Raw genomic sequence first — 111,365 nt, forward strand, 5'->3', positions numbered from 1 at the left:
ACTCAAGAGTATAAAATTAGGTTGGTATACTCTTTATCTGATTAACATTACGGTGATATTTGGAACTATATGTCTGATGGCTGGACTTAACAATGGCGGGGGCGAATACCGGGAATACATCTGGCCAGTAATGCTCCTGTTCGGTATTGGCCTGTTTTTAACCCTGATCAATTTTATCCAGACCATTGCCCAAAGGACCACCAAAGAGATCTATATCTCCAACTGGTACATTGTAGCCGCAGTAATTTTTGCCATCGTCATAGCTATTGTTGCTTATGTTCCGATCTGGCAGGATGGTCTGGGCGAAACAATTATACAAGGATATTATATGCACCAGGGCGTGGGGATGTGGTTTATGCTCTTTACGCTCGGTATCGTTTATTATTTTCTTCCTCAGCAACTGAATAAACCTATTTATTCTTATAGTCTTGAATCCTTGCATTCTGGACGCAGATCCTGTTTTATACCGTAATAGGGACACATCATTTTGTATTTAGCTCCATTCCATGGTGGCTACAGACTACAGCAATAGTAGGAAGTGTAGGCATGGTGATCCCGGTTGCAGCAGGCACGACAAACTTTATATTGACATTTAAGGGGGCTTGGTATAAAATTCCCTCCAGTTATACACTTCCTTTCTTTATTATTGGGATCATATTCTATTTTACAGGGTCACTTCAGGGCACGGCCGAAGCTTTTCGCTCAACCAACCTGATCTGGCACTTTACCGATTTTACCGTTGCCCATTCTCATATTACTATGTATGGCATCATTTGTTTTTTTCTTTGGGCAGGAATTTATGCAGTTGTGCCAAGATTAACAGGAAAAGAGGCTCCTCAAATTACAGTCGGTGCGCATTTTTGGCTTGCATTGATTGGTTTGTTGTTTTATACGATACCACTGATGTATGGAAGTACGCTTAAAGGTGATGTGGATGCAGGGTAAGCCATTTATAGATAGCGTAGTATTTATGGCGCCTTATTGGTTGTGGCGGGCAATCGGCGGCAGTCTGATGTGGCTCTCTCATCTCTTTTTTGCTTATAACCTGTATAAAATGTTGACAGGGAGTACGACGATAGATATACGTGAGGCCGCTATCGAAAAGCTAAACCAGTCCTCTGCTTCAACGGAATCCAATCTATAAAATCAATCAGATCTCACATGGAATTTTTTTAATAACCATACCAAATTATTTACTGCGGCATTTCTGCTTTTTGCGGTGCTGACCTTATTTGTCTGTATTATTCCGGCGCTTAATAACCAGGCCAATAATGCACCACTTCCTTTTGCTCAGCCCTTAGATGACCAGGCAGTTAAAGGAAAGGCGGTGTTTATCTCCAATGGTTGCGTGGCTTGCCACACCCAGCAGGTACGTAATGTCGATATGGATAAGGTTTGGGGAGAAAGACCAAGCATTGCCGCAGATTATGCAGATAACCACCGTACCGATTTCTGGCGAAATACAGCTACTCTAATGGGGACCGAACGTACTGGTCCTGACCTGACCAATATCGGTTCCCGCCAACCGAGTAAGGAATGGCACCTTTCACATCTATTCAATCCGCGTATCGTTGTCAAAGAATCAATTATGCCTGGCTATCCCTGGATGTTCGAAATAAAAGATAAAGCGGCACAAGGTGATGTGACTGTTAGTGTGCCGGAAGAATTTATGAGGGGAGAGAAAGGTACAGTTATCGCAAAAGAAGAAGCTTTACAACTGGTTGCCTATCTGCAGGCATTAAAGCAAACCAAGCTACCTAGTGATGCACCTAAACCAGTTTTTCTTTTTGAAAAACCAGGCGATGTAACTAAAGATGCCAAAGCTGTTGGACCAAAAGAACTGAATGGAGCGATTCTTTATACTAACAATTGCCAGAGTTGCCATCAGCAGAACGGTGAAGGGTTAAAAGGAGCATTTCCGCCACTCAAGGGTAGTAGTAAGGTTGTTCTGGATGAAAATCCCGAGTTATTGGTTAATATCATCATGAATGGTTACAGTGGCAGAGAGAAAGAAGGATTCGGTGTGATGCCTGCCGTTGGTACCAATAATAGGTTGAAACCTGAAGAAATTGCAGCGATCATGAACCATGAACGTAGCAGTTGGGGTAACAATGCGAAAAAAGTAACAGTTGATGAGGTGAAAAAACTGATGGATAAAGTTAAAGTAACAGCTAAATAACCAAATGATGAAAAGCAAAATTTTTATAGCATTAACCATTCCGCTTTGTTTTTTTTTATAGTGTCGGTATTTGCCTGCCCGGCATGTGAGAAACAACAGCCAAAATTATTAAGAGGAATTACACATGGAGCAGGTCCGGATGGGAATTGGGATTATGCAATTATAACAATTGCAGTCATAATTGTTCTTTTTACTTTGTTTTATTCTGTTAAATGGCTCGTCAAACCGGGAGAAGAAGCTGAAAGCCACATTAAACAAATCATCATTCTAAATACAGACTAAAATGGAAGCACGTAGCAAGATCTATATCTTCATTGATGAAGACACTCAGCCCATTGCAGAGCTGGTTGCTCCCGTGAATTTTGAACTCGACACGACCAAACTGATCGATGGCAAACATATTCTTAAAATTGTCAGTAAAGACCCGTCAGGAAAAGAAGGCATTCGTCTTGTGCCCTTTGAAGTGAGGAACGGGCCGGCCATTGCCATTGAGGGGATCAAAGAAAATGCAGTAGTAGATGGCGTGATCCCCATCATGGTTAATGCCTACGGAAAAGGAGACCAGAAAAGTTTTATGATCGTAGGTAGCGAAACCCCGCAAAGCATCCCCTTCTGGATCTTTATACTACTGATATTATTTGTTGCCTGGGCTGCCTATTATCATTTTACGTCTTCAGCAGTCCAGCTGTACACTAAATAAAAACTAACTGACATGAAAACAAGAAAAGAGATAAAAGGACTGGATGATATTATTTTATTTGTTAATAAAAATTTTATGAGAAGGTTCAGCACGATGACTTGATAGGCACCGTCTTTAACAATGTAGTTCAGGACTGGGATCCTCATTTACGAAAAATGTATGCATTTTGGAATGCGGTATTATTCGGTGTTCCCGGCTTTACCGGAAATCCGTTCGCCAGACATGCTCCTTTACCCATAAACAGCGAGCATTTTCAGCGCTGGATATTGCTTTTTTATGACACCATTGATAGCCTGTTTGTAGGTGAAATGGCGGTAAATACAAAAAAAAAGGCTGAAACTATGAGCATAATGTTCTTAAGTAAGTTTGATGCAATGCGGGGTGACCCAAGTCGAGTTATTGTTTAAAGAGGACTGCTGCCTGCAAGCTCAGTTTATTAAGTTATGTATCGAAATATGATGAAGACTCAGCCGATTAAAAGAAGTGACGAATTAAAAGTGCTCTCACGTGAACATCATTTGGGCCTGCTTTTCTCCTGGAAGCTTAAAAAGGATTGATTGAATTAAATATAGCACCAGCTCGGCTAAGGGCATATCTGAATTACTTCTGGGAGGGACATTTGAAGAATCATTTTTTAAATGAAGATGTTTTATTGTTTAATATGATTGACGAGCCTGTTTGTGTACAGGCTAAAAATGATCATATAGCTATATCGACACAGATTGAAAATTTAAATACGTTTGCTAAGGATGATCTGAGTGCTTATAAAAGATTTGCGGATTTGCTGAGTAATCATATTCGTTTTGAAGAAAGAATTGCATTTCCTTATCTGGAAGAGAAATTATCTGATGCGAAGCTGCACGGCGTTTCCCATTTTTTAGAAAAAGACCATATAGATGATTTTAGAGATGAATACAGTGACGAGTTTTGGATAAAGAAAAAGGAAAGCTCAAATGGATGAACTTAAGATTATTCATGTTAATATAGATTATGAGGGGACGCTCTATAAAGTAGAAACTTTTGCAAATGAATACCGTAGTTTAATGATGCTGATTTTTGACAGAATTTGTCCGGATGAATTTGGAGATTGTATAGGTATGGGGAAATGCGGTACCTGTCTGGTAGAAGTATTGGATGACTGGGAGCTATTGATTGATTTTAATAGAAATGAACACTCAACATTGACAAAACATGGAATTGTACAGGATGGTTTTCGCCTATCTTGCCAGTTGCAAATTAATGAAAATATAAATAATTTTAAATTTTAAGATCGTGTGATGATAAAGGAAGCTTTGGATCAATTAGAGCAGACCGGAATAGGGCCTGTGATTAAAGTATTGGAAAAAAAGGAACATTTCAAGATAATTGTTTTGGCTTTTCAAAGTGGAATGGAACTTAAAGCACATAAAACAGCTGTTCCCGCGAGATTGCTGATTTTGGAAGGACAGGTCACTTATCTCGAAGAGGGCCGATCTGTTACACTGACTAAGTTTGATGATCATCAGATTCCGATAAACATACAGCATAGTGTGATGGCATTGGAAGATAGTTTGTGTTTACTGATTTCAAGGATAATTGCTTGGTTTTTTAAAATAATTCACGCTTCTAAAGTAAGAGCCGCCCCTTTGTGAGCGGCTATATGATCGGTTTTGCTACTTTTTATTTCATATTGAGGTTCTGCTTGCGAAGCATGATGTGTATAGCCTTTGTAAACAAAATCTTTGGTATGTATTTTAATAATTGTTCCAGAAGCCCTTCCTGCTTCTGAATTCCAGCTTACTTTATCTTCTACTTTAAATCGTTTTTCCATAAAGTGGGTTCTTATTGATGATACTAATTTTCATTGGAATAATATACATTCCCATCAACTATTCTTGCTGGAGAGGTATATTTATGTACTTGCGTTTTTCCAATAGCCATTATATGTAGAACCTTCCAACCTTTTGCTTTTAAGTAATCAGATACCATCGAGCGGTGACAGCGCCACCAAACTGCTTCGGCACACATGATAGTTGTTGGTCGTTTTAAGGCGATCACTTCTAATGCATTTACTGCTCTATCAATTTTTCGGTTTCCATATAATCAGCGTAACCTCTGAAAGATTCATTGTTCCATCGGATATTTTTGGAATCTTTTTTCACCTTTCTTCTTCCGCCCAAATCACTTAGATGTATATATTGTATGCCGTTTTCCGGTAAGGATATCTCCAAATTTTCTTTATCGAATTGTGGGAATTTTCGAGATCCTGGTAAACCTCTTATATCTACAAGAATTTTTATTTGAAAAAACTGTAGCATCTCTACAAATTCAGCCAAACTGCGTGTTGAATGACCAATGGTGTAAATGACTTTTTTGTCTGATGTCAGCATCTGAATTTATGTTGATTTTAAGCTAAAGAATTATTCAAAGTAAGCACATATTCATCGGTATACCATTGCTTTTTATTTGGATGTGGTTTTGCCCATTAATTTACGGCTTTTAATGATTATTTTTTTTCGTTGTCTTTTGAGTGATAGATTTATCCCCGCTTCTTGGTTTTCCTGATGATATAAACGGTAGGCGTGTAATACATCTTTGTGTAGGATAGGATGCCAACAAGTGTCTTCTGGTCTTTGGAACAGAAGACTGGTAAAAGTTCTTCATCGGTAGTTGCCATTAACTCTACTGCTTTGGATAAAGGATCGTTGGGTTTTAGCAGAGGTAAATTCTTTTCCATTAGATCTTCGATCACTTTTTCGGGATGTAAAACGGTACGTCCCTTTCCCAGAACCTGGGCAACGGTCATTCTTCTTAAGATATCTGGCTCATAGGAGTCGGGCGTATAGATTCCTCTTCTGGCAATTTTTTCGGTCATAATGGTGTTTTCCATAAAAAAGAAAGAGATTAAATAGGAAGCCGTGCAAGCGCCTAGTAGAGGCAACAGGGCATGTGATTGCCCGGTAGCTTCTAAAGCAAAAGTAATACTGGTTAGGTAAGCTCTTGATGCCCCTGCAAACATGGCCGACATACCAATAAGTGCTGCCATAGGAATATTAATACCGGATTGGGGAAAAACCATTATGGGTACTGTACCAAATATAGCTCCGGCAGCGCCGCCTATAGTTAAGAGCGGAGCAAGGGTACCGCCTGAAGTACCGCTTCCCAAAGCGATGGCCCAGGAAAGAAATTTAAAGAAACAAAGACTTAGCAATAATGCTAGTGATGCTTTTCCCGAGAGTACAGTAATAATATTATCATAACCTACACCAAGTGTATGTGGTGCAAAAAAAACCCTATTATACCCACGGCTAAACCTCCAATTGCTGGCCACCACATCCAGTGAACAGGAAGTTTTTCAAAAACATCTTCTATCCAGTAAACAATTTTAGTGAGGCCTAAAGAGATAAAACCAATTATAATTCCTATTGCACTGTATATCCCTAAAGCAAGGTTCGAGGGTGTTTGAATATCTGGCATTGGGAAAACCGGTCCAGATTCGAAAAGTAACTGGTGACCTGCCGCACCGGTGATGCAGGCCAAAGCCACAGGAAGTATGGCCTTGGGCGAAAATTCGAAAAGCAAAAGTTCTATTTGCCAGGAAAATCGCGGCTATGGGTGTGCCAAATATGGCCGACATGCCAGCTGTAGCACCAGCGGCCAGAATTATTTTGCGCTCATTAGAAGTGATTTTAAAAAGCTGACCTATAGTAGAACCCAATGCCCCTCCGGTAGCAATAATTGGTCCTTCTGCACCAAAAGGACCACCAGTACCAATGGCAATTGCCGAAGAAATAGGTTTTAGAAATGCAATAGAGGGTTTTATTTTGCTCTGATTAGTCAATACCTGTTCCATTGCTTCAGGTATACCATGACCTCGAATGGCCTTAGAACCATAGAGTGCCATTAATCCTACGATCACTCCTCCTAGGGCAGGTAAGACTATAACAAACAAACCTAGATTGTTATCAGCTGGACTATGAAAACTTAAATCAAAATTGCCATAAAAACAGATGTTGGTAACCAGATTGATCAATGAAACCAGGAATCTGGCTATCAGGCTGATGATAAGGGCAACGCCTATAGATAAAAGAGAGAGAGATTTGCAAAAGACGTCGTTTTAAGTAAACTTCATTTATCGACTTATTTTTTGCTGTAGATATTTCAGGTAAGGCAGGAGTAATTGGGATTTCAGTTTGTTCGCGAGTATTCATTGTGGTTAATGTGTAAATATATGAGGATAAAATCTACTGCAAAGCTAAAGGTTTAAAAATTTGTTTTTATCATTTTATATTGTTTATTTTATATTATTTTTATTATTTTTGTTTATTGTGATTTTATATATTGTTTTAACAATGTAATTTGGTTTTATATTTCTACGACCTAATATGGTCCGAAAAAATGGTGCATATTTGAAAAATGAAAGAATGTGGTAAATTCTGTGATCTTAAAAGTTGCTTCTTGTGTCAACTTTGTTTACCTGAATGGTTACCTGCGATCGCAACTCAGAAAAAGAATTATGAGGTGAAAAAAGGAGAGCAGATCTTTAAAGAAGGAGATGAAGTCAATGGAATTTATTTCGTTTATAAAGGGAGCTTCAAGGTTCATAAAAGATGGGATAAAGAGAAGGAACTGATTACCAGATTTGCAAAATCTGGAGACATTATTGGCCATATGGGGCTAGGCAAGCAAGCTTTATATCCTGTTACAGCTACGGCTCTGGAGCCTGCTATTGTTTGTTATCTGGAGATGAATTTGTTTGAGACTACGCTTAAGGTAAATCCAAACCTAACTTATCATCTAATGCGTTTTTTTGCCAATGAACTTCAAGATTCACAAAAAAGTATGCGTAATCTAGCACATATGTCTGTTAAAGCGCGCATAGCCCAGGCATTTCTTTCACTACAGGTTCAATTGGGTACAGATAAGAATGGGATTGTTGATGTAGAATTGAGCCGACAAGATATTTCTTCTTTTGCAGGGACCACCTATATAACCTTGTTTAAGGTGTTAAATGAGTTTACTAAAAGTGAAATTGTTACGGTCACAGGACGTAAGATACATATAAAAAATGCAGTTGAATTGCAGCAGATCATTGCCAGTGCCAGTGACAATGCCTGATTTATCTTCTTTGAATAAGCTTAGGGCTTAATCCTAGGAAATTCTCGTTAATAAACATTATAGGATTGTGTCCTTGATAGCTAATTGTCTATGGAAACTATCTAAAGGTGTGTATTTTAGTAGTTGCTTTAAGTAATGGAATTTCCTTTTTACCTGCTACCAGCGTTAGTGTTAAATCCGTATACTGAAATTTCGTTTTAGCAATCAGGTCAATAGGTATATTCTTATTCTCTTTTGCCAAAGTTTCAAATGCTGCCATGGTTTCTTTTTCATCGAAATTTACTTCTGCAAACCTATTTGCAAAAATTGCTTTTATTCGCATAAGTACGGGCCTGCTTAAGTAGGTCTCTGCAGACAGATTTTTTGAGAAAAGGATTTCCTGCTCTCCATTGACATAGCCATTATAGCGGACTGTATCTTGATCGCTTGGTTTATAGAACTGTATGCGTAAGCGCCAGTTATATTTTGTTCGGTATTTACCCCATAAGCCATAAGGGAAGCCATTTTTTTGCAGATTTGTTCTAACTTCCGGAGTTGTATTGTTATTAAAGAAAGTATCATAAAATTCTTTCTCAGTTTCTTCTGGCACTGGGAATGGCCTAAACTTATCCTTGTTTACTATGGTTTCTTTTGCTTGAAATCTGCCAACTTCAACTTGAACAAAGTGTCCCCGTAGCACACACCACAACCACTCCGCCAGGGGCCACGCCAAAGACCATTTCGTCATAGGTAGCAGGCATGTGGTTCCATTTACCATCTAGGTCAGTATACCCTTTTCGAAATAAATCCAATATTTTTTCTGCGGGTAAATCCACATCTACTTTCCAGAATTTTTTTTCCGCATAACTTATCCATGTCAGATCCAGGTGAGATGGAATTGCATTTGCACGTAAACCACCATCTGAGCCTCCTCTTGTCCACCCATTATCTTCAATTCCTGCTTTGGGAATAAGGGTAATAAAACCTTTGGCATTATTTGATAAATATCCCAAATGTACCTCCAAAGGGTATTCCTTAGGGGCTGTTACCGACATGCTGTAAGGAAACTCTGTTCTTGTATCCGTTTTTTTTTTATCTGATAGATTACATCCTGCAAACACAGGCGAAATTAATAATATAAGTAATTTTAAATTTTTCATCCTCGTATGTCTCTTTTTCGTTTTTTTTTTTTTTCATCCATCTTTGGTTGATAAGGATTAAAAAGGGCATCAGTACCAGTCTGTCCATATACAGAATTCCAATGTAGAAATTTATTTCTTAAAAATTTGATATCTGCATTTTCTGCATTTGTTTCTTCAGCATGGGTACAAAAATTAAATTAGTCCAGTGTAGACTTACCGAAAACCAGATCATTTGAAAGAAGGTTTAGACAGGGCATGATCCCTCTCCAAAAACTAGCCAGTTGAAACTAGAGCATCCGGTAAATCGTTGTTGTGATCAATACCGTTAATTGATAAACTCTTTGCTGCTATCATAATCGTTGTGACCATACTCAACGATCCAAATGCACTATAAGTGGTATGATGTTCTACACAATAAGCATCAATAAAAGCAACTCTTTGAAATGCTGTCTCTTCATCTATTTTGTAAAAGGTAATCATGCCAGAACGCATTTTATAGCCATCGAACATCCATTTTAACAACAAATTGTCTGGTGGAGTGCTAATCTGCACCATTATGTTCCCACCTCTAGCAAGCGTGGACGGTCTGCTTTTATCATCTGGCAATTGATGGAAAGAAGAATAATTACATTGTATAACACTGTATTTAGTTACAGGGGTATCTTTAAAACTTAGGTGGGTATTAAATGACGACATACCAATTTATTTATGTTTTTCTTAATGGATAAATGAATATAGTTAATTTTTATATCTATTTCACTGATTTTAGTTTTTCAGACCATAGGCCACCCTATACTATTAAAGGCGGTGTTTGCCGCCTTTAATAGTATAGAATTAGATAAACCCACCTATTTACCTGTCTTGTCCTGAAAAATAGCTTGTCATTAAAAACTAAAGAATGGCAACAAAAAGTAAAGACAAGACAAAGATTTCTTCAAGAAAACCTTGGGGAAGATTGAGCGTGGACATCAAGGATAAGATTGTCCGTGAAATCAAATCGGGCATGCTCGGCCAGCGTGCAGCTGGCCGTAAATACGGCCTTCCATCAAGTACGATAGGGCTTTGGGTTGAGAAGTATAATTTGGCTATCTTGGCGCATACGGAAACATCTAACGAGCCTTCAGCGATGGACGAAAACCAGGAGACCAAACTTCTCAAGAAAAAGATTGATGAGCTGACCAAGGCCTTGGCCGATGCCCAGCTGAAGAATGTTGGACTGCAGACCATGATCGAGGTTGCCGAAAGCGAGCTTAAGATCAACATCAGAAAAAAGCGTGGTACCAAACGGTCTTAAGAATGCGGCAGAAACTACCAGAGAAACCTTTGGTGGAACTTTGTGCACTGTTTGGTGTAAGCCGCCAGGCTTATTATCTGGCACAGAAAACAGCAGTCAAAACTGATATTTCACACATGGTGGTATTGGCACTGGTAGCTGAATTTCGTACGGAAGTACCATTTTTGGGTACAAGGAAACTGCTGTACCTACTTTCTCCCGAGATGGAGAAGCACAATATAAAGATGGGAAGGGACCAGCTTTATGATCTTTTGAGGTTTCATGGGCTGCTCATACGGCGAAGGAAACGTTCTGTCAGGACTACCGATTCCAACCATTGCCTAAAAAGATACCCCAATCTCATAAAGCAAATGGTACTCTCTGCTCCGGAACAACTATGGGTGAGTGACATTACCTATATCCGCACGCAGGAGGGCTTTAGCTACCTGAGCCTGATCACAGATGCCTATTCCAGAAAGATTGTAGGATTTGCACTCCATCCGAACCTTGAAGCCACCGGCTGCATCATAGCCCTGGAGATGGCTATCAACGGGAGGAAAAAAGACTCGCCGTTCATATTGGTCCATCATTCGGATATCGGGGGATACAATATTGTTCCAAAAGCTATACCGAGCTGCTTAACAGCGACAGGATTGCAATAAGCATGACCGAAAGCGGCAGTCCCTATGACAATGCCCTGGCTGAACGAGTTAATGGAATAGTGAAAAATGAGTTCTTCCCAAAAAAAATATATAGAGATCACAAAGAAGCTAAAAAGAGTATCGAAATCATTATCAGAAACTATAACGACAAAAGGCCGCACGGTAGCCTGGACTATCTTACACCCAGCAAAGCCCACGATATGTCTGGTGAAATAGGCAAGCGCTGGAAACACTACCCCTATAAGAAAAGGGATGTACAAGAAGAGCAGTTGGAGGCTGTTTAGCATCCGGCCGGAAAAAAATCGAGCTCATTTGTTTTATTAGCAAACTACAAATTGTACACTTGTAAAGTGATAACAGAATTAACACAGATGCGGTGTAAACTATTATCAGTATTACCACTTATAGGATGTAAACTAATTCTAGTATTATAACTCAAAAACGACAAGTAATTTCAGGACAGGACACCTGCCGCATATTTTTGCTTTAGTAAGGCCATATCCGCACCAACCTTAATGTCCAGTATTTTAGCATAATGCTGAGTAGTTTGGATATTAGTGTGTCCCAACATCTTGGATACGCTTTCAATTGGTACGCCATTTAAGAGTGTTACAGTTGTTGCAAAGGTATGACGGGCAATATGAAAGGTGATCGGTTTATTAATGCCGCATATGTCCGCTATTTCTTTTAAATAACTGTTCATTTTCTGATTGCTCAATACAGGGAATACCCCTCCACTGTTTTCGCATTGCGGATGATCGGTGTAACGTTGTATCAAGATCAAGGCAGTTGGCAGCAAAGGAATTCGGGATGGTACATCGGTTTTCAAACGATTGATCGATAGCCACTTTTCACCATCCACACCCGTTACGATCTCCCAACGCCTTAACTTTCTGACATCGGCATAGGCAAGCCCGGTGAAACAACAAAAAAGAAATATATCACGTACCTGTGCCAGACGTTCTGTTGCCATGTCTTTAGTGGAGATTTCCTGTAACTCTTCGGTGGTCAAATAAACCCTGTCGACCGTTTTGACCTTATTCTTATAATTTAAGAACGGGTCATGGCTTATCCATCTGTTGGACAAACAAATGCGGATGATCTTACCAAAATTCTTAATGTACTTAACTGCGGAGTTATTGGCGCATTTTCTTTCAGAGCGCAAATAAAATTCATATTCGATGATAAAGGCATGATCTACCGCTTTGATGTCAATATCGGTCAGGTTGTACTTCCATTTCAAAAAACCCTGTGTATGGCTTAAAGAAGTTTTGTAACGGCATAACGTGCCCTTGGCATATTCCTTGCCCAACAGGGCTTCCATCTTTTTATTGTGCTCTTTAAATATGTCAATAAGGGAGCGTGGCTTTTCAGTTCTGCCCATGAACTTGTTGCGGATGGTTTCGGCTGTTACGATAGTATCTTCTTCGGTCATTGGCGGTGGGCTTCGTAAACTTTGGATTGCAGGTCGTCCAGGTAAGCATTAAAGGACTTAATATCTTCCTTTGTACCCTTCTGACGGCCTGCGGAGTTGTTCCATAGGGCAGGCTCGCATTCCCGTCCTGATGGCGTTTCGGCACGCTTTCCGTTTACGGTAATGCGCACCCATACTGGCATGGGGCCGCCTACATAGTTTTTGGGCTTTCTGATGTAAAAAAGCAAACTGAATTTGGTTTTCATAACTATTGTGTTAAAGTGAAACAAAATTAAGTCTGCAATCAATCTTCTACAAGATGTTTAGTGGTTGAACTGGTTGTATATCAGTTCATTAAATCATTTTCGGTGCGTAGGGTATTACTTGAAATTGACGCACCTAATTACGCACTTTTTTGTTGCGAATTGGTGCATAAAATGGTCATTTGACCAAAACATAAAAGCCTGCAATCATTTGATTTGCAGGCTTTTAGCTGTTTTTGACAGGGTTATATGCGGAGAGAGAGGGATTCGAACCCTCGATACCCTTTTGAGGTATACACACTTTCCAGGCGTGCTCCTTCAACCACTCGGACACCTCTCCAATTCGGGGAGTGCAAAAGTAGTATTTTTTTTGATTGTTAAAACGGAGCCTGCCTGATTTTTATAAATTAATCAATAACAGTAATTTTTACCATATTCGTTTTGCCTTTACTTTCCATTGGAATTGCGGCAGTATTGATTAAAGTATCTCCTTTTTTGATCAGTTTCATTTTAACGAGCAGACTGTTTACATCCAAAATCGTCTCATCAGTACTCTCAAACTTATCATAGAAGAATGCCTGAACGCCCCATACTAAGCTTAAAGTATTTAATAATTGCCTGTTATTTGTGAAAATATAAGTTAATGCTTTTGGTCTGTGTGCTGAAATTTCGAAAGCAGTATAACCACTTACAGTCATAGAAACGATACCTACTGCATTTGTCTGGCTCGCTAAAATACAAGCAGAATCACAAATGCATCACTTTAAAAAAGTTGGAGAATCTACTTTTAATGCTTTCTCAACGTGGAACGGATAGCTATTTGTTTCAATGTTCTGAATGATTTTCTGCATTGTTTCAATAACGATCAAAGGAAATTCTCCAACTGAAGTTTCTCCGCTTAACATCACTGCATCTGCACCATCCAATACTGAATTCGCTACGTCATTCACCTCAGCACGTGTTGGCCTTGGTGTAGTAATCATACTTTCCAGCATCTGGGTAGCAATAATTACTGGTTTAGAAGCAGCAATACATTTCTGAACGATCATTTTTTGCAACAAAGGAACTTCTTCCATTGGCATTTCAACACCAAGGTCACCACGGGCAACCATGATACCGTCAGAAACAGCAATGATTTCATCAATATTATCAATCGCCTCAGGTTTTTCAATTTTAGCAATTACTCTTGCTGATTTACCTCTTTGTTTGATAATATCTTTTAATTCAATGATATCAGCGGCATTACGAACAAACGAAAGACCAATCCAGTCAACGTCATTTTCTAATACAAATTCAAGGTTTTTACGATCTTCTACAGTTAAAGAAGGGATAGAAACTTTAGTATTTGGTAAGTTTACACCTTTTCTTGAAGTTAAAATACCACCGTGAACAACTTCACAAACAACCTCATCTTCATAGTTCGTTTCAATCACTCTCATTTGCAGTTTTCCATCATCTAAAAGGATGATTTCACCTGGTTTTACATCTTTAGGGAAGCTTGTATATGTAATATAAATACGCTCCTCGTTACCGATGCATTCTTTAGTTGTGATGATCGTACGACTTCCATTAACTAAGTGTATACCACCATCTTTAACGATTCCGATTCTAATTTTAGGACCTTGTAAATCAGCTAAAATACCAACGTTATAGTTGTTGTTTTTTTATTGATTGAACGGATCGTATCCAGGACTTCCTGGTGATCGGCCTGTGAACCGTGTGAAAAGTTAAGTCTGCAAACGTCTAGTCCTGCATTAAACATGCTTAATAAAACGTCTGGTTTTGCTGAGGCCGGACCTAGCGTGGCTACAATTTTTGTTCTGGAATGAAAGGGTTTCATTTGAGTTATTTTATTTGTTACGACTAACAAAAGAAGGTTTTAGCTATAAAAACCACTGTTAGCCTGGTTGATTCTGTTATTTAACTAAATAATGTTAGATTCAAATATAGTGTATTTAATACACCTTACATATAAAATTTATATTACCAAATTCTCATTTGATTTTAATTTAAGGGGATCAATCTGCGCAGCTACCTGAATATCAGGCAGTTTATTAAGCCCGGAAATGATATAATCCAGATCTTCTTTGTCCATATACCCTTGAATTATCATAAAATAATCTACTTTATTCATCTCAGGAATCAAAAATCCCTCGCTACTGCGGTTACCAAGGATAAAAAAATCATTATCACCCTGTTCTACATAAAAAAAATACTTCGAAAAGGCAACCGGAGGCTCGTCTACGTTAAAAAAGACCTCATGATCTTCAGCTTTTTCGAAATTTAAATTCAGCCTGGTATTGATCTTATGGCACAGCACATAATCCTTTAAAGAGGCTGTGATTGCGATTAAGACGAAATCCAGATCTAATGAAAGTTTTAAATAAGTTTTGTTCAAAGCAGGTATGTAAGATATATTTTAGGATACGAAATTATAAAACTAATTTTGCTTTATCATTTGAAATAAAAACATTAAAATTGACAGAGAAATAAAAACATTTGAAATGTGTCAGAATTTATTTTTCTTTGCACTGAATTATTTAACCCATTAAATTATAACATTATGTCTGATATTGCTTCAAGAGTTAAGGCTATTATCGTTGAAAAATTAGGTGTGGATGAGAGCGAGGTTACCCCAGAAGCTTCTTTCACTAATGACCTAGGTGCGGATTCTTTGGATACTGTAGAACTTATCATGGAATTCGAAAAAGAATTCAATGTAGCGATTCCTGATGATCAAGCTGAGACTATCGGTACAGTTGGTCAAGCAATTGCTTATCTAGAGAAAAACGTAAAGTAGAACATACGGCCTCCGTATAATCCGTATAAATGGAATAAAAAAAAAGAGTAGTAGTTACAGGTTTAGGTGCACTCACTCCAATTGGCAATACTATCCCAGAATTCTGGGATAATTTGTTAAAAGGGGTGAGTGGCGCTGCGCCGATTACAAGTTTTGATACAGAAAAATTCAAAACAAAATTTGCCTGCGAGCTGAAAAACTTCAACCCTGAAGACTTTTTAGAAAAAAAAGAAGCTCGTAAATTAGATCCTTTTGTGCAATATGCTATAGCATCAACAGACGAAGCGGTTAAAGATGCAGGATTTGATTTCTCGCAAATGGACACCAATCGTGTTGGCGTTATCTGGGGTACTGGTATCGGTGGTATTAAAACATTTCTTGAAGAAATGAGAAACTATTTTGCGGGTGACGGAACTCCCCGTATTAATCCTTTCTTTATTCCAAAGATGATTATTGATATCGTTCCTGGTCATATCTCCATAAAATATGGCTTACGTGGCCCTAACTTTGCAACCGTATCTGCCTGTGCCTCTTCTACTAATGCAATGATCGATGCTTTCAATTACATTCGTCTTGATATGGCAGATGTGATTATCAGCGGTGGTTCAGAAGCAATTATTAACGAAGCTGGTATTGGTGGTTTTAATGCAATGCATGCCCTTTCAACAAGAAATGACGATCCTTCAACTGCTTCCAGACCGTTTGATAAAGACAGGGATGGATTTGTAGCGGGAGAAGGTGCCGGAACAATTGTCCTTGAAGAATTAGAACATGCAAAAGCGCGGGGCGCGAAAATCTACGCTGAATTAGTTGGCGGTGGAATGAGTGCAGATGCAAATCATATTACAGCTCCACATCCGCAAGGGTTAGGTGCTAAAATGGTAATGACCAATGCATTGAGAGATGCAGGTATGACTACCGGAGACATTGATTACATCAATGTTCATGGAACATCTACCTCGCTGGGAGATATCAGTGAAACAAGTGCAATTGTTAATTTATTCGGTGACGATGCCTACAAATTGAACATCAGTTCTACGAAATCAATGACTGGTCACCTTTTAGGTGCTGCTGGTGCAATTGAGGCCATTGCTGCTATTCTTGCTGTACAAAACGACATCGTACCTCCAACAATTAATCACTTCACCGACGATCCTGCTTTTGATCCTAAATTGAACTTTACTTTCCATAAACCTCAAAAACGATTAGTTCGTGCAGCGTTAAGCAACACTTTTGGTTTTGGTGGTCACAATGCATCAGTAATTTTCAAAAAATACAAAGAGTAAAACGTCACGAAATACCGACCTTAATAAATTTAATGCCCCTATTTGACCTATATAAACTTCATTTATCGCCCGATAAAGAGTTTATAAAAAAGCTGAAAAATATGTTAGGCTTTGTGCCTGGAAATACCGTTTTGTATAAAATGGCATTCAGGCACAGGTCTGTGGCTAAAGTAAGTATTAAAAATGGAAGTCGAAGTAGTAACGAACGCCTCGAATTTCTGGGTGATGCCATCCTCGGCGCTGTTATCGCAGAATTACTCTTTAAAAGCTATCCTTACAAAGAAGAAGGTTTCCTGACTGAAATGCGTTCTAAGATCGTTAACAGGGTAAATTTAAATCAGCTTGCCAGAAAAATGGGCTTTGATCAGCTAATCGTATTCGATCAGAAAATGGTTAATATGCAAACCAAACATCATTCTATGCTTGGTGACGCTTTTGAAGCATTAATAGGTGCTGTATACCTGGATAAAGGATATAATTTCACTAAAGATTTATTACTTAAACGTATTGTTAAGCCCTATATCGATATTCATACCCTTGAACTGACTGAAACAAACTTCAAGAGTAAGCTGATTGAATGGTGTCAGCGTCATGCAAAAGATATTACTTTTGAAATGATGGAAAACAGCGAAGGAGATAGCGCTAAACTTTTCACTATTCAGGCTATTATTGATGGCGAAGTTACGGTATCGGCAGAGATTACAACAAGAAAAATGCAGAGAAACAAGCCGCAGAAAAGGCATGTGAAGCATTATCATTATAAAAACAAGCTCTTATTTCTTTTTTAAGGTATCTGTATACTTCTTATAAGTATCCCTGATATACTTTACCGCATCATATTCCGTCCAGTTTTTTGCCTTTTGGTAATCAGGCCGATAGTTTAGCATAAAATCCTCCAGCTCTTTACCACTTAAATCAGTATTCTTTTTGATCAGTGATTCATTGAAGTAGCCGTCTATCTGGGTCTGCTGTAATTCCCGGTTATAATAATTCCCAAATCGTTTTGCATTCTTAGGTGTACGCCCGAACAGCTCATACAAAGCAGTTATTGGTGCAAAAATATAAGAAAGCAAAGGTGGCTTCCCCGCGTAAAAAGATCCCTTATCTCTATAATCCTGTTTCAATTCATCCAGCTCTGCCTTTTTCGACTTCCCCCTGATATTTACCTCCTGTAAGGTTGTACCGGTACCATTGTCCAGGTAAACGACCATATCCTTATTTGATAAAACAATCACTTCTTTGTCCGAATAGTTCTGTTTATAGATCACAAGGGTATCTCCTAAATTAGCTTTCACCTGGAAAAGTCCAAGATCATTACTGCTTACAGTAAATTTAGTCCGTAAATTAGTAACCTGTGCCATTGCTATACGGCTGGTCGAGCCCTTAGTCATCACTACCCCACTTAATTGAAAATCCTGTTGTGCGAAAACAACAGATGCTGAAGCAAATAAAAACGTGAAAACGAGTAAAGTTTTAGAGATTGTACGGATCATTTTTCTGTCATGCATGACGTAAATTTAACCATTGTTTATCAATCGGCCATGCCAAAAATCGCCAAATGACTTTACAAAGGCTATTCGGCACCTTGAAAATTTCACATCCTGACCTGAGGCTGTTTAAAATAGGCTCTCATTTTAACAATAAATTATATCTTTGCACATGATAAAATCAATGACAGTTATGGCCTGGCCTGGCCTCTACAGATCAGGAAAATACAAAGTTTTCCGTAGAGATAAAATCCCTGAACAGCAAGTTTTTAGAACTTAATCTAAAACTTCCGAGGGCGTATGCAGATAAAGAACTTTTACTGCGTAATATCTGCAGCAAGGATATTGAACGGGGTAAAGTGAATGTTTCTATCAATATCGAGCGTAGTGAAGAAAACCTTAAGGGTGCAACTATCAATGCAGCTTTACTGAGCAAATATTACAAACAATTAGAAGCAATAAACATTGATTTGGGAGCCAACTCCGGCAACCTGCTTCAGGCTGTATTAAATTTTCCAGACGTCATCAGCTATACTGAAGAGGTAGTTAATGAAGGTGAATGGGAGATTTTGCAACAAACATTTAATACTGCTTTAGCTAATTTCAATCAGTTCAGGGAAACTGAAGGTGCTGTATTGAAACAGGATCTTGAGCTTAGGATTACAAATATTCTTGGTTTCTTCGCGAAGATTGAAGTTTTAGCTCCTTTAAGAATCCCTCATATCAGGGCAAAACTGAACCAGTTACTGGAAGAGGTATCTGGAAAAGTTAATGTTGATCAAAACCGTTTAGAGCAGGAATTAATCTATTATATAGATAAACTTGATATCACGGAAGAGAAAATCCGTCTGAAAAGCCACTGTGATTATTTTACTGAAACGCTGAAAAGCAAAGATGCTAATGGTAAAAAACTAGGCTTTATCTCTCAGGAAATAGGCAGAGAAATCAATACCATGGGTGCAAAAGCAAATGATGCACAAATACAGCAATTAGTTGTAGGCATGAAAGAAGAATTAGAAAAAATTAAAGAACAGTTGTTAAACGTTATTTAAGACGTCAGTAAGATTTACACACCAATGATACAAGGCAAACTCATTATATTTTCAGCACCATCTGGCGCAGGAAAAACGACAATCGTTAAACATTTACTAGAAAAGTTTCCATCACTAAGCTTTTCTATCTCTCTACTACAACCAGGAATTACGTGGTGATGAAAAAAACACGAGAATGATTATTATTTCATCTCAAAAGAATCATTTTTACATAAAGTTGCACACCAGGAGTTCGTAGAATTTGAAGAAGTTTACAATGGTACTTTTTATGGTACTTTACGTTCAGAAATCGAAAGAATCTGGAATGAAGGCAAACACGTGATCTTTGATATTGACGTAGAAGGTGGCTTACGCTTAAAACGTAAATATGAAGATGATGCATTAGCTATCTTTGTTCAACCTCCTTCTTTAGAGGTCTTAAAAGAACGCCTGAGCGGCCGTGGCACTGATAGCGAGGCTAAACTTCAGGAAAGATTCATTAAAGCAGAAAAGGAGCTTAAATACGCTGACAAATTTGATGTTATCCTTAAGAACTTTGATCTGGACACTGCATGCGCAGAAGCAGAAAAATTAGTTACTGACTTTCTCAATAAATAAGAAGCTTACAGAAAGAATGGCGAAAACAGGTTTATTTTTTGGTTCTTTTCAACCCAATTCATACAGGTCATTTGATTATAGCCAGTTATATGGCCAATTTCACTGACCTGGATGAGGTGTGGCTGGTAGTCTCACCACAGAATCCACTGAAAAATAAAAAGGGGCTTGGTAATATGTATGACAGGCTTGAGATGGCCCGGTTAGCAATCGAACCGGCAGAACAAATCAAGGTCAGCGACATTGAATTTAACATGCCCCAGCCTTCTTATACAATCGATACACTCGCCTATCTTAGCGAAAAATATCCTGCAAAAGAATTTGTACTGATTATGGGAGCCGATAACCTGGCTTCTTTGAAAAAATGGAAAAAAACTATGAGGTTCTGCTTAAGAACTATCACATCTATGTTTATCCCAGACCAGGATCTGATGTGAATGAATGGGTAAACCATCCTTCGATTACATTGACAGAGACACCTCAGATGGAAATTTCATCTACTTTTATCAGACAAGCTTTAAAAGACAATAAAAATATACAGTTCCTTGTTCCTGAAATGTAATCGCGTTTATGGACAGTAAAAATATGTATCGTTAATAACGTGGCTTATTTTAAACCGGCTTTTAACGGTAGATAAGGAATATCGTTGGTTTTTTTTATGAAGATCTATCTTCTCCTGACGCCATTGACCTATGGTCTGTGTTCTGATATACTCGTCCTCTCCCGTTATATTACTCGCTACACAAAGTAAAGTATGAGCTGCTGCATTCTTGATAATATCCTCATATAAATGATTGTTCCTGAAAGGGGTTTCAATGAACATTTGAGTCTGTTTATTTTTTTCAGCAAGTTGCTCCAGCTCTTTAATCCTTTTTACTCGTTCTACTTTATCAATAGGCAGATAACCGTGGAAAGTAAAGCTCTGTCCATTAAATCCAGAAGACATCAGCGCTAATAAAAGTGAATTTGGACCTACAAGAGGTACTACTTTAATTCCACGTTTATGTGCTTCAGAGACAATTTCTGCACCCGGATCAGCTACACCAGGGCACCCCGCTTCACTCATCAGACCTACATCTTTTCCAGTCATCAGTTCTTTAAAATAAGGAACCATAGAGTCATTCCGCTTATGTTTACCATAATCGTGAATGGTTAAATCGCTCTGTGGAATTTTTAAGCCTGCCTCTTTTAAAGACTTCCTTGCAGTTTTCTCATTCTCTACGATATATGTGTCAATAGAATTAATTGTATCGATCAGATATGGAGTGAATGACTTCGCAGAGGCATTTTCTGCCAATGGAACAGGAATCAGGAATAATACACCTTTTTTCATTTAGATTTTATTTGTTTTTTTTTAATGGTGATGAAGTTATCATGATCTTGTATCCAATTTTTATTGATCTGTAAGATCATGACGGTTTCATTTAGATTATATTTATTTTTTGGTATAGTTTATGTAGTACTGAGATGAATTCCATCTACACCGGTCTAGTGGGTATAAGAGCTCTGATTAACAGTATTAATTTATTTAAATTTTAGCATTTACTCCTGCAGATTGATTAGTTTGGTTTGGAATTACAAAGGAAAAGAATAAATATTTGGAAAGAGAAAATAAGGTTCTAAATATTAAGTTTAACCGTTTACAGCTCATAAATCACGTATCCCGCTCTATGCAATTCTTAAATTGCGAACAACAGCCTCTTACCTTATTGCATAAAACGTTAAACCATTGTTCATTTTTTTACTCATAGATATAAGTTAGGTTATATTATAAATACACACAAATGAAAAACATGATCAAATTGCCAGCTGTACTACTGGGGCTCATGCTCTTGTTCGGCTGCACGACACAGCAATCGATGGCGCAAGGGGGATATGATGATATCTCACTACAGTCATTTTATGATGAATTATCACCTTATGGAACCTGGATACAGGATCCGCAGTACGGAAATGTCTGGCGTCCTGACGTAGATCAGGATGACTTCAGGCCATATTATACGGATGGTCGCTGGGCGATGACTGAATACGGGAATACCTGGGTATCAGACTATGACTGGGGATGGGGGCTCCATTTCACTATGGCCGTTGGGTAAACAACAGGTTTAATCAATGGGTTTGGATTCCCGATACACAATGGGGTCCTGCATGGGTTAGCTGGAGAAGCGGTGGAGGATATTATGGATGGGCTCCGCTAGGCCCGGGCATTAACATTAACATCAATATTGGTGGTGGTGGATATAATACACCTAGTAACTGGTGGAATTTTATCCCGCAACGTAGTATTTACAGCAATAGTTACCCGCGTTATTCAAGCAGAAACATAACAATCATCAACCGTACTACGATTATTAATAATACTTATGGACGTGGTGGCAGAAATACTTATTACACAGGCCCAAGAGCTGACGAGATAAGAAGAGTCACCAACAGAGATGTAAGGGTTTACAATGTAAACCGTTCAGACAGACCGGGAAGAACAAGTATATCAAATAATAATATCAATATTTATAATCCAAGATCCAACAGCAGAGGTGATAACAATAATAGCAGCTCAAGAACAGAAATATTGATCGTTCAGGAAGAACTAATGGAAATACCTCAGTAAGAGGTGATGTTAATAATTCTTCAAGAACGGGAAATACTAATCCTTCAGGCAGAGGTGATGTGAGTACAACAGGCAGAACTAACGTTACTCCTCCAAGAACAGATGTTATCGGTTCTTCAAGAAGAGGTGACACAGGTACATCTGGCAGAGGAGATATTAATAACTCTTCAAGGACTGGAAACAATGTAATCAGAACTGCAGATCAGCCTGATAGAACACGTTCTTCTTCAAGAGTAGGTAATACCGATCAAAATCAGGCAGCTATTAATAGTGCAAGGGCTCAGCAACAAGACCAGCAGCGTCAGCAACAACAACGCCAGCAACAGGATCAGCAACGCCAGCAACAAGACCAGCAGCGTCAGCAACAACAACGCCAGCAACAGGATCAGCAGCGTCAGCAACAAGACCAGCAGCGCCAGCAACAACAACGCCAGCAACAGGATCAGCAGCGTCAGCAACAACAGACCAGCAGCGTCAGCAACAACAACGCCAGCAACAGGATCAGCAGCGCCAGCAACAACAACAATCCAGAGGTTCAGGAGATGATAATTCTCAAAGAGCCGGATCTTCAAGAGGCGGAAGAGGCAATTAAAACACATAAATAAAAACCGGCTATAATGGCCGGTTTTTTTATTTTATATATTATATTTATCTTTGCAGCCTCATCAAGCAATATGCTTAACCCTTTATGATTCACCCCGAAATAGAAAAACGAAAAACATTCGCCATTATCAGTCACCCGGATGCCGGAAAAACAACATTAACTGAAAAGTTTCTGCTGTTTGGAGGAGCAATTAATACCGCTGGTGCTGTAAAACGTAACAAAGCCAATCAAAGCAGTACTTCAGATTTTATGGAGATTGAGAAACAACGTGGAATATCCGTTGCGACCTCAGTAATGGGTTTTGAATACAAAGATAAACGCATCAATATTCTGGATACACCAGGTCACAAGGATTTCGCCGAAGATACCTACAGAACTTTATCCGCGGTGGATAGCGTAATCCTGGTTGTAGACTGTGTAAAAGGTGTAGAGGAACAAACAGAAAAACTGATGGCTGTATGCCGGATGCGTAACACTCCTGTAATTATCTTTATCAATAAGATGGACAGGGAAGGTAAAGATGCCTTTGATTTGCTGGATGAAATCGAGAATAAATTGAATATCAGTTTATGCCCATTATCATGGCCAATTGGACAAGGACATACTTTTAAAGGTGTATATAGTATCTACAACAAACATCTTAACTTGTTTGAACCGGATAAAACAAAGATTGCAGACCCTGTTATAGAGGTAAGTGACCTGAACGATCCGAACTTAAACAACTTCCTGAAACCCAAAGAGCTTGAAGAATTAAAAAATGATCTAGAATTAGTAGAGGGTGTTTACGGTACTTTAGATCAGAGTATGTACACAGAAGGCCTTCTTGCCCCTGTTTTTTTTGGCAGTGCCATTAATAACTTCGGGATTAAAGAATTGCTGGATACCTTTATTAATATCGCTCCAAGCCCAAGAAGCAGAGAAGCGGAACAAAGAGAAGTACTGGTAGAAGAGAAAAACTTTTCAGGATTTGTCTTTAAAATACATGCCAATCTTGATCCTAAACACCGTGACCGCATTGCTTTCTTAAGGATATGTTCTGGCAAATTCGAAAGAAATAAATTCTATTTCCATACACGCCAGGGTAAAAAACTTAAGTTTTCTAACCCCATGGACTTTATGGCCAACGAAAAAAAAGTATAGTAGAAGAAGCCTGGCCAGGTGATGTTGTTGGTTTATATGACAGCGGTAACTTTAAAATCGGAGACACCTTGACAGAGGGCGAACAATTACAGTTTAAAGGCATTCCTAGCTTCTCTCCTGAAATATTTAAGGAAGTAGAGAACAAAGATCCGCTTCGCACCAAACAGCTTGAAAAAGGCATACAACAACTAACAGAAGAAGGTGTTGCACAATTATTCACTCAGCAGCCTGGAAACAGAAAAATTATTGGTGCTGTAGGCGAATTACAGTTTGAAGTAATTGCATTCAGACTGGAGCATGAGTATGGTGCAAAAGCACATTTCCGTATGTTAAGCTACAGCAGATCAAACTGGGTAACTTCAACTGATAAAAAGAAACTGGAAGAGTTTGTAAAACGTAAAGGACAACACATCGGACAGGATAAAGACGGAAATCCAGTATTTCTTGCGGATAATGATTTTATGATCAATATGACCAAAAGAGATTATCCGGATATCGAATTTCATAAAACTTCTGAATTCAAATAATCAGGATTCAAATCAAATATTAAGGGCAATACCGGGAAAACCAGTATTGCCTTTTTTTGTATCCTCTCTTAATAAAAAATATAGCCCGTACTTTTATTTCGACGAACGCCTGTTTTCAATCTACGAAAGTCATAATAACCCCAAAATCAGTCCTTAACCCTGATTCACCTGTTCATCTAGGATAAAGAGTAATTGGTATATAAAACATTTTAGCAGAGCTTTTTAAATCATTCTATTTGTTTCAACAAAACGAATTATTATGAAAAATCTACTTAACATTTCGCCATTTATACTCTTATTAATTCCGGTATTCGTCATGATGATTCTGACATTCACCAACAGTGCCAGCCGTCCTGATCAGACCGCAGAGATTGCAGCAAAAATAACTGCGAATACAAATTCACTGGACAAACCCAGCGCATCAATCTCCAAATAATGAAACAAATAGCTACGAAAATCTTCCAATACAGGAATTTGCCCCACAAAAAAAGGGTATCCTGAATTTGCAAAACATTGCAAACCAAAATACCCTCTGTAAATGATTTTATAATACTATTTCAGTTTACTTAACGCAGCTTTAACACGTGGAATCATTTCTTTGATATCAGTCAGTGAACAAGCACCAACCGACGCACGGAACCATGCTTTAGTTTCATCATTACCAAAGCAAGAGAATGGCACTAATGCCACCTGAGCTTCTTTAATCAGGTAAGAGTTAACATCAGTACTGTCTTTCAGTAAATCTCCATCAGCAGTAGTCTTACCAATATAATCGATTTTAAGTGTCAGATAAATAGCCCCCATAGGTGCAATTGCATCTACTGCAAAACCATCATTTTTCAGCTCCTGAAAACCTTTATATAAAGCATTCAGACTATCCTGAATCTGTTCTTTAAACGAAGTTAAAAATTCATCAACCTTAACTTTATCAGCAAAAAACTTACCAACAGCAACCTGTTCTGCTTTTGGAGCCCATGCACCAATATGTGTCAATAAAGCTTTCATTTTGCTAATCACTTTATCTGGTCCGAATGCCCATCCTACACGCACACCAGTACTTGCAAGACATTTAGAGATTCCGTCAATATAAATTGTGTAATCTTTTAATTCAGGACGTAAACTAACCGGGTTGATATGTTCTTTTCCAAAAGTTAACAGAGAATAAATCTGATCGTACATGATGTACAATGGCTTCTCACCTTCAGCTCTTGATTTATTTTCTTCAATCACAAGGTCACAGATCTCTTCCAGCTGCTCTTTAGTAAACATTGTACCCGTAGGGTTCAATGGAGAACATAAAGCCAGTAAAGTCGCTCCTTTAAGATAAGGTTTTAACAATTCAGCAGTAGGCATGAAATTGTTTTCCGCAGTCGTTTCCACAGCAATACCTTCGGCAGAAGAAAGGTGACAATAGTGATTATTATTCCATGATGGAGCAGGATAAATTACTTTATCACCCGGATCAATCAAAGCAAGATAAGTTGCATAAATCAACGGGCGCGAACCACCTGAAACTAATATTTCATTTGTTTTAAAATCAAGATCATATCTGTCTTTTAAAACGTCTACAATCGTTTCACGTAAAGCTAAAATACCATCAGCAGGCGGATAATTTGTATGATTATGGTTATAAGCATCAACAATTTCAGCTTTCAGCCCTGCTGGTATAGGAAAAATTGATGGGTCAAAATCACCAATAGTTAAATTGGCAATCTTAGCACCTTTGCTTTTCAGCTCATTAACCTCATTACCAATTTTAATGATTTCTGATCCAATAAGTGTATTTGCTAATACCGATACATTCATGTTTTATAATTTATTAATGGTTAGAATTAAGCCAGCAAACTTTGAATAGCTGACTTGGTTTTTTCAAAATTAAACTGGTCGAGAATGGTTTCCATCATCTCCTCAATTTGTGGATTACACAGATTTCCGATGCTCCCTTCATGAGTATGATTAACCTTAACTCCCGGTACAAAGGTACCATTTTCAATCGTCTCTCCTACTATCTGATAAGCTTCTCTGAAAGGAACACCCTTTAAAGCCAAATCATTAACAACCTCTACACTAAACAAATAAGCATATTTTTTATCTGTAAGGATATCATCTTTAAGCGTGATATGCTGTAACATATATGTTGTCATTTCCAGACACTCGTTTAAAGACACAATTGAAGGGAAAAGATTTTCTTCAATAATTGCAAGTCACGGTGGTAGCCTGATGGCAGATTCGTAGTCATCATTGCAATTTCATTCGGCAATGCCTGGATCTTATTACACCTTGAACGGATCAGCTCAAATACATCCGGATTCTTTTTATGTGGCATAATGCTTGAACCAGTGGTCAGTTCATCCGGAAACTTGATAAAACCAAAGTTCTGATTGATAAACAGACATACATCCATAGCCATTTTAGCTAAGGTTGCAGCTACAGAAGACATCGCCTGAGCCAAAATTCTTTCCGTTTTCCCTCTGCCCATTTGCGCATAAACAACATTGTAATTCAGGTTCTCAAAACCTAAAAGATTTGTTGTCATTGTTCTGTTTAGCGGGAAAGACGAACCATAGCCCGCAGCAGAACCCAATGGATTTTTATTACAGATTTTCCATGCTGCAAGCATCATTTCCATATCATCCACCAGGCTTTCTGCATAAGCACCAAACCAAAGTCCAAAAGACGAAGGCATTGCGATCTGCAAATGTGTATAACCCGGTAATAATTTGTCTTTATGTGTGTTACTTAGCGCGATTAGCTGTTGAAATAATACAGCAGAATTACCCACCATTTCTTCAATTCTATCTCTGAAAAACAATTTAAGGTCAACCAGAACCTGGTCATTACGTGATCTTCCGCTGTGAATCTTTTTTCCCGCTTCTCCGATACGCTGAGTCAGTAACCATTCAACCTGCGAATGGACATCCTCTACCGTATCTTCAATTTTAAACTCTCCAGCTTCAATTTCAGCGTAAATAGCTTTCAGCTCCTTTTGTATTTCAGCAAGTTCAGCAGCGGTCAGTAAACCGATGCTTTCCAGCATTTCTACATGCGCAAGGGAACCCAGCACATCAAAAGCCGCCATTTGTAAATCCAGCTCCCTGTCTTTACCGACAGTAAAACTCTCAATACTTTTATTTACTTCTATATTTTTTTGCCAGATCTTCATTATATATTCAAATTATAAAACGCTCTCTAAAGAGCAAATGTTAGTGGCAAAATACAATTTTGCCTTTATCAAATTACTTCCCGTTGATAACTGGTTTCAGCATATCAATGTATAGTTCTATGCCTTCAGCAATCTCTTTTACGAACACGTATTCATCAGCCATATGTGAACGGGCTGAATCACCAGGCCCCACTTTTACGGAAGGAATACTCAATAATGCCTGATCAGAAGTAGTAGGTGAACCATAAGTCGTTCTGCCTAATGCAATCCCGGACTGAACAAGCGGATGTTCCTTATCAATTGATGAAGGCTTTAGCCGGACAGACCGTGCCTTGACATCACAATCCACATTAGTACGGATAATTCTTAATACCTCTTCATTACTGTAAGCATCTGTTACCCTTACGTCAACTGTAAAAATACAGGTTGCAGGTACAACGTTATGCTGAGACCCGGCATTGATAATCGTCACTGACATTTTCAAAGGTCCGAAAACTTCAGACACCTTTGCAAAACGGTAATTTCTGACCATTCAATATCCTTTAATGCTTTATAAATTGCATTATCACCTTCTTCTCTGGCAGCATGGCCAGCTTTTCCGGTAACCGTACAATCCAGCACCAGCAAACCTCTTTCTGCAATCGCCAGCTGCATTTCTGTCGGCTCGCCAACAATTGCGAATTCCAGGTCTCCAAGATCAGGAATCACACATTCCAAACCGTTATTACCTGATATTTCTTCTTCAGCAGTAGTTGCTAAGCAAATATTATAAGTCAGGTCTTCCTGCTCATAAAAATAAAGGAAAGTTGCAATCAGAGAAACAAGACAGCCTCCCGCATCATTACTTCCCAACCCATATAACTTTCCATCTTCTATTTTTGGCTCGTAAGGATCTCTTGTATAACCTGTATTAGGCTTTACCGTATCATGGTGCGAATTTAAAAGTACAGTAGGCTTACCAGCATCAAAATGTTTATTGTAAGCCCAGATATTATTCAGTTTACGGTGTATTTTAATTTGTCGTTCCGCAAAAATTGCCCGATCAGATCAGCAGTTTTCTCTTCTTCTTTACTGAAGGATTGAATACTGATCAGATTCTTTAACAATTCCAAACTATCTTTTTGCAGCGTCTCTATCATAATAATTTATTCTTTTGTATATAATGCCCCGGCTTTTATAGCCGAAAGCTTAATGCCTTTAATCAGGGATGAACTGAACCCATTATGTTCCATTTCATTCAGGCCCGCAATGGTACATCCCTTTGGCGATGTTACTTTATCAATTTCCTGTTCAGGATGCGACTGCATCTGTAGTAATAAATCAGCAGCTCCTTTTGCGGTTTGAACAGCCATTTTTAGTGCTTCATCTGCATGGAAACCGATTTCCACCCCGCCTTGCGAAGCCGCGCGGATACCACGTAAAAAGAAGGCAATACCACAGGCACACAAAGCAGTTGCCGCAGTCATCAGATCTTCATTAATTTTTACGACAGCACCAACTGTTTCAAACATGGTCGAAACCTCAGCTACATGTGCTGCCGAAGCATTATCTGTAGCAATACACGTCATAGACTGGCCAATGGCGATGGCTGTATTGGGCATAGCACGGATCACTTCTAAATTTTCTCCAAGTTTTTCACGGATAGCAGCACAGCTTACACCGGAAGCCACAGAAATAATCAAATGCTTTTTGATATCGATTACACTTGAAATCTGTTCCATCAGCTGGTTCAGCTGTTGCGGCAATACCGCCAGAACAATTACATCCGAATCAGTTACTGCCGCAGCATTATCAGCACTGACCTGATAACCAAGGTCAGCGAATTCCGCTAAACGGTTTACAGTTCTCCTGGTTAATGTAATCTGGTTAGCTTGTACGTAATTCGCTTTAACTAACCCCTTAGCCAGCGAAATTCCAATGTTTCCGCTACCAAGTATGGCTATCTTTCTTGTAAACTCTCCCATATTAATCTATTAATCGGGTTCCGAAACCCTGTGTATCAATCTGTGGTAATTCATCTGCTTTGCCAATATAGAGACGGCCTTAACCCCTTGTCTGATGGCTTCAAATGCATTATGTAACTTAGGGATCATCCCTCCTGAAACTATCCCTTCCGTTTGTAATCTTTCAAAATCTTCTCTTTTGATTTCAGTAACCAGCGAGTTTTCATCATCCACATCTTTCAAAACACCCTTTTTCTCAAAACAGTAAACCAGGCGTGTATCATAAGTGGCAGACATTGCCACCGCAACAGCAGAAGCAATCGTATCTGCGTTTGTATTTAGTAACTGGCTGTCTCCATCATGTGTAATCGCACATAAAACAGGGATAAGTTTGCTTTTCAGTAAACTGTCCAGCGTCGTTACCGATACAGAATTTTCATCCAGATCACCTACAAAACCAAAGTCTATCTCTTTTACAGGGCGTTTTACAGCCTTAATCACATTTCCGTCAGCTCCACTCAATCCAATCGCATTACATCCTCTTGCCTGTAACTGCGCGACCATATTCTTATTAATAATCAGCCCACGTAAACCATTGTAACCACACGAAGGGTCTCAATATCTGTAATTCTTCTGCCGTCTACCAGTTTAGGTTCAATTCCCAGAGATGTACCTAGTTCTGTAGCAATTTTACCGCCTCCATGAATCAGGATCTTATCTCCCGGCAAAGCCGTAAAATCAACCAGAAACTGATGCAGTTTCTCTGAGTTATCAATTACATTTCCACCTATTTTTATAACTGTTAACTGCTTCATTCTTTATTTCTTAAGGAACTCGTTGATTATAGGAAATTCTTTTTCTGGTTCTTCCACCTGTGGGTTATGACCAGATTTTTCAAACATTACAAATTGTGCCTGCGGGCAGTATTCTTTATATTTTACCATCATCCAGGGTGTTGCCACTCTGTCGAAACGGCCGCCAATAACTAAAACCGGCATTTTTAAATCCTTTAACTGTTTTCTGAAATCGAATGTACCTATATCACTTCCTACATAGAAATCACCATCTCTGCCTACCATTTGATATAAAGTTTAGTGTTCATACTGTTAGGGTAAGGCTTTCTGCCTCTGGCAACAAACTGACCTGGATTATAAGCATATAAAAAACCATAAGGGACTTTACCATAAATCTCCTGATGCTGTGCATCGCTTGAAACAGCGCCCTGCTCCCTGATTTTCATCAGGTCAGCCCAAACCTCCGGATAATTGGTTTTAATCTCATGATTAGAGTTATCATCATTTTCCTGCCACATCACATAACTGTGAAAAGTATTGGCCAGAATCAAATGGCTCACATTATCCGGATATTTAATTGCATATCCTTGTGCGACCAACCCACCGTAAGAATGTCCCAAAAGAGACACTTTACTTAATTTCAGTGCTTTTCTTAAACCTTCTATATCTTCAATATCTCTTTGCAAGCTATAATCTGAAACAACTTTTGCAGTATCCGACTTTCCTCTTCCGAATCCATCAAAATAGATTAACTGGTGATTGGCATCTGCTAAAGGATCAAAACTTCTTAATCCTGGATGGATGTGCACCACCAGGTCCGCCAGCAATAAAGATAACCGGATCACCCTGTCCAACTGTTACCACCCATAATTTAGCTCCGTTGACAGTAATAAATTTACCATCAGTCCAGCTGTCTACAGTTTTTTGCTGAGCAAAAGATAGTGCGGTAAAGAATAGCGCACAAAATAAAAGGCTTATTCGTTTCATCTATTTGTTTATTTATTTTTGGTCAGATGGAGCCTTTGATGATTAAAATAATCATTTTGCTGTAAGCTTAATAATTATTTTAATCATGTCGGGTTCATCGGATGATTTAGGTTTTTCATGGTTAAAAGCCCTTAGGAGCATCATTTCAGTGATCTGTCAGGCTCTCCTAAGATAGCTTTTGTAACAGATCTTTCAAAACTGCCTGTGCTGCCCATAAACGATTTCCTGCTTCATGAATCACTAAAGAATTTGGCCCGTCCAATACCTCAGATGAAAGCTCCAGATCTCTTCTAACTGGTAAACAATGCATCACTTTTGCATTATTTGTACCTTTTAAAAGTTCATTATTTAGCATCCACCCTTCCGGATAAGGCAATATTTTGCCGTACTCTTTATAACTTGACCAGTTTTTCACATAGATATAATCTGCCCCTTCCAATGCTTCCTGCAGGTTATGCGTAATCTGAGCTCCGGGAGTAAAATCTTCGGAAAGCTCATATCCTTCTGGCTGAACAATGGTAAAATCAAGCATATCTTCCTGCTGTGCTTTACACATCCATTCAGAAAAAGAATTAGGTACCGCTTGTGGCAAAGCCTTGATATGCGGTGCCCAGGCTAAAACAACTTTAGGTTTAGCTGTACCTTTCCAGGTTTCTTTAATCGTTACCAAATCTGCCAGACTCTGTAAAGGGTGTCGGGTTGCACTCTCTAAACTCACTACCGGAACACCACAATATTTGATAAACTTGTTAAAGAAATCTTCATTATAATCTTCCTCTCTGTTTACCAGCTTTGGGAAGGAACGAAGTCAAGGATATCACAATATTGTCCCATTACTGCTGCAGCTTCACGAATATGCTCAACAGTGCTCCCATTCATCACTACCCCATCCTCTGTTTCCAATGCCCATCCTTCTTTGTCCATATTCATCACCATCACACTCATTCCTAAGTTTATGGCAGCTTTCTGGGTACTTAAACGGGTACGCAAGCTTGGATTCAGGAAAACCAGTCCAAGAGTTTTATTTTTCCCCAGCTGCTGATCTGCATAGGGATTACTTTTTAATGCGATGGCATCCTTTACCAATTGGCCGATGTCTTCAACATCATTTACTGAAGTGAACTGGTTCATCCTTTTATAGCAATTTTAAAGTTTTCCAAAAATTGATCTGCTTGTGCTTTGGTTAGGTTAAGCGCTGGCAATAACCTGATAACATTCGGCTTAGCCTCTCCTGTGAAGATAAAATGCTTAAACAACAAGTTCTTCTTCACTGCTGAAAGTTCTTCCGGAAGATCAATACCTATCATCATGATAAACCACGTCCTCTTACTTCACGAACTCCTTCGATTTTTTTAAGTTCCGTGATTAAATAGTCACCTATCTTAGCTGCATTTTCCATCAGCTGATCTTGTTCCATAATTTCCAGAACTGCTAATGCAGCTGCGCAAGCCAGGTGGTTTCCACCAAAAGTAGTTCCCAGCATAGAATGCCATGCTGTAAATTTAGGTGCAATAGAAATCCCTGCTACCGGAAACCCATTTCCCATTCCTTTAGCCATGGTATATACATCGGCATTTACCCCAGCGTAATCATGAGAATAAAATAAACCTGTTCTGCCGTAACCACATTGAACACTGTCAGCAATATAGACTGCATTATACTGATCACATAAAGTACGGATGAGCTGAAGGAAACTTACAGAAGCTTCTTTAATACCGCCAACACCTTGTATACCTTCAATAATCACAGAGCTGATTTCTTCTCCATATGCTGCGAAAGCCTGTTTCAGGGCATCCTCATCATTGAAGGGCAGCAAAAAACGATGTTATCTGTGCTGTTTACTGGTGCAATAATTTTAGGATTATCAGTTGCAGAAACCGCAAGAGAGGTACGACCGTGGAAAGCTCCTTTGAAAGCAATAACCTTTTTTCTTCCGTTGTAGAAAGAGGCTAGTTTTAATGCATTTTCATTAGCCTCAGCTCCAGAATTACAAAGGAATAACTGGAAATCAGTCTTTCCTGATACTTTACCTAATTTTTCAGCAAGCTCTACCTGCAGAGGTATTTTCACTGAATTAGAGTAGAAACCTACTTTATTCAGCTGATCTGTCAAACGCTTTACATAGTGAGGATGAGTATGACCGATAGAAATTACGGCATGGCCGCCATAAAGGTCAAGATACTCCTGCCCTTTGGCATCCCATACGGTACTGCCTGAGGCTTTCACAATTTCTATATCATTTAAAGGGTATACATCGAATAAGTTCATCTTTTTAAAAGCTTTTTACCTTAGGTTTTGACCTCAGGTGGTTCGTAAAATAATTTGATTGCAGCACCTGTTTAAATTTAAACAGGTGCTTTTGTTTGTCTAAAAAGCAGTTGCTTTAAGTTTCAGGCCTTGCCGTTCGTCTAACCCAAACATCAAATTCATATTCTGTACCGCCTGTCCGCTTGCTCCTTTTAATAAATTATCTATAATACTGATTATTAATAATTTGCCACCATGCTTTTCTACATGCACAAGCCCCTTATTCGTATTTACTACCTGCTTAAGATCGATATTCTTTTTACTTACATGCGTAAAAGGATGTCCGCTATAGTAGTCTTCGTAAACAGCTTGTGCCTGTTCTGCTGTTAAATCGCTTTCCAGATAAACCGCAGCAAGAATTCCTCTTGTAAAATCTCCACGTTGAGGGATAAAGTTAAGATCCTGGTTAAAATCAGCATCAAGCTGTAATAAGCTCTGTCCGATCTCATTCAGATGCTGATGTTCAAAAGCCTTATAAACAGACAAATTATTGTTACGCCAGCTAAAATGTGAGGTTGCTGCCAGACTTTGCCCTGCTCCTGTTGAACCTGTTGTTGCATTGATATGCACTTCGCTTTTCAATAACCCTTTTGCAGCCAGAGGCAATAAAGCCAGTTGGATACAGGTTGCGAAACAACCCGGGTTAGCAATAAAACCGGCCGTCTTGATACGGTCTCTGTTTAATTCAGGTAAACCGTAAACCCAGTCTGTACCTGCCGCCCCGGATAATCTGAAATCCTGGCTCAGGTCTATTATTTTGATCCCTGCCGCAATAGGATTTGCGTCAAGAAACTTTTTTGCATCGCCATGGCCTACGCATAAAAAAAAGTACATCAATGGCAGAAGAAAGTTCATCTGTAAAGCGCAGATCAGTATCTCCTAAAAGATCAGTATGGACATCTGAAATCAGATTACCACCATTACTGTTACTATGTACAAATACGATTTCTACATCTGCATGGTTAATTAACAGACGCAGCATTTCACCACCGGTATATCCGGCACCGCCAACTATACCTGCTTTAATCTTCATTGCCGTTCACTTTATGCCAGATCATTACCTGGTTGCCAAATATTTTAGAGAACCCTTTAACATCCTCACCGCTCCATGCATTGTTCATTTCACCGTAGCTGCCAAATTTATTGCTCATCAGATCATGTTTAGATTCGATACCGATAATCTGGAATCTGTATGGCAATAACTCTACAAACACTTTTCCGCTTACTGTATGTTGTGTATCTGCAAGGAAAGCTTCAATGTTGCGCATGACCGGATCATGGAACTGACCTTCATGCAGCCAGTTTCCATAAAAAGAAGCCAATTGCTCTTTCCATGACAATTGCCATTTTGTTAAAGTATGTTTCTCTAAAGTATGGTGTGCTTTGATAATAACCATTGGTGCGGCAGCTTCAAAACCTACACGTCCTTTAATTCCAATAATTGTATCTCCAACATGGATATCACGTCCGATACCATATGGCTGTGCAATCGCCTGTAATTTCTGAATGCTTTTACCGGCTCCAATTGCTCACCGTCAAGTGCAACCAGTTCTCCTTTTTCAAAAGTAAGCTCAATTTTGCGGCTCTTAGTTTCAGAAGCCTGTGTTGGCCATGCTTCTTCTGGTAAAGTTTCGTTAGAAGTCAAAGTTTCCTTTCCTCCTACTGAAGTACCCCATAAACCTTTGTTGATAGAATATCTTGCTTTTTCTGCACTATACTCAACTCCGTGTTTACTTAAATATTCTATTTCCGCTTCGCGGGATAATTTCAAATCTCTGATTGGTGTGATAATCTCAACATTAGGAATGATGATATTAAAGATCATATCAAAACGAACCTGATCATTTCCTGCTCCTGTACTTCCATGAGCAACGTAATCAGCACCTATCTTTTTCACATAGTTTGCAATTGCTGTAGCCTGGCTTACACGCTCAGCACTTACAGAAAGCGGGTAAGTTGCATTTTTCAATACATTACCAAATACCAGGTATTTAATACAACCATCGTAATAATTTGCAGTTTCATCAACTACTGCATGAGAAGCCACTCCTAAAGCGTAAGCTCTTTTTTCAATTTCCTGTAATTCTTCATCAGAAAAACCACCTGTGTTGACAATTACTGAGTGAACTTCAAGTCCACGGTCCTGTGCCAGGTGAATACAGCAAAATGAAGTATCTAAACCTCCGCTAAAAGCTAAAACTACTTTCTTTTTCATGAGCAATGTGTGTGTGTTATTATTTAAAAAATAGAGTTGGTAAATGTAATATTGATTTCAGGCCTCCTTTATCATCCGGAGATTTTGGCTTAAGCACCAATCTTTGTTTGATGCGCATAAAGCGTTCGTATAACTTAGGCTTGCGTTCTAATTCTTCTGCAAACTTCTTTGCTACATCGTGTTTCTGTGTCGCAGGATCGTAAAGCATAGCTGTACACATACAGTTCTTACGATCTTTACTTTTCAGGATTTCGAAATTCACGCAGCTCTGACATCCTTTCCAGAATTCTTTCTTCACCTGAGAAAGCTCAGAGTAAGTTACCGGTTCATAACCCAGATCGGAGTTAATTTTCATTACTGCCAGCCCCGTAGTCAATCCAAATATCTTAGCCTTAGGATACTTTTGACGTGATAATTCAAAAATCTTGTGTTTAATAGTATGTGCCAGTCCCATTTTTCTGTACTTAGGACTGACTACTAATCCTGAATTGGCCACAAACTGTCCGTGGCTCCATGTTTCAATGTAGCAGAATCCAGCCCAGGAGCCGTCTTTATGAAAAGCAATAACTGATTTTCCTTCAGTCATCTTTCCAGCCACATATTCAGGTGAGCGTTTAGCGATACCAGTACCTCGTGCTTTGGCAGATTCAGCCATTTCATCACAGATTTCTTCTGCAAACACACGATGTTCAGGAAGTGCAACCTGCACTATAAAATCGTTTATATTCATTAATAGTTAACGAAAAAAAGATAAAATATTCTTATTAATTGATTTTGAAGAGACGCAAGCCTCTAAAGACTGAGTTAGAATTAACTCAAATACGGGGTGTATAATTTTGCCGGCTGGTGGTTACATAAATGACTGGTTCCAGACGTTCAATATATAAACTTCTCGCAGCAATGTTTTTTGCTGTTACGATTGAAAGTTTATGCATTATCTGTTTGATCATTTTCTGTATAATTCCCGCTTTAAAATATTAATGCTGTAAAGGTTTAAATAAATATCGAGTTGTGCAACAGGTTTTTTGTTTTTTTACATTTAATCAACTGCTTGGCCCTCATGAGGTCACCGCTCAATTCAGATACTTTGTAATCAATCTTCTTGTTTACCTGCCAAAGCGAAAATAATAGGATAAAAGATCAAGTTCACCCTGAAGCATGGAACCAATCATCTCCATCCCTATCACTGAAAAAGTAATCCCATTTCCCCCAAATCCCAAAACGAAATAAGTATCCGGGAACTTAGGGTGCTCCCCAATATATGGCAAACCATCCTTTGTCTCTCCAAATGTCCCGCACCAGCAAAAAAAATCCTCAATGAACTTCACATCAGGCAGAAATTTTGTTACAGTCTTTACCAGTTTGTTCTTTTTACGTTCTAACAGCGCATCACGCCTGAGTGGATTCTTAAAGTTTTCGTCCTCACCGCCTACCAAAAGCCGGCCGTCGCTCGTTGTACGCATGTATAAATAAGGTGAATCTGTATTCCAGAACAGCGTATCACAGATATCGTCTTTAAGTTGTTTGTTTTGCTCACTAACCATAGCGTAAGTACTTTTCAGCTTTACAATCTTCTCAGGCAGCATCTCCTGTGTTTCATATCCGGTGCAGTAAACAATTTTATTTGCTGTAATTATTGCTCCATTCTCAGTTTGGGCTAATAACAGCCCTTTTTGATACTTTACCTTCTCCAGCTTTGTTTTATCGTAAACTTCTAATCCTCTTTTTGCATTGTAATGCAGCAAATCATGGGCAAGGCAAAAGGCATCAACACTTGCGCCATCTTTCGATAATATTGCTCCTTCTCTGCAATCAGGCCGTATTTTTCCTGAATCTCTGTTTTATCCAACCAGATTACGTCAAAATCAGCTGCTCTTCTTGCATCAAATTCCTTTTTCAGCCACCCAAGATCTTTTTTCTGATGAGCGAAATAAACGGAGTCCTTTTTTTTGAAGCCACAACCGGATTTGATTTCATCTACCAGCTTTTCTAATTTATAAATTGAGTCCCGGCATGCTCTATAGCTTCCTACAGCGCCTTGCTCTCCAATCTGCTCAATCAATTGATATAATGGAACATCAATTTCATATTGCAACATGGAGGTGGTCGCAGAACTGCTTCCATTTGCGATCTCTCTTTTATCAATTAATACTGTTTTGTATCCTTTTTCTGTGAGAGAATGCGCCATCAGAGCTCCGGTTATTCCACTGCCGACGATCAATATATCACAGCTAATATTCTCTCTCAGAGATGGGTAAGTATGCAAAAGGCCATTTTTTACCAGCCAAAAAGGTTCGTTAGAGCGTATGTTCATAAGCTTGTTTCTGGGTGATACAACAATATTTGGATTACTCTGTTTTAATTTTCGGTTTAGACTTCTTTAACTCCGTCCTATTTATTTGTAAGTTTATCCTGATTAGTTAATACCCCTTTTTATGAAGAAGCTACTTTCCCTTTTTTTTTATAGCAATTACTTTTTCAGTATTCACAACTGCCACTTCTGCTCAAGATCTTCATGCAGCCAGAAAGACAATAAAAGTGCTCACCTCCATCGATTTTTGGGGAAGGGGCTATACTAAAGAGGGAATGACCAAGGCGGCCATTTATCTTTGTGATCAATTTAAGCGAGCCGGGCTTAAGCCCATGGAAGGGAATGATTACAGACAGAATTTCTCTTATCCGGTGAATACCTTCCCCGGGAAAATGGAGGTTACCATTAACGGGAAGAAGCTTAGGCCGGGCAGGGATTTCATTATTCAGCCATCCAGCAAGGGCCTGCATGGCAATATGAAGCTGGAGCAAGCGGATAGTATTTTTGTTAATCCCACACAGCGGGTTGCCGTTGTACTGAAAGATAAACTGACCTGGAGTGCTGCACAAAAAGTGGATGACTTTACCGTACTGGAAGTTAATAAAAGAGCTTTAACTGCCAAACCTGAATCAATCGATGTCGATATCGAACAGGAATTCATTCCTGAATTTATAACCAGTAATATCTGTGGAATTGTCAAGGGGACAAAACATCCGGATTCAATATTAATGATCACAGCACACTATGATCATTTGGGAGGTATAGGAGACCATACATTCTTCCCCGGAGCCAATGATAATGCAAGTGGCATAGCATTGTTATTAAACCTGGCTAAACACTATGCTAAACATCCGGCCCCTTACAGTATTGCATTTGTATGTTTTGCCGGTGAAGAACCGGGGCTCAAAGGCTCTTCTTACTTTACGACATTTCCACCTGTTCCACTCTCCAGCATCAGGTTCCTGATCAATGTTGATATGGTTGGAACAGGAGAAAAGGGTATTACCGTAGTGAATGCAACGATTCTTCCGAAAGAATTTGCACTGCTAAATAAAATTAATGATGAACATCAGTACTTAAGCAAAATTAATCCCCGTAATAAAGCAGCAAATAGTGATCATTATTTTTTCACTGAAAAGGGTGTTCCTGCATTCTTTATTTATACTCAGGGAGGAATAAGCGCCTACCATGATATTGATGATGTTTACGCGACCTTACCTCTTACAGCATTTGCTGATTTATTTAAGCTCTTCATTCACTTCAATGCAGCGCTGATGAAGCCGAACTGATCACACAAGATATAGCTCTGAAAATAAGTTCTTTATCGCTTTTCTGTCATATATTAAAAAAGAGCCGTTATTCTACCTAACAAATCAGTGCTGACATCGTTTATTTGTATACAAATCCACAGCTCTATGTCAATTTTATTATCCCCGTTAAATATCAAAAACATTACCCTGAAAAACAGGATTGTTGTTTCTCCAATGTGTCAGTATTCGGCCGAAGATGGTTATGCTAATGATTGGCATTTAGTCCATTTAGGCAGCCGTGCAGTAGGAGGAGCTGCTTTGATTATTCAGGAAGCTACAGCAGTCTCACCAGCAGGAAGAATTTCTGCGGGCGATTTAGGGATTTGGTCAGATGGACACATTCCTGTACTGAAGCGTATTACTTCATTCATTCATCAGAATGGCTCCATTGCTGGCATTCAACTGGCGCATGCCGGAAGAAAAGCAAGTTTTGACACCCCGTGGAATGGAGGTAAACAAATTACAGAAAAAGATGGAGGATGGAGATCAGTAGCCCCAAGTGCCATTCCTTTTCATGCAAATGACGAACCTCCGATAGCTTTGAGCATCAATGATATCGAAAAGATAAAATCAGATTTCAGAGCTGCAGCACTGAGAAGTATTGAAGCCGGATATCAACTCATAGAAATTCACGCAGCACATGGTTATATTTTCCATCAGTTTTTCTCTCCGCTGAGTAATCTGCGAACAGATGAGTATGGTGGAAGCTTCGAAAACAGGATACGTCTGTTATTGGAAGTTGTTGCCGTAATCCGCGAAGTCTGGACAACTGAAAAACCTTTATTTGTTAGAATTTCTGCCACTGACTGGGCTGAAAATGGCTGGTCCCCTGAAGATTCAGTAAAACTATCAGCCATTTTAAAGACTAAAGACGTGGATTTGATCGACTGTTCATCGGGTGGAAATATCCACTATCAGGAAATCCCCCTTTTTCCAGGTTATCAAGTGCAATTCTCTGCCGATATCCGTAAAGAAACAGGTATTTTAACAGGTGCTGTTGGTTTAATTACTGAAGCAAAACAAGCGGAAGAAATTCTTCAGGAAGGAAAAGCTGACCTGATCATATTAGCAAGGGAACTTTTAAGAGATCCATATTTCCCACTACATGCTGCTTTTGAACTGGATGATGAAATCCACTGGCCCGATCAGTATGCACGTGCTAAACCAAGAAAAAAGAGTTAACCCTTTAGTTAGTTATTTCCATTTCAGCAAGCAGCTTGCCTGCTTGCACTATAAATTCATCTATAGTATTTATCCTTTGAATCTTTGGCTGTTCTAAAGGATTAAAATTATAAATAACCAGGTCCCCTCCTTTATCCCGGCAGTGCAAGATAAATGTTCCCAGATGTACCCCCGAAGGGTTAGGCAGATCACAGACTAAGTGCTGGCCATCCGGTACAACCACTTCAAAAGTTTCAGCATCTATATTAGTGATCAGGGATCTACCTACACGAATTTGTTTTTTACTGTATAATAAAATGTTCGCATAAAAATACCCTGTAGCATTGATTGTATACTCCCCAACTTCTTCTTTAGGAATCAGCTCACCAAGAAAGTAAATATAGTGTTTATCCTCCCCCAGGTATTCGCTCAGTAAGCGAAAGCTTTTCCCGTCCGTTTTTATGATCAGACCTAACTTTTCGTCATATACAGCATCTAAAGACGTATAGTATGTCGTTCCGTACTTACTGCTTTTTTTTGAATTGATCCCCATCAGTTTTCAGCCAGTAATCATTAACGAGAGTATGACAGACAATTACATAATTACCATCACTTAAGCCATATGGCATTTCTTTTAGGCCCTGAATGTCAATATCAGGGAAGACCGTTTTATGTGCATAGCTCTTACTTGAATAAAAGTCCGTACCATCATAGAAATAACCATTAAAAAGTTCAACCGGGGTCTTTTTAGTAGCCAGATGCAAGTTCTCTTTAAGATTTTTAATACGATGTTCATCTGTTAATTTCAAAACTTTATCTAAGATCTTTTTATCAACTATTTGTTGCTGATATAATGCAACCCTGAATTCTGTATCAACATACTTAAAGAAATACTTGTTTACATCATTCCATATAGTTTTCAATTCTGTTTCGGAATAGTGATAGTGCCTGAGCTTTCTGCCTTCAATATCAAAAGCAAATAAAAACTCATTAACAAAGTTCATGCTATCTAATGTGGCAATAAGATAACCCTTGCTATCATCTTCCAGATAAGGTTCAATATCTTTTAATAATTGCCATTCTATGCATTCTTTCAGGAACCCGGCATTACCGTGATGGAAATAGAAATACGCATAAAAAAACACCCCTCTTTCTTCAGGTACTTAAAAACATAATAATTTCTATATCCGGTACCCAGATTTTCAAATATGGCATTAGCCAGAGGCTGACAGGCAACTTTCCTTAAATATTTTTTATAATTCTCCTCTGAAATCCTGATTTTCGAAAGTATCCCAACTGGTTGTGCCATATGATCTCCTTAAAGCAATAGTTATGCCTTGTTCTATTTTTAAGCTGTTTCTAAACCAATTTGTCTTAATTTTGTTGTTCAAAAAAAAAAAGAAATTATGTTCGATAAATTAATGGCTGCTCAGCAAAAAGCTGAAGAAATAAAAAAACGTTTAGATACTGTTTACGTTCATGCAGAAGTTGAAAGTGGTGCAATTAAAGTTACTTCAACAGCAAACAAAACAATCACAGCAATAGACATCAACGAAGAGTTCTATAAACAAGCTGATAAAGAAGAAATTGAAGAGCTACTATTAACCGCTATCAACAAGGTATTACAACAAGCTGAAACAGTTAACGCTACCGAAATGCAAGCTGCTACTCAAGACATGCTTGGTGGTTTAGGCGGGATGTTCGGTCAATAACAAATAAGAATATTAAAGCATAAAAAGATGAAATATACCTATTACGGACAATCCTGTTTTCTTCTGGAAGCTGATGGAAAGAAGTTTCTCTTTGATCCGTTTATTACGCCAAACGAGCTCGCTTCAGCAATTGACACGACTAAAATTGAAGCTGATTACATCCTTGTAAGTCATGGACATGGTGATCATGTCGCTGATCTTGTCCTCTTGGGGAAACAAACTGGTGCAGTAATTATTGCCATGCCAGAAGTTGCCGCATGGGCTGAAAAGCAAGGATTAACAAACATCCACCAAATGAACTACGGATCTGCAAAATTTGACTTCGGAAAACTCCGTATGGTCTGGGCTACCCATTCAAGTTCAATGCCTGATGGAAGCTACGGTGGAAACCCTGCTGGCTTCGTGCTGGAAACAGGAGGAAAAACTGTCTACTTTGCTGGTGATACCTCTTTAAACCTGGATATGAAGATCCTTGCCGACTTATATTCCCTTGACTATGCAATTCTGCCAATCGGCGGTAATTACACCATGGATGTTGATGATGCTCTAGTCGCTACCAAATACATCAATTGCAGCCATGTAATCGGCGTGCACTACAACACCTTTCCCGCTATAGAAATTGATGTAAAAGAAGCTGTTGAAAAATTCAGGAGAGAAGGCAAAACTTTATTGTTACCTGAAATAGGAGAAACGATTACTCTCTAAAGATAGTCTAAGGGATTCCAAACGGTCTCTTGCAAGGAGTCTTAAAAAAAGATTTCTTCCAGGCGTTTCTTGCAAAGGGTTTTACAAAGGGTTTTACAAAGGGTTTTACAAAGGAATTCAATAAAAAAGGTTTCTTTTTAAACTTCTACAAGTAAACTAATTAACCCCATTACCACCAATAAAACCCCTGAGGAAATACTGGATTTATTCCCAGAATTTCTTTAGATTTTAAAAACATCGGGGCAATGTTTTCTGACATCAGCCATCCCTTCAGATGGGTGCGGTCAGTAAAACATGGCCCCGATGTTTTTAAAACGTAAGATGTTCCCCTTTTAATGCGCTTCCAGCCAGGTACTCCCTTCGCCGATTTCGATCTCAATAGGCACTATCGTCTTAATAGCCGTTTTCATCCGATGTGTAATAATCTTTTTCATTGCCTCAACTTCCGACTTCACCACATCAAACACCAATTCATCATGTACCTGCATCGTCATCTTTGATTCCAGTTTCTGATCCTGAATATCCTGATGAATATTGATCATTGCGATCTTAATCATATCAGCAGCAGATCCCTGTATCGGAGCATTAATCGCATTTCGTTCTGCAAAACACTACCCGTCTGGTTAGCCGAGTTAATATCTCTCAGATACCTTCTTCTGCCCATCATAGTCTCTACAAAACCATTTTCACGTGCAAAGTTCATCGTATCAGTCATATACCTCTTAATCCCCGGATACTGCGCAAAATACTGCTCAATCATTTCCGCAGCCTCTTTTCTTGGAATACCCAGGTTCTGAGATAAACCAAAAGCAGACTGTCCGTAAATAATACCAAAGTTTACCGCTTTCGCATTACGGCGCTGAGTAGAATCTACTTCCTCAATCGTAATTCCATAAACTTTAGCCGCTGTTGCAGTATGAATATCAATTCCCTTACTAAAAGCATCCAGCATATTTTCTTCCTTACTGATATCAGCGATGATGCGAAGCTCTATCTGCGAATAATCCGCCGAAAGCAATACATGATTCTCATCTCTAGGAATAAATGCCTTACGGACTTCCCTGCCGCGTTCTGTACGGATAGGGATATTCTGTAAATTGGGATTATTTGAGCTTAAACCTTCCCGTAGCCGCTACCGCCTGGTTATAACTTGTATGTACACGACCTGTTTTGGGATTAACCAATAAAGGAAGCGCATCTACATAAGTAGATTTCAATTTTTGCAGCTGACGGAAGTCAAGAATATCTTTAACAATATCACTTTTATGAGCAAGGGCCGATAAAACATCCTCTCCAGTTTGATACTGCCCCGTTTTCGTCTTTTTAGCTTTAGGATCAAGCTGTAGTTTATCAAAAAGAACTTCTCCCAGTTGTTTTGGAGAAGCAAGATTGAATACTACTCCCGCTTTATCATAAACACTTTGCTCAAACCTGCGGATATCCACTTCCAGATCTTTAGAATAACTGATCAGTGTATCCATATCGATTCTCACACCTTCTTTCTCCATATCTGCCAGTACATAGACCAGCGGATTTTCAATATTGGTGATCAGGTCTTCTGCATTCAGGTCTTTCAGGATTGGTTTGAAAACGTTAGCCAGCTGTAAAGTAACATCAGCATCTTCCGCAGCGTAATCCACCACAGTTTCTACTGGCACATCTCTCATATTACCCTGATTTTTCCCTTTCGGGCCAATCAACGTAGTAATAGAGATCGGGGTATAACCCAGATAGTTCTCTGAAAGCACATCCATATTATGGCGTGTATCAGGGTCGATCAGGTAATGTGCCAGCATCGTATCAAAAAGTTTCCCTTTGATATCTACCCCATACCACTTAAGCACTAAAATATCATATTTAATGTTCTGACCAGTCTTTCCTATCTTCTCATTTTCAAGTACCGGTCTGAATTCATCTACTATCGCTTGCGCTTCTACAGCATCCGATGGAACAGGGATATACCATGCTTTTCCAACTTCAATACAAAAAGAAAGACCTACAAGCTCAGCTCTGTTAGCATCTGTTCCTGTAGTTTCTGTATCAAATGATATATTTTCCTGCTTCAACAGCAGGTCAATTAATATTTTTCTTTTCTCTGCAGAATCTACCAATTGATAATCAGGTTTGGTATCAGCAATTGTTTTTCCAACAGGAGGCTGTTCAAATAAATTTGGCAGCTGTTCAAATGTCTTAGACTTACTTACCGGCTGATCAACCGCATTTCCGAATAAATCAGTCTGCTGTGATCCGCTTGCTTTAGCATCTCCTATACTGAATCCGTCCCCAAATACCCTTTTACCTAAAGTACGGAACTCTAATTCAGCAAAAAGAGGTTCTAATAACTCTCTGCTTGGTTCTTCTAAAAGCAGTGACTGCTCGTCAAATTCAACAGGAACATTTAAAATAATAGTAGCTAATTTTTTAGAAATCATTCCCTGATCAGCAAAAGCAATCACGTTTTCACGTTGTTTGCCCTTCAGCTGCTCTGCATTGGCAATAATATTCTCCATTGAACCATATTGCTTGATCAGCAGTTTAGCAGTTTTCTCCCCTATTCCAGGAATTCCAGGAATGTTATCAACTGCATCTCCCCACAAACCAAGAATATCATCAATTACCTGTAATAATACATTCTCTATTTCCCATTTCGCCAGAACTTCCGGAACACCGATGATTTCCATCTCATTTCCCATTCTTGCAGGCTTATAGATAAAGATATTATCAGAAACCAACTGTGCAAAATCTTTATCAGGTGTCATACAGAAAACTGTGAACCCTGCTTTTTCAGCCTCTTTAGCCAATGTTCCAATAATATCATCAGCTTCAAAGCCATCCTTGGTAATTACAGGGATATTAAAGCCTTCAATCAGTTTAAAAATATAAGGTAAAGCAGCAGATAAATCTTCTGGCATACTTTCCCGGTGTGCTTTGTAAGCAACAAAATCTGTATGTCTTTCAGTAGGAGCTTCAGTATCAAAAACTACCGCAATATGACTTGGTTTTTCCTTTTTAAGGACTTCCATTAAAGTATTGGCAAAGCCCATTACTGCGGAGGTGTTGATACCGGTAGAGGTAAATCTAGGGCTTTTACTTAATGCAAAATGCGCTCTGTAGATCAACCATACCGTCAAGCAGGAAAAGTTTTTTCATCAGTATAAATTTGTTTTTAATTGAGATGAAGCTATCATGTGCTACCCGATTTTATTCATTTCGGTTTCTGTTCTGCTGCACACGATGGTTTCATCGTGTAAATATTTATTTTTTATTAAAATTGCCCCTGTCAGTCACCTCACAGGTTATCTGTTCAAAGTTAACATCTGAACGTGAGCTAACCTAATTAGTATTTAGCTATAAATAAAAGTACAGGAAAGAAATTGTACATCGCATGAAGTGCAAATGAATATTTAAGACCATAATTCATTCGGGCATACCCCAGAACAAGGCCAACAGCCAGTTGTGGTAGCGTATACAATATCCCCAATGGCAACAGACCGATCCCCTTTTCAAAATTACTGAGATGTACGAGTGCAAAACAAATAGCGGTCAGGTGAAAATGCCATGGAAAAATAAGTTCCCAGAATTGAAACTTTAAAGTAACACTCCGGGCAAGGTTGTACCGGTAGATAAGGTATAAGACCATAAAAACAAACGGACTAACCAGAAAAGCCCAATTTGTTTCAATGATAGCACTCAAAAAGGCCCCGACGATAAAGGATATAAACAAAAGACTACCTGTAAAGCGTCTTAACTGAGCTCTGAAAAGAAGTTCTTCTGATAAGGGGGCCCAAATTACAGCCATTATAAAAAGTACGGGTTTTACCATAGTCTTTTTATCCATCACAGATGGACCTGGCTCAGGAATTAGTTTCATGCCTATTAGTACCCCTAGCAACATCCCGCAGCCAACACCTGCAATTAAACAGATAAAAGCCAGCTTGAGTAATAAGACAAATGGCCTGTCTGCACTTTTAGGAATTCTGGTCAGATAAGGATGTTTCAGATAACTTGTTAAATCATGAATCAAGTCCAGCATTTAACGTGCAATGCAGCCCTCAATATGATCATTAACCATTCCTGTAGCCTGCATGTGTGCATAGCAGATTGTTGTTCCAAAAAATGAAACCTCGTTTCTTCATATCATTGCTGATCGCATCAGATATTTCTGTTCGTGCAGGAACTTCACCCAATGATTTAAAATGGTTTACAATGGGTTTCTGATCCGGCAAAAATCCCCATATGTATTTTGCAAAAGAGCCGAATTCCTTTTGTATGGCTATAAAAAGCCGGGCATTTTTAATCGCAGAATTGACTTTGAGTTTATTTCTGATGATTCCGGTATCGTTCATTAAACGTTCTGTATCAGCCTCTGTAAAAGCAGCAACCTTATGTACATCAAAATCAGCAAATGCAGCACGGTATCCTTCGCGCCGGCGTAGAATTGTAATCCAGCTTAAACCTGCCTGCGCACCTTCCAGAATCAGAAATTCAAATAAAATCCGGTCATCATGAACTGGTTTGCCCCATTCTTCATCATGGTATTTCGTATACAAGGGGTCGGTTCCACACCAGCCGCATCTTTTCAATTCTGCGCTCATCTTAATTACATGCTCATCTTAATTACATGCTTAATTTCCCAATACTCAACAGCCCGACGGTAATGTGGAATAACAATGGAGCCACCTACCAGGTTTGCGATCATAAAAACTTCATTAATTTCAGCATCGCTCACTCCCTCATCAAAGCATTTTTCTAAATGATATTTGATACAATCGTCACAACGTAAAACCATTGAAGCCACCAGCCCCATCATTTCTTTACTTTTCACATCCAGTGCACCTGCTGCATAGGTTGTCGTATCCAGCGCAAAGAAACGTTTGATGTTTGTATTGGCAGTTTCCATTATCCTATCGTTCATTTTCGAACGGTAGTCGTTAAATTCTTCGACTAATTTGCCCATATAATATATTAACTGATTACAACTCTAATGCCGGATCCCAAAAAAGCATTTTGAAGTCCTTTACTTTGTCCTGGTCGATAACCACACCTTCATTTTCTAATAATTCCTGCATCAGTTCGGGGGTAGGAAAGTGAAATTTCCCAGTAAGCAAACCTTTATGGTTTACTACCCGATGAGCCGGTATAGAAGGCAAAGCATCATGTGCATTGTTCATGGCGTAACCTACCAGCCGGGAAGATTTCCCTGCTCCAAGTGCTTTAGCGATTGCCCCATAAGAAGTTACTCTTCCTTTAGGGATTAACCGCACTACTTCATAAACCTGCTCATAAAATGATTGTTCCATTAGTCGAGTGAGAATTGTATGTAATTTATGTTTTTATCTTGTTTTAAATAGATTCTTTCATAATGTGTTTTGATCTTTAATACCTCATCATAAAATTCTGAAGTATATAAATGATCTGTCTTTTTATAACATGGCAAATTCAGTTCTTCAACCTTTTCGACAGTATAAGCATACAGACCGTCATTATCCGTTTTCAAATTGATTTTACCACCCGGTTTTAAAAATCCTTTATATTTATTCAGGAAACCCGGAAAAGTTAATCGTTTCTTTTCTCTGCTGTCCTGCGGCTGTGGATCAGGAAAAGTAATCCAGATCTCATCGACTTCGTTTTCACCAAAATAGGCTGCGATGTCTTCAATTTGTATTCTTAAAAAAGCCAGATTGCTGATGTTTTCATCTACTCCCGTCCTCGCACCTCTCCAGATACGGTTCCCTTTTAAGTCTATGCCTATAAAATTCTTTTCAGGGAAAAATTTAGCCATATTAACTGAATATTCGCCCTTACCACAAGCCAGTTCCAATACTACCGGATTGTTATTTTTAAAATGCTGTACCGCCCATTTGCCTTGAAGTTCCATTCCCTGCTCCATCTGATAGACATTAGGAAAGGTATCAATTTCAGCAAATTTCCTTAACTTATCTTTACCCACTATTATTTTTTTTTTCTGCAAAAATACAATTTAATCTTCTCAGAGCCTATAAACAAATTGAGCAGACGAATTTTAAAAGCCCTCGTGGTTATCCTTGTTCCTAATTCGTATTTTTGTATAAATACTATATCAAAACAAATTGGAAAAGAGCGCAAAAATCTATATCGCAGGCCACCGTGGAATGTAGGATCGGCTATTCATCGTAAACTGACCAGTCAGGGCTTTAGAAACCTGGCTACCCGGACTTCTTCAGAGTTAGACCTGCGGAACCAGCAGGCAGTAGCAGATTTTTTTGCCCTGGAAAAACCTGATTATGTATTTCTGGCTGCTGCAAAAGTAGGCGGTATTATTGCTAACAATACTTACAGAGCTGATTTCTTGTACGAGAACCTGGCTATCCAGAATAATGTAATTCACCAGGCCTATGAAACGGGTGTAAAAAAACTAATGTTCCTGGGTTCAAGCTGTATATATCCTAAATTAGCTCCACAGCCTTTAAAAGAAGAATACCTTTTAACCGGCCTCCTGGAAGAAACAAATGAGCCTTATGCAATCGCTAAAATAGCTGGTATCAAATTATGTGATGCTTACCGTGCACAGTATAATTGTAATTTCATTTCCGTTATGCCAACTAATTTATATGGCTACAATGATAATTACCACCCTCAGAATTCCCATGTATACCTGCTGCTTTAATCCGTAAGTTCCATGAGGCAAAAACTAACGGGACACCGGAAGTAATCATCTGGGGCTCGGGCTCACCAATGCGTGAATTCTTATTTGCCGATGATCTTGCCGATGCCTGCTATTTCTTAATGCAAAACTACAATGAACCTCACCTGATCAATATCGGTACCGGAGAGGACTTAACCATAAAAGACCTGGCTTTACTAATCAAAAAAGTAACAGGCTTTGAAGGAGCACTTACTTTTGACAGTAATAAACCAGATGGTACTCCCCGTAAATTAATGGACGTATCTAAATTACATAACCTGGGATGGCAACATCAGGTTGAACTGGAAGATGGTATCCAGCTTGCTTATCAGGACTTCTTAGCAAAACACATTTAGTCCGTTTTAGTCAATCCTTATATAGCTAAAGTTTATATCTTTGAAAAAGAAAATAAACTTTAGCTATATGACCTTAGTTCAACTAGAATATATTGTAGCCGTAGATACTTACAGGAGCTTTTGTTGGCGCAGCCGAAAAGTGCTTTGTAACTCAGCCAACGTTGAGTATGCAGGTACAAAAGCTGGAAGAAATGTTGAATGTAAAAATATTCGACAGAAGTAAACAGCCTGTAATCCCTACCGAGATCGGCTCTCAAATCATAGAACAAGCCCGCCTGGTCCTTCAGGAGAGTCAAAAAATCAAAGAAATCATCAGTAGTCAGCAGCAGGACATCGTTGGTGAACTTAAAGTCGGTATCATCCCTACCGTGGCCCCTTACTTATTACCACAGGTAATCGCTTCTATGATGGAGAAATATCCCGATCTGAAACTATTGATCTGGGAATACACCACCGAAGACATCATCCACCACCTTAAAACCGGTGTACTGGACTGCGGCATTCTGGCTACACCCCTTGGTGATAATTCAATCACAGAGATCCCAATGTACTACGAGAACTTCGTAACCTACATCAGTAAAAACAGCAAACTTTTCAAGAAAAAAAACATCGATGCCAACGATCGATCTGGAGGATGAAAATATCTGGCTGCTTAATGAAGGCCATTGTATGCGTTCTCAGGTACTTAACATTTGCAGATCTACAAAAGACAACCGTTTACAGGGCTTAACCTATAACACCGGAAGCGTAGAAACCCTGATCCGTATGGTAGACATGAACAATGGCGCTACTTTACTCCCTGAATTAGCTTTAACAGAACTTACAGCTAAACAACTCAGCAAGGTCAGGACATTCAAGTCCCCGGAACCAGTTCGTGAGATCAGTTTGGTTACCCATAAAAACTATATCAAGAAAAGAATGCTGAATGCGCTCAAAGAAGAAATTCTGGCTATCATACCAAAGGCAATGAAGCAGAAAAAGAAAAAGGATATTGTCGGGATCTAGGGGCTGGAACCATTGCTAGCCATGCAAAAAAGGTAGTGTAAGAAAAGAAATACCAATTTATGAGAACCAATCCGTATCGTTTTATTTGCGCATGTATCTTTGTTTTGTTACCGGGTATGCTCCGCGCACAGACAGTTAATGAAAATCAGCAGATCGACAAACTGGTAAAGACCTTCGTAGATCTTGACCAATTTAGCGGGAGTGTTCTTGTGGCCAAGAAGGGCAAAGTTGTGTTTAGTAAAGGTTCTGGTTTGGCAAACCGGGAATGGAATGTTGCTAATACAGCCGACACGAAGTTTAGAATTGGTTCGCTAACTAAACAATTTTCTGCGTTGCTGGTTATGCAGCTTTATCAGGAAGGAAAAATTGATCTGGGTGGGTATATCTCTGATTATCTGCCATATTACCGAAAGGATATTGGCACAAGGGTTACCATTCACCAGCTGTTGAGCCATACTTCCGGACTTGGTGATTTTGGCAGCAGGGACGATTTCCGGGAAATCTGCAAAACAGAATATACTCCCCAGGAATTTGTAGAAAAATATTGCAGCGAGAATCTTGAGGCCGAGCCCGGCGTCCGCTATTGCTATTCAAACTCGGGTTATTATATCCTTGGGGGGCAATATAGAGTCCCTGAGGTCTAAGCCCTACAGTGAGGTACTTAAAGAAAGAATATTAGATGTTATTGGGATGAGCAACTCAGGCATGGAGATGAGAAAAGAAATAGTCAGTGAACAAGCCTCAGGCTATAACCTGCAGTATGGGAAATATACAAAACCTGACTATATCAATCTTTACGCAGTTATCTTTTCAGCCGGGGGGATGTATTCTACCGTTGGGGATCTTCTGAAATGGGACAGGGCATTGTATACAGAACAGTTACTGTCAAATAAGAACCTGGAGCTAATGTTTAAACCGAACATGGAAAAATATGCTTACGGGATAGTAGTCAATAAGACGAAGATCCCCGGGCTCGCATTTACTTCCGGGTTTTCTTCACATACCGGGGCTATCAATGGATTCCGCTCGGTAATTGTCAGGGAAAGCCACGAGCAGCAAGTCATTATTATTTTAGGCAATACAACACCTGGAAGTACAATTGTAGACCTTAACCCTATAAGCAACAGAATCTATTCGGTGATTAATGGCCTTAATTATGAAAAACCAAAGCCTGGGATTGTTCAGGCAATGGCGACTAAAATACTGAATGGATCTGTTGAAGAAGGTATTTCATTTTACAGGAAAGAGAAAGTGCAGGAAAACGGAAGATTTGATTTCAATCTGGCTGAGGGCGAGCTAAACACTATGGGCTACTATCTTTTAGCACAGGGCAAAAAAGCAGATGCTATAGAAATATTCAAACTTAATACTACGGAGTTTCCTCTATCCTGGAATGCATTCGATAGCTATGCAGAGGCATTGGAGGGCGCAGGACAAAAGAATGAATCGATAAGCAACTATAAACGGTCAATAGAACTCAATGCAGACAATGTTCATGCAAAGGAGCGGTTGAAGTTATTAACGGAAAAATAATCAGCTTCATCGATTTTAATTCTCGAACTCAGGCTAATAAGAGAAAAGGTTTAACATTTGTAAGGCATCTATGTTGGAAGGGGGTTGGTAGGGGTAATCGCCCTACCAACCCCCTTCCAACATAAGTACCTTCTAGAGCGCAAACACTAACAGAACTTGTCCCAATAAATTTTAATCAACCATCCATAACTTAAATAACCATTCTTACAAGAACAACTGAACAAGGAACACCCCAAGTCCGGATTGCGTCTCAGGGTAGCCTTAAAATAAAAAGGGAAGGCCGTGTTTTCTGACATCAGCCATCCCTTCAGATGGGTGCGGTCAGTAAAACACGGCCTTCCCTTTTTATTTTAGAGTTCCCTTAAAGCTTACGCTTTTTTGAAACGTTCTGCAACTGCGTCCCAGTTTACTACATTCCAGAATGCAGCGATATAGTCAGGACGTCTGTTTTGATATTTTAAGTAATAAGCATGTTCCCAAACATCCATTCCTAAGATTGGAGTACCTTTAACTTCAGCAACATCCATTAATGGATTATCCTGATTAGGAGTCGAAGAAACAATTAATTTACGGTCAGCACCAAGCTTAACCAAGCCCATCCAGAACCGAAACGGGTTGCACCAGCTTCAGCAAATTTAGTTTTGAAGTCAGCGAAAGAACCGAAAGCAGCTTTAATAGCTTCAGCTAATTCTCCTGTTGGCTCACCACCTTTATTGTGACCTAAAACTTCCCAGAATAAAGAGTGATTGAAGTGACCACCACCATTGTTTCTTACTGCTGCAGGAAACTTAGAGATGTTTTTAATGATTTCATCAAGGCTTTGTGAAGCCTCAGGCTTGCCTTCTAAAGCTTTGTTCAGGTTAGTAACATAAGCCTGGTGATGTTTATCATGGTGAATTTCCATGGTTGTTTTATCGATATGCGGTTCTAGTGCATCTGTTGCGTAAGGTAACGCAGGTAATTCAAAAGCCATATTATTGTATATTTAAGTTTAAAAATTAATGGTTCACAAAGATAACATTCAAGTGCAGGTATTTGTTCAATGTTTTGTCATTTACCCCCGTTTGTTCTCAAAGAACGCTTCATCATTAGCTGTGCACATTCTACAGCCAGCACTCCGTTTTTCGTTACCGTTTTTGGGTGAAGTAAATTAGCATTTTTGCTTGTAAATCCACGCTTTTCTTCTGAAGCTCCATATACTATTCTACTGATCTGAGTCCAGTAAGCAGCTCCTGCGCACATCACGCAAGGCTCAACAGTTACGTATAGCGTACAATCTTTCAGATACTTACCACCAAGAGTCAGACTAGCTGCGGTAAATGCCTGCATTTCGGCATGTGCCGTAACATCATTTAATTGTTCAGTAAGGTTATGTCCGCGTCCAACGATCCTCCCCTTACAAACAACAATTGCCCCGATAGGAATTTCTTCATGATCAAAGGCAATTTGCGCTTCCTGCAAAGCAAGACGCATATAGTGTTCATCTTCTTTAGGTAAGTCGTTTTCGTCAGAAAAATTATAATAACTCATTTTTTAGCACAATTTACTGCCGTTGGGTACTTTGCCCAACAGCGTTGTCAATACAATATTCCCATCCATCCTCATCCGCAAACCCAGTCACTAAAAACTCTGACATAAACTTGCCAATTTGTTTTTTCGGAAAATTAACGACTCCGACTATTTGTTTTCCTACTAATTCTTCTTTGGTATAGTGGGCCGTAATCTGTGCACTGCTCATTTTTTGCCCAAATTCGCCGAAGTCTACTTTGACTTTATATGCCGCTTTTCTGGCTTCAGGAAATTCCAGGACTTCTAAAATTGTGCCTGCTCTTAATTCGATCTTCTCAAAATCATTCCAGTCTATATGCTCCATATTTGCTCTTCAATTTTGTACACCGATAAAATTACGAATCTTCAGCTTATAATGCCCTATGTTGCATATTGCTTTTTACTACCTTTGTAACATGATTGATGTTGTACTTAAAAAAGGCAAAGAGAAAGCCGTCCACCAAAAACACCCCTGGATATTTTCAGGAGCTATAGATAAAGTTAAAGGCAATCCATTAAATGGAGAGGTCATCAAGGTTCTTGCAGCCGACCACCAGTCTTTCTTAGGTTACGGTTATTATAATGGCCAGTCGCGCGTAGCGGTACGTCTATTGGAATGGGAAGAACACAACATCATTGACAAGGCATGGTATGAGCTGAGATTAAAAAATGCAATCGCCTCCCGTGCTCACCTGCTTAGCGATTTGGAAACGAACACTTGCCGCCTGGTATTTAGTGAGGCTGATTATTTACCTGGACTGATCGTTGATAAATATGCAGACTATCTTTCTTTACAGATCCTGAGTGCAGGGATGGAAAATGTTAAAGCAGAACTTATTGAGATTTTAATCGCAGAATTAAACCCCATCGGGATTTTTGATAAAAGTGATGCTAATGCGCGTACGCATGAAAACCTGGAAGTTTCACAAGGTCTGCTTTGGGGAGAAACTCCACCGGAATTTATTGAAGTAAAAGAAAACGGCGTTCGCTATCATATTAATATTGCAGATGGTCAGAAATCTGGTTTTTATTGTGACCAGCGTGATAACCGCGAAATCCTTGCTGCTTATACAAAAGACAAAGAAGTACTGGATTGTTTCTGCTATAGTGGAGGATTCACTTTGAACAGCTTAAAACATGGTGCTAAACATGTAACCAGCGTAGACAGTTCAGCATTGGCTATTGAAACCTTAAAACATAACCTTGGTTTAAATGGCTTCATGGAGCATCAGCAAACCAGTGTACAATCTGACGTTAACAAACAACTTCGCGTTTTTAAAGAAGATGGGAAACTTTTTGATGTGATCGTTCTTGACCCACCAAAATACGCACCTTCAAGATCGGCTTTAGACCGTGCAGCACGTGCTTACAAAGACCTGAACAGATTAGGTATGTTATTGCTTAAAAAAGGTGGTATCCTGGCTACATATTCTTGTTCAGGAGCAGTTGATCTGGATACTTTTAAACAGATCATTGCATGGGCAGCATTAGATGCTGGCAGAGAAGTACAGATTATTAAGCAATTCCATCAGCCTGAAGATCACCGGTAAGAATTTCGTTTCCAGAAGGAGAATATCTTAAAGGTTTATTATTAAGAGTATTATAAAATTATAGATTGATAGTAGGGGTAGCAAACAAATATGCGTTTTATTTGTACTTTACATAACGCAAATTTTTCAAATGCTTATAGTTCACAATATCAGATTAAGCCGTATCCTAAGAAATACCTGGCAGGTAGACCTCATCATGATTTTCTCCTGCACCGGAGCATATCTTACAAGAGCGTTTTTAATTAAACACAACTTTGAAATCCCTACTATCATACCTTCCGTTTTGGGTACGGCCATAGCTTTTTTTATTGGATTTAATAATAATCAGGCCTACGACCGATGGTGGGAAGCACGTAAAATATGGGGCGCTTTAGTTAATGATTCCAGATCATGGGCAAGAAGTGTAATTACCTATATTTCCCAGAATGAAACCAGTAACGAGGACTTCAAAGCAATAAAAGACAGGATGGTTCGCCGTCATATCGGTTTTCTGTATGCCCTAAAAGCCAAACTCAGGGGTGCCGTTGATGAAAACTATCAGCAATACCTGGATGAAGCAGATCTGCAGGAGATTAACACACATAGTAATGTACATAACGCAATTCTAACGTTGCAATCCAGAGATTTACAGCAACTGAGTAAAGAGGGTATGATAGATGGTTTCCGTTTTATGGAAATGAACCAGCTACTGGTTAAGTTCTCCGATGAAATGGGTAAGTCTGAAAGGATTAAAAATACCGTTTTCCCTACTACTTATAATTACTTCACTAAAGTATTCATTTGGCTATTTATTGTTTCTTTAACCCTGGTAGTTAGTCATGACGCTGGTGTATGGGCAATTTTTATTGGCTGGTTGGTGGGTTTTGTTTTTGTTTCTACACAAATTAATGGAATGAGTCTGATTGACCCTTTTGAGAATAACTCATCCTCAGTACCGCTTAACCAGATTACAAGAACTATAGAAATCAATCTATTGGAAATGATAGGTGCCGAAAAGATACGGCACCCGTTAAACCTATAAATGATGAGTATATTTTATAAACTTGCCTACTCTTCTTCTTTAAAGTATACTTTGTAATAGTTCATTGACTTATCGTCATCGAACCCTTTTTCGATAAGTTCTTTATTTCCGTGAATATAGATGTGAAAATTCTTATCCAGTTTCAGTACGCTTTTAAATGCTTTAGCTTGTTTTTTAACAGCTGCTCCTGAGATATCAAAACTATCAGGTATAGGGGTTTCGAATTCCTCTTCATAACTCTTTTTATAGGTTTTGAAAGATTCGATCCCTTCTTTATTCCCGATAACCTCATTAGAGAACTCATCCATATCGAAGCTTTCCTTCTCCTTGAAATACTTCATTGAGCGGTTCAGCAGATCTATTTTATCAGCCTTGGTCATATCGTATTCCTGATCAAGTTTATCGGTTACAAAGCTTTTATATACGCCTAATACGTTCTTGGTCTGATTATAATTATCATTTCTGACCTTCAGTTTTAAAAACTCATCTTTCCAGTATACGGCTTCATTGCTCTTGTTAGTCTGATCAATGACAGCAACTTTATACCCTTCTTCCTTTTCAGTATTGAAGATTATACAGCCTTTATCCAGCTTATTGATATTGATCGCATCTTCTTCATAACTTAAGGCAAAACCTGCCTGCTCCGGAGAAACCTTCAGGTAAGTCTCTTTCGTTTCCGATTTAAAAATACCAATGGCGTCATGCAGTTCTCCTTCAATCTGTACATTTTCGAAATAAGCTACATACAGCTCACCAGCTTTTATTTTAGGATGGTTGGACGTATCATACAGGTACTTTGCCAGTTGCTCACTGTTTTTATGAAAATTCTCTCCGTTTTCAAAGACCTGCTCAATGAAATGATAAACTTCGTTCAGATTTAAATCATCATTTGGATGAAAAAAACGAAAAATCTCATTGACCTTTTCATAAGGACTCAAAAAATACTGGATCAACAGGTTCTTTAGCTGCTCATCCTGAATTTGCATCGATGCTTCAGATAATACATAAAAATCATCCTGTGCTTTGTTACCAATTCTATGTATAGAAAGCTCTGCTAGAGAGGCTTCTGGAAAATAAATCATATACGCTGTTATTTTAAGCTATGTTAATAGGTCGCAAAAATACTTATTTTTCCTCTTTTGCGGTATTTCTAAGCTCCACAGGTTTAGTCGATTTCTTCTTCATTTTCAGGTTCAGCATCTCTACCAATACTGAGAATGCCATCGCAAAATAGATATACCCTTTAGGGATATGCTGATCAAGTCCCTCTGCCAGCAATGAAACACCGATTAACAACAAGAAGGACAGTGCAAGCATCTTCACTGTAGGGTGGTTATTGACAAAGTCACTGATTGCATTTGCTGAAACCATCATAATAATCACGGCTATAATTACCGCAGCTATCATAATCTCTACATGATCTGCCATTCCTATCGCTGTAATTACAGAATCTAAAGAGAAAACGATATCAAAAACAAGAATCTGCGCAATTACGCCAGCGAAAGAATGTACTTTCACATTTCCTTCTCCCTCCTCTTCACCTTCCAGTTTCAGGTGAATTTCATGGGTACTTTTATAGATCAGGAACATTCCTCCTAAAATAAGAATCAGATCACGCCCTGAAATAGCCAGTTTTTCCAGCCATTCTTTGTTATCCAGGCTAATCCATTCACCAACATTAAATAATGTGGCAGTAAGGCTCATTACCCAGCTTAAAGATAAAAGCAATAATACTCTGGTAATCATAGCCAGCCCCAATCCTAATTGTCTTTTTTTTTTTTGCTGATGTGCAGGCAATTTTCCGGAAAGGATAGAGATGAACACAATATTGTCAATCCCCAGTACGATTTCTAAAACAGTAAGGGTTAACAGTGAGATCCAGGCTTCGGGCGTACTAAAGAATTCCATATATTAATTGTTTTGCCGTAAAGCTAAAAAAAAAGCTTGTTGAATTAATCAACAAGCTTTTTACCTTCCTTTTTTTTTTCTATTTCTATTTAAATGTGACAGATCCGTAATCTGCCTTGACACGAATATTTCCCTTTCCACCATTTCCAATCTTTCCGGTATAATTCTTTGAATCCTCATCTTCCTGGTTACCTACCGGATGTGCTGTCACTCTATTCCCTGTTTTAAGACCGCTGTAACTGGTTTGCAAAGTGAAATCCCCGTGGTAACTGTCTGCAAAATTTAGTTTTGTATCTACATATTCGGAATTAATAGTTAAGTTTTTACAACCAGCCCCAACTTCAACTACCTCGAAATTATTATAGCTCATTCTAAAATTACCATCGCCTCTTAAACTACCGATCGTTACGTTAGCGTATTCCGACCTTAGGTCAAGCTTCCCTACCGTGCCTATTTTTATATTATTGTATTGCTGCCTGATTACCGCGTTCCCTTTAATATTATCAACTCTGACATTAGCATATTGTACATCCAGATCAAGATTATTGACATTTGTAATACTGATTCCCGATCCCATACTGCTGTTTAATCACCGCATCTCCCCTGATCGTATTAATGACCACTGTGACATATTGTGCATTCAAATCTAATGTATTAGCAGCCCCAATGGTCAGGCCAGATCCATATTGTTGTTTCACTACCGCTTTATTCACATCTGTAATCACAGTTTTGCCATACTGGACAGAAACATAATTATTAGTATTGGTTAGTTTTCCTGCAACAAAATCCCCATACTGTACTTTTGCATAAAGCGGCCCTGCGAAATCCTCCATATTGACATTCCCAAATTCCTGTGTTAAAGTCAGGGAATTCGCAGCAGGCATATATACCACATAGTTTACCTTAACCTCTCTTCTTTTATTTCTCCCTGACCATCTGTTTCCCTCGCCTATAGTTGTTTTACAAGTCACCATGTCCCCGCTTTTTTCTGCCGAAATATTTACCTGGTTGATTAATTTTTCTGTTTCTTTTTCATCATTACTATACGCTCTGATTGAAACGTCTATTTTCACTTCTTTTTTGTCCCATATCTTAATTATCATGCTACCATACTGATTATGAAGACTTATTTTATCAGTTGAACTCAAAGAAAAACTCTTGCTGAAATTTTTTGACCTCATCGGATCATTATCATTTTGCTGATTTGAACTTTGCTGAGAAGTACTTACAGCATAGGAAGTGGTACTACTCGTGCTATTTGAACTTACAGCATAAACAGGGGCCTCACTAATTTTCAAATCTGTTTCGCTCTGCGCATTGGCCAGGCTAAATGAACAAAACAGGATTCCTGAGAGGATTAACTTTTTCATATACTATTCTCCTTTTTATATTGACTGACTTCGTTAATGATTGATAATTGCTGATTTAACAGCTGGATCTGGATTTCCAGGTTCCTGACCATTGCCTTTACGACCATTTGTTGATTCGGGCTACCTGCCATTTCTTTAGTTAATCCTTCATAAGTTTTATTCAGGACTTCAAAATCTGCTTTAAACTTATGATAGAGTCAGGATTTGTCTTTGCAAAAGCCTGTAAGCTATCTTGTTTCTGTTCAATCAGATTCACAAACTTAACTTGTTTCTGTGCATAAACAGGGTTCACATCTGCGACACTTAACCTGCTTCTTTTTCCCGGAATAACATATAGGAAAGTAACGCCCAGCACAACGATCAGTGAGGCGGCGATTCCCGCCCACAGCTGTATATTAAACGCTGCTTTTTTTTTTTTTTTTTTTCTGCTTTTCCTTTTTATCCAGCTCTGCTTCAATTTTATCCCAGAGCCCCATTGAAGGCCTGTCGGTATCAAACTCCCGCTTGTTATCTCTGATAAAATCTTCCAGTTTAGTATTCATCTCTTGCTCCTTTCTTTTCTAATATATTTCTCAATTTCACTTTTGCTCTCATTAATTGTGACCTGGAAGTAGCTTCCGAGATTTTAAGAATATGGGAGATCTCTTCATGGTCATACCCTTCAAATAAATATAAAGTAAGAACTACTCTATAGCCATCAGCTTTTATCGGCCTTTTATCGCAGCTTTCACCTCTTCAACTCTCCATTCCAGATCTTCCTGATCGGCTGAATCCTCTGCAGGAATTTCCACACCGTCCAGACCAATAAACTCCATCTTTCTTTTCCGCAGACAGTTAATTGATTTGTTAACGATGATCTGTTTTAACCACAAGCCGAAGGTCGTGTCTCCTCTAAAATCACCAATCCTCATAAATGCGTCTAAAAAAGCTTCCTGTACAACATCTTCAGCCTCAGCCTCATGGTTTACAATCCGTAGTGCTGCACTGTACATAGCTCTTTCGTACAATTTGTATAATTCAAATTGTGCTGTCCGGCTACCTTTTCGGCAGGCATTAACCAGGTCAATATTTTTATCTATGTATACTGCTTCCAATGTCTTCGTATTCGTTATAAATGACAGGATGATTTTGCAAACGTTGCATCTTATTGAAAAAACTTTTCAATATACCTCGTTAAATCAATAACCGTTTATAATATATGGCTCAAAATGAATATTTTTTTGCGGCTTAATCCGATGAAAAAATGTTAAGAACAACAACTTGCGGAGCGCTGACGATTGAGAATCTAGGCGAAAACGTAATTCTGTGCGGTTGGGTACAGAAATCCAGAGACTTGGGAGGAATGACTTTTATTGATATCCGTGATCGTTACGGTATCACCCAATTGGTTTTTAATATGGATGATAACACTCAGCTCTGTGAAAAAGCCCGCAGTTTAGGTCGCGAATTTGTGATCAAAGCAAGCGGACTGGTTGTTGAGCGTTCCAATAAAAACCCAAAAATGCCAACGGGAGATGTGGAAATAAAAATCACTGACCTTGAAATATTGAATGCATCGAAGATCCCGCCATTCTTAATTGATGATGAGACCGATGGCGGCGATGATTTGCGCATGAAATATCGTTATCTGGATTTGAGAAGGAATCCGGTAAGAAATAATATGGTTCTTCGTCATAAAATGGCACAGTCTGTAAGAAGATACCTGGGCTTTAGATTTTATCGAGGTGGAAACTCCTGTGCTGATTAAATCTACGCCTGAAGGTGCAAGGGACTTTGTAGTTCCAAGCCGGATGAATGCTGGTGAGTTCTATGCTTTACCTCAATCTCCTCAAACCTTTAAGCAATTACTGATGGTTTCTGGTTTTGACAGATATTTCCAGATCGTAAAGTGTTTCAGGGATGAAGATTTACGTGCTGACAGACAGCCTGAGTTTACTCAGATCGATTGCGAAATGTCATTCATTGAACAAGAAGATATCCTGAACACTTTTGAAGGACTGATCCGTACCCTGTTCAAAGAAGTTAAAAACTTTGATTTACCTGAGGTTCCAAGAATGCAATATGCTGATGCGATGCGCTGGTATGGTTCCGATAAACCGGATACACGTTTCGAAATGCGCTTTGTTGAATTAAATGAAGTTGTAAAAGGGAAAAACTTTCCTGTATTCGATAACGCTGAATTAGTTGTAGGGATCAATGCAAAGGGTGTGCGCATTATACGCGCAAACAGATGGATGAACTGACTGACTTCATTAAACGTCCTCAAATCGGAGCTACAGGCCTGATTTATGCAAGACACGGTGAAGATGGTTCAATCAAATCTTCTGTGGACAAGTTCTATACTGAAGAAGATCTGAAACAGTGGGCTGAGTCTCTTCAAACACAACCTGGCGACTTAATGTTGCTAATGGCCGGAACTAAAGATAAAGTACGTAAACAATTAAGTGAATTACGCCTTGAAATTGGTACCAGACTAGGTTTACGTGATAAAAACGTCTTCAGTGCTTTATGGGTACTCGATTTCCCTCTTTTAGAATGGGATGAAGAATCTGAGCGCTATCATGCTATGCACCACCCTTTTACATCTCCTAAACCAGAGGATATCGCGATGTTAGATACCAATCCTGGTGAAGTAAGAGCCAATGCTTACGATATGGTAGTTAACGGAACTGAAATAGGTGGTGGATCAATTCGTATCCATGACCGCACGTTACAAGCATTAATGTTCAAACATTTAGGCTTTACTACCGAAGAAGCTCAAAAACAATTTGGCTTCCTGATGGATGCTTTTGAATTCGGAGCTCCTCCACATGGTGGTATTGCTTTTGGTTTTGACAGACTTTGTTCAATTTTCGCTGGTTTAGATAGTATCCGTGATGTTATCGCCTTCCCTAAAAACAATTCGGGAAGAGATGTGATGATTGATAGTCCTTCAACTATCGACGAAAAACAGCTTAAAGAGCTAAAAATAAAAACCGATTTATAAAGAACATTTCAGAAGGGCCTTAACAACCCACTGTTCTTCAAGCAGAAAAGCCTTTCAATTAAAACTGAGAGGCTTTTCTATTTACAAAAATGACGGTACGATATATTTACCCAAGATTTCAAAAGCCTGTTTATTTTTAAACGAACCGTAATTCCCTTGTGTAAAAACAATCGTGAGATTTAAATCCCTGAGCATAAAGATAAACTGACCTCCGTTACCGAAGCAAACAAACAATAAATCTTGCTGAAAGTCTTTTGTTTTCAGGAGTTCACGATACCAATAGTACCCGTAATAGGTAGGCTGCGGTAACAGGAGCTGACTTCTGCTGAATTTCGCATTGGAGAAGTCAGGAATAGGGATATCACACCGGGTCGACTGACTGATCCATTGCTCAGAGATGATCTGTTTACCCTTCCATACTCCCTTTCCTTGTACCAACATCCCCAATTTGATCATATCCGCAGGGCGTATGTAAAACGATCCCGCAGTCATGCCATGTCCTGTCGGGTCAATAGTCCACTTATAGTCAGAAATTCCGAGAGGTTCAAATAGATACTTCCTGGAAAATTCCATTATTGTCATTTTCGTCGCCTTACTAATGATCCCACTCAAAATCATAGGATCAATGGAAGTATAGGACCATACTTCTCCGGGCTTATACTTCATTGGCAGATCCAGCGAGAATTTCACCCAGTCTTTACTCAAACTCATCTCATCCTCACAGTCTTTAGTCTCATTAAATTCCTCACAATCAAATCCAGATTTCATTTCAAGGAGGTTTTTAATCGTCATTTCCTTTTTAAGCTTATCCCTCTTAAAAGCAGGATGCTCTGGAAAAAACTCATAAACCTTCTGATTGACATCTTTAATCAGCCCCTTATCGATTGCAATTCCAATCAACAAACTAGTCACAGATTTAAAAGAAGAACGGGAATCATGCAAAGAATCCCGATTAAAGCCATTAAAATAATGTTCATACATTGGTTCATCGCCTTTGAAAACTAAGACACTATGGATTTTCGGATATTGTCCATGCTCAATTGCATTGGTCATTTGAAGTAAAAGTGAATCCTTATTTATTTTCGCGTCCTGCGCAGCAGCAGTTAAATTAACAAAAAAAAACAATATGCACACAATAGTTACATTTTTCATTCCCCTAAGATATATAACATTACCTTTATGTTAAACAAGAAATACATCCAATATTCCGATCCCATGTCTTTACCAAATATATTTGCTTCTTATTTCTGATTTTACTGATCCAAACTACTCCTTTTTTTCACAAGCACAATTATCAGAAAATGCTTTCCACCGTATTGATTCACTAATCAACGTTAAGAATGCTAAACCATTCAATGGCGTAATCATCATTGCCAGCGCAGGAAAAATCATATACAAAACTCAAAACGGTTCTCCTGTTCCCGGTCAAAAGATACCTTTCAAGGAAACTGACCAATTTGTGATTGGTTCTGTCAGTAAACAAATCACGGCAGTACTGGTCTTACGGGAATTGGATAAGAACAGACTAAATCTTCAGGATCCCATTAGAAAATACCTTCCCGAATTAGAAATGTCATGGGCTGATACAGTTACAATTCATCAGTTATTAACTCATACCCATGGAATTACGGCGTTGAATGAGCCCCTGGCCTATCCTGCCGGCTCCCAATTTAACTATTCAGCCATCGGATATCAGTTACTGGCAAAGATTGTGGCTAAAACATCCGGGAAATCCTTCCCGGAGCTATCCAACGATTTATTTCTCATCTGTGGAATGACAAACACCTTTGATTCCAATCTGAAAAACCACAAAAAACTTGTCAATGGTTATATCGAAAAAGAAGACGGGAAACTACACCCGGAAACCAGCCCCCTGGAAGAGTTTACCCCAGCGGCAACCTTTATCTCGACCGCAAGAGATTTAGTACTCTGGAACACCGCTCTGCACTCAGGAAAGCTTCTTTCCCCAGCCACCTACAAACTGATGGTTACCCCATACGCTACCCGTCAGCATGTTTTTTTAGGAAAAACAGATTACGGTTACGGGCCTACAATCACCAATACTGACGGCCTGACGCAAATAGGTCAAACAGGATATATCCCTGGGTTTGTCTCGATGGATTATTATTTCCCTCAGACAAAAACCAGCATTATCATTCTAGAGAACACAGCATGGAGTTTAAACGATCTTTCAAAGACTTTTAGCTATCATTTACAAGCCTTAAAAATTTCTGAAAGAGGCATTACTTAAGTAATTGTGATGACTATTTAGAAGAGGCTTCCTTAAGATGTGCATCAATTAACTCAATCATTGCAGAGAACTCTTTAGGTTCATAACCAATAGACTGATAAATAATCTTTCCCATTTCATCAACAATTATATTTCTAGGGATCGATTGTAGTGCAAATTTACTAAAGACTCCCCTATCAACGTCCGGAAGAATAGGAAATGTAAAGCCCTTCTTCGTTTTAAAAGGGATTAGTTTGTCCCAGCCCTCTTCCCGTCCAAATACAAAAAACGCAAAGCCAGGATTATCCTTATATTTCTCCCAGATCCGTTTCTGAACTTCCGGTAGTTCCGCATTACACGGAGGACACCACGTTGCAAAAAGATTAATCAGAATTAGTTTCCCTTTATAATCATTAATAGAAACCGTTTTTCCTTTCTCAATTTCGAAATTAAAACCCGGAACTACATCACCAACCTTAGTTAAGGTTCCCCTTTTTCCTGTGCACAAGAAACAAAGGGCAGTAAGGCAAACAGCAAAACAAAATATTTTAGCTTCATCATAAAGGACTTGTTTAACACAATAATACCAAATAAAAACATCTTTTTTCTTTACATGCAATCTGATCTAAAATTTCTCCTCCTGATTTTTCCAACTGGTTTTTCCTTCATGTCTTTCCAACCGGTTTCTCCAGGCCATCTTATCTAACATTTCTCCTCCTGGTTTTTCCAAGTTGTCTTTCCAACCAAATATGCTCCATCTCTCCGTCCAACGCATTAGGTCATGTAGTTTGACATCGAAAAAAAAAAAAAATAAGGCGCTATATATAACTGACATTGTTCATAATTCATGAACGCGGTCAGTTATATATAGCGCCTTATTTTTTTTCGCCGGGCGAACCCCTTACTTAAAAGGTCTCACTATCAGGAGGAATCCCATAATCCACAAACCCTGGTTCCTTTTCTTTTTTCTTTTTCCCTGTAAACAGTCCTTTAACCGTATTAAATATTGCAGAAAGATGTTCAGCATCAAGCGTCTTGCCCACCTTACTTGTAGCCAGTCCCACTAATGCTTTTGTAATAAATCCAGAGCCTTTAAACAGTGTGCCGTTCATCAGAATAGGCAATACCATAGACATCAGTTTACTGCTGATATTCAGTTTATCGTCAACCTTTAAAAATGCAGACGGTGTAGCATATTTTTTAATCAGGCTACCAAAGGTAAACTGCTTCAAATAAACCTTTACATCATCCTTTATCATCTCTTCCTGCATCTTATAATCAACCTTAAGACCAATCAGTCTAACGTTCAGATCCTGCAGGTTATTGATCTCATACTTTTTGCTCATCTTCCTCGTCCTCCTGTAGTTTTTTAAAATATTTTCTGATTGTGAAGTTGACAATAGCCTTTTCAATGAATTTTTCTTTAGTCATGTATACAACAACCGCCAAAAAAACGTAAAGCAGTGCAACACAACCAAAACCAGCGGTATAGCTGGCGAAAAGAGTAGATAAAAAGAGTGCAAGAGTAACAGTTCCCAAAATAAAAGCCAATACAAAACAAATAGCTACAATAGCATTAGTGACCAGATCAGCAAATACTTTGGATGACCTTTTAATGAACACCAGACGTGCATATTCTATACGTGTATCTACATATGTCCTGGCCTCTGAGAATAATTCCTCAATATTCTTTTCTTTCTTTTCCTCCATTGGTATTTAAAATTAACTTCTTCTTTAACCTCCAGTATTACTCCTAATCACACATTATCAAGAATAATATTGCTTAAGCGTGTTCAGCGTCGTCTACAAATTCTTCTTCAGCTTCATGCAGTTTACTTTTCACAGAACTTACTACTTTATCTTTCAGGCCAGTTAAATGATCAATTTCATCAGCGGCTCTTTCTTTTAACGCATCACCAAGCTCTTTTAATGACTGATTTAATCTGTCACGGGTCTCACTTCCTTTTTCGGGCGCAAACAACAATCCCAATGCTGCACCAGCAGCCAAACCCGTTAATAATCCAATTAATACTTTTGAGTTATCGTTCATGACTTTAATTTTTATGTTTAATAATTGATTTTGTAGCGGTATAATTGATAATAGGTGATATTATTTGTTATAACTCTTTAGCCGCGGAAATTGTTTTAATATTTCTGAGAATTTAGCAGAATAATTGCTACCTGGCGGATACCAAAGATAAACCAAAGGAGCCATGACAAGCATCGTCCTCCGATAATTTTAACAAAAAAAGACGCGCCGATTAGGTATCCAGATTTATTGCCTTCATCTTATTGTAAAGGGTTTTTCTATCTATATTTAAGATCTTCGCTGCCTTTGTCTTATTGAAGTTCACTTCACGAAGGACTTTCAATATCGCTTCATACTCGGCTTCTGAGGCGGCATTTTTCAAGTCCCTTGATTTCTCATGGTTTCTATGAATCGTATTTTCAATAGCAGTTACCTTTGCATCTGTAGAGATTTCAAGCGGAAGTGCTTTAAGCTGGATTTCATCAGATTCAGTCAGTAATGTTGCTCTGCGAACCACATTTTTCAACTCTCTGACATTTCCCGGCCAGTTATAGCTTAGGAAACACTCTTCCACATCTTTAGAAAAGCCCAATACATTTCTGCCCAGTTCTTCATTAGCGAAGTCAAGAAATGTTTTCGCGAAAATCATAATATCTTTTCCTCTCATACTCAACGGAGGAAGGTTGATTGCGAATTCATTAAAGCGATGATATAAATCTTCTCTGAAACGCCCTCTCTGTATTGCTGTAGCCAGGTTCTCGTTGGTTGCAACAATGATTCTGACATCAAGATCAATTTCTTTAGTACTACCAATCCGTTTAATCTTTCTTTCCTGAACAGTTCTCAGCAAAGCCGCCTGTAAATCGTAAGATAAGTTCCCTACTTCATCCAAAAAAAGTGTTCCACCGTTTGCCATTTCAAAATGGCCTATTTTTGTATTCAGGGCTCCTGTAAAAGATCCCTTTTCATGCCCAAAAAAAACTCACTTCCGGCCAATTCTTTTGTTAAAGAGCCACAATCCATAGCAACAAAAGGATTATCTCTTCTTGGACTATTTAAGTGAATAGCTTTCGCTACGGACTCTTTTCCAGTACCACTTTCACCAGTTAAAATTACACTGTAAGATGTTGGTGCTACCAACTGAATTTGCTTTAACAACTCTTTAGAAGCCTGGCTTTGCCCAGCCACAAAATTCTCTACCTGGTTATAGACTGGTTTCGAAGTTTTGGTTTTTTGCACCTCAGATCTTGCACCTTCGGCCGTAGTATCATTCAGCGCGATCTGTGTATCTATCGCCTTATTTATGGTATTTAAAATCTCATCTGGATATAAAGGCTTCGTAATATAATCGTAAGCCCCCAATTTGATTAGTTCAACAGCAAGTTTGATATCCGAATAACCAGTAATGATAATTACGCCGGTCTGGGGATAATTCTCTTTAATCTTAATGAGCATTTCCTTTCCATCGGTATCTTCCAGCCAGCCTGTAGTCACATAAAACAAGGTCATACTGATCCTTACTCAGGTAGTCTTGTGCAGAAACGCCACTGGTCGCGGTATTCACACTAAACCCATTTCTGGTTAAGAATTTTGACAGTAATAAACCTATATTAATTTCATCATCTACTATTAGTATCCTTTTCATATCTCGCAACAAATTCTAAACTTATTCGATGATAAATATAAAGAAATATTTTATATGGGAAATATTTTCTACACTTATATATTCATATTCCCCTTATTCGCATACTTATCCCCCGAGACGCATCATACCATCCCTCAACAAAATTTAAACCATTTAAAGTTAAGCAGTTATCTACCTTTGAAATCCGCACGTCGTTTTTCAAGAAAAGCACCTACACCTTCTTTGAAATCTTGTGTACCAAAACATTTACCAAACTCTTCAATTTCAATCTCAAAACCGTTTACGTCCTCATTTACAGCGGCATTAACAGACTTTATTTTATTGCTGCTGATTGCAAGAGGCGCACGCTGTTTGATTTTGTTCAGAATTTCTTCGGCTTTGGCAATCAGCTCTGCAAGAGGCACTACGTGATTTACCAATCCGATTTTCTCCGCCCTGTCGGCAGTAATCATATCAGCTGTAGTAATCAGCTCTGCTGCTCTTCCTTTACCAATAAGTCTTGTCAATCTTTGTGTCCCGCCGTAGCCAGGGATCAAACCTAAAGTAACTTCTGGTAGTCCCATTTTAGCTGTATCAGCAGCCACACGAATATGACATGCCATAGCAAGCTCCAAACCTCCACCTAAAGCGAACCCATTAATAGCTGCGACAAAAGGCTTGCTGCAGTTCTCTATTGCATTAAAAACATTCACTTGTCCATTTCTGGCCAAAGCCTCTCCTTGTTCTGTATTATAAGCTGAAAACTCCGAAATGTCAGCTCCTGCAACAAATGCCTTTTCACCTGCTCCTGTTAAAAGAACTCCTCTGACCTCTTCTGTTTTTGAGGCAAATGCAATAACGTCTGCCAGCTCAGTCAGCGTATCTTTATTCAGCGCATTTAACTTTGATTCACGGTTAATGGTTACGTAAAGTATATTCGCTTTAATCTCTGATAGTATATTCTGATAGATCATAATTTAAAAATTTCTGTGTTCATTAGCCCAATCGCGGATATAATCAACGATAGTCACCATTGTTGTGCCCGGTGCAAATAACTCTCCCACTCCGATTTCTTTGAGTTTCTCCATATCTGACTCAGGAATTATCCCGCCGCCGGTTAATAATACGTTAGTAAGCTGCTTTTGTTTCATAAACTCAACAATTTTAGGAAAAACAGTCATATGGGCTCCTGATAAGATAGAAACACCTATAGCGTCTACATCTTCCTGCAACGCAGTATTTACCACCATCTCGGGAGTTTGTCGTAAACCTGTATAAATCACTTCCATACCAGCATCCCGTAAAGATGTTGCAATCACTTTTGCTCCCCGGTCGTGTCCGTCCAGGCCTACTTTGGCTACTAAAATACGAATAGGCCTATTTAATGTTTTGCTCATAAATTATACCGATAATCCATCGTAAATGTAAGTAAATTAGCTCTTTTATATTAACTTTGAATATAAATTTACAGTTTTTATGAGTGAGGAAAGATCATTGAACTTTATTGAAGAGATCATTGAAAACGATTTAAATAGTGGAAAGTACAAAACTTTAGTTACACGTTTTCCACCTGAACCTAATGGATATTTACATATCGGTCATGCTAAGGCTATTTGCCTGAACTTTGGCTTAACCCAGAAATACGGTGGTTATACCAATCTGAGATTTGATGATACAAATCCTGTAACGGAGAAAACCGAATATGTAGACAGCCAGCAGGAAGATATCAGGTGGCTTGGTTTTGAATGGAAACATGAATTATATACTTCAGATTATTTTGATACACTATATGATTTTGCCGTTAAACTGATAGAAAACGGTCTTGCGTATGTAGACCATGGTACTGCTGATGAAATTGCTGCCCTTAAAGGCACGCCAACAGAGCCAGGAACTGACAGCCCATACCGCAGCCGCAGTATTGAGGAAAACCTAAATCTGTTCAGCAGCATGAAAGCTGGCGAATTTGAAGACGGAGCTTGTATTCTGCGTGCTAAAATTGATATGTCAAGCCCTAACATGCTGATGCGCGATCCGATTATCTATCGTATCAAACATGCAGAACATCACCGTACTGGCAATACCTGGTGTATTTATCCGATGTATGATTTTGCACATGGACAGAGTGACAGTATCGAGGAAATCACACATTCTATTTGTACGCTGGAATATGTATCTCACCGCGAGTTATATGACTGGTTTATTGCGCAGCTGGGTATATTTCCTTCACATCAGTATGAGTTTGCCCGTTTAAACCTTACTTATACAGTAATGAGTAAACGTAAATTGCTGCAATTAGTAAATGAAGGTGTAGTAACCGGATGGGATGACCCGCGCATGCCTACAATCAGCGGTTGAGAAGAAGAGGCTATACGCCCGAAAGTATCCGTGAATTCTGCGAAAGAATCGGAATTGCCAAAAGAGAGAATCTGATTGAACTAAGCTTACTGGAATTCTGTGTTCGTGAACATTTAAATAAAACAGCTAACCGTGTAATGGCAGTTCTTGATCCTATTAAATTAGTGATTAAAAACTATCCTGAAGGTAAAGAAGAAATTCTGATTGGGGAGAATAACCCTGAAGCTGAAGATAAAGGTGGTTTAAGGGAAATTCCTTTCAGTAATGAACTTTGGATCGAACGTGAAGATTTCATGGAAGAGCCAGCTAAAAAATGGTTCAGACTTGCGCCTGGTGCAATGGTAAGATTAAAGAACGCCTACATTGTGAAATGCGAAGATTTCAAAAAGGATGCTGACGGAAATATTACTGAAATCCACTGTACTTATATTCCTGAATCTAAAAGCGGTGAAGATACGAGCGAAATTCATGTTAAAGGAACTATCCATTGGGTAAGCATTAAACATGCTAAAACTGCTGAAATAAGAATTTATGACCGTTTATTCTCAGTAGAATCTCCTGACAGCGAGGAAGGTGATTTTAAGGATTACCTGCATCCTGATAGCGTAAAAGTTATTAAAGAAGCTTATATCGAGCCTTATCTGGCAGGTGCTGATCTTGAATCAAGATATCAGTTTATTCGTAAAGGATACTATTGCCTGGACAAAGATTCTACTGCTGATCACCTGGTATTCAATCAGACCGTTGGTTTGAAGGATGCATGGGCGAAAGCGAAAAAGTAATTCACTAAAAATTCCTGAATTCTTTGAGTTTGGGATTGCATATTTAAAGACAGACCGCTTCATAAATTAAAACATGAAGCGTTTTTTTTTATGGCTATTGCTTCCAGTATTTTTTTTCAAGCTGCCTGCAATATGCTATCGCAATAGCTGAAAAAACAGGTGGGGACTTAGTATATTTAAGTGCAGCCTTATTATAGAGACAGATTTTTTAAGTCAGCTAAATCTTCCAATATACATCAAGGGCCTTTGTATTGATTTTCTGAGCTTGTAATGGCAAAATAAATAATAAAAAAAAAAAAATACCGCACTTAACACCTTTCCTACCGTATATATCAATTATAAATACGCAGCTTAAATCTATCTATAATATCTTAATTAATACTTTTGATACAGATTATATAAAATCATTTTATCGCCATCAGTAAGGACCGGACTAATGTCTATTTGTACAAAGTGACGTTTAAAAGCAATAATTGCCGCTGACAGGTTACTTACATCATAGCCAATAATACGCAGTGCGATTGCTGGATCAAACTCTACAGGAGGAATCTGGAGTACTGTATCGTACCACAATCCAAAGCCTTTATCGGCAAGCTGCTTCCATGGAAATTTATTAGGATCCTGCTTGCGTTTTGGTGCGATATCTGAGTGACCTATGATATTTGAGGTTGGAATATTATATTTTTTCTTCAGAGAAGTCAGCAGAGACAATAAACTATTCATTTGTGCATCAGAATATGGTTCATTACCATTGTTATCCAGTTCAATACCCAGAGAACAAGAATTCAGATCGTATTCATTTCCCCATTTAGCTACGCCAGCATGATTTGCACGCAGATAATCATTGACCATCTGTACCACTTTTCCATCTCGTCCAACAATGTAATGCGCACTGGTCTGCGTTTCTTTCTTGATAAAAGCTCTGATAGTTCCATCAGTTGAAGTCATCGCTGTATGGTGAATAATGATAAAGTTAGGCTTACGGATACCAAAATTCACAGAACCAACAAAAGATTGCTGATCAGCCGGAAGGGTCTCAATACTTTGATTTAGCGGAGGCATGGCCGTCAGGATCCCGCCAAATTCTTTAGCCTGATTTTTATAGATTTTATTAGTCGCAGCATATTTGTTCGTTGAACAGGCGGCAAGAAAAAACAAAGGAATACTAAGCAGTAAAATATTTTTACTTAAGGGGATTTGTCTCATAATAGGTAATTATAAACGGTGAAATTACTAATATTTACATAAATGCATTAGAATACGCTAATCTTTATGCCCGGGTTATTATTTTTCCTAATTTAGTTGCGTTATAAAAAATTACCATGAACAAAACTACCAAAGCAGCCTTATTTTTAGCAGGATGCTCGATCATTGCAGGTTTAGGATCCTGTACGAATACATCGGGAACCAAAACAGCGACTACCACTACTGAGAAGCCAGGTACAGTCAAAGACAGTTTACAGGAATATGTCCATAAAAGACTGGATATCTATGAAACAGTTAAATTAACGACCAATCTGAATGTGCTGAGTGCTAATGAGCGAAAAATACTTCCTTTGCTTATTCAGGCCGCACAAATTATGGATGAATTGTTCTGGAAACAAGCGTATCCGCAGCGCGACAGCCTGATGGCAGGATTGAAAGATGAAAAAACCAAAGAATTTGTAAGAATAAATTATGGTCCATGGGACAGGTTGAATGGCGATAAACCATCATTGCTGCTGGCATCGGAAGTAAACCAGAAGGGGCTTCATTTTATCCTGCAGGTATGACTAAAGCAGACCTGGATAAATCTACACTAAAGGATAAATTCAATGCATATTCGGTCATTCAGAAAGACTCTACAGGAAACCTTGTTAGTGTTCCATATCATGTATTATTTGCATCAGAACTTCAAAGAGCTTCCAGTTTATTAAAACAGGCAGCATTAATGACTGAGGATGCAGGTTTCAAAAAATACCTGAACCTTAGAGCTGATGCCCTGATGAACGATAATTTCAATGCCAGTGATTACGCATGGCTGGATATGAAAACCAATATTCTGGATATCATTATTGGCCCGATTGAAAATTACGAAGACAAAATGTTTAACGCCCGTACTTCTTATGAGGCTTATGTTTTAGTCAAAGACAAAGTTTGGAGCAAACGTCTGGCAAAATATGTAAGTATGCTACCTGAATTGCAAAAAGGATTACCGGTAGCAGAAAAATAAATACAAGAAAGAAAAACCTGGTACAGATTCAGAATTAAACGCTTATGATGTGGTTTACTATGCTGGAGATTGTAACTCAGGATCAAAAACAATAGCTGTTAATTTACCGAATGATGAGGTTATTCAACAGAAAAAAGGAACCCGCAGATCACAGTTGAAAAATGCAATGAAAGCAAAATTCGATAAGATCCTGGTACCTATTGCAGCAGAATTAATTGATAAAGATCAGCAGCAATATATAAATTTTGATGCCTTTTTTGCCAATGTGATGTTCCACGAAGTGGCACATGGTCTGGGTATCAAAAATACAGTTACTGGTAAAGGTTTTGTCAAAGAAGCTCTTAAAGAACAATCCGGCTGGTTAGAAGAAGGAAAAGCAGATATTCTGGGACTTTACATGGTAACCGGCTTATTGAAAAAAGGTGAATTAACAGGTGATATTAAGACCTACTATACTACCTTTATGGCTGGCTTGCTTCGTTCAGTAAGATTTGGCGCATCAAGTGCTCATGTAAGGGTAAGGCTAATATGCAGTGTTTCAACTTTTTCAAAGAGAAAGGCGCATTTGTAAGAACAGCGAACGGAACATATAAAGTAGATTTCGCGAAATTCCAGACTGCAATGAATGACCTCAGCAATGTTATCCTTACCCTGCAGGGTAATGGAGATAAATCAGCTGTAGAGAAAGTACAAAAAACTTACGCAGTAATCAGTTCTGAACTGCAGGCAGATTTAGACAGATTAAGTAAAAAAGGAATTCCGGTAGATGTAATATTCGAACAGGGAGTTGATGTATTAGGCGTAAAGTAAATAATTAAGCCGTGTCAATCCGTTTTAGGACGGAATAACACATAAAAAAAGCCGTTATACTAATAATGACGGCTTTTTTTTTATGTGTTATTTTAAGCAGGAAGGTGTTTTAAAATGATATTTTCCAGTTCCTGAATATCGAAAGGTTTTGATAAATAACCATCTGCACCAGCCTGATCTGCCAGGGACATTACATCATTATTGCAGCAGAGAAGTAGATGACAGGTATATTTTTGAGCGTTTTCATCGCTTTTTAGCGCCCTGGTGGCATCAATACCACCTACGTCAGGCAACCAGTTATCCATAAAAATGATGTCTGGTATATAAGCCATAACCTGATCTATAATATTATTCGAAGTAGAAGACGTTTTGATTTCATAACCTGCGTCTTCCAGAATAAAGGTACATAGTTCAAGTATGTCGGTATTATCATCAAAAATGAATACTTTTTTTTGTTCGGCCATTAACAATGTAGATTAGGACAACAAATTTATGAATTCTGCCATATCTTCAATGCGTAAAGTGTAATCTATTTTAGCATGAATAGAAGCCTGCTGCGGCATATAGGAAACTTGTGCCGTCGCAGGGTCTTGAATTGCAGTAATCCCACCCCATGCTTTTACACTAATCAGACCATTTACCCCATCAGAATTGGACCCCGACAGTAATAAACACACTAATTTTGTTCTGTAAACTTCAGCCGCCGTGAAAGGTCGCATCTATTGCCGGCCGGGAATAATTTATTTTTTCTGAATAGTCAAGGGAAAAACTCTTGTCTTTTTCGATCAGTGTATGATAATCTGAAGGAGCAACATAGATTGTTCCCGCGCGAATAGGTTCTTTTTCATCGATTTCCTTAACGATCAGATCGGTCCTTCCTGAGAGTAATTCCGGTAACAGGGAATCTGCCCCATGTTTTCTGTGAACCACAATAATGATAGGAAAACTAAGCGTATCGTCAAGCGCCGGCAGCACTTTCAACAGTACATCCAGGCTTCCGGCAGACCCTCCTATGATTAATGCTTCACATTTTTCCATCAGCTTACTTTCCTCCAGATTTTTTCTGCAGGAATTCTTTTATAGTTTTTCGAGAGCGGAGAAAAATCCAGTGTTTCTTTGCTTCCTAAGGCAAGATACCCCAATCCTTCCAGGCTTTCATCAAAAAGATTTAAAACCTTATGCTGTAAATCCCTGTCAAAGTAAATCAACACGTTACGTTACGGCATAAGATCAGCTGAAACTCATTAAAGGAATGATCTGAGACCAGGTTATGCGTTGAAAAAATGATCTTACTTTTTAACTCATCACTGAATTTAGCGAGTGAGTAATTTGCAGTATAGTAACTTGAAAAATCTTTTATCCCGCCAGATAGTATATAGTTCTCTGAATACTGCTTCATCTGACTCATCGCAAACATACTCTGTGCTGCCTTCTCCAGTACAACAGGGTTTAAATCTGTCGCATAAATCAAAGACTTATGCAATAAATTCAGTTCTTTCAGGATAATAGAAATAGAATAAGCCTCTTCCCCGGTTGAACAACCTGCCAGCCAGATCCTTATAAAAGGATAAGTCCCCAGTTTTGGCAAAACGACATCTCTTAATGTTTTAAAAAATCCGGGATCCCTGAACATCTCTGTCACATTTACAGTAATCTGTTCAACAAACCTTTTAAAATAAAAGTTATCATTATTTATTTTGTACCGGAATTCAGCAAAAAACTCACCTGCTTATCCAGTGAATATAATCTGAGTATTCTTCTTTTGATAGAAGCTTTGGAATAACCCGTAAAATCGTACCCATAATATTCCAGCAGGTCTCCCAGTAAAATTTCGACCTGCTCATCAGTAATCACAGATAGTTCCTGATTCATCTAAATATATTTAGCTAATAAAGCTGTTAAACTGTCTACATTAATCGGTTTTGACACATAGCCTACCGCACCAGCATTCAAACAACGCTCCCGGTCTCCAAGCATCGCCTGTGCGGTAACAGCAATTACAGGGATCCCCTTTAATTCCGGATCGTTACCCATTATAGCCATTGCTTCATACCCATCCATACCGGGCATCATCATATCCATTAATACCACCGCAATATCTTTTTGTTCTTCGAGCAGTTGCAACCCCTCTTCTCCGCCAACTGCAGAAAGACATTGATAACCTTTAGATTTTAATACCGCTTTTAGCGCAAAAATATTCCTGTTATCGTCATCTATAATTAATATTCTCTTCTTTTCCATACCTTAAAACATGGTGGTTTTTTTTTTAGTTTTTATCATAAAGCCATACACGCAATAAAGAAATCAGCTGATCTACATCAACTGGTTTAGAGATGTAGTCAGATGCACCTGCAGCGATGCATTTCTCCCTGTCTCCCATCATTGCCTTCGCAGTAACAGCAAGGACAGGTAAATGTTTGAATGCATTTATTTTTCTAATCTCCTTAGTACTTTCATATCCGTCCATTTCCGGCATCATCATATCCATCAGTACAATATCTACCGATGGGTTATCTTTAAGCAATTGCAGCGCCTCTTTTCCATCTGTAGCGGCCAATACTTTCATCTTATGCTGCTCAAGAGCTTTGGTTAAAGAAAAAATATTCCTCACATCGTCATCAGCAATCAATACTGTTTTGTTATGCAGCACCTCATATAATCCCCCCAGAGTTGTCTCTTTCGTTTTTTTCGTCTTGCTTTCTACAGATTTTTCTTCCACCAAATGAAGGAAAAGTCCCGCTTCATCAAGAATACGCTGATAAGAATGCGCTGTTTTTACAACAATAGAGTCCGCATACTGTTTGATCCTTCGTTCTTCTCCCTGAGACAAGTTTTTACCTGTAAAAATGATGATCGGAAGATTTTCTAATCCTTCGCTCTTTTTAATCGTTTCCAGTGTCAGATAAGCATTTTTATCCGGAATACCCATGTCTAGAATTACACAGTCGACCTCTTTGCGCTGGAGCGCATCAACACCTTCTGCGACATTGTTGACAACCTCTGTCTGTATTTCATGGTTGCTTAAAAAGTAGCTAAGCGCTTTTGCATGCTGTTGATTTTCTTCAACAATCAGCACTTTTTTAGGATGACGGCTTAAAGCATGTTCTAACTTTTGAAAAATCTGCTGCATATGTTCCAGTGCAACTGGCTTATTGATAAAATCAACAGCCCCCATTAACAAACTTTCTTTTTTCACTTCCAGCGAAGACATAATATGTACAGGAATTGGTCTTGTTGCCGGGTTCGCCTTCAATTCTTCCATGACCTGCCATCCATCTTTTACCGGCAGCTGAATATCGAGCAGGATTGCTAAAGGCTTAAAATGATTAGCCAGGTCAATTCCAATATCACCCCTTACAGCAACAATTCCCTTATAATTACGCTTACGTGTAAAGCTTAACAATGCCTTTGCAAAAGCAGTATCATCTTCAATAATCAGAATAACCTTATCCCCTTTTACAATGCTTGCACGATCATCTTCGATTTCCTGCGGAATATGATCTACCGTAAAGCGTTCTGGCAACATGGCTTCTTCCACCTCAACCAGCGGAGTATCGGTATAATCATAGGTGGCATGAATTTCTTCATCCAGTTCAGCAGCAATACCATCTATTGGTAAAGTAAGGCTGAAAGTACTGCCCACATTTTCAGCACTGTTCAATTCTATTTCGCCACCCAGTAATTTAGCTAACTCACGGCTGATAGAGAGCCCTAACCCGTACCGCCAAATTTCCTCCTTGTCGAGCCATCTGCCTGCTGAAAAGCCTCGAAGACAAGACCTTGTTTAGATAAAGGAATCCCAATCCCGGTATCAGTTACTTTGAAAATCATGGCATTATTAGCAGGATCACCATTAATATTTAAGATTACACTTCCCTTAGCAGTAAACTTAATTGCATTGGATAATAAATTCTTTAAAATCTGTTCCAGACGCATTTTATCTGTGTGAAGTATCGAAACTTCACCTTCCAGCTCAATCTTAAATTCCAGGTTCTTATTTTTCGCTATCGGATTAAATAAGGAACGCATATCTGACGACACTTCATTCAGGCTAATATCAGCCAGCTCAAGTTTCATCTTTCCTGCTTCAATTTTAGACAGATCCAGAATCTCATCTATTAGCCCCAATAATCCCTGCCCTGAACTTTGAATAACCTCAGCATATTCAATATATTCAGGATCCAGCTCTTCATTATCAGACATTAATTTAGACAACAATAAAATAGAGTTTAATGGCGTCCTTAACTCATGTGACATATTGGCCAGAAACTCCGATTTATATTTTGTGCTTTGCTCCAACTGCTCTGATTTCTGCTGAATCTCCATATTATGCTCATGAATCATCTGATTTTTTTCTTCCAGTAAAGTTGTTCTTTCTTCTAATTCCTGATTACTTTGCAAAAGTTCTTCCTGTTGCACACGAAGCTCTTCTTCTGAGGTCTGTATCTTTTGAGTTTGTGCTTCCAATTCAGCATTTAAACCTTCCAGTTCACTATGCTGTGCTTGTAGTTCTTCGGACTGTGCCTGCGTTTCTTCCAGAAAATCCTGCAATCTTTTACGATTCTGAGCCACGTGTACAGCAACACCTATATTCGCAGAAATGCTATTAAAGAAGGCTAACTGCAACGGACTAAAGGTATTCATAGAGCCAAACTCCATTACACCAACAACTACATTATCTCTGATAATAGGAACAGCAACAACGTTTTTAGGTTTAGTATTCCCTGACGCATAACTGATTGTTAACTCGCCATCAGGAATATCATTAATCAGGATCTGCTTACCCGACTTCAATGTCTGTCCAATCAATCCTTCTCCTTGTTTCAAGATTTCTTTTCGCTGACCTGCTAACAGCGCATAACTTCCAACCAGATGAAGCAGCCGATCCTCTTCCAGGATATAAAATGCAGCAATCTGAGCATTCGTATGCTGAATTATATTTTCCAGAATATCGTTGGCTAAGACTTCTAAATTTTTCTCACCAACCATTTTATCATTCAAATTAGCGATACCAGACTGCAACCATTCTTTGTCTGCCAATAAAGAAAACGAATACTGTAAGGACTCAGCCATTGAATTTAGTGACGCGGCCAACCGGCCTAAGCCATCCTCTGATAATTCATCAAGCCTGATCTGATAATTCCCACTTGAAATCTGTGCCGCAATATCCTGTATTACCTGGATCCTTCGGTCAACTTCTTTATTGGTCTGTGTTCAAGTTCTTCCTGTAACTTCATTCGTTCATTAAAATCAGAAGAAACCCTGCGGTAAAAGAAGATAGTGATCAAAATAGCAAGAAATGCTGCAAGCAGGATTAAAACCGGAGTAAAATCAGCCAGTTTATTTTGATTAGCTGTACGCGAGGTTAGTAAATTCTGTTCCTCAGCCTGCATGGTTTTGATTACTTTCCTGGCATTATCCATATAGGCTTTACCAGCCAGCAAATCGCCAATACTGACAGAACCGCCTTTCCTTTTAATTGCAATAGTTTTTTCAAGGATGCTTAAACGTCCCTCTATTGTTTCCCGCAGCTTATTAATATTAACTTGCTGAGCCGGATTGTCAGTAGTTTGACGTTGCAAAGTATCCAGCAAAAGAATCGCCTCTGCTTTAGCTCCGTTGTAAGGCTCAAGAAAAGCCTCTTCTCCAGTTAACAAAAAACCTCTCTGCCCTGTCTCCGCATCCTTCAAAGTTGATAAAACACCTTCGGTATGCCTTATAATAGAATTACTGTGAGAAACAAGTTTAGAATTTTTAATCAGGTTACTGATACTTACATAAGAAGCAAACGAGCTGATAAAAAGCAATAACAAAGATAACCCTAATCCAAAACGCAGGTTATTTTTTAAAGTTTTCTTGATCATAAAAAGGAGATATTTTTAAGCTGTTTCAGTTGTTGAAATTAGAGGAATGTTGAAATAAAATTCAGACCCCTCTCCTAAAGTACTATTCACACCCACAGTTCCGCCATGTCTTTCAATAATCTCGGCAGATATATACAGACCAATCCCAAGACCCTGGAAATGAATAGATGTTTCTTCGACCCGATAAAATTTATCAAAGACATTTTTTTGCTGCTCCGGCTGAATCCCTATCCCAAAATCTCTGACAGCAACAATCACACGATCCCCATCAGCAGTCACCTTAAGGTGAACCTCTGTTGTTCCTGGAGCATATTTAATAGCATTGGTCAGAAAATTTACACACAACCTGCTCTCCGCATTTCATCAGCAAAAATATCCATAGGCACGTGCCCGGTTTTTGTAATTGTAAATTCAGGATTAGATTGATGAATAACTTCCAGAATACCATCCAGAAGCATATTTAAATTGAAATATTTCTTGTTAAATTTCAGCTTACCACTTTCAATCTTAGAGATATCAAGCAGGTCTGCAATCAGGTCATTCAGTTTATCTAATTGCAGCTGTGCCTTTTTCAAATGTTTTTTTACCGTTGGAATATCCCCTTTATCCACACTTCTTTCCAGGAGCTGTACATATCCCTTAACACTGGTTAATGGAGTCTTTAACTCATGACTGGCAATACTGATAAATTCATCTTTTTTCCTTTCGGCTCTTTTTCTGAATTCAATCTCTTCCAGCAGTGTTTTCTGAATTTCTATTAATTTCCTGCTTTGTTCATAAATCCGGTAAAAAGTTTTCACCTTCAATAACAAAATATTAATATCTACAGGCTTAGTAATGTAATCAAGACCTCCAGAAGAATAGCCTTTAGTAATAAAACTTAATTCAGTATTTGCTGCTGATAAAAATATGATTGCCGTTTCTTTGGCTTTGCTATATCCAGCGATTGCTTCTGCAACCTCAAACCCATCCATTCCTGGCATCTGAACATCCAGAATAATTAATACATAGGCTGTTTTAAGTACTTTTTTCAAGGCTTCTTCACCAGAGGAAGCTGTATCGACTTCAAAGTTGTGTCTTTCGAGAACTTTTTTGAGAGAAATTAAATTCTCCGGTGTATCGTCTACAATTAGGATCATTATGATGAATAAATAATACTTCAACTATTTTACTATCAACCCTTAAAGATGAGAGTCTTCAAAATTTCTGTAAATTAGAGAATTTATTTTGTTTAAATTATACCCGTAATAAAATTGTGGCTGAATTTTAAAGCTGATTGCTATTAAAAGTATCTCCCTGGTTAATATCACCAGTATCAAAGCCTTTTTTGAACCAATACATTCGCTGAGCAGAAGTGCCATGTGTAAAAGCATCAGGAACAACCTGCCCGCTGGATTGTTTTTGCAACTTGTCATCCCCAATAGCATTAGCGGCAGTCAGCGCTTCTTCCAAATCTCCCGGATCCAGTTCAAAGTTCTTAGATTTTTGCGCCTGGTTAGCCCACAGCCCGGCAAAAAAATCGGCCTGTAATTCTAATTTCACAGAAAGTTTATTGTATTCGGTTTTAGATAAAGAGCCACGTGCCCGCTCTAATTTTTCAGATATACCCAATAGATTTTGCACATGATGGCCTACCTCGTGAGCCACGACATATGCTTGGGCAAAATCTCCCGCAGCACCGAAACGGTCTTTCAGATCGGTATAAAAACCCAGATCGATATATACCTTATGATCACCCGGACAGTAAAAAGGCCCGACAGCCGACTCTGCGCGACCACATGCAGACTCTGTACTCTCTGTAAAGACCTTGAGTTTAGGATGTTCATAGGTCTTTCCCATTTTTCTAAATTCCTCATCCCAAACCTCTTCAGTAGATTCCAGTATACCTCTGACAAATTTTATTTCAGGATCAGTATTTGTTCCCTGTTTAACCTCAGTCTGCTGTCCGGTCTCCCCCAGGGGTAACTGCGAAACCAGTCCGGTAAGGTCAGTGCCAAAAAATAAGCCTGCAATAACGATAATCAGGCCGATACCACCACCTAACATAGTTTTCCCTCCAGAGGAGCCTCTTGCATCTTCTACATTATCACTACCCTTACCGAACCACTTCATATTTTTTTCCGTTAATCTGTTATAACAAATATTTAGTCCAATTGTTGTGTTGAATTTAAATAAATTTAAAGCCTATGCAAAGGCCGTTAGCGCAGTTAAAATCCGGCTTTTAGTACTTTCAGCGCCTAAAGTTACAGCAATATCAAAAACACCCGGGCCAAATTTCCCTCCTACCAGCATAATCCGGAAAGGCAGCATCAATTCTCCTGGTTTCAGGCTGTGTTCTGTAGCTAAGGCTAACTTTTTTCTTCCAGCTCCAAAGCAGTCAGCCCATCCTCAAGCATCGGTATATAAGCATTAAAAAATGCCGCTTTTTCTCCGTTCCATTTACTTTGTACAGCAGGAAGATCGTATTCAGCAGGTGCTTTAAAGAAATACTCACTTTGAGCGACAAAATCAGTAAGTAAATTACATCTGTCTTTAATCAGGCCGATCACCTTTAAGGTAAAATCATCGTCAGCTAAAGGAATGTCTTTAGCAGCGAATTCCTGCTTAACGATATCCAGTAGATCAGTGGCATCAGTCTGTTTAATCCATTCGTGATTATACCATTTAGCCTTTTCAAAGTCGAATTTTGCTCCTGCTTTACTGATTCTCTCTACAGAGAACTTTTCAATCAGTTCAGCTAGTGTAAATAGTTCCTGATCAGTTCCATCATTCCATCCAAGCATAGCAAGCAGGTTTACAAAAGCCTCAGGCATAAAGCCAAGTTCTTTGAAACCCTTAGTCATATCACCGGTTTTAGGATCTGTCCAGTTCTGTGCATAAACCGGGAAGCCTAAACGGTCTCCATCACGTTTACTTAATTTACCGTTACCATCTGGCTTTAAAATCAGGGGTAAATGTGCCCAGTTAGGCATCTCATCTTCCCAGCCCAGGTATTTCCATAATAAAATATGAACTGGCGCTGATGGCAACCATTCTTCACCTCTAAAGATGTGGCTAATTTCCATTGCCTTGTCATCTGCCACTACAGCAAGGTGATATGTAGGCATACCGTCAGCTTTTAAAAGCACTTTATCATCTACAAGATTGGTTTCAAAAGTAACCAGTCCACGAATCATATCTACAAAAGACACCTGTTCATCCGCCGGCATTTTTATGCGGACAACATGTGGTGTATTATTTTTCAAAAGTAAATCAACCTCTTCCGCAGAAAGCGTTAAAGAGTTTCTCATACTCATTCTGGAGGCCAGACCATATAGGAAATTAGGAATTTCTTTACGCTTAGCGTCTAACTCTTCAGGAGTATCAAAGGCATAATAAGCAAAGCCGTCGGCAATCAACTGATCAGCATACTGCTTATAAGTTGGCTTACGCTCACTCTGACGGTAAGGTGCAAATTCACCACCAATCTGCGGGCTCTCATCAGGATGGATGCCACACCAGGCCAGGCAGGATACGATATATTCTTCAGCGCCGGCTACAAAGCGGGTCTGATCAGTATCTTCAACACGCAGAACAAATGTACCATTGTGTTTTTTGGCGAATAAATAATTAAATAAAGCCGTGCGTACACCGCCTAAATGAAGGCCCCCTGTCGGACTGGGCGCAAATCTTACTCTAACTTTCTTTTCCATATTATGAATCACAAAGATATATTTTTTAAACGCTTACCGTTCTATTGATATCTTTTTGAATGCTATTTTGTATTTTGCCATCATATTCTATGAATCCTTAAAAAAAAAAAACGCCGCTGGAAGTTCTTCCTCCTTATTTTTGCGATTGTGTAATCGGAACCGCATCGGGTTCTACTACAGTGACTTTTTCGTTAAAAAGATGGAGCGCGAAGAGCAAGTTCAGTTCCAGTTATATGTAAAAGTAACTGAACAGTCTCTGGTCATGTATGACGATGACCGTTTTACCGATCTGATCGAAACGATTACCAAAAACACGAAACTTCCGGTAATTATGACCGATGGAGATGGGCTGATTAACTCCTACCAGGGTCTGGACTCCGCAAAAACAAATTATGGCGTAGAGAAACAATACAAAAAAAACATATGACCCGGCTTATTTTGAAAGAGAGCTGAAGCAAATGAAATTGCAGCATCCAGGCACACCAATCATTGGACTGGATGGCAAAATATGGCATATCTATCATAAAGACTCCTTTATTCTGACACAACTGCGCTATTTTCCTTTTATCCAACTGGGAGTAATCGGCTTATTCTTACTAACAGCCTATGTAGCATTCAGTTCAGCCAGAAGATCCGAACAAGATCAGGTCTGGGTCGGGATGGCAAAAAAAAAACTGCCCATCAGCTGGGAACCCCTATCTCTTCATTAATGGCATGGATAGAACTGATGAAATCCCGTTTCAATGCAGAAGATGATCCGCTGATTGCAGAAATGGAGAACGACCTTAAACGACTGGAGGTAATTACAGACCGGTTTTCTAAGATTGGTTCTAAGCCCATACTTGAAGATCATGTCGTTTACTCGGTCATCAACAACTTTATACAGTATTTTAAATTAAGAACTTCCGATAAAGTAATTTTCACCATTACTGGTGATGATCAGGTTCGTGCAATGCTGAATATCCCCTTGTTTGACTGGGTAACAGAAAACCTGTTAAAGAATGCTGCTAATGCAATTGAAAACGAAGGTCATATCACCGTTAATATCATTGAGCATTTAGCAAAGGAAGAAGTATTCATAGACATTACTGACACAGGAAAAGGTATTCCAAGATCTAAATTTGACGCCGTTTTCCAGCCAGGCTACACTACCCGTAAAAGAGGTGGGGGATTAGGTTTATCCCTTACTAAACGTATTGTAGAAAATTATCATAGTGGCCAGATCTTTGTCAAAGACTCTGAATTAGGCAAAGGCACAACATTTCGCATCATCCTAAAAAGCAGTATAAAATATGAACCGACCTCAACCAAACGAATACCCGGTATGGGCATTGACTTACATTGAAAAAGTTAATGGAGATATTTTTGAACTATTAGAGCGTCAGGCAGATGAATTCCCTGACTTTATTAGCTCCCTGACAGCAAAGGCCGATTACGCTTATGCGCCTGGCAAATGGACCCTTAAGGAAATGTCAGGACACATTATCGATACAGAGAGAATCCTTGTTTACCGCCTGACTAGTTTTGCCCGCCTCGAACAAACTGCTCTACCGGGCTTTGAGGAAGACGATTATGTGGCCAATGCACATTTTGCAGAACGTGAACTAACCAGTTTTGCGGAAGAATTCAGACTATTGAGAAAAGCTAATCTATACCTCTTCAAATCACTGAATGAACATGATTTAAAACGTAGTGGAACAGCTTCTGAAAGACAAATTTCAGTTCGTGCCTTACTTTATGTAATTGCCGGACATTTGATGCACCATACACAAATCATTAACGAGAGATATTTATGATCTGGTTTACCGAATTTACATCGCAGCAGCTTAATGATAGACCTAAAAATCATTTAGGAGGCCTTCTGGATATCCAATTTACCGAAATTGGTGAAGATTCAGTAACTGCAACCATGCCTGTAGATGAACGTACCCATCAGCCTGCAGGAATATTACATGGCGGAGCTTCTGTTGTACTGGCAGAAACGTTAGGCAGTATCGCTTCTTTCATGTGCGTAGACCCAGAGTTATATCAGGCAGTAGGGCTTGAAATCAATGCCAACCATTTACGTCCGGTTAAAAGCGGAAAAGTAACCGGAATTTGCAAGTCTCTGCACAAAGGTGCAAAGACCCATGTATGGGAGATTAAAATTTACGATGACAGAGGAAGATGAATTGTGTCAGCCGTTTAACGGTTGCAATCATTCCAAAAATAAAATAATCAAAATACCGTTTTGCAAAACACCCTTGAAACTATAAAAAGCATTTATCCGTTAAAGGACGTGCATCTGAATCTGCTTCTGCAAGAATTAAAAGCTGTAGAGCTACCAAAAAATCACGTGATTATTACGGCAGGAAAGATAGAGCGCTCTTTATATTTTATAGAACAGGGAGTTGCACGTGCTTATTTAGATGGCCGCGATAACCGCATTACTTTCTGGTTTGGCATGGAGGGAGATGTTATCCTTTCTTACCACAGCTATATTAATAACACCCCCGGTTACGAAAACATAGAGTTGCTGGAAAATTGCAAGCTTTATGAATTGAAAACTGAGGTGCTCGAAACCTTATATAATTCACATACAGAATTGGCTAACTGGGGCAGAAAGTTAGCAGAATTAATTCTGATTAAAACTGAAGAATGCTACATTGGCAGACTGTTTAAACCGGGCTAAAGAGCGCTATATAGATCTCTTACAAACTGACCCATTATTAATCCAGCGTATTCCATTAGGTCATATTGCTTCTTATCTGGGTGTCACTCAAGTCACCTTAAGCAGGATAAGAGCAGAAATCAAATAAGTTCATTTTTTAACATTTGTAAAAAACTAAACCGGCTTTACGCCGTATTTTTGCATCAAATTATTAAATTATGAACTGGATCATTTTGATTATAGCAGGTTTATTCGAGGTCGGTTTTACGACCAGTCTTAAACTTTCCAATAACTTTTCTAACCTTAAATGGAGTATCGCGTTCTTCGCTTGTATTACCTTAAGTTTTTTCTTTTTAAATAAAGCAACCCAGACTTTGCCAATGGGTACAGCTTATGCGGTATGGACGGGTATAGGAGCCGTTGGAACTGTAATAGTAGGTATTCTTTATTTTAATGAGCCTGCCAACTTCTGGCGTATCTTTTTTATTGCCACTTTAATCGGCTCTATTCTTGGTCTGAAATTTTTCGCAGGCGGCGCACACTAATATTTGAAACAAAAAGAGGGAAGCCATGAATGGTTTCCCTTTTTTTTTTATATTATCAGCTCAGAAATTAAGCATTATTTAATTGTTACAGGCACTTCAACTGAAGTCTTGTCCCATCCAATAATTAAATTTGCTCCTGATGCATTCGGTGTAAAAGTAATCGCTAAAGCTTCAACCACAGTTGACAAAGGCTTAACAGGTACAGTGACCCGCACCACATCTTTTGTCTCATCGTAAGTATAAGCACCCCAACGGTCAGTCTGTTTGTTAATAATTACAACCCACTTGTCTTTCTCGGGGATTGCAAACAAGCTATAAGCACCAGCAGGAATTTCTTTTCCACCAATAATTACTGGTTTAAAGAATCTGATTTCAGTGCTTTCATTTGCACCAACTCTCCATACTTGTCCATAAGCTTCCAGTTTCCCAAAGATCTCCCGTCCTTTTACTGAAGGTCTTGAGTAAAATTACTTTGATCAAAGCAGCAGAATCTACTCCTTTTTTTGCCTTAGTAGTATTTAAAGGGAAATAAGCTATATCTGCCGGGCTGGTATCTAAACCTGGAAACTTAACTTCCTGTGCATTAACAGTAAGTGCAAATAATGCCATTACAATCAACAGATTGAACTTTTTCATATTTAACGGGGTTAAATTAGTATTTACGTCCTTTTACAATTGAATTCAGGAACACAGCGCCCATAATCAATCCTAAAACTCCACCGAATAGTGACCAAAGGAAACTACCAGAAATAACTGCAGCAGTTACTATACCGAAAAACAGGCCTAAAACAGAATAAACCCAATCAAAACTCTTATTATTTTCTTCTTTAATCATCCTTAAAATATTGATGAGCCAAAGGTATTGATTTATTTCAAATAAGAAAGAATTCAGGGCTTTATCAAAAATAATGACTACCCCAAATTGTCAACGATATGTAATTTGTGACCAAAATCACTAATTTCTTATTAATTCAATCGATCGATCGATTGATTAATTTTGTCCTATCAAATCACAAATGGAAAAGCCAGACAAAAGAACCAGCATTATAACTGCAGCTCATGGATTGTTTACTGAGTTGGGATATGAGGGAACTTCAACCCGCCAGATTGCCAAAGAATCAGGGGCAAATATGTCCATGATTAATTATTATTTCGGATCAAAGGAAGGTGTTTTTCTGGAAATCATAAATGAAAGAGTTAAAGGCTTCAAAGCCCAGCTACTCAGTATCAGCGAAGACAAAAGTCTTCCACAGGAAAAATTAATGAAAGTAATTGAAGGATATGCCAGGCGGATTCTTTCAGATATTCCATTTCATAAACTGATGTACAGAGAACTTTCTCTTGCGCAGCGTCCCGAAATGTGTATCAAACTGAGAGATGCCATGTCAGGAAATATGCAAGTTATTGAAACTATCATCAACAACGGAATTACAGACGGGACATTTAAACCTATTGATACCAGAATGCTGATCGCGCAACCATTATAGGAACCATTAGTAGTGTAGCAACCATGCCAACCAAAATCACGCAAGGATCTATTTTAGATATCAACATTCCAAAAGACAAAGAAATTTTAACTGACCGTTTAATCACACACCTGAAAGATCTGGTCACTACCTATTTAACACCCCAAAAATGATACACAAAACCATCAAAATGAGTTGCTTCGCGCTCTTGCTGCCAGGCATGCTCTATGCACAGAATGTAAAAAAACTGACGCTGCAGGAGGCGATTCAGTTAGGGATAGAAAACAGCAAAAACCTAAAGCTTTCTCAGAATAAAATTGAAGAGGCACTGGCAAAGCTGGATGTAACTAAAGACAATTCTCTCCCAACCGCCAAGGCAAGTGTCCTGTATAACCATGCAGAGATCCCCGCTAACCAATTGGTTTTAGATGGTGGCAACCCAATATTTTTACCTAAACGCGCTAATGCATTTGTAGGTACAGCATCGGTACAACAACTGGTTTATGGTGGTGTTAAGATGAGATATGAGATATGCGAGACAAAGCACTAAATTACTAGCTGATGTAGCTCGTCTGGATGCAGATAAAAATCAAGAAGAAGTAACTTATGCAGTTATCGATACTTATTACTCCTTATATAAGGTAGCTCAAAGTAAAAAAGTTGTAAACCAGAACTTAGCCTCTATTGCAAGTCAGCTGAAACAATCTCAACGCTTCTTTGAGCAGGGGATCGTAACTAAAAATGATGTATTGAGATTCCAGCTTCAGCAAGCTAATATCACGCTGACCGATCTGGATATTGAAAGCAACCGTAAAATCATCAATTATAACCTTGATATTCTTTTAGGTTTACCAGAAGAAACAGAGATTGATATTACAGATCCATCAGACGGTCAAAAAGAAGTGGCTCCATTGAATACTTATATTGATCAGGCTTTATCTTATCGTCAGGAATTAAGAGAACTTGACCTGCGCAATAAAGTTGCTGAAATCGATATTAAATCAGTTAAAGCTAACGCCCCACCAACATTTGGTATCGGTGCAGATGTGTATTACATCAACCCTAACGGCAGTTTACTTCCTAAATCACATGATTATATCATGCCGATGACAGCAAGTGCGACACTTTCATGGAACATTGGAACTTTATGGACCAATAAACATAAGGTAACAGAAGCCAGAGTACAACAGAAAAGTATCGGTCTTCAGAAAGATATTCAATCTGATAATGTAAAAACCGAGATTAACAGGAATTACCAGACTTATCAGGTTGCTAAAAACAAGATTAAGGTCCTGGAAACTTCTATCGATCAGGCCACTGAAAATGACAGGTTACTCGAATCAAAATACAAAAACAATGTAGCATCTGCTATTGACAGAATTGATGCTGAAACACTTTTATATCAGGCAAAAATCAATTTAGAATTAGCAAAAGCTGATGCAGGCCTTGCTTACTATACTTTATTAAAATCAACAGGAAAAATTTCTCAATAATATAATCCATCTAGAAATGACAACAGAATCGACAACGGAACAGGCAATTGAACCAAAAAAGAAAAGTAAAATTGTCCCTATAATATTAACAGTACTGCTAATTGCAGGTGCCATCTTTGGCGCAAAAGAATACTTATACTACAGAAACCACGTAGATACCGATGATGCTCAGATTGACGGTGATATCAGCCCGGTAGTTGCACGCGTTGGAGGTTACGTAAATGAGATTAAATTCGAAGAAAACACAAAAGTTACTGAAGGCCAGGTACTGGTTACTTTAGATGACAGAGACTATAAAGTAAAACTGGAACAAGCAATGGCAGGCCAGAAAGGTGCTGATGCAGGTGTTGGCGTTTCACAATCTCAAATTATCGCTACTTCAGCAAATACAGGAACAGCTAAAGCAAACATTGAGTCAGCTAAAGTAAAATTATGGCAGGCACAAAAAGATTTTGACCGTTATGCTAATCTGATTAAGGATGGGTCGATTACTCAGCAGCAATTTGATCAGGCCAAAGCGACAAGAGATGTTGCTCAGGCTACTTACAATGCCGCTCAGGATCAGTATACCGTTGCCCTTAAACAAATCGGCACGACTAAATCTCAGCTTGCTGTAAGCAGCAATGGTGTATCACAACGCCAGTCAGATGTTGATTTTGCGAAATTACAATTATCATATACGGAGATTAAAGCACCGGCAAGCGGAATCGTTTCTAAGAAAAGTATTCAAAAAGGTCAGTTGATCCAGGCTGGACAATCTTTATTCTCTATCGTGAATGAAAACAGTCTTTATGTAACTGCAAACTTCAAAGAAACACAATTACAGGACATTCGTGCTGGTTTAAAAGTTGAGGTTGAAGTTGACGCTTTTCCTGATCAGAAAATAGAAGCAGAAGTTTATAACTTCTCTCCTGTTACTGGCGCAAAAGGTTCATTACTACCTCCTGATAATGCAACGGGTAACTTTGTTAAAGTTGTACAACGTATACCTGTAAAGATAAAACTTAAAGCCTCAAAAGAAATGCTGAAAAATTACGTCCGGGTATGAGTGTGAAAGTTTCTGTAACTACAAAAGACTAAGAAAATGGCCGAATATGGTTTAAAAAGATGGATAATCACCTTTACAGTAATCACAGCCTCCTTACTGGAGCTGATTGATACTACTATTGTAAACGTGGCTTTACCACAAATTCAGGGTAACCTGGGTGCAACCCTCGAGGATGTAGCCTGGTTATCAACAGGATATGCCGTCGCGAATGTTATCGTCCTGCCCATGTCGGGTTGGCTCGGCAGTCGTTTCGGGCGTAAAAATTACTTTCTTACTTCCATTATTGTCTTCACTATAGCCTCCTTTTTATGTGGTAACGCAACTTCACTGGGAGAGCTGGTCTTGTTTCGTATTTTACAGGGGATTGCCGGAGGTGGATTAATCTCCACAGCACAGGCAATTTTAATAGAAACCTGGCCACGTGAAGATATAGGTATAGCAACTGCGTTATTTGGATTAGGTGCTGTAGTAGGCCCTACCTGTAGGTCCTACTATTGGAGGTTATATTCTGGACATCAGTTCATGGCCGTGGATATTTTATGTAAATATTCCCGTCGGAATACTCGCCGCCTACTGTACCATAACCTATATAAAGGCGACCCCTAAGGACGGGCAGGGTCTACCTGTCGACTGGTGGGGTATCGCATTACTGGCAATTGCAGTAGGTAGTTTACAAACCGTATTGGAAAAAGGAGAAAGCGAAGATTGGTTCGCTACACCATATATTATTGCCTTGTCAATTGCTTCAGTACTTGGTTTACTTTTATTTATATGGCGTGAAATGTCAACAGATCACCCAATTGTAAACTTTAAGATTCTGCGTCACAGGAGTTTTTCTATCGGTATGGTGACTTCGTTTATTCTGGGCTTCGGGCTTTACGGATCAGTATTCGTTTTCCCTGTTTTCTGTCAGAATTTACTAGGTTTCTCTGCCTTACAAACAGGAGAATTGCTATTTCCAGGTGGACTTTGTACGATTGCAATGATGCCATGCCATTTATAGGTATATTCCTTAAAAAAGGAGTTCCAGCACAATTTATGGCAACAATGGGAATGTTTCTTTTCTTTGTTTTCTGTAACATGTTAAGTAAATCAACTCTTTCTTCAGGAACAGGCGATTTCTTCCTGCCGTTGGTGATCAGAGGTATTGGTATGGCTTTATTATTTGTTCCATTAACCACACTGGCTATTCAGGATCTTAAAGGTGCAGAAATTGGTCAGGGTTCAGGATTAAACAACATGATGAGACAGTTAGGCGGATCATTCGGTATTGCTGCTTTAACGACCTTAATCCATACCCGTCAGGGCTTCCACAGAAGTACATTACTGGCTAATGTCAACGAATACAATCCAGCATTTACAGACAGGATGAATGCTTTCATCCATAATTTTATGTCTAAAGGATATAGTATGCTGGACGCTAAAGTCATGGCTATGAAAGCTATCGATGGTACAGTGACCAAACAAGCATTATTATTAACTTACAGTGATGCATGCATACTGGTTGGTGGGACTTGTTTTATTATGTTCTATCCCACTGCTTTACCTGCAGAAATTCAAAAAGAATGTCAACATACCAGTTGATGTTCACTAAAACAAAAAACAGGCTGTCCTTTTGAGACAGCCTGTTTCATTTTACAAAAAAATACAATGTCGCTACACACAACGAATGCTTATACTTTTAAAAGAGTTAAAAAACCTTAATGAAAGCAATTTATACTATTTGTAATTAAAAAGCAAAATAAATTTATTAACATTATCTATAGATCTTCCCGTCATTATTCCGTAGCTTAAGCTCCCAAAAAGAACCCTTTTGTTATGACGCAGAAACTAAGAGTTACAGGGCAAAGAGAATCCATTTTTAACAACGAAGTTGTCTCCAGATTTGAACTTTACAACAGCCTGTTCCTAACCCTCCCATTTTATAAAATCAAGGATACCGGCACCCTGCTGCCTCTTTTTATTAAACACTGTGAAGATGGAGTGAAGAATCTCAAGACTCCTGCCGAGATCATTAAGACCTTTTTTGACCGGTACACACAAACCACAGATTCTAAGGAGATTATCGATTTATTATTCCGGTTTATTCAATATATTGAGCGCCAGGTCGTATTATTTGACGCGGTTGAGGATGCTTCCTTTACAAAATTAAACACTACTGAAGACCATAGTTCACTAAGGTCTATGTTGAAAAAAAGTGAATTTAATGCAGAGCTCCATGAAAAGATAGAGCAGTTAATTGCAGATTTCTCTCTGAGACTGGTACTTACTGCACATCCTACACAGTTCTATCCTGGCAGTGTACTCTCCATTATTAACGACCTGACTACAGCAATAAAGATCAATGATATTGTCACCATTAATCAGTTATTACAACAATTAGGTAAAACACCCTTTTTCAATAAGAAATCTCCGACACCAGTTGATGAAGCATTGAGTTTATCCTGGTATCTGGAAAATGTTTTTTACTTCGCTGCTGCAATATATCCAGTCAGAAATAGACAATAGCCTTGAAGAATTCAATATTCCTTCAAAAAAGGCAATAGAACTTGGTTTCTGGCCAGGTGGAGACAGAGATGGAAATCCTAACGTGCATGCACAGGACACGATTCAGGTCTCAAAAATGCTGCGCCAGATACTATTCCGCTGCTACTACAGAGATTTCAGGAAACTGAAACGCAGGATTACTTTCAGAGGCGTAGAAGAAACTGTTTATAAGGTCCAGGATGTACTCTATAAAAATGCCTTTGACACTAATATAGAACCAGAAAACATTTCAGATTTCCTGATTGAAAACCTGAATCAGATCAAAGATACACTGATCGAATTCCATGACGGATTATTTTCAGATCTGGTCGATGATTTACTGCGTAAAGTTGAGCTCTTCGGTTCTCACTTTGCCTCTCTGGATATCAGACAGGACAGCAGAGTATTGCGTGACGTGCATGCTTACTGCCGAAAATTCAAGCCGATTATTTCCCTTTTCCCTGAAAATTTTGATCAATTAAGTGAAGAAGAAAAAATACAGCAACTGTCTTTCAAAACTGCAAAAGTAAATTATCCGGGAGACGCCGATTCATTAACTACTGATACGCTTCAAACTATTGCTGAAATTAAACAAATACAGCAACAGAATGGAGAGCTAGCCTGTCATCGCTATATTATCAGCAACTGTCAGCAAGCAAGCGATGTGCTGCAGCTGATGGAACTATTTTTATGGAACGGATGGGATGAAACCAACCTGACTATTGATTTTGTTCCGCTATTTGAAACAGTGAGCGATCTGGAAGGGGCCTCACAGATTATGGAACGCCTGTATACGCATCCATTTTATAAGAAACACCTGGCAAGCAGGGGTAACAAACAGGATATCATGCTTGGTTTCTCTGACAGCACAAAGGACGGTGGTTATTTAATGGCCAACTGGTCTATTTTTAACGCCAAGGTGGCCTTAACTACAACATCGGTGGCACATAACATACAACTCGCATTTTTTTTGCGGCCGCGGGGGCCCTCCATCAAGAGGCGGTGGTAAAACTCACCGTTTTTATGCCTCTATGGGCAAGGAGATTGCCAATAAAAATATTCAGCTGACTATCCAGGGACAGACAATCAGTTCGCAGTACGGCTCTATTGACAGTGCCGAATTTAATATAGAACAACTGATCAATGCTGGTATTTCATCCGGATTGAAGGAGAAACATAATATTCTGCTCGATTCACCACATAAGGATGTGTTAAATGTAATGGCAAAAGACAGTTTTGATGCTTTTGTTGCTTTACGCAAACATCCCTTGTTTTTAAGTTACCTGGAACGCTTTTCACCATTAAGTTTGCTATCAAAAATCACAATCAGCAGCAGACCTGTAAAAAGAAGTTCGGGAGAAAAACTTCGTCTCGAAGACCTCAGAGCTATTAGTTTTGTAACCGCCTGGGGACAGCTAAAACAAAATATTCCTGGTTTTTATGGTATCGGAACTGCTTTGAAAATCAGGAAGCTTCCGGAAACTGGGAGAAAATCCGTAAAACATACCAGGAATCAGGTTATTTTAAAACAATCATTGACAACGGTATGATGTCGATGAGCAAAACTGATTTCTCTATCACAGCACATTTCGCCAATGACCCTGAGTTTGGTGACTTCTGGAAAATGCTCCGTGATGAATATGAAACCTCCAAAGAAATGCTGTTAAAATTGGCTGGTCATACCACGTTAATGGAAAACTACCCGGTAGAGAAAAGATCTATTGCAGTAAGAGAGAAGATTGTCCTTCCTTTAGTTTTAATCCAGCATTTTGCGCTGGAGAAATTACAGCACGAGTTAAAAGACGAAGAACATCAGTCTTACGAGAAACTAGCTATAAGAACGGTTTACGGAATCGTAAATGCCGGTAGAAATTCAGCCTAGTTACAATTGAATTTATAATAAGAAAGGAGGCGCTCAAAATGGGAGGGCACTGAAAAAGTCCTTTAGATTTAAAGGTTAAAAAGCGAGAGCAGAAAAACTAAGGTTTACTGCTCGCTTTTTTTTATCTTAAAGTTCGATTTAGAAATGCTTTTAGATGTTAGCTCACCAACAAGAACTTCAGTTCAGTTCCTTTTCGAGGTTATATGACCTGATCATTCCCAAGGACAATCTGCTTCGCAAGATCAGCGAACTGATAGATTTCACCTTTATCTACGAAGAACTGCTGGACAAATACTGTTCAAATAATGGGCGTATGGCGGAAAGTCCCGTGCGCATGTTCAAATACCTGTTGTTGAAAACAATCTATACTGTTTCGGACGTTGATGTGGTTGAGCGCTCGCGCTACGATATGTCCTTCAAATATTTCCTTGACATGGCTCCTGAGGATGAAGTTATCAATTCCAGTTCATTGACTAAGTTCCGAAAGCTCCGTTTGAAGGATACAGATTTATTGAACCTGCTGATCGGAAAAACGGTCGCTATAGCCCTTGAAAAGGGTATTATTAAGTCCAGATCTATTATTTTGATGCTACCCATTCTCTGTCCAGATCAAATCCATATTCCGTAGTTGAGGTGCTGAGAGAACGCTCAAAGTTGTTGCGAAAAGCGGTTTACAGTATAGATGAAGAGATGAAAGAGCGCATGCCGAAAAAGAACGATTCGGCTGAGCTGGAAAAGGAATTGGCTTACTGTAAGGAGCTTGAAAAGCTTATTGAATCAGATCATACATTAAGTTCAATTCCAGCGATCAAAGAGAAGTTAAATCTATTGAAAGAGACTGTGGAAGATACACAGGAAAACTATACGCTCTCTAAAGATACGGATGCCAGAACCGGTCATAAATCAGCTGACAGCAAATTCTTTGGCTACAAGACCCACCTGGCCATGACAGAGGAACGCATCATTACAGCTGCAGTGGTCACCTCTGGTGAAAAAGGTGATGGCCCTGAACTGCCAATGCTATTGGAAATAAGTCAGGATAATGGAATCGAGGTAGATACGATAATCGGTGATTCAGCTTATTCCGGTAAGGAAAACCTTATACTGAAAGACAACGACGATCAGAACATAAAGATAGTAGCAAAGCTGAACCCTTCAATAACCCAGGGGTTTAGAAAGGAAGAAGACAAGTTCGATTATAATAAAGATGCTGATATGTTTGTATGTCCCGCCGGACACATGGCCATCCGAAAAGCGCGGCAGGGGAAGAAGAATATTGGTCAAAATCAATCGTACACTTACTATTTTGACGTTGAAAAATGTAAGACCTGTCCATTAAAACAGGGGTGTTATAAACCTGGAGCTAAGGCAAAAACTTATGCAGTAACTATAAAATCAACCATACATCAGGAGCAACAAGCTTTCCAGCAAACAGATTACTTTAAAGAAAAGGCCAAACATCGATATAAAATCGAAGCGAAAAATAGTGAGTTAAAAAATGTACATGGTTATGGACGGGCGACATCCTATGGCATTACAAATATGCAGATGCAGGGAGCAATCGCCATATTCACTGTTAATTTAAAGAGAATCATCAAATTAACCACCTAAGTCTGTAAAACCGAAAGGAAACGGGCTATCAGACCAGTTATCGCCCTTTTTTAGCGCCAGTTCATCCGCAGGTATTACTCACGATTCCATAGCCAATAAAAAAAGCGATTAAGTAAAAATCATGTTTTACTTAATCGCTTTAGAATGTTACCCATTAAAGAGGAACTTTTTCAGTGCCCTCCAAAATGGACGCCTCCTTTTTCATTGCTAAACAGTCTCAGCTGCTCTATCTTCTTCAACCTCTATTGCCGGAGGGATCAGCTCATAAATAATCGGAGTAACAATTCTTGATAATAAGGTAGAACTTATTAATCCGCCTATTAAAACAATAGCTAAAGGTGCAATCAATGGATTAGTAGATATTGCAATCGGGATTAATCCACCAATTGCTGTTAGAGAAGTCAGGACAATTGGTAAGAAACGTACCTCGCCAGCTTCACGGATTGCTTCCTGCAAGCTTTTCCCCTGTTTTCTCAGCTGATTTGTAAAATCTACCAGCAGAATCGTGTTCTTCACTTCTATTCCCGCCAGTGCAATCAAACCAATAATAGCGACAAAAGAAAGTGAGTTTCCTGTAATCCATAAGGCCACTGCAGCCCCAACTACACCTAAAGGTATAACCGATAAAACAATCAGCGTACTCTTGAACGTCTTGAATAAAAGGATCAGTACAGCAATAAACAAGAACACGGTAACCAGAATGATGTTTAAAAATCCACCAAAAGAATTATTTCTGGATTCTACTTCTCCACCCATTTCATAACTGTAACCTGCTGGCAAGCGAAGCTTATCCATTTTAACCACTACATCATCAATTACACGGTTCACCAAAAATCCTTCTTGCACATTAGCCTGTACAGACACGACTCTTTTTTTCTCCTGGTGATTAATAACTGCCTGTGAGGCTTCCAGTTTCAAGTCAGCGACCTGGTTCATTGGCAAAGCTATCCCTTTCGCATTATCTACATATAAATTACGAAAAGCATCCATGCCCGGCCGCCCTTCCTTAGTACGGGTTAGCAATACACCATATCCGTTTTTATTATCATTATTATAAAAAACTCCCATATTTAATCCAGTCACAGCAAGCCTTGCAGTCTGGTCAATATTAATAGTTGATACACCCAGTAATTGCGCTTTTTCCTTATTTACGACTACACGAATATCACTTTTAAGCAGACTGACCGGGTTTCTGACATACATTGTCCCTGATGCTTCCTTCAACAACTTCTCTACCTTAACAGAAAGTGAGCGCAGTGTATCCAGGTTATCTCCAAAAAGACGTATCTCAATTGGCGCTACCACTGGCGGTCCCTGTTCGAAATTCTTTACTTCGACTTTTGCCCCGGGATAATGTGCCCAGCGCTGCTGTAATTTTTGAATCAGCCTCAGTTTTTCATCAGGAGAAGTATGTTCATCAAGCTGTACAAATAGCTGTGCAAAGTCACTACGATCATTTTCAGGTATTACATTGTAATAAATACGCGGATTCCCTTTACCGACATTGGAAGAATAGTATTTAACATCTGATTCTTTCTTCAGCTCTCGCTCAATAGCTCTTGTTACCGTATCCGTATAAGATAGATTAGACTGGTTAGGTGTTGTAATATTAACCAGGAACTGGGGTTTCTCTGATGCGGGAAATAAACTAAATCCAATGATTTTAAAAAGAAATACCGAAGTCACGAAAAGTGCTACAGCTACTGAAATAGTCAAAATAGGTCTTTGAAGTGCTTTATCCAGTAAACGGGCATAACTGCCATGAATCAATCTTTTTAACCCACGCATCAGCATATTCCCTTCTGGATTTCCAACATGTGTTTTTAGCAAACGACTAGATAGAAAAGGAATAATTGTTAAAGAGACCAGCATCGAAGCCATGACAGAAAAAATAACAGCCAGTGGTAACGATCTGATGAAATCACCCGATCCTTCTGGTAAAAACACCAATGGCATAAAAGCGATGATCAAAGTAATTGTACAGCCTACTACAGCCATTCCAATTTGTTTTGTCGCCTTTAAGGTTGCCTCCAGACGGCTATGCCCCTCAAGCATCCAGCGTTCAATGTTTTCGACGACAACAATACTGTCATCCACCAGCAGCCCTAACGCGACTACTAATCCAACAATACTTAGTTGATTCAGGTTAAAACCAAACAATTGCAATAACACAATCCCAATGGCCAGCGAAAGCGGTATTGAAATCATTACAATAATAGCCGGACGTATTCCTAAAGGCAATAAAGTTACCGCAACCAATAAGATTGCAATAATAAAATCATGCCCCAGACCGGATAATCTCCTGTTCACATTATCTGCCTGATCAAAATTCTGTACCAGATCTATATTTGCAGGCAGCGTCTTTTTAAAACTATCCAGCACCGGCTGATAATTCTTCTGCGTTTTTTACTGATTTTTTCTCCTTCTTTCTGTGCCGCGGTTATAAACAAGCTCCTCTGCCCATTCAGGCGCGTAAATGTGTGTTTGTCTTCCTCATAACCATAGTAAACTTTAGCAATGTTTTTTAAGCTTACATTTTTTCCGCCTGCTGCATAAACAATCGTGTTCTGAACAGCTTCTAACGTACGGTACTCATTAGTCACAATATTAAAAGTCTGATGAGCTGCATCAATACTACCGCCCGGTATACTCGCCATTTCACTTTGAAGGCTATTTTTCACGGCACTAACCGGCAGGTTCATCTGAGCCATCTTTTCCAGGTCCAGTTCTATACGAACCTGTTGTCTTGGCAAACCAAAAATGGACACCTTCTTCAATGCAGCCACTTTTTCCAGTTCATCCTGAAGTTTCTCTGCATAATACTGCATCCGGCTGCGTGGTGCATTCTCTGAAACCAGTGCAACCTGCAATACATTAACATCCGAAGGCTGCTGTTTTTGCACTTCAATGCTATAAATATCTGCCGGCAGCTCGCTTCTTTTACTATTTACTTCTCTTACAATTTCCTGATACTTACCTTCTTCTACACTAGAACTGTACTTATATTCTACCCGTAAAACCGCGACTCCATTAGAAATATTAGTCCGGATTCTTTTAATGTCATCAAGTCCTGATATAGTTTTCTCCAGCGGTGTAACCACCCGGTCTTCAATATCTCTTGGGCTGGTTCCCGGATAAACTATAATGATAGAAAAGGCAGGTGCATGCATTTCCGGATCTTCAGATCTGGGCATGCTGAACATAGTGGTAATTCCCAATACAATAATCATCAGAAAAATTACCAGCGTAAACTGGCTGTTTTTTACAGCGTAATCTGATATTTTCATTTCGTCGCTGTTAAAGATGAATGAATACTAATCGGGCTCTGATCAGTCAGATAAGCTGATCCTGAAATAATTAATGCCGCAGCGTCCTGTAGCCCATCACTGATGATTACCGTGTTTTTTTCAATTCCGGCAACCGTTACTTTCACTTTATGAGCAGTCTTGTTATCATTGGTAACAAATACAAATCCGCTATTACACCATCTCCATCGAGTAAAGCTTCATACGGTATTTGCCACGTTCCTTTATGTTCAATTATTTTTGAAGGGTTGAGGATTGCTTTACCAAACATCCCCGCAGCAATAGTTTTGGGCCGATTTCCGGTTAAAGTGATATAAGCAGTAAAAGTTCCTGTAGCAGCATCAACCCCTTCAGATTTACGGCTCACCACCCCATCCAGAAATTGTCCCGGATTAGCAGTAGTTTCAATTTTCGCATGGTCATTCAATTTCAGAATGGCCCATTCCCTATCACTAATTCCAACTTTTAATTGCCATTTTCCCGATTGAGCACCATTAACCTGCAACACAGTCGTACCAGAGGACACCTGCTGCCCCGCATCAGCCAGTTTGCGTAAAATAAATCCGTTCTCCGGAGCATGTATTTCAGAATATTTCCTGTTAAAAGAGACCAGATTAAGCTGCTGCTGAGCAACCTGCAGCAAAGTCTTACTATTTTGCAATTGCTCTAAAGTAGACACTGTCACTATACAGATTTTTTGTCCGTTGATAATCCCGTTTTGCCTTTTCGTAGGATAATTGCGTTTGTTGTACCTGAGCATTGATCTCTGTCAGGTTTAAAGTCGCCAGCAATTGTCCTTTTTTCACCGCATCCCCTTCTTTAACCAGCAGGCTATTAATAATTCCTCCGGTTTTAAAGGATAGCAAAACTTCATCATCAGTTGTAAATTGTCCGGAGACCGCAATAGTTGCATTACTGCTTTCCTGGTTAAGTTTCATAATTTTGACTGGAATGGTATCGTTCCCTCTTTTTTTACTGACAGCAGGGGCTGAATTATTGCACGCGTAAAACAACGGTATACACAGCAATAGGGTAGCATAATGAATAGCTTTCATTTTGTATATATTTTAATATTAGTTATTTAATGGATAGGTAGCCTGATTACGTTCCAGTTCGGCCAGCGTAATCTGCAAATCGGCCCGGGCATCAGCCATTCTGAGTTTTGCACACTCGTTAACTGGTCCTGGTCCTGCGCATCAATAAGTTCCAGATATAACAGCTGTCCTGCGCGATAAGCCTTAAGCTGATCTCTGTAGTATTTCCCGGCAAATGACAAGCCCGAGACTGCACTGAGACAAGCCGCTTTTGCAGAATGATAATTGTTATAGGACTGCGCTAACTGTAATTTAAACGATTGCTCCGTTTCATCAATTTTCGCTGTATTAGCCCTTATATTCGACTGAGCCTGCGCCGCACGGAATTTATTTTTTCCTCCGGTAAAGATGTCCCACTGGAGATTCACTCCCCACAGATAATACCTGGTTTTATCATTGACTTTGAAGTCAGTCCCCTGTGATCCAAGATCAATAAATGTACTCAGCTTTGGAATCAGGTTGGACCGCTGTAGCTTGTAATCGATACCATTTACCTCTTTCAATATATTTAACTGCTTTAACTCTTCACGGCTGCCAATACCAGTTGTCGTATCCGGCAAAACTAACACATTGGCAATAGCCACACTGTCTGTGTTAATTACCTCTGTTAATGATCGGTTCAATAAAAAGTTAAAATATGCTTTTGCATTATCTGCGTTACGCTGTGCATTGATTAAAGCTGCATTGTTTTTCTCCAGCTCAGTTTGCGCACGAAGCAATGCCGTTCCGTTTCTCACCCCATTACGCAAAAGGCTCGTGTTTACGCGAATATTTTCATTAATGAGCAATGTAGCGCTACGATATGCTTCGATGCCTTGTAAAGCCTGAAAATAGTGGTAATAAGCCGTCTTCACATCTTTAACTAAAGCTCTTTTGTAAACGTTTGCGGCAGCCTGCTGGCTACTAATCAGTTTTTGTTTAATCAGTTTATTATAACGGATTTCCGCATTCACCAGCGGAAGCGAAGTGCGTAACTTTACATCATAAAAATTATCCGGGTTCAATAAGAATGACTGATTCGCAATCTGAGGATATTTAGACGATGAAGTCAGTTGATTCAGCGCAGTATAAATCGGGTTAACCAGATCACCAACCGGCACATCGATAGTCCTGCCTCCAGCAGACTTTGTATAACTACCCAACATGCTTACGGTAGGCATATACATGGCTTTAGCCTCTTTTAGTGCAAACATGGATCTTTCCAGATCAAAATTTTGCTGCTTCAAACCCTGGTTTTGTCCAAAAGCCAAAGAAATATAATCATCCAACTGCCGGTTTTGTTGCTGGGCCATGACGGGTTTCCCCAAAATAAGCATCCATCCGGTGAGTAATACAGACGCTTTAATAAATGATGTATACATAATAAACAGTGTTTAGTGATAAGTCAAAAAAAGGCCTAAGCCCTTATTGAAATTAAATATTCTTCTATTGCCTGATTTAAGATATCCGGTATCGATGCTTCTTCGGGGATCATCACCTTTAAACGGCAACGAAGGTTAAGAGATACCAGACCATGGACCATAGACCAGATCTGTAGTGCCGCTTGATTTACATCTTTAAAGATCAACAGCTTATCCTTCATACAATCCTCCAGACAGCTGATTAAAAAATTAAAGGTGGCGTCACCGTTATGCCCATGAACCGATTCATCTACATTAGTTGGTGCGCGGATAATAAACATCAGGTCATACAGCTCCGGATTTTCCAGTCCGAAAGAAACATAGATTTTACCCAATTGCTCCAGTCTTTCCAAAGGGTCTTTGCTAATTGCATTTTTTTTAAATGCTTCCAGTAATTTAAGATAGGCCTGCCCCTGAACTTCAAATAGCAACTCATCTTTATCCTTATAATACAAATAAATAGTTCCGGGACTGTACTCAATTGCGTCAGCAATATTACGAATTGACGTTTTTGCATAACCATCCTCCAGGAACATTTTCATGGCCGCAGTAGTGATCATCGTCTTCATCTCTTCCCTTTCCCGTTCTTTTCTCTCTGATATGCCCATTTTCTTAAATTATACACCGCAAATGTAATGAACACCGTTCAGTAAATGCAAATAAATTGTAATTTTTTTTCAAAAAACCTCTTATACAACAAAAGGAGGCCCTTTTCAGACCCTCCTTTTCCTATAAATTCGTAGAATCTAGTAAATTACTTTACCAGCAGAAGTAACGATTGAAGCAATACGGATTGCATCAAATACACGCTCTTCGGTAGCACCTAATGCCAAAATAGATTCTTCATGTGCATTTACACACATTTCACATCCATTAACAGCAGAAACAGCTAAACTCATTAATTCAAAAAACTCTTTACCAGTAACCGGGTTACCCATCAGTTGCATGCGTACACGTGCAGGCATTCTGGTATATTTCTCTTTTGCTGTAAAGTGACGGAAACGATAAAGAACATTGTTTAAAGCCAGCAAGGATGCACATCCTGCAGCTTCTGCAATTTCTTCTGCTGTCGCTTCTTTCGACTGCGCATGTTTCTCAAAGAAATCAGTCAATACTTTATTGTTATTATTTATAGCGATGCTTAAACCTAACAAAGCACATTCTTTTTCAGTAATATGCGATGAAGTTAAAGTGTGCTGCTAAAATTCAATTTCAAGTCACGTACATATCTTGAATTACCTTTTTCCAAAAGATGTATACTTTCGTTTCTATAGCCAGGATTTAAGCCTACAATGGCCAATAATTCTTCTATGGTTTCAGTACTTTCACTCATTTTTTTATGCTTTTATGAACCTGTATAAAACTAAATCAAACAGATTCTATGGATACAAAAAATCCCTGCAAAATGCATTTACAGGGATTTTTATGAATTAAACCCTGTTTATAAAAACAGGATAATAAATTAAACTGTTAAAGTTGCTTCACCTTTTTCCCAGTTACAAGGACAAAGTTCGTCAGTTTGTAAAGCGTCAAGAACTCTTAATACTTCTTTTACATTACGTCCAACGCTTAAGTCATTTGCACTAGCCCAACGGATAATTCCTTGTGGGTCAATGATGAAAGTTGCACGGTAAGCGATTTTTTCTGTTGGCTCCAAAATATCAAGTGCTTCAGCTAATGATTTAGAAGTATCAGCAGCAAGCATTGGGAATTTTAAACCACGTAAATCATCATGGTTATGTCTCCAGGCTAAATGCACGTTTTCTGAATCTGTAGATGCACCGATTAAAGTTGTATCACGGTCACGGAATTCACCAAAGTTTGCATTGAATTCAGCGATTTCAGTAGGACAAACAAAAGTAAAATCTTTCGGCCACCAGAACATACAAGTCCATTGGTTGTTCTCATTTACTAAAGTTTCAGAAGTTAATGTTTCAAACTCTTTTCCTTTTTCTATACTAACTACAGCTGGTTTTGAATAAGCTGGAAATTGTTCACCTATATTAATCATAATGTTGTTTTTTTCGTTGTGCAAAAATACATCAATATTGCCTCTTTATCAACCCTATTCAAAAGATAACAGATACTTAATATTGATGACCCTATAGACAAAAGCTATACACAACCCCAACAGATTCGAAGCTCCCTATTTTACTGTTTTAACGTACTTTCAAACAGTTTAAATACCCTTTTGTACTCATCAGTCCAGCTGCTTGGTTGTACAAATCCATGGTCTTCAACAGGATAAACAGCCAGTTCCCACTTGTTTTTACCCAGCTCAATAAAGCGCTGACTCAAACGAACGATATCCTGGAACTGCACATTCTCATCAACCATCCCATGACACATCAGCAAATTTCCTTTTAAACCTGCCGCAAAATAAATTGGAGAACTGCGTTTATAAGCCAGCTCATCATTGAAAGGTTCATTCAGAATATTCGACGTATAACCGTGGTTATAATGCGCCCAGTCTGTCACTGAACGTAAAGCCGCACCAGAAGCAAAAACATCCGGCTCATTAAATAATGCCATCAAAGTAATAAACCCTCCGTATGAACCTCCATAGATCCCCACATGTTTAGGATTTACATTATATTTCTCAACCAGTAATTTTACACCGTCAACCTGATCTGTTAAATCTTTACCACCCATATGACGATAAATACCTGTCCGGTGATTTCTGCCATATCCTGAACTAGCCGTATATAATCAATATCAATTACCGTGTAGCCATTATCAGCAAGCAGGTTATGAAACATATATTCACGGGAATACTGGCTCCACCAGTAATGTACATTCTGCAAATAGCCAGCACCATGTACAAATACAACTGCAGGACGATTTGCAGCAGGTTTTAAAGCAGGATATACCCTTGCATATACCTCATCCCCATATCTGTTTTTAAAGGACACCATCTCAGGCTCTCTCCAGGGATAAGCTTTAAATACATCTGATGATGACTCCGTCACCTTTATCGCCTTAGCCCCCGGCTTATTAGCCTGAATATACAACTCCCAGGGCTTATTCATATAAGAGTAATTGATAGCCAGCCACTGTTCGTCAGGAGATAATGTAACCTCATTACCACCTTTCATACTGGTAATTTTAACAGGAGCTCCTCCATTTGCATTCACTTTATAAAAATGCGTGATCCCCGGATGCTCTATATTCCCTGTAAAATAAAATGCTTGTTTGTCTTTAGCTAAAGAAAGGTTTTTCACTTCCCATTTCCCGCTGGTCAGCTGACGCTTAACTCCGGTTGAAACATTAACCCTGTATAAATGAGAATAGCCACTGGCCTCACTCTGAAAATAAATATTCTGGTTATCAATCCATCCGACATTATCTGCTCCGGTACCGGGCCCACCTATCCAGGCTTCATCACGCTGTCTGTCCAAAAGTGTAAAATTACCAGTAACAGCATCTAGTTTTAAGATCCAGCGATCCTTGTTATCCTGTGATTCAGCAATTACAACCGCAGCTGTACCCGCCATATTCCAGATTGGACCAGATAAATTTACTTTTCTATCCTCATTTTTCTTAACCGCAGCTTCCATTTGTTTTGGATAGTCTTTCAGGTAATCAGGCAAGTCCTTAATTCCTGGGATTTGTGCGGTTAGCAACTTATAAACTGTATCCCGCTGCTGATCATAGATAAAATTTTCATAGACCGGTAAAGGTTCTCCTGCTTTGGTCCTGCCGGGAATGTCTTCTGTATAACCTGATGCGGTGATAAAGTTTGGAACAATGGTCTCTTTACCGTCCTCACCCTGGATTTTCAATCTGTAATTGATATAACGTCCATCCGGACTGATTACAAGATTACTCAGTTCCAGGTTTCCAAGTTCAATCGCCTTTAATGGCTTATCATCTCCATTCAGACTTTTCTTTTTAGCCAGTCTATAAGCTTCCTTTTGTTTCTTGCTTTTAAGCACGTCAAAAAGTTCATCCTGTTCTGTTTTTAGCCAGTTATCCTGTATGTTCAGTGATTTTTGCCCCGCCAGATTTGCACTCTTTTTACCTGACACAAAATTAGTCTGCTGTTTAAGTTCACTGGAATTTAAATTAAGCGTATATAAATTATTTCCCTTTTGAAAGGCAATAGCCCCATTATTCAAAAAAACAGGGTTACTTTCTGCTTCTACCGTATGAGTTAATCTCTGCTTCTGCTTCGTTTTGAAAGAATACAGGTATAAATCCCCAGACCTTTCAACAATACCCAGACTACGATCGTTGTTATAGACATACTCAGGCATAATGGCCTGATTTGCCACTTTCTCTTCTGTCTTTACAGGTTTTCCGGAAGAAATATCAACCTGATAAGACTCATTATTCTCTTTACTCTGCGGGTTCCATTTAAAATAAATTGTTTTACTATCTGCAGACCAGTGATAGTCAGAAGGAGAAACACCCAGCCATTTCTGGTCACGCATTATATTTTCGACCGTTAAAACAGGACGCTCCTGTGCCTTTACGATACTTGTACCCAATAAGAATAAGAGGCAGAATTTCTTCATTAATTTTAGCTTAGACCGCAATTTATGAAAAAATAAAGCCTCCTTTCCAACTGCAAAAGAAGGTTTTATAAATGTTACAGATTAATTTTAAACAGGCTATGCTAGCCAATCCTAATAGAAGTCATCGTTAAAGACCCTCCAACGGCTTTATCATTGAAAACCGAGACCTCCTCTTTATTATCATTTTTTTGTAACCCTAACGTGTACAACAAAGGCAAATAATGCTCTGGTGTAGGTATAGCCAGCATTGCGGCCTTACCCAAATTTTGATAAGCCATTAACGGCTGATGCTCCTTGTTCATAATCAATGTTTTAAACTGATCATTTATTTCAAGTGCCCAGTCAAACCCGCCACCATCCATCATCTCCCAACTCAACATCCTCAGGTTATGTACCATATTTCCGCTACCCAAAATCAATACTCCTTTTCTGCGCAGCTGATAAAGTTCAGCAGCCATTTCATAATGCGCTTTCGGATCTTTTGTATAATCAATACTTAATTGCAAAACGGGAATATCAGCCTTCGGAAACATATGTTTTAACACTGTCCAGGCTCCATGATCCAGACCCCAGTCATGGTCTAAAAACACATCAGTACTCGTAATCAGTTTAGCTGTTTCTGCTGCCAGTAAAGGATCTCCGGGAGCAGGATATTCCACATCAAACAATGGCTGAGGGAATCCGCAAAGTCAGTCATGTATAGTCTTCGGAAAATTCATCGCCGTAACCGCTGTTCCCCTGGTAAACCAGTGTGCTGAAACTACAATAACAGCTTTTGGGACAGGGATAGTTTTGCCCATCTCAGCCCATTTCTGACTAAATTCATTGTCTTCAATTCCATTCATTGGTGAACCATGACCAATAAACAAAACAGGCATCAATTCGTCCCGGACAGGAAGGTTACTCGTTAAATTTTTAAGCTCTGATAAATTTGCCATAATTTCTTTAATTGAAAAAGGGGCTGTTCAAGCATTTAGAATGCTCAAACAACCCCTCTTCTGTTTAAACAAGCTCTTATTATTTAGCCTGAACGAATTCCAGGTTTAACTCAATTTTGATATCTTTCGCAACTGCCATCCCTGTCGGATCATATTTAATATGATAATCTAACCGGTTAACTGTGGTAGTAGCATGAAAGCCAGCTCTGGTATTTGCCTGCTGATCTTTAGCAATTCCGCCATAGACAAGTTGAATTTAACGTCTTTAGTTACATCACGGATAGTTAATTTACCAGCAAGTTCATAATTATTATCTTTCAGTTTTTTGAAAGACGAACCCACAAAAGTCATGGTTGGATATTTCTCTGCATTAAAGAAATCATCTGTTTTTAAATGATTATCTCTCATTTCAACACCAGTTGTGATACTATTTACATCAACAGTAAAGCTGATTTTAGCATCGGTTAAATCTGGTTTGGCAGCATCAATTGTTCCTTCGAATTTCTTGAACGATCCATTGACAAATGATATCCCCAAATGTTTAACTTCAAAATTAATGAAGGTATGCATTGGATCTGCTGTCCACTTTGTTTGTGCGAATGATGCAGTACTTATTGAAACAGCAAGCAGGAATAAAAATATCTTTTTCATAATGATGTGTTTTTAAATAACAATACAAATCTATAGGGAATTATGGCAAAAACCCTTGATGTATGTTAAGAAAGCATTAGTTCTTTTCGAGCGTATCTTTCACAGTACCACAGTCATACATCTGGCTTCCATAATAAGGGTTCTGTATTTCTTTAACCTCATTCAGCCAGCTGAATTTCCCCATAGGACAGTATTGAACAAAGACATCCTGGTTATTCAGCTTTAATTCTTTTGCTAAAGTTATAAATGCAGTACTGATACCCTCAAAGCTTTTACGCTGACTTTTCAAGTCTTTTGTTTTAGCTAGTTCTGACGCTTTTTGCTGGATTACCGCAGATTCTTTCATCCATAAAACATATTGCTTAGCATCTGCAAATCCTTTATGCGGAACTTCCTTTACCGCTAACTGAAGCTCACCAGCCAATTTCAGGGCATCCTCCGGTTTATCAGTAGCCAATGCATTTTTTAAGGCATAATAGCTTTTCAAACTCTGATTAAATTTACCAGATACACTGGCTTTCTGCGCAACGGCAGGTTGTGAAGATGCCACTAGAAACAGGGCAAGACCTAAAAGTACTTGTTTCATAATTTTATTTTAACGTTAAAGAAATTAAACTCTGCACGTACCAGGTACATGTTTTTATTATATCTGCCAGCCATATCACCAGCTATCTGGAACCTGTATCCCAGGTCAATTCGTGTTCTGCTGTTCAAAATCACTTGTAAAGCTGGCGCAAGATCCAGGTATGATCTGCCATTTACCGGGTTTGTTTTACCCAGCATTTCAAAATAAACATTGAAATTGGGCTGATTATAATTTTTATAAATGAAAGGAAGCACCAGATATCCGGAAGATAAACTATAGCCGATCATTTGATCAGGTTGTGGCGTTCCTGCTACTATACGGCTTTCCGTATCAAAGGCTTTGGTATAACTCACCGTACCCGATAAAGCCAGTTTATGCAGTAACTGAGTTACCACCAAACCACCCTGAATACCACTGTTATCCCCTTCCAGGTTAATATCCTCCGTATAAGTAGGGCGTTTACTTGTACTTACCCTGCCGAATAACGCTGCACGCAAATGCCGCTGCGTATCAATAGAAAGGAAACGGTATTTCGCATATACACTTCCACCTTCCAACCGGTATTTACCATCCATATCAGAGAAAAACCCCTGAAAATGTGTCATCAGGTTCTTATTGAAGCTAAACATGACTTCGGGCATAGTTCTATTACCACCCCTGTTAAAGATACCCTCATTAGTAATCCTGACACCAATTGAT

126 protein-coding genes, 1 tRNA gene and 30 pseudogenes (2 of these 157 running past the window's edge) are annotated in these 111,365 nt (G+C 38.9%); 61 read left to right on the forward strand and 96 right to left on the reverse strand.

The genetic code is table 11. The features are described from left to right. The 9 genes and pseudogenes from ACWYN3_RS27975 to ACWYN3_RS28015 form a co-directional block, all read left to right on the forward strand. A pseudogene (locus ACWYN3_RS27975) lies at positions 1–945 on the forward strand (cbb3-type cytochrome c oxidase subunit I) (it extends 47 nt beyond the left edge of the window). A gap of 238 nt (positions 946–1,183) precedes the next feature. After that, positions 1,184–1,618, forward strand: a pseudogene (locus ACWYN3_RS27980) (cbb3-type cytochrome c oxidase subunit II); the annotation flags it as partial. Positions 1,619–1,669: 51 nt separating this feature from the next. Further along, a complete protein-coding gene (locus ACWYN3_RS27985) occupies positions 1,670–2,179 on the forward strand; it encodes a c-type cytochrome (RefSeq protein ID WP_456223176.1) in 510 nt (169 codons plus the stop codon). Between the two features lie 45 nt (positions 2,180–2,224). Further along, entirely contained in the window at positions 2,225–2,461 is a 237-nt protein-coding gene (locus ACWYN3_RS27990; protein ID WP_456217285.1) for a hypothetical protein, read from the forward strand. A gap of 1 nt (position 2,462) precedes the next feature. Beyond that, a complete protein-coding gene (locus ACWYN3_RS27995) occupies positions 2,463–2,879 on the forward strand; it encodes a cytochrome C (protein WP_456217286.1) in 417 nt (138 codons plus the stop codon). 98 nt (positions 2,880–2,977) lie between these two features. Next, on the forward strand, positions 2,978–3,286 hold the full coding sequence (locus ACWYN3_RS28000) for a group III truncated hemoglobin (protein WP_456217287.1): 309 nt from the start codon (positions 2,978–2,980) through the stop codon (positions 3,284–3,286). 146 nt (positions 3,287–3,432) lie between these two features. Next, on the forward strand, positions 3,433–3,840 hold the full coding sequence (locus tag ACWYN3_RS28005; RefSeq protein WP_456217288.1) for a hemerythrin domain-containing protein: 408 nt from the start codon (positions 3,433–3,435) through the stop codon (positions 3,838–3,840). Then, entirely contained in the window at positions 3,833–4,147 is a 315-nt protein-coding gene (locus ACWYN3_RS28010; RefSeq protein WP_456217289.1) for a 2Fe-2S iron-sulfur cluster-binding protein, read from the forward strand. Before ACWYN3_RS28005 ends, ACWYN3_RS28010 begins: the two co-directional genes overlap by 8 nt. A 9-nt stretch (positions 4,148–4,156) precedes the next feature. Then, positions 4,157–4,510, forward strand: a complete 354-nt coding sequence (locus ACWYN3_RS28015) for a hypothetical protein (RefSeq protein WP_456217290.1) — start codon at positions 4,157–4,159, stop codon at positions 4,508–4,510. Here ACWYN3_RS28015 and ACWYN3_RS28020 read toward each other — a convergent pair. The 7 genes and pseudogenes from ACWYN3_RS28020 to ACWYN3_RS28050 all read right to left on the reverse strand — a co-directional run bounded on the left by ACWYN3_RS28020 (position 4,477) and on the right by ACWYN3_RS28050 (position 7,069). Beyond that, the gene (locus tag ACWYN3_RS28020; RefSeq protein ID WP_456217291.1) at positions 4,477–4,689 is read right to left on the reverse strand and encodes a DUF2945 domain-containing protein; all 213 of its coding nucleotides are present in this window, start codon (positions 4,687–4,689) and stop codon (positions 4,477–4,479) included. The genes ACWYN3_RS28015 and ACWYN3_RS28020 overlap by 34 nt on opposite strands. A gap of 23 nt (positions 4,690–4,712) precedes the next feature. Further along, positions 4,713–4,916, reverse strand: coding sequence for a DUF488 family protein (locus ACWYN3_RS28025; protein ID WP_456217292.1), 204 nt, complete (start codon positions 4,914–4,916; stop codon positions 4,713–4,715). An 11-nt stretch (positions 4,917–4,927) separates the two neighbouring features. After that, positions 4,928–5,248: a DUF488 domain-containing protein gene (locus ACWYN3_RS28030; RefSeq protein ID WP_456217293.1), complete on the reverse strand. Its 321-nt coding sequence runs from the start codon at positions 5,246–5,248 to the stop codon at positions 4,928–4,930. A 149-nt stretch (positions 5,249–5,397) separates the two neighbouring features. Then, entirely contained in the window at positions 5,398–6,189 is a 792-nt protein-coding gene (locus ACWYN3_RS28035; RefSeq protein ID WP_456217294.1) for a chloride channel protein, read from the reverse strand. After that, positions 6,120–6,404 carry a chloride channel protein gene (locus ACWYN3_RS28040; protein WP_456217295.1) on the reverse strand — a complete coding sequence of 95 codons (285 nt, stop codon included), beginning with the start codon at positions 6,402–6,404 and terminating at the stop codon, positions 6,120–6,122. Before ACWYN3_RS28040 ends, ACWYN3_RS28035 begins: the two co-directional genes overlap by 70 nt. A 106-nt stretch (positions 6,405–6,510) precedes the next feature. After that, positions 6,511–6,762, reverse strand: a pseudogene (locus ACWYN3_RS28045) (chloride channel protein); the annotation flags it as partial. An 85-nt stretch (positions 6,763–6,847) separates the two neighbouring features. Further along, positions 6,848–7,069, reverse strand: coding sequence for a hypothetical protein (locus ACWYN3_RS28050; RefSeq protein WP_456223343.1), 222 nt, complete (start codon positions 7,067–7,069; stop codon positions 6,848–6,850). A 247-nt stretch (positions 7,070–7,316) separates the two neighbouring features. Here ACWYN3_RS28050 and ACWYN3_RS28055 point away from each other — a divergent pair, with 247 nt between their 5' ends. Beyond that, complete coding sequence (locus ACWYN3_RS28055; RefSeq protein WP_456217296.1) at positions 7,317–7,976, forward strand: Crp/Fnr family transcriptional regulator; 660 nt, start codon at positions 7,317–7,319, stop codon at positions 7,974–7,976. Positions 7,977–8,073: 97 nt separating this feature from the next. Here ACWYN3_RS28055 and ACWYN3_RS28060 read toward each other — a convergent pair whose 3' ends face one another. From ACWYN3_RS28060 to tssD, 3 genes are all read right to left on the reverse strand, one after another. After that, positions 8,074–8,703 carry a hypothetical protein gene (locus ACWYN3_RS28060; protein ID WP_456217297.1) on the reverse strand — a complete coding sequence of 210 codons (630 nt, stop codon included), beginning with the start codon at positions 8,701–8,703 and terminating at the stop codon, positions 8,074–8,076. Beyond that, positions 8,627–9,115, reverse strand: coding sequence for a DUF2931 family protein (locus ACWYN3_RS28065; RefSeq protein ID WP_456217298.1), 489 nt, complete (start codon positions 9,113–9,115; stop codon positions 8,627–8,629). Before ACWYN3_RS28065 ends, ACWYN3_RS28060 begins: the two co-directional genes overlap by 77 nt. A gap of 255 nt (positions 9,116–9,370) precedes the next feature. Then, entirely contained in the window at positions 9,371–9,793 is a 423-nt protein-coding gene (tssD, locus tag ACWYN3_RS28070) for a type VI secretion system tube protein TssD (RefSeq protein ID WP_456217299.1), read from the reverse strand. Positions 9,794–9,995: 202 nt separating this feature from the next. Here tssD and ACWYN3_RS28075 point away from each other — a divergent pair, with 202 nt between their 5' ends. Genes ACWYN3_RS28075 through ACWYN3_RS28085 form a run of 3 tightly spaced genes read left to right on the forward strand, consistent with a single transcriptional unit; the run spans position 9,996 to position 11,316 of the window. Continuing rightward, positions 9,996–10,391 (forward strand): hypothetical protein, encoded by a 396-nt coding sequence (locus ACWYN3_RS28075; RefSeq protein ID WP_456217300.1) that lies wholly within the window; start codon positions 9,996–9,998, stop codon positions 10,389–10,391. A 2-nt stretch (positions 10,392–10,393) separates the two neighbouring features. Beyond that, entirely contained in the window at positions 10,394–11,032 is a 639-nt protein-coding gene (locus ACWYN3_RS28080; RefSeq protein ID WP_456217301.1) for a DDE-type integrase/transposase/recombinase, read from the forward strand. Positions 11,033–11,034: 2 nt separating this feature from the next. Next, the gene (locus tag ACWYN3_RS28085; protein WP_456217302.1) at positions 11,035–11,316 is read left to right on the forward strand and encodes an integrase core domain-containing protein; all 282 of its coding nucleotides are present in this window, start codon (positions 11,035–11,037) and stop codon (positions 11,314–11,316) included. A gap of 170 nt (positions 11,317–11,486) precedes the next feature. Here the strand turns inward: ACWYN3_RS28085 and ACWYN3_RS28090 are convergent, their stop codons facing one another. From ACWYN3_RS28090 to ACWYN3_RS28110, 5 genes and pseudogenes are all read right to left on the reverse strand, one after another. Then, positions 11,487–12,467, reverse strand: a complete 981-nt coding sequence (locus tag ACWYN3_RS28090; protein ID WP_456217303.1) for a site-specific integrase — start codon at positions 12,465–12,467, stop codon at positions 11,487–11,489. Beyond that, positions 12,464–12,736 carry an Arm DNA-binding domain-containing protein gene (locus ACWYN3_RS28095; RefSeq protein WP_456217304.1) on the reverse strand — a complete coding sequence of 91 codons (273 nt, stop codon included), beginning with the start codon at positions 12,734–12,736 and terminating at the stop codon, positions 12,464–12,466. The genes ACWYN3_RS28090 and ACWYN3_RS28095 overlap by 4 nt, the downstream gene beginning before the upstream one ends. Before the next feature lie 225 nt (positions 12,737–12,961). Next, positions 12,962–13,049, reverse strand: a tRNA-Ser gene (locus ACWYN3_RS28100). A gap of 67 nt (positions 13,050–13,116) precedes the next feature. Then, a pseudogene (gene pyk, locus ACWYN3_RS28105) lies at positions 13,117–14,549 on the reverse strand (pyruvate kinase). Positions 14,550–14,687: 138 nt separating this feature from the next. Next, a complete protein-coding gene (locus tag ACWYN3_RS28110; protein WP_456217305.1) occupies positions 14,688–15,107 on the reverse strand; it encodes an IPExxxVDY family protein in 420 nt (139 codons plus the stop codon). Between the two features lie 165 nt (positions 15,108–15,272). On the opposite strand from ACWYN3_RS28110, the gene ACWYN3_RS28115 reads away from it, so the two are divergent. From ACWYN3_RS28115 to rnc, 3 genes and pseudogenes are all read left to right on the forward strand, one after another. Beyond that, positions 15,273–15,509, forward strand: coding sequence for an acyl carrier protein (locus ACWYN3_RS28115; protein ID WP_008508386.1), 237 nt, complete (start codon positions 15,273–15,275; stop codon positions 15,507–15,509). Positions 15,510–15,550: 41 nt separating this feature from the next. Then, positions 15,551–16,795: pseudogene (gene fabF / locus ACWYN3_RS28120) on the forward strand (beta-ketoacyl-ACP synthase II); the annotation flags it as partial. A gap of 32 nt (positions 16,796–16,827) precedes the next feature. Further along, positions 16,828–17,558 (forward strand): annotated as a pseudogene (gene rnc / locus ACWYN3_RS28125) (ribonuclease III). A gap of 10 nt (positions 17,559–17,568) precedes the next feature. Here the strand turns inward: rnc and ACWYN3_RS28130 are convergent. Beyond that, positions 17,569–18,303, reverse strand: coding sequence for a hypothetical protein (locus tag ACWYN3_RS28130; protein ID WP_456217306.1), 735 nt, complete (start codon positions 18,301–18,303; stop codon positions 17,569–17,571). Between the two features lie 182 nt (positions 18,304–18,485). Here ACWYN3_RS28130 and ACWYN3_RS28135 point away from each other — a divergent pair, with 182 nt between their 5' ends. The 4 genes and pseudogenes from ACWYN3_RS28135 (at position 18,486) to ACWYN3_RS28150 (ending at position 20,490) form a co-directional block, all read left to right on the forward strand. Next, entirely contained in the window at positions 18,486–19,334 is an 849-nt protein-coding gene (locus ACWYN3_RS28135; RefSeq protein ID WP_456223177.1) for a YicC/YloC family endoribonuclease, read from the forward strand. A gap of 24 nt (positions 19,335–19,358) precedes the next feature. Then, a pseudogene (gmk, locus tag ACWYN3_RS28140) lies at positions 19,359–19,931 on the forward strand (guanylate kinase). Positions 19,932–20,020: 89 nt separating this feature from the next. Next, positions 20,021–20,365 (forward strand): nicotinate-nicotinamide nucleotide adenylyltransferase, encoded by a 345-nt coding sequence (locus tag ACWYN3_RS28145; protein WP_456217307.1) that lies wholly within the window; start codon positions 20,021–20,023, stop codon positions 20,363–20,365. Beyond that, on the forward strand, positions 20,362–20,490 hold the full coding sequence (locus tag ACWYN3_RS28150; protein ID WP_456217308.1) for a hypothetical protein: 129 nt from the start codon (positions 20,362–20,364) through the stop codon (positions 20,488–20,490). Before ACWYN3_RS28145 ends, ACWYN3_RS28150 begins: the two co-directional genes overlap by 4 nt. Before the next feature lie 61 nt (positions 20,491–20,551). Here ACWYN3_RS28150 and ACWYN3_RS28155 read toward each other — a convergent pair. After that, a pseudogene (locus ACWYN3_RS28155) lies at positions 20,552–21,261 on the reverse strand (SAM-dependent methyltransferase). 451 nt (positions 21,262–21,712) lie between these two features. On the opposite strand from ACWYN3_RS28155, the gene ACWYN3_RS28160 reads away from it, so the two are divergent. The 5 genes and pseudogenes from ACWYN3_RS28160 to ACWYN3_RS28180 all read left to right on the forward strand — a co-directional run bounded on the left by ACWYN3_RS28160 (position 21,713) and on the right by ACWYN3_RS28180 (position 25,243). Further along, complete coding sequence (locus tag ACWYN3_RS28160; RefSeq protein ID WP_456217309.1) at positions 21,713–22,024, forward strand: DUF6600 domain-containing protein; 312 nt, start codon at positions 21,713–21,715, stop codon at positions 22,022–22,024. Beyond that, a complete protein-coding gene (locus ACWYN3_RS28165; protein ID WP_456217310.1) occupies positions 21,991–22,536 on the forward strand; it encodes a DUF6600 domain-containing protein in 546 nt (181 codons plus the stop codon). The genes ACWYN3_RS28160 and ACWYN3_RS28165 overlap by 34 nt, the downstream gene beginning before the upstream one ends. A gap of 59 nt (positions 22,537–22,595) precedes the next feature. Next, the gene (locus ACWYN3_RS28170; RefSeq protein WP_456217311.1) at positions 22,596–23,141 is read left to right on the forward strand and encodes a hypothetical protein; all 546 of its coding nucleotides are present in this window, start codon (positions 22,596–22,598) and stop codon (positions 23,139–23,141) included. Positions 23,142–23,224: 83 nt separating this feature from the next. Next, a pseudogene (locus ACWYN3_RS28175) lies at positions 23,225–24,807 on the forward strand (peptide chain release factor 3). A gap of 259 nt (positions 24,808–25,066) precedes the next feature. Further along, a complete protein-coding gene (locus ACWYN3_RS28180; protein WP_456217312.1) occupies positions 25,067–25,243 on the forward strand; it encodes a hypothetical protein in 177 nt (58 codons plus the stop codon). Positions 25,244–25,359: 116 nt separating this feature from the next. Here the strand turns inward: ACWYN3_RS28180 and ACWYN3_RS28185 are convergent, their stop codons facing one another. The 16 genes and pseudogenes from ACWYN3_RS28185 to ACWYN3_RS28260 all read right to left on the reverse strand — a co-directional run bounded on the left by ACWYN3_RS28185 (position 25,360) and on the right by ACWYN3_RS28260 (position 38,530). Then, positions 25,360–26,613, reverse strand: coding sequence for a pyridoxal phosphate-dependent aminotransferase (locus ACWYN3_RS28185; RefSeq protein WP_456217313.1), 1,254 nt, complete (start codon positions 26,611–26,613; stop codon positions 25,360–25,362). Between the two features lie 26 nt (positions 26,614–26,639). Next, a pseudogene (argH, locus tag ACWYN3_RS28190) lies at positions 26,640–27,970 on the reverse strand (argininosuccinate lyase). 73 nt (positions 27,971–28,043) lie between these two features. Next, a pseudogene (locus ACWYN3_RS28195) lies at positions 28,044–29,109 on the reverse strand (M20 family metallo-hydrolase). Between the two features lie 6 nt (positions 29,110–29,115). Then, positions 29,116–29,934: a pyrroline-5-carboxylate reductase gene (gene proC, locus ACWYN3_RS28200; RefSeq protein WP_456217314.1), complete on the reverse strand. Its 819-nt coding sequence runs from the start codon at positions 29,932–29,934 to the stop codon at positions 29,116–29,118. A gap of 1 nt (position 29,935) precedes the next feature. Continuing rightward, positions 29,936–30,728 (reverse strand): annotated as a pseudogene (gene argB, locus ACWYN3_RS28205) (acetylglutamate kinase). Positions 30,729–30,731: 3 nt separating this feature from the next. Continuing rightward, positions 30,732–30,992: an alpha/beta fold hydrolase gene (locus tag ACWYN3_RS28210; RefSeq protein ID WP_456217315.1), complete on the reverse strand. Its 261-nt coding sequence runs from the start codon at positions 30,990–30,992 to the stop codon at positions 30,732–30,734. Further along, positions 30,986–31,516, reverse strand: a complete 531-nt coding sequence (locus tag ACWYN3_RS28215; RefSeq protein ID WP_456217316.1) for an alpha/beta fold hydrolase — start codon at positions 31,514–31,516, stop codon at positions 30,986–30,988. The genes ACWYN3_RS28210 and ACWYN3_RS28215 overlap by 7 nt, the downstream gene beginning before the upstream one ends. Beyond that, positions 31,485–31,694: an alpha/beta fold hydrolase gene (locus ACWYN3_RS28220; RefSeq protein WP_456217317.1), complete on the reverse strand. Its 210-nt coding sequence runs from the start codon at positions 31,692–31,694 to the stop codon at positions 31,485–31,487. The genes ACWYN3_RS28215 and ACWYN3_RS28220 overlap by 32 nt, the downstream gene beginning before the upstream one ends. Before the next feature lie 166 nt (positions 31,695–31,860). Beyond that, positions 31,861–32,825 (reverse strand): annotated as a pseudogene (locus ACWYN3_RS28225) (acetylornithine carbamoyltransferase). Beyond that, positions 32,822–33,962, reverse strand: a pseudogene (locus tag ACWYN3_RS28230) (aspartate aminotransferase family protein). The pseudogenes ACWYN3_RS28225 and ACWYN3_RS28230 overlap by 4 nt, the downstream one beginning before the upstream one ends. 99 nt (positions 33,963–34,061) lie before the next feature. Continuing rightward, positions 34,062–35,034: pseudogene (argC, locus tag ACWYN3_RS28235) on the reverse strand (N-acetyl-gamma-glutamyl-phosphate reductase). Continuing rightward, positions 35,024–36,216: pseudogene (gene argG, locus ACWYN3_RS28240) on the reverse strand (argininosuccinate synthase). Before argG ends, argC begins: the two co-directional pseudogenes overlap by 11 nt. Before the next feature lie 19 nt (positions 36,217–36,235). Continuing rightward, the gene (locus ACWYN3_RS28245; RefSeq protein WP_456217318.1) at positions 36,236–36,946 is read right to left on the reverse strand and encodes a GNAT family N-acetyltransferase; all 711 of its coding nucleotides are present in this window, start codon (positions 36,944–36,946) and stop codon (positions 36,236–36,238) included. Between the two features lie 85 nt (positions 36,947–37,031). Next, entirely contained in the window at positions 37,032–37,166 is a 135-nt protein-coding gene (locus ACWYN3_RS28250; protein ID WP_456217319.1) for a hypothetical protein, read from the reverse strand. 156 nt (positions 37,167–37,322) lie between these two features. Continuing rightward, the gene (locus ACWYN3_RS28255; protein ID WP_456223178.1) at positions 37,323–38,039 is read right to left on the reverse strand and encodes an NAD(P)/FAD-dependent oxidoreductase; all 717 of its coding nucleotides are present in this window, start codon (positions 38,037–38,039) and stop codon (positions 37,323–37,325) included. Next, positions 37,931–38,530 (reverse strand): NAD(P)/FAD-dependent oxidoreductase, encoded by a 600-nt coding sequence (locus ACWYN3_RS28260; protein WP_456217320.1) that lies wholly within the window; start codon positions 38,528–38,530, stop codon positions 37,931–37,933. Before ACWYN3_RS28260 ends, ACWYN3_RS28255 begins: the two co-directional genes overlap by 109 nt. A 224-nt stretch (positions 38,531–38,754) precedes the next feature. Between ACWYN3_RS28260 and ACWYN3_RS28265 the strand changes: the two genes are divergently transcribed. Further along, a complete protein-coding gene (locus ACWYN3_RS28265; protein ID WP_456217321.1) occupies positions 38,755–39,816 on the forward strand; it encodes a M28 family metallopeptidase in 1,062 nt (353 codons plus the stop codon). Positions 39,817–39,942: 126 nt separating this feature from the next. Then, positions 39,943–41,019 (forward strand): NADPH dehydrogenase NamA, encoded by a 1,077-nt coding sequence (namA, locus tag ACWYN3_RS28270; protein ID WP_456217322.1) that lies wholly within the window; start codon positions 39,943–39,945, stop codon positions 41,017–41,019. 4 nt (positions 41,020–41,023) lie between these two features. On the opposite strand, the gene ACWYN3_RS28275 is transcribed toward namA, so the two are convergent. The 3 genes from ACWYN3_RS28275 to ACWYN3_RS28285 are packed head-to-tail and all read right to left on the reverse strand — an operon-like array spanning position 41,024 to position 42,307. Next, on the reverse strand, positions 41,024–41,551 hold the full coding sequence (locus ACWYN3_RS28275) for a hypothetical protein (protein ID WP_456217323.1): 528 nt from the start codon (positions 41,549–41,551) through the stop codon (positions 41,024–41,026). Beyond that, positions 41,523–42,143, reverse strand: a complete 621-nt coding sequence (locus ACWYN3_RS28280) for a hypothetical protein (protein ID WP_456217324.1) — start codon at positions 42,141–42,143, stop codon at positions 41,523–41,525. The genes ACWYN3_RS28275 and ACWYN3_RS28280 overlap by 29 nt, the downstream gene beginning before the upstream one ends. Continuing rightward, complete coding sequence (locus tag ACWYN3_RS28285; RefSeq protein WP_456217325.1) at positions 42,092–42,307, reverse strand: hypothetical protein; 216 nt, start codon at positions 42,305–42,307, stop codon at positions 42,092–42,094. Before ACWYN3_RS28285 ends, ACWYN3_RS28280 begins: the two co-directional genes overlap by 52 nt. A 97-nt stretch (positions 42,308–42,404) precedes the next feature. On the opposite strand from ACWYN3_RS28285, the gene ACWYN3_RS28290 reads away from it, so the two are divergent. Further along, positions 42,405–42,710, forward strand: a complete 306-nt coding sequence (locus ACWYN3_RS28290) for a YbaB/EbfC family nucleoid-associated protein (protein ID WP_367864920.1) — start codon at positions 42,405–42,407, stop codon at positions 42,708–42,710. A gap of 27 nt (positions 42,711–42,737) precedes the next feature. Continuing rightward, positions 42,738–43,415, forward strand: coding sequence for a metal-dependent hydrolase (locus ACWYN3_RS28295; RefSeq protein WP_456217326.1), 678 nt, complete (start codon positions 42,738–42,740; stop codon positions 43,413–43,415). A 332-nt stretch (positions 43,416–43,747) separates the two neighbouring features. Here ACWYN3_RS28295 and polA read toward each other — a convergent pair. The 6 genes and pseudogenes from polA to trmB all read right to left on the reverse strand — a co-directional run bounded on the left by polA (position 43,748) and on the right by trmB (position 49,365). Beyond that, positions 43,748–46,565 (reverse strand): annotated as a pseudogene (gene polA, locus ACWYN3_RS28300) (DNA polymerase I). A gap of 187 nt (positions 46,566–46,752) precedes the next feature. Then, positions 46,753–47,448, reverse strand: a complete 696-nt coding sequence (locus tag ACWYN3_RS28305) for a CPBP family glutamic-type intramembrane protease (RefSeq protein WP_456217327.1) — start codon at positions 47,446–47,448, stop codon at positions 46,753–46,755. Next, positions 47,449–48,010 (reverse strand): annotated as a pseudogene (locus ACWYN3_RS28310) (DNA-3-methyladenine glycosylase I). A 5-nt stretch (positions 48,011–48,015) separates the two neighbouring features. Continuing rightward, the gene (locus ACWYN3_RS28315; RefSeq protein WP_456217328.1) at positions 48,016–48,372 is read right to left on the reverse strand and encodes a carboxymuconolactone decarboxylase family protein; all 357 of its coding nucleotides are present in this window, start codon (positions 48,370–48,372) and stop codon (positions 48,016–48,018) included. A gap of 16 nt (positions 48,373–48,388) precedes the next feature. Beyond that, the gene (locus ACWYN3_RS28320; protein ID WP_456217329.1) at positions 48,389–48,715 is read right to left on the reverse strand and encodes an MGMT family protein; all 327 of its coding nucleotides are present in this window, start codon (positions 48,713–48,715) and stop codon (positions 48,389–48,391) included. Further along, positions 48,715–49,365 carry a tRNA (guanosine(46)-N7)-methyltransferase TrmB gene (gene trmB / locus ACWYN3_RS28325; protein WP_456217330.1) on the reverse strand — a complete coding sequence of 217 codons (651 nt, stop codon included), beginning with the start codon at positions 49,363–49,365 and terminating at the stop codon, positions 48,715–48,717. The genes ACWYN3_RS28320 and trmB overlap by 1 nt, the downstream gene beginning before the upstream one ends. Before the next feature lie 139 nt (positions 49,366–49,504). On the opposite strand from trmB, the pseudogene ACWYN3_RS28330 reads away from it, so the two are divergent. The 4 genes and pseudogenes from ACWYN3_RS28330 (at position 49,505) to ACWYN3_RS28345 (ending at position 52,973) form a co-directional block, all read left to right on the forward strand. Continuing rightward, positions 49,505–50,435 (forward strand): annotated as a pseudogene (locus ACWYN3_RS28330) (GDP-L-fucose synthase family protein). Positions 50,436–50,502: 67 nt separating this feature from the next. Further along, a pseudogene (locus ACWYN3_RS28335) lies at positions 50,503–51,440 on the forward strand (hydrogen peroxide-inducible genes activator). A 59-nt stretch (positions 51,441–51,499) separates the two neighbouring features. Continuing rightward, entirely contained in the window at positions 51,500–52,084 is a 585-nt protein-coding gene (locus tag ACWYN3_RS28340; RefSeq protein ID WP_456217331.1) for a serine hydrolase domain-containing protein, read from the forward strand. Continuing rightward, positions 52,053–52,973, forward strand: coding sequence for a serine hydrolase (locus tag ACWYN3_RS28345; RefSeq protein WP_456217332.1), 921 nt, complete (start codon positions 52,053–52,055; stop codon positions 52,971–52,973). Before ACWYN3_RS28340 ends, ACWYN3_RS28345 begins: the two co-directional genes overlap by 32 nt. 368 nt (positions 52,974–53,341) lie before the next feature. Here ACWYN3_RS28345 and ACWYN3_RS28350 read toward each other — a convergent pair. From ACWYN3_RS28350 to ACWYN3_RS28360, 3 genes and pseudogenes are all read right to left on the reverse strand, one after another. Continuing rightward, a pseudogene (locus ACWYN3_RS28350) lies at positions 53,342–53,946 on the reverse strand (superoxide dismutase). 77 nt (positions 53,947–54,023) lie between these two features. Next, complete coding sequence (locus ACWYN3_RS28355) at positions 54,024–54,503, reverse strand: nucleoside deaminase (RefSeq protein ID WP_456217333.1); 480 nt, start codon at positions 54,501–54,503, stop codon at positions 54,024–54,026. 13 nt (positions 54,504–54,516) lie between these two features. Further along, on the reverse strand, positions 54,517–54,846 hold the full coding sequence (locus tag ACWYN3_RS28360) for a tRNA-binding protein (RefSeq protein WP_456217334.1): 330 nt from the start codon (positions 54,844–54,846) through the stop codon (positions 54,517–54,519). Positions 54,847–54,937: 91 nt separating this feature from the next. On the opposite strand from ACWYN3_RS28360, the pseudogene ACWYN3_RS28365 reads away from it, so the two are divergent. Continuing rightward, positions 54,938–56,127, forward strand: a pseudogene (locus tag ACWYN3_RS28365) (class I SAM-dependent rRNA methyltransferase). 74 nt (positions 56,128–56,201) lie between these two features. Beyond that, positions 56,202–57,092 (forward strand): bestrophin family protein, encoded by an 891-nt coding sequence (locus tag ACWYN3_RS28370; protein WP_456217335.1) that lies wholly within the window; start codon positions 56,202–56,204, stop codon positions 57,090–57,092. Between the two features lie 26 nt (positions 57,093–57,118). Here the strand turns inward: ACWYN3_RS28370 and ACWYN3_RS28375 are convergent, their stop codons facing one another. From ACWYN3_RS28375 to ACWYN3_RS28415, 9 genes are all read right to left on the reverse strand, one after another. After that, positions 57,119–58,174, reverse strand: a complete 1,056-nt coding sequence (locus ACWYN3_RS28375) for a nucleoid-associated protein (RefSeq protein ID WP_456217336.1) — start codon at positions 58,172–58,174, stop codon at positions 57,119–57,121. A 43-nt stretch (positions 58,175–58,217) separates the two neighbouring features. Next, the gene (locus ACWYN3_RS28380; RefSeq protein WP_456217337.1) at positions 58,218–59,000 is read right to left on the reverse strand and encodes a TerC family protein; all 783 of its coding nucleotides are present in this window, start codon (positions 58,998–59,000) and stop codon (positions 58,218–58,220) included. An 85-nt stretch (positions 59,001–59,085) separates the two neighbouring features. Beyond that, positions 59,086–59,577, reverse strand: coding sequence for a hypothetical protein (locus ACWYN3_RS28385; protein WP_456217338.1), 492 nt, complete (start codon positions 59,575–59,577; stop codon positions 59,086–59,088). Continuing rightward, the gene (locus ACWYN3_RS28390; protein WP_456217339.1) at positions 59,543–60,370 is read right to left on the reverse strand and encodes a hypothetical protein; all 828 of its coding nucleotides are present in this window, start codon (positions 60,368–60,370) and stop codon (positions 59,543–59,545) included. The genes ACWYN3_RS28385 and ACWYN3_RS28390 overlap by 35 nt, the downstream gene beginning before the upstream one ends. Next, positions 60,367–60,501 carry a hypothetical protein gene (locus ACWYN3_RS28395; protein WP_456217340.1) on the reverse strand — a complete coding sequence of 45 codons (135 nt, stop codon included), beginning with the start codon at positions 60,499–60,501 and terminating at the stop codon, positions 60,367–60,369. The genes ACWYN3_RS28390 and ACWYN3_RS28395 overlap by 4 nt, the downstream gene beginning before the upstream one ends. 29 nt (positions 60,502–60,530) lie before the next feature. Beyond that, positions 60,531–60,725 carry a hypothetical protein gene (locus ACWYN3_RS28400; RefSeq protein WP_456217341.1) on the reverse strand — a complete coding sequence of 65 codons (195 nt, stop codon included), beginning with the start codon at positions 60,723–60,725 and terminating at the stop codon, positions 60,531–60,533. 40 nt (positions 60,726–60,765) lie between these two features. Beyond that, entirely contained in the window at positions 60,766–60,912 is a 147-nt protein-coding gene (locus ACWYN3_RS28405) for a hypothetical protein (RefSeq protein WP_456217342.1), read from the reverse strand. After that, positions 60,902–61,078 carry an RNA polymerase sigma factor gene (locus ACWYN3_RS28410; RefSeq protein WP_456223179.1) on the reverse strand — a complete coding sequence of 59 codons (177 nt, stop codon included), beginning with the start codon at positions 61,076–61,078 and terminating at the stop codon, positions 60,902–60,904. Before ACWYN3_RS28410 ends, ACWYN3_RS28405 begins: the two co-directional genes overlap by 11 nt. Beyond that, positions 61,075–61,464 (reverse strand): RNA polymerase sigma factor, encoded by a 390-nt coding sequence (locus tag ACWYN3_RS28415; protein WP_456217343.1) that lies wholly within the window; start codon positions 61,462–61,464, stop codon positions 61,075–61,077. The genes ACWYN3_RS28410 and ACWYN3_RS28415 overlap by 4 nt, the downstream gene beginning before the upstream one ends. Positions 61,465–61,613: 149 nt before the next feature. On the opposite strand from ACWYN3_RS28415, the pseudogene aspS reads away from it, so the two are divergent. Next, positions 61,614–63,356, forward strand: a pseudogene (aspS, locus tag ACWYN3_RS28420) (aspartate--tRNA ligase). An 81-nt stretch (positions 63,357–63,437) separates the two neighbouring features. Here the strand turns inward: aspS and ACWYN3_RS28425 are convergent. Continuing rightward, positions 63,438–64,508 carry a serine hydrolase domain-containing protein gene (locus ACWYN3_RS28425; RefSeq protein ID WP_456217344.1) on the reverse strand — a complete coding sequence of 357 codons (1,071 nt, stop codon included), beginning with the start codon at positions 64,506–64,508 and terminating at the stop codon, positions 63,438–63,440. Between the two features lie 82 nt (positions 64,509–64,590). Between ACWYN3_RS28425 and ACWYN3_RS28430 the strand changes: the two genes are divergently transcribed. Beyond that, positions 64,591–65,607, forward strand: coding sequence for a serine hydrolase domain-containing protein (locus ACWYN3_RS28430; RefSeq protein ID WP_456217345.1), 1,017 nt, complete (start codon positions 64,591–64,593; stop codon positions 65,605–65,607). A 13-nt stretch (positions 65,608–65,620) separates the two neighbouring features. Here the strand turns inward: ACWYN3_RS28430 and ACWYN3_RS28435 are convergent, their stop codons facing one another. The 7 genes and pseudogenes from ACWYN3_RS28435 to ACWYN3_RS28465 all read right to left on the reverse strand — a co-directional run bounded on the left by ACWYN3_RS28435 (position 65,621) and on the right by ACWYN3_RS28465 (position 70,636). Then, complete coding sequence (locus ACWYN3_RS28435; RefSeq protein ID WP_456217346.1) at positions 65,621–66,094, reverse strand: TlpA family protein disulfide reductase; 474 nt, start codon at positions 66,092–66,094, stop codon at positions 65,621–65,623. A gap of 397 nt (positions 66,095–66,491) precedes the next feature. Further along, positions 66,492–66,932, reverse strand: coding sequence for a hypothetical protein (locus ACWYN3_RS28440; protein ID WP_456217347.1), 441 nt, complete (start codon positions 66,930–66,932; stop codon positions 66,492–66,494). Next, the gene (locus ACWYN3_RS28445) at positions 66,916–67,296 is read right to left on the reverse strand and encodes a phage holin family protein (protein ID WP_456217348.1); all 381 of its coding nucleotides are present in this window, start codon (positions 67,294–67,296) and stop codon (positions 66,916–66,918) included. Before ACWYN3_RS28445 ends, ACWYN3_RS28440 begins: the two co-directional genes overlap by 17 nt. Before the next feature lie 73 nt (positions 67,297–67,369). Beyond that, complete coding sequence (locus ACWYN3_RS28450) at positions 67,370–67,636, reverse strand: YtxH domain-containing protein (RefSeq protein ID WP_183880163.1); 267 nt, start codon at positions 67,634–67,636, stop codon at positions 67,370–67,372. A 211-nt stretch (positions 67,637–67,847) separates the two neighbouring features. Then, positions 67,848–69,260: pseudogene (locus tag ACWYN3_RS28455) on the reverse strand (sigma-54-dependent transcriptional regulator). 167 nt (positions 69,261–69,427) lie between these two features. Beyond that, the gene (locus tag ACWYN3_RS28460; RefSeq protein WP_456217349.1) at positions 69,428–70,213 is read right to left on the reverse strand and encodes an enoyl-CoA hydratase/isomerase family protein; all 786 of its coding nucleotides are present in this window, start codon (positions 70,211–70,213) and stop codon (positions 69,428–69,430) included. Between the two features lie 3 nt (positions 70,214–70,216). Continuing rightward, positions 70,217–70,636 carry a cobalamin B12-binding domain-containing protein gene (locus ACWYN3_RS28465; RefSeq protein ID WP_456217350.1) on the reverse strand — a complete coding sequence of 140 codons (420 nt, stop codon included), beginning with the start codon at positions 70,634–70,636 and terminating at the stop codon, positions 70,217–70,219. Between the two features lie 79 nt (positions 70,637–70,715). Between ACWYN3_RS28465 and ACWYN3_RS28470 the strand changes: the two are divergent. After that, positions 70,716–72,376, forward strand: a pseudogene (locus ACWYN3_RS28470) (glutamine--tRNA ligase/YqeY domain fusion protein). 375 nt (positions 72,377–72,751) lie between these two features. Here the strand turns inward: ACWYN3_RS28470 and ACWYN3_RS28475 are convergent. Then, the gene (locus ACWYN3_RS28475; protein WP_456217351.1) at positions 72,752–73,582 is read right to left on the reverse strand and encodes an N-acetylmuramoyl-L-alanine amidase; all 831 of its coding nucleotides are present in this window, start codon (positions 73,580–73,582) and stop codon (positions 72,752–72,754) included. A gap of 116 nt (positions 73,583–73,698) precedes the next feature. On the opposite strand from ACWYN3_RS28475, the gene ACWYN3_RS28480 reads away from it, so the two are divergent. From ACWYN3_RS28480 to ACWYN3_RS28495, 4 genes are read left to right on the forward strand one after another with little or no spacing between them, the layout of a single operon-like run. Beyond that, positions 73,699–74,148 (forward strand): hypothetical protein, encoded by a 450-nt coding sequence (locus tag ACWYN3_RS28480; RefSeq protein WP_456217352.1) that lies wholly within the window; start codon positions 73,699–73,701, stop codon positions 74,146–74,148. Then, on the forward strand, positions 74,145–74,588 hold the full coding sequence (locus ACWYN3_RS28485) for a dipeptidyl-peptidase 3 family protein (protein WP_456217353.1): 444 nt from the start codon (positions 74,145–74,147) through the stop codon (positions 74,586–74,588). Before ACWYN3_RS28480 ends, ACWYN3_RS28485 begins: the two co-directional genes overlap by 4 nt. A gap of 49 nt (positions 74,589–74,637) precedes the next feature. Then, positions 74,638–75,159, forward strand: coding sequence for a hypothetical protein (locus tag ACWYN3_RS28490; RefSeq protein WP_456217354.1), 522 nt, complete (start codon positions 74,638–74,640; stop codon positions 75,157–75,159). Continuing rightward, complete coding sequence (locus tag ACWYN3_RS28495) at positions 75,117–75,398, forward strand: hypothetical protein (protein WP_456217355.1); 282 nt, start codon at positions 75,117–75,119, stop codon at positions 75,396–75,398. The genes ACWYN3_RS28490 and ACWYN3_RS28495 overlap by 43 nt, the downstream gene beginning before the upstream one ends. 92 nt (positions 75,399–75,490) lie before the next feature. Here the strand turns inward: ACWYN3_RS28495 and ACWYN3_RS28500 are convergent, their stop codons facing one another. The 12 genes and pseudogenes from ACWYN3_RS28500 to gltX form a co-directional block, all read right to left on the reverse strand. Further along, positions 75,491–75,862: a response regulator gene (locus ACWYN3_RS28500; RefSeq protein WP_456217356.1), complete on the reverse strand. Its 372-nt coding sequence runs from the start codon at positions 75,860–75,862 to the stop codon at positions 75,491–75,493. A 12-nt stretch (positions 75,863–75,874) separates the two neighbouring features. Then, positions 75,875–76,075 (reverse strand): chemotaxis protein CheB, encoded by a 201-nt coding sequence (locus ACWYN3_RS28505; RefSeq protein ID WP_456217357.1) that lies wholly within the window; start codon positions 76,073–76,075, stop codon positions 75,875–75,877. A 19-nt stretch (positions 76,076–76,094) separates the two neighbouring features. After that, positions 76,095–76,436 carry a chemotaxis protein CheB gene (locus ACWYN3_RS28510; RefSeq protein ID WP_456217358.1) on the reverse strand — a complete coding sequence of 114 codons (342 nt, stop codon included), beginning with the start codon at positions 76,434–76,436 and terminating at the stop codon, positions 76,095–76,097. Beyond that, positions 76,436–77,270 (reverse strand): annotated as a pseudogene (locus ACWYN3_RS28515) (CheR family methyltransferase). The gene ACWYN3_RS28510 and the pseudogene ACWYN3_RS28515 overlap by 1 nt, the downstream one beginning before the upstream one ends. Then, a complete protein-coding gene (locus ACWYN3_RS28520) occupies positions 77,271–77,639 on the reverse strand; it encodes a response regulator (protein WP_456217359.1) in 369 nt (122 codons plus the stop codon). A 25-nt stretch (positions 77,640–77,664) separates the two neighbouring features. After that, entirely contained in the window at positions 77,665–79,059 is a 1,395-nt protein-coding gene (locus ACWYN3_RS28525) for a response regulator (protein WP_456223180.1), read from the reverse strand. A gap of 9 nt (positions 79,060–79,068) precedes the next feature. Then, positions 79,069–80,582, reverse strand: a pseudogene (locus ACWYN3_RS28530) (ATP-binding protein); the annotation flags it as partial. Beyond that, positions 80,573–81,262, reverse strand: a complete 690-nt coding sequence (locus ACWYN3_RS28535; protein WP_456217360.1) for a CHASE3 domain-containing protein — start codon at positions 81,260–81,262, stop codon at positions 80,573–80,575. The gene ACWYN3_RS28535 and the pseudogene ACWYN3_RS28530, both read right to left, overlap by 10 nt. A gap of 15 nt (positions 81,263–81,277) precedes the next feature. Beyond that, positions 81,278–81,607, reverse strand: a complete 330-nt coding sequence (locus tag ACWYN3_RS28540) for a sensor histidine kinase (protein WP_456217361.1) — start codon at positions 81,605–81,607, stop codon at positions 81,278–81,280. Beyond that, complete coding sequence (locus tag ACWYN3_RS28545; protein WP_456217362.1) at positions 81,598–82,401, reverse strand: hybrid sensor histidine kinase/response regulator; 804 nt, start codon at positions 82,399–82,401, stop codon at positions 81,598–81,600. The genes ACWYN3_RS28540 and ACWYN3_RS28545 overlap by 10 nt, the downstream gene beginning before the upstream one ends. Before the next feature lie 127 nt (positions 82,402–82,528). After that, positions 82,529–83,374 carry a KPN_02809 family neutral zinc metallopeptidase gene (gene ypfJ, locus ACWYN3_RS28550; RefSeq protein ID WP_456217363.1) on the reverse strand — a complete coding sequence of 282 codons (846 nt, stop codon included), beginning with the start codon at positions 83,372–83,374 and terminating at the stop codon, positions 82,529–82,531. Between the two features lie 72 nt (positions 83,375–83,446). Further along, positions 83,447–84,954: pseudogene (gene gltX, locus ACWYN3_RS28555) on the reverse strand (glutamate--tRNA ligase). Between the two features lie 199 nt (positions 84,955–85,153). On the opposite strand from gltX, the gene ACWYN3_RS28560 reads away from it, so the two are divergent. From ACWYN3_RS28560 to ACWYN3_RS28595, 8 genes are all read left to right on the forward strand, one after another. After that, positions 85,154–85,381 (forward strand): hypothetical protein, encoded by a 228-nt coding sequence (locus ACWYN3_RS28560; RefSeq protein ID WP_456217364.1) that lies wholly within the window; start codon positions 85,154–85,156, stop codon positions 85,379–85,381. A 31-nt stretch (positions 85,382–85,412) separates the two neighbouring features. Continuing rightward, entirely contained in the window at positions 85,413–85,664 is a 252-nt protein-coding gene (locus ACWYN3_RS28565; protein ID WP_456217365.1) for a hypothetical protein, read from the forward strand. Continuing rightward, positions 85,664–86,299, forward strand: coding sequence for a sensor histidine kinase (locus ACWYN3_RS28570; RefSeq protein ID WP_456217366.1), 636 nt, complete (start codon positions 85,664–85,666; stop codon positions 86,297–86,299). The genes ACWYN3_RS28565 and ACWYN3_RS28570 overlap by 1 nt, the downstream gene beginning before the upstream one ends. After that, positions 86,247–86,750, forward strand: a complete 504-nt coding sequence (locus ACWYN3_RS28575; protein WP_456217367.1) for a DinB family protein — start codon at positions 86,247–86,249, stop codon at positions 86,748–86,750. Before ACWYN3_RS28570 ends, ACWYN3_RS28575 begins: the two co-directional genes overlap by 53 nt. Further along, positions 86,747–87,124, forward strand: coding sequence for a hotdog fold thioesterase (locus ACWYN3_RS28580; RefSeq protein ID WP_456217368.1), 378 nt, complete (start codon positions 86,747–86,749; stop codon positions 87,122–87,124). Before ACWYN3_RS28575 ends, ACWYN3_RS28580 begins: the two co-directional genes overlap by 4 nt. A 60-nt stretch (positions 87,125–87,184) precedes the next feature. Further along, positions 87,185–87,625, forward strand: a complete 441-nt coding sequence (locus ACWYN3_RS28585) for a Crp/Fnr family transcriptional regulator (RefSeq protein WP_456217369.1) — start codon at positions 87,185–87,187, stop codon at positions 87,623–87,625. Then, positions 87,600–87,752, forward strand: a complete 153-nt coding sequence (locus ACWYN3_RS28590; protein ID WP_456217370.1) for a hypothetical protein — start codon at positions 87,600–87,602, stop codon at positions 87,750–87,752. Before ACWYN3_RS28585 ends, ACWYN3_RS28590 begins: the two co-directional genes overlap by 26 nt. Positions 87,753–87,822: 70 nt before the next feature. Then, positions 87,823–88,149, forward strand: coding sequence for a DMT family transporter (locus tag ACWYN3_RS28595; RefSeq protein ID WP_456217371.1), 327 nt, complete (start codon positions 87,823–87,825; stop codon positions 88,147–88,149). 74 nt (positions 88,150–88,223) lie between these two features. On the opposite strand, the gene ACWYN3_RS28600 is transcribed toward ACWYN3_RS28595, so the two are convergent. Genes ACWYN3_RS28600 through ACWYN3_RS28610 form a run of 3 tightly spaced genes read right to left on the reverse strand, consistent with a single transcriptional unit; the run spans position 88,224 to position 88,984 of the window. Further along, positions 88,224–88,583 carry a DUF2911 domain-containing protein gene (locus tag ACWYN3_RS28600; RefSeq protein ID WP_456223181.1) on the reverse strand — a complete coding sequence of 120 codons (360 nt, stop codon included), beginning with the start codon at positions 88,581–88,583 and terminating at the stop codon, positions 88,224–88,226. Next, on the reverse strand, positions 88,531–88,785 hold the full coding sequence (locus ACWYN3_RS28605) for a hypothetical protein (protein WP_456217372.1): 255 nt from the start codon (positions 88,783–88,785) through the stop codon (positions 88,531–88,533). Before ACWYN3_RS28605 ends, ACWYN3_RS28600 begins: the two co-directional genes overlap by 53 nt. A 16-nt stretch (positions 88,786–88,801) precedes the next feature. Then, positions 88,802–88,984: a hypothetical protein gene (locus ACWYN3_RS28610; protein WP_456217373.1), complete on the reverse strand. Its 183-nt coding sequence runs from the start codon at positions 88,982–88,984 to the stop codon at positions 88,802–88,804. Between the two features lie 181 nt (positions 88,985–89,165). Here ACWYN3_RS28610 and ACWYN3_RS28615 point away from each other — a divergent pair, with 181 nt between their 5' ends. From ACWYN3_RS28615 to ACWYN3_RS28665, 11 genes and pseudogenes are all read left to right on the forward strand, one after another. Next, entirely contained in the window at positions 89,166–89,636 is a 471-nt protein-coding gene (locus ACWYN3_RS28615) for a TetR/AcrR family transcriptional regulator (protein WP_456217374.1), read from the forward strand. Positions 89,637–89,659: 23 nt separating this feature from the next. Continuing rightward, positions 89,660–89,788 carry a hypothetical protein gene (locus ACWYN3_RS28620; protein WP_456217375.1) on the forward strand — a complete coding sequence of 43 codons (129 nt, stop codon included), beginning with the start codon at positions 89,660–89,662 and terminating at the stop codon, positions 89,786–89,788. Next, positions 89,785–90,165, forward strand: coding sequence for a TolC family protein (locus ACWYN3_RS28625; protein WP_456217376.1), 381 nt, complete (start codon positions 89,785–89,787; stop codon positions 90,163–90,165). The genes ACWYN3_RS28620 and ACWYN3_RS28625 overlap by 4 nt, the downstream gene beginning before the upstream one ends. Continuing rightward, the gene (locus ACWYN3_RS28630) at positions 90,140–91,108 is read left to right on the forward strand and encodes a TolC family protein (protein WP_456217377.1); all 969 of its coding nucleotides are present in this window, start codon (positions 90,140–90,142) and stop codon (positions 91,106–91,108) included. The genes ACWYN3_RS28625 and ACWYN3_RS28630 overlap by 26 nt, the downstream gene beginning before the upstream one ends. Positions 91,109–91,124: 16 nt before the next feature. Then, positions 91,125–92,156 (forward strand): HlyD family secretion protein, encoded by a 1,032-nt coding sequence (locus ACWYN3_RS28635; RefSeq protein ID WP_456217378.1) that lies wholly within the window; start codon positions 91,125–91,127, stop codon positions 92,154–92,156. Positions 92,157–92,192: 36 nt separating this feature from the next. Next, on the forward strand, positions 92,193–92,762 hold the full coding sequence (locus tag ACWYN3_RS28640) for an MFS transporter (protein ID WP_456217379.1): 570 nt from the start codon (positions 92,193–92,195) through the stop codon (positions 92,760–92,762). Further along, complete coding sequence (locus ACWYN3_RS28645) at positions 92,689–93,159, forward strand: hypothetical protein (RefSeq protein WP_456223182.1); 471 nt, start codon at positions 92,689–92,691, stop codon at positions 93,157–93,159. Before ACWYN3_RS28640 ends, ACWYN3_RS28645 begins: the two co-directional genes overlap by 74 nt. Then, a complete protein-coding gene (locus tag ACWYN3_RS28650) occupies positions 93,126–93,740 on the forward strand; it encodes a hypothetical protein (protein WP_456217380.1) in 615 nt (204 codons plus the stop codon). The genes ACWYN3_RS28645 and ACWYN3_RS28650 overlap by 34 nt, the downstream gene beginning before the upstream one ends. A 234-nt stretch (positions 93,741–93,974) precedes the next feature. Beyond that, a complete protein-coding gene (locus tag ACWYN3_RS28655; RefSeq protein ID WP_456217381.1) occupies positions 93,975–94,664 on the forward strand; it encodes a hypothetical protein in 690 nt (229 codons plus the stop codon). Continuing rightward, positions 94,615–96,564: pseudogene (locus ACWYN3_RS28660) on the forward strand (phosphoenolpyruvate carboxylase). Before ACWYN3_RS28655 ends, ACWYN3_RS28660 begins: the two are co-directional and overlap by 50 nt. Before the next feature lie 154 nt (positions 96,565–96,718). Continuing rightward, positions 96,719–98,175: pseudogene (locus ACWYN3_RS28665) on the forward strand (IS1182 family transposase). 207 nt (positions 98,176–98,382) lie between these two features. Here ACWYN3_RS28665 and ACWYN3_RS28670 read toward each other — a convergent pair. From ACWYN3_RS28670 to ACWYN3_RS28755, 18 genes are all read right to left on the reverse strand, one after another. Then, positions 98,383–100,557: an efflux RND transporter permease subunit gene (locus ACWYN3_RS28670; RefSeq protein WP_456217382.1), complete on the reverse strand. Its 2,175-nt coding sequence runs from the start codon at positions 100,555–100,557 to the stop codon at positions 98,383–98,385. After that, complete coding sequence (locus ACWYN3_RS28675) at positions 100,518–101,462, reverse strand: efflux RND transporter permease subunit (RefSeq protein ID WP_456217383.1); 945 nt, start codon at positions 101,460–101,462, stop codon at positions 100,518–100,520. The genes ACWYN3_RS28670 and ACWYN3_RS28675 overlap by 40 nt, the downstream gene beginning before the upstream one ends. After that, complete coding sequence (locus tag ACWYN3_RS28680; RefSeq protein ID WP_456217384.1) at positions 101,459–101,608, reverse strand: hypothetical protein; 150 nt, start codon at positions 101,606–101,608, stop codon at positions 101,459–101,461. Before ACWYN3_RS28680 ends, ACWYN3_RS28675 begins: the two co-directional genes overlap by 4 nt. After that, entirely contained in the window at positions 101,605–102,159 is a 555-nt protein-coding gene (locus ACWYN3_RS28685; protein WP_456217385.1) for an efflux RND transporter periplasmic adaptor subunit, read from the reverse strand. The genes ACWYN3_RS28680 and ACWYN3_RS28685 overlap by 4 nt, the downstream gene beginning before the upstream one ends. Next, positions 102,131–102,418, reverse strand: a complete 288-nt coding sequence (locus tag ACWYN3_RS28690) for a biotin/lipoyl-binding protein (protein ID WP_456217386.1) — start codon at positions 102,416–102,418, stop codon at positions 102,131–102,133. The genes ACWYN3_RS28685 and ACWYN3_RS28690 overlap by 29 nt, the downstream gene beginning before the upstream one ends. 143 nt (positions 102,419–102,561) lie before the next feature. Further along, positions 102,562–103,935 (reverse strand): TolC family protein, encoded by a 1,374-nt coding sequence (locus ACWYN3_RS28695; RefSeq protein WP_456217387.1) that lies wholly within the window; start codon positions 103,933–103,935, stop codon positions 102,562–102,564. Between the two features lie 35 nt (positions 103,936–103,970). Then, positions 103,971–104,582, reverse strand: a complete 612-nt coding sequence (locus ACWYN3_RS28700) for a TetR/AcrR family transcriptional regulator (protein ID WP_456217388.1) — start codon at positions 104,580–104,582, stop codon at positions 103,971–103,973. 138 nt (positions 104,583–104,720) lie between these two features. Further along, a complete protein-coding gene (locus ACWYN3_RS28705) occupies positions 104,721–105,128 on the reverse strand; it encodes a carboxymuconolactone decarboxylase family protein (protein ID WP_456217389.1) in 408 nt (135 codons plus the stop codon). A 32-nt stretch (positions 105,129–105,160) separates the two neighbouring features. Beyond that, the gene (locus tag ACWYN3_RS28710; protein WP_456217390.1) at positions 105,161–105,307 is read right to left on the reverse strand and encodes a hypothetical protein; all 147 of its coding nucleotides are present in this window, start codon (positions 105,305–105,307) and stop codon (positions 105,161–105,163) included. Positions 105,308–105,436: 129 nt separating this feature from the next. Next, positions 105,437–105,985 carry a peroxiredoxin gene (locus ACWYN3_RS28715; protein WP_456217391.1) on the reverse strand — a complete coding sequence of 183 codons (549 nt, stop codon included), beginning with the start codon at positions 105,983–105,985 and terminating at the stop codon, positions 105,437–105,439. A gap of 140 nt (positions 105,986–106,125) precedes the next feature. Then, on the reverse strand, positions 106,126–106,626 hold the full coding sequence (locus tag ACWYN3_RS28720; RefSeq protein WP_456217392.1) for an alpha/beta hydrolase family protein: 501 nt from the start codon (positions 106,624–106,626) through the stop codon (positions 106,126–106,128). Next, a complete protein-coding gene (locus ACWYN3_RS28725) occupies positions 106,608–108,491 on the reverse strand; it encodes a DPP IV N-terminal domain-containing protein (protein WP_456217393.1) in 1,884 nt (627 codons plus the stop codon). The genes ACWYN3_RS28720 and ACWYN3_RS28725 overlap by 19 nt, the downstream gene beginning before the upstream one ends. Before the next feature lie 101 nt (positions 108,492–108,592). After that, positions 108,593–109,150 (reverse strand): dioxygenase family protein, encoded by a 558-nt coding sequence (locus ACWYN3_RS28730; RefSeq protein ID WP_456223183.1) that lies wholly within the window; start codon positions 109,148–109,150, stop codon positions 108,593–108,595. Positions 109,151–109,180: 30 nt separating this feature from the next. After that, the gene (locus ACWYN3_RS28735) at positions 109,181–109,429 is read right to left on the reverse strand and encodes a dioxygenase family protein (RefSeq protein ID WP_456217394.1); all 249 of its coding nucleotides are present in this window, start codon (positions 109,427–109,429) and stop codon (positions 109,181–109,183) included. A gap of 79 nt (positions 109,430–109,508) precedes the next feature. Beyond that, on the reverse strand, positions 109,509–109,664 hold the full coding sequence (locus ACWYN3_RS28740) for a YceI family protein (RefSeq protein ID WP_456223184.1): 156 nt from the start codon (positions 109,662–109,664) through the stop codon (positions 109,509–109,511). Beyond that, positions 109,598–110,080 carry a YceI family protein gene (locus ACWYN3_RS28745; RefSeq protein ID WP_456217395.1) on the reverse strand — a complete coding sequence of 161 codons (483 nt, stop codon included), beginning with the start codon at positions 110,078–110,080 and terminating at the stop codon, positions 109,598–109,600. Before ACWYN3_RS28745 ends, ACWYN3_RS28740 begins: the two co-directional genes overlap by 67 nt. 76 nt (positions 110,081–110,156) lie before the next feature. Further along, positions 110,157–110,666, reverse strand: a complete 510-nt coding sequence (locus ACWYN3_RS28750) for a DUF3347 domain-containing protein (protein WP_456217396.1) — start codon at positions 110,664–110,666, stop codon at positions 110,157–110,159. Further along, positions 110,663–111,365 carry the 3' portion of a hypothetical protein gene (locus ACWYN3_RS28755; protein ID WP_456217397.1) on the reverse strand. 110 nt of this gene lie beyond the right edge of the window, so the window shows 703 of its 813 coding nt (coding positions 111–813); the start codon falls outside the window, past its right edge; its stop codon occupies positions 110,663–110,665. Before ACWYN3_RS28755 ends, ACWYN3_RS28750 begins: the two co-directional genes overlap by 4 nt.

It is taken from the genome of Pedobacter sp. NJ-S-72, from assembly GCF_053890575.1.

Excerpts from the sequence above, each read along its gene's own strand:
- ACWYN3_RS27985 (WP_456223176.1), top strand. The coding sequence starts at position 1,670 with ATGAGGGGAGAGAAAGGTACAGTTATCGCAAAAGAAGAAGCTTTACAA.
- ACWYN3_RS27995 (WP_456217286.1), top strand. The coding sequence starts at position 2,463 with ATGGAAGCACGTAGCAAGATCTATATCTTCATTGATGAAGACACTCAG.
- ACWYN3_RS28010 (WP_456217289.1), top strand. The coding sequence starts at position 3,833 with ATGGATGAACTTAAGATTATTCATGTTAATATAGATTATGAGGGGACG.
- ACWYN3_RS28015 (WP_456217290.1), top strand. The coding sequence starts at position 4,157 with ATGATAAAGGAAGCTTTGGATCAATTAGAGCAGACCGGAATAGGGCCT.
- ACWYN3_RS28020 (WP_456217291.1), bottom strand. The coding sequence starts at position 4,689 with ATGGAAAAACGATTTAAAGTAGAAGATAAAGTAAGCTGGAATTCAGAA.
- ACWYN3_RS28030 (WP_456217293.1), bottom strand. The coding sequence starts at position 5,248 with ATGCTGACATCAGACAAAAAAGTCATTTACACCATTGGTCATTCAACA.
- ACWYN3_RS28050 (WP_456223343.1), bottom strand. The coding sequence starts at position 7,069 with ATGAATACTCGCGAACAAACTGAAATCCCAATTACTCCTGCCTTACCT.
- ACWYN3_RS28060 (WP_456217297.1), bottom strand. The coding sequence starts at position 8,703 with ATGACGAAATGGTCTTTGGCGTGGCCCCTGGCGGAGTGGTTGTGGTGT.
- ACWYN3_RS28065 (WP_456217298.1), bottom strand. The coding sequence starts at position 9,115 with ATGAAAAATTTAAAATTACTTATATTATTAATTTCGCCTGTGTTTGCA.
- tssD (WP_456217299.1), bottom strand. The coding sequence starts at position 9,793 with ATGTCGTCATTTAATACCCACCTAAGTTTTAAAGATACCCCTGTAACT.
- ACWYN3_RS28075 (WP_456217300.1), top strand. The coding sequence starts at position 9,996 with ATGGCAACAAAAAGTAAAGACAAGACAAAGATTTCTTCAAGAAAACCT.
- ACWYN3_RS28080 (WP_456217301.1), top strand. The coding sequence starts at position 10,394 with ATGCGGCAGAAACTACCAGAGAAACCTTTGGTGGAACTTTGTGCACTG.
- ACWYN3_RS28085 (WP_456217302.1), top strand. The coding sequence starts at position 11,035 with ATGACCGAAAGCGGCAGTCCCTATGACAATGCCCTGGCTGAACGAGTT.
- ACWYN3_RS28090 (WP_456217303.1), bottom strand. The coding sequence starts at position 12,467 with ATGACCGAAGAAGATACTATCGTAACAGCCGAAACCATCCGCAACAAG.
- ACWYN3_RS28115 (WP_008508386.1), top strand. The coding sequence starts at position 15,273 with ATGTCTGATATTGCTTCAAGAGTTAAGGCTATTATCGTTGAAAAATTA.
- ACWYN3_RS28130 (WP_456217306.1), bottom strand. The coding sequence starts at position 18,303 with ATGCATGACAGAAAAATGATCCGTACAATCTCTAAAACTTTACTCGTT.
- ACWYN3_RS28145 (WP_456217307.1), top strand. The coding sequence starts at position 20,021 with ATGGCCAATTTCACTGACCTGGATGAGGTGTGGCTGGTAGTCTCACCA.
- ACWYN3_RS28160 (WP_456217309.1), top strand. The coding sequence starts at position 21,713 with ATGAAAAACATGATCAAATTGCCAGCTGTACTACTGGGGCTCATGCTC.
- ACWYN3_RS28165 (WP_456217310.1), top strand. The coding sequence starts at position 21,991 with ATGGGGGCTCCATTTCACTATGGCCGTTGGGTAAACAACAGGTTTAAT.
- ACWYN3_RS28180 (WP_456217312.1), top strand. The coding sequence starts at position 25,067 with ATGAAAAATCTACTTAACATTTCGCCATTTATACTCTTATTAATTCCG.
- ACWYN3_RS28185 (WP_456217313.1), bottom strand. The coding sequence starts at position 26,613 with ATGAATGTATCGGTATTAGCAAATACACTTATTGGATCAGAAATCATT.
- proC (WP_456217314.1), bottom strand. The coding sequence starts at position 29,934 with ATGGGAGAGTTTACAAGAAAGATAGCCATACTTGGTAGCGGAAACATT.
- ACWYN3_RS28210 (WP_456217315.1), bottom strand. The coding sequence starts at position 30,992 with ATGGTAGGCAGAGATGGTGATTTCTATGTAGGAAGTGATATAGGTACA.
- ACWYN3_RS28220 (WP_456217317.1), bottom strand. The coding sequence starts at position 31,694 with ATGAAACGAATAAGCCTTTTATTTTGTGCGCTATTCTTTACCGCACTA.
- ACWYN3_RS28245 (WP_456217318.1), bottom strand. The coding sequence starts at position 36,946 with ATGAATATAAACGATTTTATAGTGCAGGTTGCACTTCCTGAACATCGT.
- ACWYN3_RS28250 (WP_456217319.1), bottom strand. The coding sequence starts at position 37,166 with ATGATCAAACAGATAATGCATAAACTTTCAATCGTAACAGCAAAAAAC.
- ACWYN3_RS28260 (WP_456217320.1), bottom strand. The coding sequence starts at position 38,530 with ATGAACATACGCTCTAACGAACCTTTTTGGCTGGTAAAAAATGGCCTT.
- namA (WP_456217322.1), top strand. The coding sequence starts at position 39,943 with ATGTCAATTTTATTATCCCCGTTAAATATCAAAAACATTACCCTGAAA.
- ACWYN3_RS28275 (WP_456217323.1), bottom strand. The coding sequence starts at position 41,551 with ATGGGGATCAATTCAAAAAAAAGCAGTAAGTACGGAACGACATACTAT.
- ACWYN3_RS28285 (WP_456217325.1), bottom strand. The coding sequence starts at position 42,307 with ATGGCACAACCAGTTGGGATACTTTCGAAAATCAGGATTTCAGAGGAG.
- ACWYN3_RS28290 (WP_367864920.1), top strand. The coding sequence starts at position 42,405 with ATGTTCGATAAATTAATGGCTGCTCAGCAAAAAGCTGAAGAAATAAAA.
- ACWYN3_RS28295 (WP_456217326.1), top strand. The coding sequence starts at position 42,738 with ATGAAATATACCTATTACGGACAATCCTGTTTTCTTCTGGAAGCTGAT.
- ACWYN3_RS28305 (WP_456217327.1), bottom strand. The coding sequence starts at position 47,448 with ATGCTGGACTTGATTCATGATTTAACAAGTTATCTGAAACATCCTTAT.
- ACWYN3_RS28315 (WP_456217328.1), bottom strand. The coding sequence starts at position 48,372 with ATGGGCAAATTAGTCGAAGAATTTAACGACTACCGTTCGAAAATGAAC.
- ACWYN3_RS28320 (WP_456217329.1), bottom strand. The coding sequence starts at position 48,715 with ATGGAACAATCATTTTATGAGCAGGTTTATGAAGTAGTGCGGTTAATC.
- ACWYN3_RS28340 (WP_456217331.1), top strand. The coding sequence starts at position 51,500 with ATGAGAACCAATCCGTATCGTTTTATTTGCGCATGTATCTTTGTTTTG.
- ACWYN3_RS28355 (WP_456217333.1), bottom strand. The coding sequence starts at position 54,503 with ATGAGTTATTATAATTTTTCTGACGAAAACGACTTACCTAAAGAAGAT.
- ACWYN3_RS28360 (WP_456217334.1), bottom strand. The coding sequence starts at position 54,846 with ATGGAGCATATAGACTGGAATGATTTTGAGAAGATCGAATTAAGAGCA.
- ACWYN3_RS28370 (WP_456217335.1), top strand. The coding sequence starts at position 56,202 with ATGCTTATAGTTCACAATATCAGATTAAGCCGTATCCTAAGAAATACC.
- ACWYN3_RS28375 (WP_456217336.1), bottom strand. The coding sequence starts at position 58,174 with ATGATTTATTTTCCAGAAGCCTCTCTAGCAGAGCTTTCTATACATAGA.
- ACWYN3_RS28380 (WP_456217337.1), bottom strand. The coding sequence starts at position 59,000 with ATGGAATTCTTTAGTACGCCCGAAGCCTGGATCTCACTGTTAACCCTT.
- ACWYN3_RS28385 (WP_456217338.1), bottom strand. The coding sequence starts at position 59,577 with ATGGGATCGGGAATCAGTATTACAAATGTCAATAATCTTGATCTGGAT.
- ACWYN3_RS28390 (WP_456217339.1), bottom strand. The coding sequence starts at position 60,370 with ATGAAAAAGTTAATCCTCTCAGGAATCCTGTTTTGTTCATTTAGCCTG.
- ACWYN3_RS28395 (WP_456217340.1), bottom strand. The coding sequence starts at position 60,501 with ATGGCAGGTAGCCCGAATCAACAAATGGTCGTAAAGGCAATGGTCAGG.
- ACWYN3_RS28405 (WP_456217342.1), bottom strand. The coding sequence starts at position 60,912 with ATGAATACTAAACTGGAAGATTTTATCAGAGATAACAAGCGGGAGTTT.
- ACWYN3_RS28425 (WP_456217344.1), bottom strand. The coding sequence starts at position 64,508 with ATGAAAAATGTAACTATTGTGTGCATATTGTTTTTTTTTGTTAATTTA.
- ACWYN3_RS28440 (WP_456217347.1), bottom strand. The coding sequence starts at position 66,932 with ATGAGCAAAAAGTATGAGATCAATAACCTGCAGGATCTGAACGTTAGA.
- ACWYN3_RS28445 (WP_456217348.1), bottom strand. The coding sequence starts at position 67,296 with ATGGAGGAAAAGAAAGAAAAGAATATTGAGGAATTATTCTCAGAGGCC.
- ACWYN3_RS28450 (WP_183880163.1), bottom strand. The coding sequence starts at position 67,636 with ATGAACGATAACTCAAAAGTATTAATTGGATTATTAACGGGTTTGGCT.
- ACWYN3_RS28460 (WP_456217349.1), bottom strand. The coding sequence starts at position 70,213 with ATGATCTATCAGAATATACTATCAGAGATTAAAGCGAATATACTTTAC.
- ACWYN3_RS28465 (WP_456217350.1), bottom strand. The coding sequence starts at position 70,636 with ATGAGCAAAACATTAAATAGGCCTATTCGTATTTTAGTAGCCAAAGTA.
- ACWYN3_RS28475 (WP_456217351.1), bottom strand. The coding sequence starts at position 73,582 with ATGAGACAAATCCCCTTAAGTAAAAATATTTTACTGCTTAGTATTCCT.
- ACWYN3_RS28480 (WP_456217352.1), top strand. The coding sequence starts at position 73,699 with ATGAACAAAACTACCAAAGCAGCCTTATTTTTAGCAGGATGCTCGATC.
- ACWYN3_RS28485 (WP_456217353.1), top strand. The coding sequence starts at position 74,145 with ATGACTAAAGCAGACCTGGATAAATCTACACTAAAGGATAAATTCAAT.
- ACWYN3_RS28495 (WP_456217355.1), top strand. The coding sequence starts at position 75,117 with ATGCAGTGTTTCAACTTTTTCAAAGAGAAAGGCGCATTTGTAAGAACA.
- ACWYN3_RS28500 (WP_456217356.1), bottom strand. The coding sequence starts at position 75,862 with ATGGCCGAACAAAAAAAAGTATTCATTTTTGATGATAATACCGACATA.
- ACWYN3_RS28510 (WP_456217358.1), bottom strand. The coding sequence starts at position 76,436 with ATGGAAAAATGTGAAGCATTAATCATAGGAGGGTCTGCCGGAAGCCTG.
- ACWYN3_RS28520 (WP_456217359.1), bottom strand. The coding sequence starts at position 77,639 with ATGGAAAAGAAGAGAATATTAATTATAGATGACGATAACAGGAATATT.
- ACWYN3_RS28535 (WP_456217360.1), bottom strand. The coding sequence starts at position 81,262 with ATGATCAAGAAAACTTTAAAAAATAACCTGCGTTTTGGATTAGGGTTA.
- ACWYN3_RS28545 (WP_456217362.1), bottom strand. The coding sequence starts at position 82,401 with ATGATCCTAATTGTAGACGATACACCGGAGAATTTAATTTCTCTCAAA.
- ypfJ (WP_456217363.1), bottom strand. The coding sequence starts at position 83,374 with ATGAAGTGGTTCGGTAAGGGTAGTGATAATGTAGAAGATGCAAGAGGC.
- ACWYN3_RS28560 (WP_456217364.1), top strand. The coding sequence starts at position 85,154 with ATGGAGCGCGAAGAGCAAGTTCAGTTCCAGTTATATGTAAAAGTAACT.
- ACWYN3_RS28565 (WP_456217365.1), top strand. The coding sequence starts at position 85,413 with ATGAAATTGCAGCATCCAGGCACACCAATCATTGGACTGGATGGCAAA.
- ACWYN3_RS28570 (WP_456217366.1), top strand. The coding sequence starts at position 85,664 with ATGGCATGGATAGAACTGATGAAATCCCGTTTCAATGCAGAAGATGAT.
- ACWYN3_RS28575 (WP_456217367.1), top strand. The coding sequence starts at position 86,247 with ATGAACCGACCTCAACCAAACGAATACCCGGTATGGGCATTGACTTAC.
- ACWYN3_RS28580 (WP_456217368.1), top strand. The coding sequence starts at position 86,747 with ATGATCTGGTTTACCGAATTTACATCGCAGCAGCTTAATGATAGACCT.
- ACWYN3_RS28595 (WP_456217371.1), top strand. The coding sequence starts at position 87,823 with ATGAACTGGATCATTTTGATTATAGCAGGTTTATTCGAGGTCGGTTTT.
- ACWYN3_RS28605 (WP_456217372.1), bottom strand. The coding sequence starts at position 88,785 with ATGAAAAAGTTCAATCTGTTGATTGTAATGGCATTATTTGCACTTACT.
- ACWYN3_RS28610 (WP_456217373.1), bottom strand. The coding sequence starts at position 88,984 with ATGATTAAAGAAGAAAATAATAAGAGTTTTGATTGGGTTTATTCTGTT.
- ACWYN3_RS28615 (WP_456217374.1), top strand. The coding sequence starts at position 89,166 with ATGGAAAAGCCAGACAAAAGAACCAGCATTATAACTGCAGCTCATGGA.
- ACWYN3_RS28620 (WP_456217375.1), top strand. The coding sequence starts at position 89,660 with ATGCCAACCAAAATCACGCAAGGATCTATTTTAGATATCAACATTCCA.
- ACWYN3_RS28625 (WP_456217376.1), top strand. The coding sequence starts at position 89,785 with ATGATACACAAAACCATCAAAATGAGTTGCTTCGCGCTCTTGCTGCCA.
- ACWYN3_RS28630 (WP_456217377.1), top strand. The coding sequence starts at position 90,140 with ATGAGATATGCGAGACAAAGCACTAAATTACTAGCTGATGTAGCTCGT.
- ACWYN3_RS28635 (WP_456217378.1), top strand. The coding sequence starts at position 91,125 with ATGACAACAGAATCGACAACGGAACAGGCAATTGAACCAAAAAAGAAA.
- ACWYN3_RS28640 (WP_456217379.1), top strand. The coding sequence starts at position 92,193 with ATGGCCGAATATGGTTTAAAAAGATGGATAATCACCTTTACAGTAATC.
- ACWYN3_RS28655 (WP_456217381.1), top strand. The coding sequence starts at position 93,975 with ATGACGCAGAAACTAAGAGTTACAGGGCAAAGAGAATCCATTTTTAAC.
- ACWYN3_RS28675 (WP_456217383.1), bottom strand. The coding sequence starts at position 101,462 with ATGAAAATATCAGATTACGCTGTAAAAAACAGCCAGTTTACGCTGGTA.
- ACWYN3_RS28690 (WP_456217386.1), bottom strand. The coding sequence starts at position 102,418 with ATGAAACTTAACCAGGAAAGCAGTAATGCAACTATTGCGGTCTCCGGA.
- ACWYN3_RS28695 (WP_456217387.1), bottom strand. The coding sequence starts at position 103,935 with ATGTATACATCATTTATTAAAGCGTCTGTATTACTCACCGGATGGATG.
- ACWYN3_RS28700 (WP_456217388.1), bottom strand. The coding sequence starts at position 104,582 with ATGGGCATATCAGAGAGAAAAGAACGGGAAAGGGAAGAGATGAAGACG.
- ACWYN3_RS28710 (WP_456217390.1), bottom strand. The coding sequence starts at position 105,307 with ATGAGTGAAAGTACTGAAACCATAGAAGAATTATTGGCCATTGTAGGC.
- ACWYN3_RS28715 (WP_456217391.1), bottom strand. The coding sequence starts at position 105,985 with ATGATTAATATAGGTGAACAATTTCCAGCTTATTCAAAACCAGCTGTA.
- ACWYN3_RS28720 (WP_456217392.1), bottom strand. The coding sequence starts at position 106,626 with ATGGGTGGTAAAGATTTAACAGATCAGGTTGACGGTGTAAAATTACTG.
- ACWYN3_RS28725 (WP_456217393.1), bottom strand. The coding sequence starts at position 108,491 with ATGAAGAAATTCTGCCTCTTATTCTTATTGGGTACAAGTATCGTAAAG.
- ACWYN3_RS28735 (WP_456217394.1), bottom strand. The coding sequence starts at position 109,429 with ATGGCAAATTTATCAGAGCTTAAAAATTTAACGAGTAACCTTCCTGTC.
- ACWYN3_RS28745 (WP_456217395.1), bottom strand. The coding sequence starts at position 110,080 with ATGAAAAAGATATTTTTATTCCTGCTTGCTGTTTCAATAAGTACTGCA.
- ACWYN3_RS28750 (WP_456217396.1), bottom strand. The coding sequence starts at position 110,666 with ATGAAACAAGTACTTTTAGGTCTTGCCCTGTTTCTAGTGGCATCTTCA.